The sequence below is a fragment of the Allobosea sp. RAF48 genome (assembly GCF_052114025.1).
Lineage (GTDB): Bacteria > Pseudomonadota > Alphaproteobacteria > Rhizobiales > Beijerinckiaceae > Allobosea.
Map to the genome: position 1 here is coordinate 1 of NZ_JBFRDZ010000014.1, position 112,119 is coordinate 112,119.

The following is a 112,119-nucleotide window of genomic DNA, read 5'->3' on the forward strand; positions in this document are numbered from 1 at the left end:
GCGATCGTCGGCCCGGCCTTGCTCCCAGAAGGCTTCGGCGGAAACGGCAGCGATTCCTGGGCGACCACGGGCGATCCCAACATCAGCAGCGTCGTGCTGACGCCCAACCAGCGCGCTCTGAATGGGTGACTAGGCGGCCGTTTCATTCGCTTCTCCGTTCCGGACAACACATCTGAACCCGACATGGCTGGTCGACGTATCGATCGCCTCGGCATGTCCTGCTGCGGGTCGATAGCGGCGGCAGTCGTTCGGAGCGCACAGATGCGATCCGCCCTTCAAAACCTTCCGCGGGATTTTTATGTTGGGGAGACAGGGATCGTAGCTGGCAGACTCCAGCCCTCCGCGAGGGTTCCTGGGTATGCAGCAGGCTTTCGTCGCCCCCGCCTCGTGCTTCGGGACGAACCAGTCGTCCGTCCACTCCCAAGCATCGCCGATCATGCCGTAGAGACCGTATCCGTTGGGCGGAAAGGCTCTGACGGGCGACGTGCGGGCGTATGCGCATAGTCCCGCTGGTCGGGCACGAACTCGGCAAATGTGCGATGCCCGATCGCCGCCACGAACTCGGCAAACTGTGCGTTGGTGACAGGGGTCTCGTCGATGAAGAAGCCCTCGACGCTGACACGATGGGCCGGCTTTTCTTCGGGGCAGCGATGATCCGAGCCCATCCAGAAGATTCCGGCTCGCACGAAGATCATGCCATCTCGCGCACGCTCCGATGACACATCCGTCTGAGCCGTCTCTGCCTGCATAGCCAGCCTTCCCGTCAACCTACATCAAGAACGCCAGCACACTCGTGAGCAGACCGGACGACGCCGTCACTGCCCGGATAGAGCTGCGGCCTCGGCTGGGCGCGCATCGGTCGCTGCAGACACGATCGCGGCCCGATCGGCAGGCGAATTCCGTTGCGCGCATTTCATGCATGGGCAGCCCGCCCGTCTTGCCATTTCACGCCAGTCGCAACCGGCTACGCTCCGCCTCCGCCGGTCGCGAATCCCCCCGACGTTCGGCCCTGTGAAAAGCGTCGATCCGGTGATCGCGGCGAGGTCCGATGGCTGATATCCCTTTGACGCGCGGCCAGTTCCTGCTGCCCTTCGTCAGCATCCTCGACGATATCGGCGCTCCGACGGAGACGCTTCTGGAGAGGTCGCGGCTGCCATCGTCCCTGGCCGAAAAGAGCGATCTCTGCCTGCCGCTCCTGCCGGCGCTGCGCTTCGTCGAGGCCGCCGAGAGAAGCCGGGGGATCGAGGATAAACGCACATGTCCCGGCACGCCGCGCAGGATGAAGAGGTCCGAGAGGACGTCGATGACATCGCTCGACCTGAGCCTGCGATCGATGCGGAACGCCAGGCATTCCCGGGTGAACTCGTCGATCACGCCTGCGAAAACGCGAAGCGCTTGTCGCGAGCATGCGAAACTTCCGGCCATTGTGCGTGCGATCCTCGACAAAGTCGGACGACCAGACATGCATTGGCCGCGGCCGCACACAGGATCCGTCGTTCAGCCAGAGGCGCCCCTTCTTCGGCTGCTTCTGAGGCGCTTTGAGCCCTTCTCGCCGCCAGATCCGCTCGACGCGCTTGACGTTCACCGCCCAGCCCGCCGCGTGCAGCAGGGCTGCGACCCGCTGATAGCCGTAGCGCCCCTATGAGGTGGCGAGCGCGACGAGCAGCCTCCGCGAGGATAGGTTTCTCAAGCGTCAGGTCCGAGACGGGCTTGCGCAGCCGCTCGTTCTCCTTCTCGAGGTCCTTCAATCGCTTCAACTGGTCGCTCTTCAGGCTGCCGTACTCCTTGCGCTAGCGGTCGTCAGTATGGCCCGGGTCGCTTGTGCTATCGGGCACCCCCGGGACAACAGCCTATCGACCTGCCCAAGCTTCGCGACGATCGCTTCCGGCTTGTGCTTCCTCTGCGCCGTCGCGGCATCTGGTCCTGTCCTGGAAAACCATCGAGGCCACATGCCATTCTTGGGGCATCCGGAGCCGCGAGAAGGGCGGATGTCGTGCCGAAAAAAACGGCGGTGCATTGAGCGAGCCTGGGCCACTCAACGGGGCAAGCCAATCCTTGCCCGCTCTGCGACGACGTCTCGCAACGCTGCCATGACAGACTGGGCCGGAAAGGAAGGCTCCGTATCCGTGCGGATCGTCAATCCTACGGGTCCGTTCGTGTCGTCGGTATCGACTGGCAGGACCGCGAGGGTTCCGCTTGCGGCATCCTCCGCAACAACGCCCTCGGAAATGACCCAGATCGCATCTGTCCCGAGAAGGTAATTGCGGGCGAAGGCGTCGGAGACGGTCTCGATGACGCCGCCCGAAGGGTTGATCGTGCGGGCAATGAAATAGCGTTCGACGATCGGGTGAATGACGGAGCCCGGGGGAGGGACTAGCAGCTGGTAATGTCCGACATTCGCGATGTCGAACTGCTCATCTGCCAGCAACGGATGTCCGGGGCGAACCGCCAAGGCAATGCGCTCTGAATAGAGATACTCGAATGCCAGGCCACGCATCGCTTCGGGGGAGGCCATTCGCCCGACCACGAGGTCGATGTCGCCGAGACGCAGTTGCGAGATCAGGACATCGTTCGATCCCGTGACGATGCGAAGCCTCAGGTTTGGGAGATGTCGCGACAGCTTCGCCAATGCTGCAGGCAGAATCCGTGCAGACACGGTCGGCAGCGCGCCGAGCGTGAACGCGGCTTGCTCTCCGCCGGCACCCTGGGCGACGGTCCGGATGCCTTGCTTCAATGCAACCAGGCTCGACGTTGCGTAGCGCAGGAAGATGTCGCCGATTGGCGTGAGCACCATCGAACGGCGTTTCGGCTCGAACAAGGCGGCGCCAAGAGCATCTTCCAGTTCATGGATCGTTTTCGAGACGGCCGGCTGGCTCAAGCCCAGAACGGAGGCCGCCTTCACGGCGCTTTTCAGGCGGGCGACCTCGATAAAGCAGGAAAGGTGGCGAAGCTTGACGCGCCCATCGAGCTGAAGCGATCGACTCTGGCTCATTACAATAACCTATGGGTTATCCAAGGATTTAAAAATGCCATTTAACATAATCAATCAAATGACGCATGATACTGAGACTGTCCAAACGCAATCAGCTTCGGGCTCGTCGATGATCGTGGCCGCGTCCCGCCGATTGCGTTGCCGGCACGTTCGCTGAAGCTTGTTTCCGAGCATTTGAAGGAGCACGTCCATGCCTGACGGGCCAAACAGGTTTGCCAAGGGCATGGCGACCCGTCGATCTGTTCTCGGCGATCGATATGTCGATGCTGCGGTGGCAGGCACGGATGCGTTTACAGCCGATTTTCAGGCTCTGATCACCGAAGCTGCGTGGGGCACCGTTTGGTCGCGCGACACGATCAGCAAGCGCGAACGTTCGATGCTGACGATCGCCTTGCTGGCCGCCCTCGGCCATCACGACGAGGTCGCGATGCATGTCAGGGCGACACGCAATACCGGCGCCAGCGTTGAGGACATCAAGGAAGCGCTGCTGCATGTCGCGATCTATGCCGGCGTGCCGGCAGCCAACCATGCTTTCAAGATCGCAAGGGCGACGCTCGCCGAGATGGCCGAAGAAGCTGCGAGATGAACCGCGCCGGGTCTTGCCTTCGGGCTCGAAACGGCGGTCCCTGAATTGAGCAGGATCAAGATAAGCGAGCGGGAATTGTCGCAGGATGACGACGTGCTGCGGCAGCAGCTCATAGGGAGGGGGCGCTCGGATGCGCAATGAGAATTCGACCTATCAGGGAGGTTCCTTCTACCAAAGGGACCGCAGTTGGCATCCGCCGGCTTTCACCCCGGAATACAAGACCTCGGTGTTGCGGTCGCCCAAGCATGCTCTGCTCTCGCTCGGCAATACCCTCTCCGAGATGACCGGGCCGGTCTTCGGTCACAATATGCTTGGGCCGCTCGATAACGACCTGATCCTCAACTACGTCCAGACTGGTGAGCCGATCGGGCCTCGCATCATCGTGCACGGCCAGGTTCTGGATGAAGATGCGCGTCCCGTGCGCGGCGCGCTGGTCGAGTTCTGGCAGGCCAATGCCGGCGGCCGCTACCGCCATAAGAAGGAAAGCTACCTAGCCGCGATCGATCAGAATTTCGGGGGATGCGGGCGCACGATTACGGATGACGAAGGGCGCTATTGGCTCCGAACCATCAAGCCCGGCCCTTATCCCTGGCCGAACGGCGTCAACGACTGGCGCCCCGCACATATCCACTTCTCGATCTTCGGCCACGCCTTTGCCCAGCGCCTTATCACCCAAATGTACTTCGAAGGCGACCCGATGATCTGGCAGTGCCCAATCGTGATGGGGATTCCGAGCCGGGAAGCCGTCGAACAGCTGGTTGCGGCGCTTGACCGGCAGGCGACGCTGCCGATGGATACCATGGCTTACAAGTTCGACATCGTTCTGCGCGGACGGCGCTCGACGCTGTTCGAGAACCGGATGGAGGGCAACTGATGGTTCAGCCGTTTCGCCGCCTGAAGGAAAGCCCCTCGCAGACCGCCGGCCCTTACGTTCAGATCGGAGCGACTCCGAATTTTTGCGGTATTGAAGGGGTCTTCCCGCACGATCTCGGCTCGCAGCAACTTTCGCCCAAAGCGAGGGGGCAGCGTATCGTCGTCACCGGGCGCGTGCTCGATGGATCGGGGACTCCGGTCAAGGATGCCCTCATCGAGATTTGGCAGGCCGATGCGCAGGGTATTTATGCTGGGCCTGGGGAGCGCAGAGGTGAAGCCGATCCCGAATTTCCCGGCTGGTTTCGCCAGCCCGTCGATGGCGCGACGGGCGTTTATCGCTTCGAGACGATCAAGCCCGGCATCGTGCCCTATTTCGATGGCCGCCCGATGGCGCCGCACATCACCTTCTGGATCGTAGCGCGCGGCATCAATATCGGTCTGCATACCCGGCTCTATTTCGGCGACGAGGACGAGGCTAACGCCGCCGACCCGATCCTCGCACGCATCGAGCATCGTTTCCGGGTGCCGACATTGATTGCGACTCTCGATGATGCAGATGCCGTCCCGACTTACAGGTTCGATATTTGCCTTCAGGGAGAGAACGAGACCGTTTTCTTCGACATCTGAGCCGGCCGCCATTGCCCGGTGCCTCAGCGAGCAGAGATGGAATGAGCGAGGCGGAGGGCAGGCCACCTTGCTCCACACGCTCTGGCAAGCACGGCAGCGCTCCCTAGGAGGGATTTGCCATGGCCCTGCGCACCATGGGGCGCGCTGATGCTCGTGCTATCGTGCCTGCGTCGGCGGCTCTGGCCGCCGCATGACGGAGCTGTAGAGCTCGTCGTCGAGTGGCGCTCGGCTATAGACGTTGTTCACGCGCACGACCTGGCTGAGCATCTCCAGGAACTTCTCCCGCTCCTCATGGGGGAGGGGCGCCAGGATGCGCTTCTCGCAGCGGTCTATGAGGGGAATGACCTTCTTGAGGGTCGCCTTGCCTTCCGGGGTGGCATTGAGCAGCTGTTTGCGCCGGTCGGTTTCGGAGCGTTGACGGGTAATGAGGCCCTTCTCTTCCAGCCGGTCCAATACCTTGACGAGCGTGGTCCGGTCGAATGCGATCATGCTCGATAGCGTCGCCTGATCGATGCCGGGCACTTCGGCGATGATGTCGAGGGCAGCGTACTGCACCGTGGTCAAGCCCAGCTCCTTCGTCTCCTCCAGAAAGATGGCGACCGCGATCTGGTTGAGGCGCCGGATCAGGTGCCCCGCCCGGGAGTAGAAGACTTCAAGCGACATGTTTGCCTCAGCCCCATCGGCTCGGTGGGCAATCCTTGCCCCGTTTGCATCTCAACCGATAGCAGACGCAGTTCGGGCCGGGCAATGATATTTAGGTCGTGTACATATAATTCGTATGCATATACAATTTCATTGCGCCAAGGACCCTCCGTGCCTATGGCGGTGGAGGAAACGAACATGAAAATCTGCCGTTTCAATGAGGGGCGCATCGGCCTGGTGAGGGACGATGCCATCCATGACATCACCGCCGAGGCAGCGGCCCTGATGGCTCAGGTCGAGGGTGTAGGCGACCCGCTCATCCGCTGCCTGGATGCGCTTGCAAGGGAGATCGCGCCCAAGGCCGACCAGTTTCCCGTGCTGCGGCTCCAGGATGTCGCGCTTCGCGCGCCGGTTGCCGTGCCCGGCAAGATTGTGGCCGCTCCCGTGAACTACCAGGCCCATATCTTCGAGATGCAGGCATCGAACATCTCGCCTGGTCACAACATCCCCGATATCGCGCGCGCCGGGCTCTTCCTGAAGGCGACGTCTTCGCTGGTGGGGGCGGGCGATGGCATTGCCATACGCTTCCCCCAGCGCCGGACCGATCATGAGATCGAGCTTGTCGTGATCATCGGCGCAACGGCCTCAAATGTCACAGAAGAGCGGGCGCTGGATCATGTTGCCGGCTATTGCATGGGGCTCGACATCACGCTGCGCGGAACGGAGGACCGCAGTTTCCGCAAATCCATCGACAGCTACTCGGTTCTGGGCCCCTGGCTGACGACGCGTGACGAGATTGCCGATCCAGATGCCTTGACCATCACCCTTCAGAACAACGGCGACCATCGCCAGACGGCGGAAACGTCGGATCTCCTGTTCGGCGTCCGTCGGTTGATCGCCTTCGCATCGAGCTTCTACACGCTGTACCCGGGCGATGTCCTCTATACCGGTACCCCCCAGGGCGTCGGTCCGATCGTCCCCGGAGACCGCTTGCTCGCCAGCTGCCCGGAGCTCGGGACCATGAGCGTGGCTGTTCGCGCCTTTGCTGCTTGAGCGCGGCGCGCCGCGTGTCAGATGCGGTAGGCCTCTGCCGTTGCAGGATGAAACAATTCCTCGACTGTCACGCGGCGCGCCGAAAGTCCCTGGCGGTGATGGTGGTCCAGGAAATTCTCGAGCACGTGCCGGTTCGCCGCGACGCCATAGGACCAGAAATCGCTGCCGAGAAGATCGCGCGCCGCTTGCAACTGCTCTTCGACGAAGGGCAGGGTGATTTTGGTGGCCGAAGTGTCTGAAAGCTGGCCAAGGGCCACTGCCTTCGACTGTTCAAACGCCTTGAGGCAGGCGGCCGGCAGCCAATCGTGATGCTCCACGATATCGCGGCGGATTCCGAGCAGGTGCATGATCGGAAAGATTCGGGTGCGGCGATAGAAATCCGACGCAGCGGCGACGGGATCGGCGAACAGCCGGGCGACATTCGGGTGGCCGCGGTCGAAGCAGGATGGTGCGCGCGGGCCGATGAAGGCATCGATCTCGCCGGCTTCGAGCATCGCATTGAGCGATTTGCCCTCTGGCGCGGCATCGATTCTGATCTCGGGCGGCAGCTCGATCTTGATCTTCTCCGGACGGCCCGACGTTTCGATGCCACCGCGTATCCAGTGGATGTCGGCCGGCTTCACGCCGTAGTCGTCCTCCAGCAAGGCACGCGCCCAAACGCAGGCCGAGAGCTGGTATTCCGGCAGCCCGATCCTGCGCCCTTTCAGATCCTCGGGCGCGGCGATGCCGCGGTCGGTGCGGATGTAGATCGAGGTATGACGAAAGGCGCGCGACAGGAACGCCGGCACGGCGACATAGGGACTCTCGCCCCGTGAAACTTTCACGACATAGCTCGAAAACGACATCTCGCTGATGTCGAACTCGGCATGTCGGAAGGCCCGAAAGAAGATCTCTTCTGGCGACAGCGTCATGAAGACGGGGTCTACCCCATCGATCTGCACGCGGCCGTCGATCAGGGGCCGATTTCGGTCGTAATCTCCGATCGCGACGGAGAGTCTGAGTTTTGCCATAACGTTCCTCCGGGATTTTGTGCGCTGGTCAGGCGAGCGGGCGGGCAAGCCGGTAGGCGTCGTCGATGAGCTTGACCGAGCGCCAGCAGTCTCGCACCGAGACCAGCGGTGGTTTGCCCGCTTGCCAACGCGCAAGTGCGTCCTCGAGGGCCGTGTAGGAGGGGTTGCGCGGGGGCATGCCGTCCAAGCTCTCCTCGGAATCGCCCAGCACGAGCCGCATCGCTCCGTCCTTCGACATCAGCAGCGCGTTGCGGCCGCAGATTTTCCACTCGCCATCAGCGCCATCGAGAAAGCGGTCGCGGCTGGGAAGCGCCGACGCGCCTTCCGCCGTGCGGCGCGGATAGGCGTTTCCGGTTTCAAGCGTACCGAGGATGCCGCTCGTCGAGCGGAACGTCACCGAGGCATAATCCTCGACCTTCTCGCCAAGGGCGCGGTTGCTGAGCTGGGCGGATTCGATCTCAAACTCTTCGCCGAGCAGGTCGAGAAAGACATCGAACCCGTGAGTCGCGAGGTTTCGCAGGCAGCCGCCGCCCGATTGAGCCGGGTCGAGCATCCATGACGAGTTCCACCGTCGGTAGCGCTCGGACGAAAAGCGGTTCATGCGCACATAGACGTGGGAGAGCGGGCCGAACGCGCCGGCATCCAGCAATGCGCGTGCTTTCGAGTGAAACGGCGCGAAACGCTGGACCATGGGAACGGTGGCGAAAACGCCATTGGCCTCGGTCTTGTCCGCGATGCGCTCGACTTCGATGGCATTGAGGCCCATTGGCTTTTCCATGAGGAACGGAATCCGCTCCTCGGCGAGAAACAGGGCCACCGCGGCCATGTCGCAATGGCGTCCCAGCGCGAGCACGAAGTCCGGCCGCGTCTCCGCGATCATCGCCTTGTAGTCGGCGAATACGGGGGCGCCTCCGATCTCGCCGGCGCGATGTGCGGCGATTGACTGATCGGCATCCTGGACGCCGACAATGCTCACGCCTGGCATCGCCGCGAACTGGCGCAGATAGGCCGGGTCGTAGATGGCGTGCCAATGGCTCACCCCAATGGCAGCAATGCGAGTTGTCATCCGTTCCTCCATATGCGCCGATTTGCGCTTATTAATGGGATGTGTACCAATCACTTTTCATCAGCGCAAGCCCATGGATTTTCCGCTATGGGTTATTTTGCCTTTTGATTTCAGCGTATTGGGACGAAATTGGCACGCGGACACAGGACTCTTGACATATAGGATGTATGCTGATGATCTGTGAGCAACATCAAGAGTCGACGAGCGGCCTGGTTCAGATTTTGGAGGATCTTCGGATGGCACATGAAGCTGAAGCGAAGCGCGACGCACGAGAGACGGCGATCGGTGACGCGGCCGATCTCGTCGCGACGCTCGAAGCGTCGAATGTTCAGCCGCTTTGGGACCGCTACAAGCGGCTGAACACGCGCGAGCCGCAATATTACGAGCCGATGATCTGGCACTGGGAGATGATGGAGAAGTTTGCCGACCGCGCGGCGAACGAGATCAGCATGGAGGAGGCCGAGCGCCGCGCCCTGCTGCTGACGCATCCCGCATTTCCCGGCACGGTTTTCACCACTCCCACGCTCGCCGGCGGCGTGCAGATTCTCGAACCCGGCGAGGCCGCTCCGGCCCATCGCCACACGCTTGCTGCGCTCAGGCTCGCGATGATCGGCGACGAGGCGGTGACCGTCGTCGACGGCAAGCCGTGCCCGATGAAGCCCGGCGACCTGATCCTGACGCCGGCCTGGAGCTGGCACGAGCATCATCACAACGGCAAGAACCGCGCGGTCTGGTTCGACGGTCTCGATTACCCGCTCGCGCGCCAGCTCGGCACTGTATTCTTCGAGGTCGGCCCCGGCCCGGTGCCGGAGCGCGGTCTTGCCCATATGGATGACGGCTCGCTCGCCGAAGGCGGCATCCTGCCCGAAGGTGACGGCAAATGCGTGCCGTATTCGCCGCTCTACCGCTATGCGTGGGAGCGGGTCTCCAAGGCGCTTGACGCAATGACGCCCTTTGCCGACGGCTCGCGCAAGATCCGCTATCTCAATCCAGTCGATGGCGGCCCGGTGATGCCAACGATCGACTGCTTCGCCCAGCGTCTTGAGCCCGGCCGCAAGACGACGGCCATGCGCACCACGGCCACGGCGATCGTCGTGGTCATCGAGGGCGAGGGCGAGAGCAAAATCGGCGACAAGACGTTCCACTGGAAGCAGCACGACTGCTTCACCCTGCCGCGCTGGCTCTGGATCGAGCATCTCGCGACGCAGGGCCCGGCCACCTTGTTCCTGATGACGGATCGTGAACTCACCTCGCGCATCGGCCATCTGCGCGAGGAAACGCGTGACTGAGCMCTTGGGCCGGCGCTGCCAAGGAGATGGATGCATGACCGACACCACGCCTGAAGTCCTGATCATCGGCGCCGGCATCGGCGGGCTGACCTTTGCGCTCGCGCTGCACAGAGCCGGCATCTCATGCCGGCTCTATGAGGCGGCGCCGGAGTTCAAGCCGCTGGGCGTCGGGCTCAATCTGCTCCCGCATGCGATCCGCGATCTGGCGGAGCTCGGCCTGCTCGATCAGCTCCTGGCCAAAGGCATCGCGACGCGCGAATACTGCTTTTACACCAAGCATGGCCAGCTCGTTTACGAAGAACCGCGCGGCCGGCAGGCCGGCTACGACGTCCCGCAGGTGTCGATCCATCGAGCCGATCTGCATGACGTTCTCGTGGGCGCCGTCCGCGAACGGCTTGGGGACGATGCGATCGTGATGGGCCGCAAATGCGTCGCGGTCGACCAGGATGACGACAGCGCCATCATCAGCTTTCTGGACGGATCCACGGGCCAGCCGCTGCCGCCGGTGCGGGCTCCGATCGCGGTGGCCTGCGATGGCGTTCACTCGGCCGCTCGCAAGCAGTTTCACCCGGAGGAAGCAAAACCACGCTACCAGGGCACGACGCAATATCGCGGCGCAACCCGGTGGACGCCGTTCAAGACTGGCGCCAGCATGGCCTATGTCGGCACTTACGAAACCGGAAAGCTGATCACCTATCCGGTGCGCGACAATATCGACGGCAAGGGCGGCCAGCTGATCAACTGGGTCATCGAGGTCGCCCGTGACGACGAGCCGACCCGTGACTGGAACCGCCAGAGCCGGGCCGAGGAGTTCATCGACGGCTTCGAGCATGCGACGTTCGACTGGCTCGACATTCCCGCGATGCTGCGTGGTGCCGACGTCATCCTCGAGTATCCGATGCTCGATCAGGACCCGCTGTCATTCTGGACTGTGGGCCGGATCACGCTGCTCGGGGATGCAGCGCATCCGATGATGCCGCGTGGTTCCAATGGCGCCGCTCAAGCGATCATCGATGCCAACACGCTCGCAGAACTCCTGGAGAAGCGTTCCGACCGGCTGGAAGCCCTGAAGGAATACGAAGCGATCCGCCTCGGAGCCACGTCGAAGGTCGTGCTCGCCAATCGCGAGGTCGCGCCCGACGCAATCCTGCGCGTCATCGAGGAGCGCACGGGCGGCAAGCGGTTCGATAGAATCGAGGACGTGATTTCACATGACGAACTGGTCGCGTGGCAGGAGCGCTATCGCAAGGTCGCAGGATTCAGCACCGAGGATATGAAGAAGCCGCGGCAGCTGGTTTAGACGCGCAAGGCGCGACAAGACGCCGGCGAGTTGGAGGAACGATCCCATGTCCTGGTTGGGCAATGCCGCCGTGGCGATCTGGTGCGACCTGGAGCCGGGCACGGAGGCCGCACATGACGTCTGGCATTCGCAGGAACATGTCCCGGAACGTCTCGGAGTACCGGGCTTCCTGCGTGCGCGGCGTGGAATTTCCGCTGCCGCGGGCTCTGGCCAGCGCTTCGTGCTCTACGAGATCGACACGCTGCAGACCCTGACGTCCCCCGCCTATCTCCAGTGCCTCAACAATCCGTCCGCCTGGACGACGCGCACCATGCCGACCGTGCGCAAGCTCAGCCGCACCGCCTGTCGCGTGTCGGCGAGCCTCGGTACAGGCGCGGGGAGCTTCCTGCTCACAGGCAGATTTGCGGGGCGGGAAGGGATAGAGGCGGACATTGCTCGGCTCGCCGAACGGCTGCCTGCCATCGCCAGCCTGCCCGGCATTTCAGGAGCACATCTGCTCGCATGCGAGGCTGCCGGCACGCGCATGGATACCGCCGAGCAAAGGCTGCGGCGGGGGGCGGATGATCAAGCCGATTGGATCCTGGTCGTTGAGGCCTATGATCGCGCGGCCCTGGACATGGTGCAGGCGGGGGAGACCCGCGCAGCAGCACCGCACGCTGGAGAAGCCGGCAGCAAAGCTGCCTTCAGCCGCTTCGAGATCAGCTTCGTCATGGTGCCCGGCGATCTGCCGGTCAGCGAGGTAATCAAGGAGGCGGCCGTAAGTCACGCCTGAACGGTTCGCCTGCAGTTCAAGAATCGGCAAAAGCCGCCAATCCTCGGGAGGGTATAATGAAGATCAATCGACGCGCTGCGCTTATCGCGGCCGGATGCGCACTCATGCCAGGCTGGGCTGCCAGCCAGTCGTTTCCGTCTCGTCCCATAATCGTCATCGTGCCGTTTCCGCCGGGCGGCATTGCAGATCAGACGATCCGGCTCGCGGCCGAGAGGGTATCGCTCAGCATTGGCCAGCCCGTGATCGTCGACAACAAGCCGGGCGGGGGCGGGCAGGTGGGGGCGGCGGCCGTCAAGTCAGCGGCGCACGACGGCCATACGCTGTTCCTCGCCAATGTCGGCACCCACGCGATCAACGCTTCGCTGTACAAGAAGCTGTCATATGATCCGGTCGCGGACTTCACGCCGGTGGTCCAGATGTTCTCCTTCCCGCACCTTCTCGCGGTGCCGGTCAACAGCCCCTACAAATCCGTCGCGGACCTTGTGGCGAAGGCCAAGGCGGATCCCGGCAAGGTGACCTTCGCGTCTCAGGGCGTCGGCTCGGGAGGACATCTGCTCGGCGAGATGTTCAAGTCCGGGAACAAGATCGACATCGTGCACGTGCCTTACAGGGGAACGGCGCAAGCCATGCCGGATCTGGTAGCCGGCCGTGTCACCTTTATGTTCGACGGGATTCCGGGAGCCGGGCCGCAGGTTCTGGACGGCAAGCTGCGCGCGCTCGCCATCACCGATTTCAAGCGCTCTCCCTTGATGCCCGACGTGCCCACCGTGGCGGAAGCGGGCTATCCGGGCTTGGAACTCAATGCCTGGTTCGGTCTGGTCGCGCCGACGGGAACACCCGAGCCGGTTGTGGCCAGGCTCAGGGAAGAGTTCTCCAAGGCGATGAACGATCCGTCCGTCTCCGAGAAGATCGGCAAGTTCGGCGTGAACATCGAAACCGGTACGCCGAGCGAGTTTGCGGCCTTCATGGCGGCGGAAACCAAACGCCTCGGCGTGATCGTCAGGGAATCCGGCGCGCAGGCCGAGTAGCCGCGACGCGGGTCCGGGGAGATTCGGGCACGTCTCGCAGCAAGCTCTTGGAGTGTGAAACATGCGGATAGCAATCACGCAAAGCTGCGTCGCCGGCCTGCTTTTCGCGTTGTTCGGCGTGGCAGGGCTTTGGTTCATTCGTGATCTCGGCGTCGGCTCGGCGCTGCGCATGGGGCCAGGGTATCTGCCCAAGCTCATGTGTTGGCTCCTGATCGCATCCGGGGCGATTATCGCGGCAAACGGCCTTGTCAGGGGCAGCCCCACAATCGGGCGCCTTCAGCTTCGGCCGGCTGCCTGCATCGTCGGCAGCATCGTCGCCTTCGCCCTGCTGATCGATCGCGCGGGCCTCGTTTCTGCGACTTTCGCGGGTGTCACCATCGGCGCGCTGGGCGGGCACGAGTTCCGTCTGCGCGAGGCACTGCTTCTGTCCACCGGTCTGGCGGCGTTGTTTTCGCTCGTGTTCGTCTACGTGCTCGGTCTGCCAATCAAGATCTTCCCGTTCTGAAGGGCGTGGCGATGGAAATCTTCGATAATCTGGTGCTTGGGCTCGGCGTCGCGATGACGCTGGAGAACCTCCTGTTCTGCTTCATCGGAGCGCTGCTCGGCACGTTGATCGGCGTACTGCCTGGCATCGGTCCGGTCGCGACCATGGCGATGCTCCTGCCCATTACCTTCTACCTGTCGCCGACCGCCGCCCTGATCATGCTGGCGGGAATCTATTACGGCGCGCAGTACGGCGGATCGACCACGGCCATCCTGGTGAATATTCCGGGAGAGGCGACCTCCGTCGTCACTGCGCTCGATGGCCATGCGATGGCGCGCAACGGGAGGGCCGGCGCGGCGTTGGCGGTCGCGGCGCTCGGTTCCTTCTTTGCCGGCACGGTGTCGACGCTGCTGATCGCTATCGCCAGTCCGCCGCTGGCGCGGGTCGCCCTGGAGTTCGGGCCGGCCGAGTACTTTTCGCTGATGATCCTGGGCCTTGTCGGCGCTGTCGTCCTTGCCCAGGGCTCTATCCTCAACGCCATCGCGATGACGATCCTCGGATTGCTGCTCGGACTGGTCGGCACTGACCTCAATACCGGCGACCCCCGCATGACTTTCGGCGTGCCGGAGCTCATGGACGGCATCGGCTTCATGCCGATTGCGATGGGCATGTTCGCTGTCGCCGAGATCATCATCAATCTCGAAAAGAAGCAGAGTGCGACGCCGAGCAGCGTCATTGGCAGCCTGATGCCGACGAAGGAGGAGTTCCGGGCCTCTGTCGGGCCGGTTCTCCGGGGCACGGCGCTCGGTTCGGCGCTCGGCGTGCTTCCCGGTGGCGGAGCGCTGCTCGCTTCCTTTGCTGCCTACTCGCTTGAAAAGAAACTGGCCAAGGACCCTTCACGTTTTGGCAAGGGGGCGATCGAGGGGGTGGCGTCGCCCGAATCGGCGAATAACGCCGGAGCGCAGACGTCCTTCATCCCGATGTTGACGCTGGGGATTCCGTCCAATCCGGTCATGGCGATGATGCTCGGCGCGCTGATGATCCACGGCATCGCGCCGGGGCCTGGAGTGATGACGAGCCAGCCCGCGCTGTTTTGGGGCCTCATCGCCTCGATGTGGGTCGGCAATCTGATGTTGCTCGTCATCAATCTGCCGCTGGTCGGCATTTGGGTCAGGCTGGTGAGGGTGCCCTACCGGCTGCTCTTTCCATCGATCCTGCTGCTCTGCGCGGTCGGCGTCTACGGCGTGAACAATTCGGCCTTCGAGGCGGGCTTGACCGCGCTGTTCGGCATCCTCGGTTACGTCTTCCACAAGCTCGGCTGCGAGCCGGCACCGCTGTTGCTTGGCTTCATCCTCGGACCGATGATGGAGGAGAACCTGCGGCGCGCGCTCATCCTCTCGGCAGGCGATCCCGTCGTGTTCCTCACCCAGCCGATCAGCCTGGTGCTCCTGCTGATTGCGGCGGTCCTGCTCGCCCTTGTGATCCTGCCAAACTTCCGGACAGGCCGGGAGAAGGTGTTCCAGGACGCCTGACAGTCCTGGCTGCGGCCTGTGCAGGCCAGTCGAGCGCTCGATGTTCCCCGTCTGCCGCGATGTGCAACGATCTCTCTGGGCGTGTGGCGGCTCCGCGACATGCCCCTGCCATCGTGACGGTTACCGATCGTCCGCGCCGGCTCCCCTGCATAGGCGAGCACTGCGGTTCGGCGGGCATGACATGCTGATCGGAGGGCCGCTCGTAGCCGGCTGCTGGCGGCTTGGTCGCCGGTGTCCATCGCTGCGTTCGCAGCGCGGGCCTCTCCGGCGGAACTGTCGTGATTGAGGCTGCGGGCAGCGACATCGATGTCGCTACCCCAGTCGATTCCGACACGACATGCAGGATCCCCGTGCTACGAACCGCTCGGCTCATGCGGGCGTCCGGTGTTCGCATCATGTCGGTGATACCGGATGCCAGCCGTTCCACCGGCGAAGGCATGTTGCCGACTTCGGGCATTCCGGGATGCCCGACGCCGTCGAGCATGACGAGGATGCTCGTCACCTATCGGCATCGAGGCGGGGCCGTCGATGCGCCGGCGAAAATCCCGGAGGTGTTCGAAGATGACGGGCAGCCCTTTCCATTTGAGGAAGGCGGCCAGGGGCCGGCGCTTCGATGACCGCGCCGGCCGGGTGCGAGATTACCCCGCAGACGATGACAAGGAGCCGTTGACTGCGCACTTTGTCGATGTCGTCCGCTGCTCTGGCCGTAATGGATCGCGCGAGATCGGGGCGGAGGTGCGGGGCCCCGTCGAATGGTTATTTCAGGGCGGCCAAGCCGGCAGCGGCAATCTTGCCGTCTTCGTCAGACTGCGCGCCCGATACGCCGATTGCTCCAATCGTAACGCCGTCCTTGACGATGACGAGGCCGCCTTCGAGCGGAACGATGCCGCGCAAGGCGAGTAGCCGGACACCCAGCCCGCCCTTGGCCAATGCGTCTTCCGAACCCTTGGTGTTGCCGCGATAGAGGCAAGCGGAGCGCGCCTTATCCTCTGCGACAGCGATGCCTCCGAGGTTGGCATTGTCGATCCGATGCAAGGCAACAAGATTGCAGCCGGAATCGACGATCGCCACCGACACCAGCCAGCTATTCTTTTTGGCTTCTGCCTCGGCTCCGGAGATCATTACCTTGGCCTGTTCGAGGGAGATTGGCGCTCCATAGGGTGCGCGCTGCGCTTGGGCCGCACAGGGAACAGCCAGCGCGAGGGCTAGGGACGCAGCGAGGGTGAACTTCATTGTAGGCTCCTGGACGGAAGGTCGGATAACGAAGAGCGCGCGCTCACTGCCGCTCCGCTCGGTCGACCAGGATTTGTCCGCTCCTGACCGCAACTCGACGGTACTGAGGGGCGGAATCGCCGACAATCGTCGGAACTGGAACGCATTGTTCCAAATATGGGTGGATGAGGGTGTGAATGCTTGATCTCAACGACCTGTATTTCTTCGCGCAAGTCGTCGACCATAAGGGCTTCACGACTGCCTCGCGGGCGCTGGGTGTACCGAAATCGAATCTCAGCAGGCGTATTCTCAGGCTCGAAGAGGCTCTCGGGGTTAGGCTGATCAATCGCGGCTCGCGCCATTTCGTGGTGACGCAGATCGGCGCCGAATTCTATCAGCGCTGTCGCGCAGTTGTGATCGAGGCCGAGGAAGCGCAACAGGTCGTCACGAGGAGGCTGGCTGAACCCGCTGGCCGGGTGAGGTTCAGTTGCCCCACACTGCTCGCGCAACATGTGATCGCGGGGCTCCTGCCGCGCTTCATGCGCGATCATCCCAAGGTTGAAATCGTGGAGCGCCTTGTCGGCGTCGATTCAGATCTGATTGACGAGGGTTTCGATCTGGCACTCCGGGCGCATGGCGAAGCGTTGCCGAGCTCCGAACTGATCCAGCGGGTCGTCTGCGAAATTCAACTCATTCTTGTTGCAAGCCCGGCTTTCCTGACGCGGACCGGCCGACCGCGGGAACCGGAAGACCTGGAGGGCCGGGATGGGTTGGCCCGCAACGTGCTCTTCGAGGGACAGTCGTGGCGCCTCGAGCATCGCGATGGGCGCATTGCGACGGTCGGCTATCGCCCGGTCTTCTTCAGCAATGATTGGCTGACGCTTCGCGAAATCGCCGGCCAAGACTTTGGCGTCGCAGCAATCCCGGCTTATGCCTGCCGCGAAGCGATCGCGAGCGGATTGCTCGAACGCGTACTTCCCGACTGGCGCGCAGATCGCGCCACGCTCTCCATCCTGACACCGTCGCGTCGCGGCACTCTGCCGGCGGTGCGCGCGTTCTTGGATTTTCTGCTGAAGAACATACCCGCGGAGATCACGGTGTGATCGCGCTACGGCGTCGTCCTGCCCCCGGAAATCGATCCGGGCCGCGTGCCATTTCTCGGGCATCCTGAGCCGCAAGAAGGACGGATGTCGTGCCGCGGCCCCGATTTACGGACAGGCGGACCGCCTTTGACCATCGCCAGGCCATTATTCTCAAATCAATTTCATAACGTCCTTATAGAGACTGTCGACCGCGCAGCGTTCAGACGTAATTCCCTGTCGAAGGCAGTATGCCATCATCTTTTCAAGGGATGATTGCATTGTTGCGGCTCCATTGATGTTCGGCGTGTCCGGGTCTCCCGGAGCGGCATCTGCGCTTCGTGCCAGTAGCCTCAGGATCTCCCGAACCGCGTCAGGCTCCTCCGCGACGAGCTGGTCGGATACGACCGCGACATGGTTGATCTGGTAATAGCCGAAGCGCTGATGCCAGGCCTCGGGATCGCGAGGCAGGCCATCGTCGATGACGGGGTTGAGCCCGGCACGTTCGTTGGGCACGAGGAGCGCGGCATCGAGCTCTCCCGTCAGCAGCATCTCTCGAAGTCCGGGTGTGGCCGGAGCGCGCCGGACCGTCGCCGGAGGATTGGCCGAGGGCAGATGCGGCTCCTCGACCGTGACCCATTCGATGGCGTCCGCCGGGACGTCCCAAAGTTCATCAAGCAGGCCGCGGACCCAGGCCGGGCTGGTTTGCGCATAGGCTCTGACGCCGATGCGCTTGCCGGCGAGCTGCGTGGGAGAAAGGTTCCCCCGGCGCTGGTCGTGGACGAGGGCGGGGTGCTGAACGCGGTGGTTGAGCGTGACCGGCAGCAGGCTGAGAGGCAAACCGGCCTCATACGCCTGCAGGAAGGTCACCAGGGCGAGTTCGCCGAATGCGAAACCGGGGTCGTTGAGGAATTGCTTGAAGCCGTCCTGGATCGGCCGGGCCTCGACATAGGAAATGTCGAACAGGTCGGAGCGCAGCGCGCCGCTCTTGAGCGCCTTGGTGCGCGGCGTGTCATCCAACAGCGCTTTCAGCACGGGCCGCGACCGCGATGATGTGGAGATCATGATTGTCTGGACTCCCGTTTGAACGCTGGGTTGCTAGGTCGAGCTGCGCGCGTGCACGAGGCTGGTTTCGCGATCGATCCTATGCCGCGAACAACACGGCTCCGTCCGAGGGGACCCAGAGATAAACTTTCGAGGACGTGACGTCGGCGTGCGATTCCACCTTCGCGATCGATCCGGCGACCTCGAGCTCGTATTGGAAGCGGGCGCCCAGATAGCTGCAGGACAGCACGCGCGCCGACAGAACTGCACCATCCTCGTCCGGTCGCTGTTCCTTCGATTGCAGCAACCGCATCCTGTCCGGGCGAACCGAAATGCGAACCGAACTTTCGAGCGGCAGATTCCTGTGGCTCTTCAGGCGCAGGAACTGGTCCTCGCCGATGCTTACGACGTTGCCGTTGGCGGTGTCGTTCCCGACGATCCGGCCCGGGAAGAAGCTGCTGGTGCCGATGAAGTCTGCCACGAACGGGTCGGCGGGGCTGGCGTAGATCTCCTGCGGGGTGCCGATCTGGACGATGCGGCCCTTGTTCATGACCACGATCCGGTCGCTGAGCGCCAGCGCCTCGCTCTGGTCATGGGTGACATAGATCGTGGTCAGCCGAACCTGATCCTTGAGTTGGCCGAGCCAGACGCGAGCGCGTTCGCGCAGCTTGGCGTCAAGATTGGAGAGCGGTTCGTCGAGGAGCAGGACGTCCGGCTTGTAGACCAGCGTGCGGGCGAGGGCGACGCGCTGCTGCTGTCCGCCGGAAAGCTCATGCGGATAGCGATCGGCATAGCTTTCCATTTCCACGAGGGAGAGCGCCTGGGAAACCCGCTGATCCCGCTCGGCGCCCCTGACTCTCCTGAGCTTGAGCGGAAAGGCGACATTGTCGCGCACGCTCATATGGGGCCACAACGCATAGGACTGGAAGACGAGCCCAAAATTGCGCTGCTCCGCCGGCAGGGAAAAGCCGTTCTGCCCATCGAACAGCACAGTCTCGCTGGTGCTGATCGAGCCGTCCGTTGGCTGGTCGAGTCCCGCAACCGCTGCAAGGGTCGTCGACTTGCCGCAGCCCGATGGGCCGAGAAGGGTCACGAACTCGCCATCGGCGATGTGAAGATTGAAGTCGCTGAGGGCCGTGACGTCGCCGAAGCGCTTGGTCAGTCCTTGGATGATGAGCTCAGTCATAAAGCTTGACCTTGAAGAGCGTCCGCGCAGCGAAGATGAACAGCACTGTCAGCAGGATCTGGACCGTCGCCAGAGCCGACAATGTGCCCATCTCGCCGAGGACCCAGTATTGCAGGAGCGTCGTTCCGATGACCTCGCTGCCGGGCGCGATCAGGAAGATGGCGATCGAGTATTCTTTCAGGAAATGGATGAAGAGGATCGCGAAGCCCGAGAATATCGCCGGCTTGATGAGGCGCAGGATGATCGCCCGGACCGCCGTCAGCCAGTCCGCGCCGACGACGCGGGCAGCGCGGTCCAGGTCCGGGCCGATCTGCAGGAGGGCAGGCGAGAGGCTCGCGAAGGCAGTGGGGATATAGCGCATCGTATAGGCCACCATCAGGACGACGATGCTGTTGCGGAGCCAGCCGAGCGGCGGGATGAAGACCATCGCATAGAAGAAGCCGATGCCGGCGATCAGGCCCGGGATCGCGCGCGGGAACAGTGCGACATATTCAAGCGCGCGCCGGAATTGGAAGTCGGAGCGGTGAACGACGAGGGTCAAGGCGGCGATGAAGGCAATCGCGACAGCGCTGCCGACGATCGCGATGACGAGGGTATTGCCGATTGCCCGGAGATTGGCCTCCGATGAGAAGACCGCGCCGAAATTGTCGAGCGTCAGGACGTCCGCGAGCGGTACGAGCGGGCTGAGGAAGCGCGTAAAGGCGCGCAGCACGAGCACCCCGAGGGGAAGCACGATGAACAGAGTCGTGTAGGTGAAGAGGAAGCCGAAGGCGATCCAGCGCATCGCGCCGAGATCGAAGAGCCGCTTGCGCGATGCCTTGCCGCCGACGGTGACGTAACGGCGCGCATTGCGCAGCATCCGTCCTTGCAGGAAGACGAGGATGGACACGATGATCAGGAGAAGCGTCGCGGCTGTCGCAACCAGGCCGTAGTTCGGGCGCGGGGCCGCCACTCCCTGCGAATAGAGATAGGTCGTCAGAAGCGTGATGCCGCCCGGCTCGCCGAAGATGAGGGGGATCGACAGCATCTCCAGGGAGCTGGTGAAGCTGAGCACGCTGCCATAGAGGATCGCCGGCGTGAGCAGCGGCAAGGTGATCGAGACAAGCGTGCGCACCGCACCCGCGCCGCAGCTGCGTGCTGCGTCTTCGAGGGCGGGATCGGCGAGCTTGGTAGAGCCCAGGCAATAGAGCGCCGCCAGCGGTGATTGCGAGATGCCGGCGACGAGCGCCATGCCGCCCAGCGAATACAGGTTCCAAGGCTGCTCGCCGACAATCCCCTGCACCCACAGGGTGATGTAACCGGCCGGTCCGTACATCAGGAACCATCCGAACGACAGGATGAGATGGGAGATGAACAAGGGCCAAAGCAGCATGCTGCCGAAGAGGCGCCTCCCCGGCACGTTCGTGCGGCCGATCAGGACGGCGCTGACGACGCCCAAGAACTGCGACACGACCGTCGAAATGAAGGCGAAGACCAGCGTGTTGTAGATGATCGTGCCGAAGCCTTCCGAGCCGAACAGGTCAAAGTAGTTCTTGATGCTGAGCTGCGCCTGATCGTCGTAGAGCGGCCGGTCCAGCACGGACTGGTACAACAGCGGCAGGATCGGCCCTGCGACCAGGACCAGCGCCATGACGGCGATGACATATTGCAGGATGACGCTGCGCGCGGGGTGGTTCGCCAGTCCCGATGCGAGTCCGGTCCGGCGCTGCATCGCGCGTGCGTCGAACACGGGGATGTCTAGGTGGCTCATGACGGTTCCATTCGTTTCGTACCGTCGGTCAAGCGCGGTTGGCTTCGCGCCATTTCCGCACGAAGGATTCGTGATCGCTCACCAGACCGCGGTCGTAGTTGACCAGGATCGTATTTCCCGAGCCGATTTCCCTTTCGATCTGCGAGAAGGTCTCGGCGCCGCCGACGCTCTCTGACGTGACAGACGGTCTGACGGGCGTGCGCGAGCCTGCCGCCAGCGCCCTCTGCCCGGTCTCCGACAGCATGAAGTCGAGGAGCAGCTTCGCCGAATTTGGACGGGCCGACTTGATGGGAATGCCGAGGCCGCGGAAGACCATCGGCGTGCCATCGCTGATGTAGCTCATGCCGACAATGCGCGCGCGTGCCGGATCGCGGACCGCGGTGCGGGCGGCCGACGATCCGCAGAAATAGGCCAGGACGTATTCGCCGGTGGTCACTTTCTCGACCATCGGACCAGCCGAGCGTTCGAACCGCGTCTCCGGCCCGAGCGTGCGGTACCAGTCCCAGACCTTGTCGCCATGATGCTTGGCGAAAAAGTAGTGGGCATTGTAGCCGTAGGACGTCAGGTTGGCGCTGTAGCTCGTCAGCTTGCGGCGAAAGATGCCCGGGTTGGCCTTCACCTTCTCGACAAGGTCGGCGAAACTGGTCGGCCAGAGCTTCTCGGGCAGAAGCGCCTTGTTCCAGAGGAAGACGAGCGGGTCGAGCGCGGCGGTATAGAGCCCCGGGCTCGGCAGACTCCAGACCGGATAGGCACTGGCCTCCGGCGACGCGTAAGCCAGGATCTGCTTGCGATCGATCATGTCGATCCAGGCGTCGGGCGCCACGGTGACGATGAGATCCGCCGTGCGGCTCCCGGTCGCGGATTCCGCGAAGTAGCGCTCCATCGCCTCGTTGGCGTTGATGTCCAATGTCTGGACGGAGATCCAGGGATACGCCGCCTTGAAGGCCTCAAGCGTCGGGCGCCATTGGCCCGGCGACATATTCGAATAGGCGATCAGATCCGGCTCGCCACGCGATGCCTCGATGATCTTCGCATAATCAGGCGGATAGTTCGCAGCTGCGTTCTGCGCCGAAGCCCTGGTCGCGGACATGGCCAGTCCGGCTGCACCCATCTGCAAGAAACAACGTCTGTCCATCATTGGTCATCCTCCCGTTTTTTTATCGTTGGAGATGTCTAGTCGGATCGGTGAGCTTATCGCTCCTTCGCGGAAACGTATTTCAGGCCTGCCCGCTCGAGTGCAGGTCTCATCGCGTAGATATCGAGGCCCAGTTCACCGGCCGCGAGCCGGGCACGTCTTTCGCTCTCGCCGGCGATACGTTTGCGGGCCGCAATGAGCACTGCTTCGGCGCGCGGACGCGGCAACACCAGGACCCCGTCCTCATCGGCCACGACAACATCGCCGGGCTGTACCTGGGTACCGGCGCAGACCACCGGAACGTTCACCGATCCCAGCGTCGCCTTCACCGTGCCGCGTGCGGAGATCGCGCGGGACCAGACCGGGAATCCCATGTCCGTCAGCGAGCTCACGTCGCGGACGCCGGCGTCGATGACCAGCCCTCTCACGCCGCGAGCCCGAAGGGAGGTCGCAAGCAGATCGCCGAACATCCCGTCGGTATTTGCGACAGTGCAGGCGACCACGAGGATGTCGCCGGGCTCGCATTGCTCGACGGCGACATGCAGCATCCAGTTGTCGCCGGGCTGTGCGAGGACCGTCACCGCGGAGCCGGCGATCGAGGCCCCGGCAAAGATCGGCCTCATCGACGGGTCCATCAAGCCCGGCACACGGCCGGCTGCCTCATGCGACGTGGCGACGCCACACGTGCCGAGTTCGTCGATGACTGCTCCGTCGGCGCGTTCGATATCGGTGACGACGACGCCGAGTTCACTCATGCGAAGGCCTCCACAGCCTCGGGATATGCGGAACTGTAGGCCTCGCCATAGGTCATCGGCCGCCCGGAGTTGCGCCCACCCTGCATGCCGCGATTGAGGGCCACGCGCTCATAGTAGTCCCAAAGATGCCGCTGGGCGGGCAGCGCCTCGAAGGCCTTGCGTTTCACCTCCCAGACGTCGGTGATGTTGAGAATGCGGTCGGGCCGGAAGCCACATTGCTCGGGCTGATGCGGTTCAAAGGCGTAGAGCTGAGGTGCATTGTAGCTGACCGATGGGCCCGGCTTGTGACCGGCCGCCTGCGCCACGATGCGGGCCTCGCGGGCAAAGCGGGCGGCCTCCGGATGGTCGACATTGTAAGGGTCGGCATCTGCGTGCGTGAGCACGAAGGAGGGCTTGAGTTCACGATAGATGTCGATCATCCGATCGAGCATGGCCGAGGTCAGATGCAGCGGGTAATCGCCGGCGTCGAAAAACTCGATCTCGGCGCCGAGAACCGCCGCAGCAGCCTCGGCCTCGACCTGACGCGCGCGTTTGCAAGCTTCGAGCGTCATGCCCGGTTGTTTCCATGCGCCCTGACTTTCGCCGCGCTCGCCGAAGGAAAGGCAGACGATCTTCATGCGCACACCTCGGCGGGCATGCAGGGCAATCGCGCCGCCGGCGCGCCATACGAAATCGCCGGGGTGGGCGCTGACCACCAAACCGCTTGCAGGCGCCGTCATATCTCGTTCCCCAATGCTGTGCCGCTTGGATCGGCTGAAGACAAAAGCGAGCTGAGTTCGGCGCCTGCGATCACACCCGCCTGGTTCATGCGGGCGATCTCGTGGGGCGTGTAGCCGATCTCTGCCAGGATCTCGGCGGTATGCTCGCCGAGCTTTGGCGGCTGGCGCTCGATGCCGGGGCGCTCGCCATTGAAACCGACGGGCAGGGCAGGCAGGCCGAAGGTCTCGATATCCCCGGTGAGCTTGGTCACGGCGACGTCGAGCAAGCCTCCGCTGGCGGTCAGATGCGCGTCGGCGAAGAGATCGGTGGGCTTGCCGACGGGCGCGAAGGGGATCGATGCCGCTACGCAGCGTTCCTCGACCGTTGCCCGGTCATGTGGGAGGAGGGCTTCCTGAATGCGTGGCAGCAGCCAGCTCCGCTCGGCATTGCGCAGCGCATTGGTCGCCAGGCGCGGATCGCCGGCGAGTTCCTGCAAGCCGAACATCTCGATGAAGCGGCTCCATTGCATATTGCTGGTCACGCCGATGAAGACCTGCTCATCGCCGGCGACGTCGAACACGTTGTAGATGGCCCACGCCCCGTGCCTGATCGGCATCGGGCGGGGATCGTTGCCCGTCGCGGCAAAACCCGCCATGTGCGTCAGCATCAGGAAGGCCCCGGTTTCGAACAGGGCACTGCCGATCTTCTGCCCCTTGCCGGTGCGATCGCGCTCCGGCAGTGCTGCCAGGACGGCGGTGACCCCGAAGATTCCGCCCAATATGTCAGTGATCGACGAACCGGCCCGAAGCGGTCGCCCAGGCGGGCCGGTCATATAGGCGAGGCCGGTCTGGAACTGGATGACCTCGTCGAGCGCTGGCCGCTTCTCGTAGGGACCCGCAAGAAAGCCTTTCAAGGCAAGATAGAGCAGACGTGGATTGATGGTTCTCAGGTCTTCGTAGCCGCAGCCCAGCCGCTCCATCGTTCCCGGACCGTAGTTTTCGATGACGACATCCGCGTCGGCGGCGAGGCGATGAACGGTCTTGCGCCCCTCCGCGCTCTTCAGGTCGACCGCGAAGCTGCGCTTGTTGCGGTTGAAGCCCGGAAAGAATCCAGCGCCAAAGCCCGGCAGGCTGCGGGTGTGGTCACCTTCAGGCGCTGGCTCGATTTTGACGACATCGGCACCGAGATCGGCGAGCAGGAGGCCCGCCGTCGGCCCCATGATCATATGGCTGAATTCGAGGACCTTGAGCCCTCGCAACGGCTTGGCGGACATCAGGCGGAACCTCGCAGCGCATCGAGCGAACCGGCATGGATCAGTTCGCTGGGGAGGGTGTGGCCGACGATGGCCTCGGCCATGCGCCCCACCTCGATCAGGGCATCCAGGTCGACGCCCGTCTCGACGCCGATTTCGTGGCAGAGAAGGACGAGTTCCTCTGTGCTGATGTTGCCGGCCGCGCCCTTCTGGCCCGCAAAGGGGCAGCCGCCGAGGCCTCCGACCGTGGAGTCGAAGAAATCGACACCCATTTTCAGGCCTGCATAGGCGTTTGCTACCGCCAGGCCGCGGGTATCATGGAGATGCAGCGTGATGCGCTTGTCCGGCCATTTCGATCGAATCTCGCCGACAAGCGCCTCGACGCGCGGCGGCGTCGCCCAGCCCATCGTATCCGACAGGGAAATACGCTCGATCTCGACACCGGCTTCGGCGGCCACGGCAAAGCCGTCCTTCAGGGTCGCGATTACCCGCTCGCGCGGCACGTCTCCCTGATAATTGCAGCCGAAGGCAGCCATCACGCCGACCCGCCTGACCGGGACACCGCGGGCGATGTGGAGAGCTGTCTGCTTGCGGCTGGCCTCGACCTGTTCAGCGTGGCTGCGATTGAGATTCTTGCGCGTGAAAGCTTCCGAAGCCGTCAGCGAGATCGAGCCGTAGAGCGTGAGCTTGTCACCGGCTGCGAGCGCTCGGTCGAGACCTTTCTCGTTGAACCACAGCGCCGTGTAGCTGACGCCGTCCTTCGGCTTCATCTGGGCGACGACTTGGTCGGCGTCGGCCCAGCCGGGGACGACCCGCGGATTGACGAAAGAGCAGACCTGGATGCGCTTGAGGCCGGTCTCGGCAAGCGCCTCGATCAGCCGAACCTTGTCGGCTGTTGCGATCGGACCCGGCTCGATCTGAAAGCCCTCGCGCGGGCCTTCCTCGTGTATCTCGATGGAGGCTGGAAGATCAGCCATAAGCCCGAAAACCTCCCGAATTTCTCAGCGGCCAGAGGCGCCGCCTGTTGATTGCCGCCAATTTGCGTATCGGGAGCGATATCGTCCAATATATTTTGAGGTGTCGTGTGAAAGCCTGTACGTATCACTCGGCCGACGTCATCGAGGCAGGTGTCCATGGAAATTCGGCATGTCCGCTACTTTCTGGCGGTGGCGGAGGAAGCAAGCTTTCGTCGCGCGGCAGAGCGGCTGAACATCAGCCAGCCCCCGCTGAGCAGCCAGATTCGCGACCTTGAGCAAGAGCTCGGAACGACGCTGTTTCATCGTTCCGCGCAGGGCGTCGAGTTGACAATGGCCGGTAAATTCCTGCTGGAGCCCCTCCGGGATCTCCTCGATCGATTCAACAACACTCTCGCCTTGGCAAAATCCGCCGGGCGCGGTGAAGCTGGTCGGCTCCGCATCGGCTTCCTGGCGTCGGTTTCAATGCACGAAATGTTCCCGCGCATCCTGAGAGCGTTCCGCCAGCGCTATCCCGATGTCGTCCTCGACATGTCTCATCTGCCGACCGGGACGCAGCTTGAGATGCTGGCGAATGATCAGCTCGATCTCGGTTTTTTGCGCCCGCTAATGCCAAGTTCGCCGTTGCGGAACATCCAGATGATCGAGTTATGGCGCGACAGGCTCGAGATTTTCTTCTCGGCCGACCATCCGCTTTCTCGCAGCGATGGCGCGGTCGACCTGGAGACTCTTGCGGATGAGGCCTTCGTCGCGTTCAAGCGGCAGGTCGGCAGCGGCTTGTTCGAGCATACGCTGGCGCTCTGCAAAGGCGCCGGTTTCGTCCCACGGGTGGTGCAGCAGAGCAGTGACGGCGGCGCGTTGCTCGGCTTCGTCGGCGCGGGGCTCGGTGTCGCCATCCTGCCGCGGGTCTACGCCACCAGAGGCTTGCCCGGAGTTGGCCATCGCGAGCTGCGCGCGCGCGATGCGAATACCGGAATCGCCTTGGCGAGGACCTTGAACAAGCCGGCGCCTCTCGCGGAGCGCTTCCTTCGACTCGTCGAAGAGGTTCGTGACGCAGGTTCCGATGATCTGATGAAGCCAATCCCAGGTTGAGCAGCGTCGGAATGGCAGGCGCTGCCTTTCGTCCTGTTGCGCCCCGAATTGAGGCGGCGGCGGAGAATGCCGGGCCGCCTGCCCTGCCATGAACGGCGGCTGTTCTGTCAGGCCAGCCGCGCGACCAGATTTTCCAGCGCTTCCTGCCGGCCGCTCCTCGGCGATGGGCCCGCGCCGCTTGCTTCGGCGCGCGCTGCCAGAGCACTCAAGGCAGTCTCGCCTGCGAGGATCTTCTGTCCTTCGGCGCCGGACCAGCCGGCATAGCGTGCCTCCCGCTGCGCATCGAGCGTCCCGTCCTGCACGATTCGCTCCGCGATCAGCAGCGCGCGCGCCATCGTGTCGATGCCGCCGACATGGGCGTGCAGCAAATCCGCGATGTCGATGCTCTGACGGCGGATCTTGGCGTCGAAGTTGAAGCCGCCATTGCCCAGGCCGCCATGCCTGACGATCTCCAGCATCGCCAGCGAAAGATCCTGGGCGTTGTTGGGGAACTGGTCGGTGTCCCAGCCGTTCTGTGGGTCGCCGCGATTCATGTCGATCGAGCCGAGCAGGCCGAACGCCGCAGCCGTCGCGATCTCATGCTCGAAGGAGTGACCCGCCAGCGTCGCGTGGTTGGCCTCGATGTTGAGCTTCACTTCGCCCAGCAGCTTGTGCCGGGCAAGGAAGCCGTAGACCGTCGCGACGTCGCGATCGTACTGATGCTTGGTCGGCTCCATCGGCTTCGGCTCGATCAGGATCGTGCCCTTGAAGCCGATGCGATGCTTATGCTCGACGACGAGGTTGAGGAAGCGGCCGAGTTGGGCGTCCTCGCGGGCGAGATCGGTGTTCAGCAGGGTGTCATAGCCCTCCCGCCCGCCCCATAGCACGTAGTTTCGGCCGCCGAGCCGCTGTGTCGCCTCCAGCGCATGCTTCACCTGGCCGGCGGCGAAGACGAACACGTCGGGGTCGGGATTCGTGGCCGCGCCGGCCATGTAGCGGGGATGGCTGAACAGGTTGGCGGTGCCCCAGAGCAGCCTGATGCCGGTCCGCTGCATATGCGCCTCGACACGCTCCAGCACGCGGTCGAGCATGGCGTTGCTCTGGCGCAGGCTTTCCCCTTCCGGCGCGACGTCGCGGTCGTGGAAGCAGAAGAACGGCAGGCCGAGGCGTTCGAGGAAGGCGAAGGCCGCGTCGGCCTTGTCGAGAGCGGCCTCGAGCGGGGCACCGGAGAACCAGGGCCGTTCCAGGGTCGGTCCGCCGAAGGGGTCGAGGCCGTTGGCGACAAAGGAATGCCAGTAGGCGACGGCCGGGGACAGCCAGTCTTCCATGCTGCGCCCCAGCACCTGCCGGTTCTTGTCGTAGTAACGCAGGGCGAAGGGATCGCTCGCTTCGGGACCGACGAAGCGGATGTGTGGAAGTTGGTCGAAGACGGTCATGATATGCGTCCCGTATCCGCGAAGAGCTGATGAAGGGTGGGGTAGAGAGAACGATAGATCGCGCGGCGCCGTGCCAGCGCTTCCGCAAGCCCGGGCTCCGGCGCGTACCGCGCGGTCACCGGCGGACGCGCCGCGGCATCCGCTAGGCTGGCATCGCCGGCCGCGACCCGCGCCAGGCGCGCGGCTCCGAGCGCCGGACCGACCTCGCTGCCAGCGACGGTGTGCAGGGGGCGGCCGAGCACGCTCGCCAGGAGCCCCAGCCAGAATGGGCTGCGTGCGCCGCCGCCGATCGCGGTGAGCTCCGCGATCGGCCCGCCGCGCGCCTCGAGCGCGTCGAGTCCGTCGGCGAGGGCGAAGGCAACCCCCTCCAGAACGGCGCGCGTCAGCGCGGCACGGCCGGTTTCGCCGGAAAGACCGAAGAAGACGCCGGCTGCGGCCGGATCGTTATGCGGGGTCCGTTCGCCCGAAAGATAGGGCAGGAAGACCAGCCGCTCCTGCGCCGGCGCGCTTTCCGCCTCGCGCAGCAGGCTGGCTTCGTCGGCGCCGAGCAGCCGGGACAGCCAGGCGAGCGAGGCCGCGGCCGAGAGAATGACGGACATGCGATGCCAAGTCTGCGGCACGCAATGGCAGAAGGCGTGCACCGTCCGCTCCGGATCGGCCACATGGCCGGAATCGCTGACGAAAATGACGCCGGAGGTGCCGAGCGAGAGCAAGGCGTTGCCGGGATGGACGCAGCCGATGCCGAGCGCCCCCGCCGCATTGTCGCCGCCGCCGCCGGCAACGGGGATACCGGCCGGCAGGCCGAGAGCGCGGGCCGCGCCCGGCTGAAGCCTGCCCGAGACCTGCGTGCCTTCGACGAGGCGCGGCATCCGGGTTTCGTCGAGGCCGCAGGCTGCCAGCATCGCCGGTGACCAGCGCCGGGCGGCGGTGTCGAGCCAGAGCGTGCCGGAGGCGTCCGACATGTCCGAGGCGAGCTCCCCCGTCAGCTCGCGCCGCAGCCAGTCCTTGGGCAGGAGCACGGTGGCGATCTGTGCGAATAGCTCGGGCTCGTGCTTTCGTACCCAGAGCAGCTTCGGAGCCGTGAAGCCAGGCATGGCGAGATTGCCCGTGATGGCACGGCTTCTAGGCTCCGACGCTTCCAGCTCGTGGCATTCGGCCGCGCTGCGCCCGTCATTCCAGAGGATGGCCGGGCGCAGCACGCGCCCGGCACGGTCCAACAGCACGGCGCCGTGCATCTGGCCGGCGAGCCCGATCCCGCGCACCCCGGAAAGGTCATGGCTGTGTGCGAGCTCGGCCGTGGCTCGGCAGGTGGCGTCCCACCAGTCAGCCGGTCGCTGCTCGCTCCAGAGCGGCTGCGGCGCGGCGACGGTCAGAGGGGCCGTGGCATGCCCGACGAGACCGCCGTCCTCGCCGGTCAGCACAGCCTTGACGCCGGAAGTCCCCAGGTCGATCCCGATATGCATCAGGCCTCGACGGGCTTCCAGGCCGAGTTCGCAGCGCTGGAGGCGACCGCCGCGGCGATGAAGGCCATGCCACGCAGACCTGCGGCTATGCCCGGCACCAGCATGCTGGCCGGATCGGGAGATCGCTTCTCCAATCGCGCGAAGATCTGCTCCGCTGCGTCGCGATAGAGCTGCGCGAAGCCCTCGAGATAGCCCTCCGGGTGCCCGGCGGGGATGCGGCTGGCATGGGCCGCTGCGGTGCCGGCGCCGGCCCCGGCGCGCCGGATGGTGCGGGGAGGCTCGCCATGGGGGGCGAACAACAGGCGATTGGGCTCTTCCTGCGCCCATTCAAGCCCGGCCTTGTTGCCATAGATCCGCAAGCGCAGTGCGTTCTCGTTGCCCGGCGCGACCTGGGATGACCAGAGCATTCCGCGCGCGCCGCCCGCGAAACGCAGCAGCAACTGCGCGTCGTCGTCCAGCCTCCGGCCGGGGACGAAGCATGTCAGTTGCGCCGCGACAGCCTCGCAGCTGAGGCCGCTGACGAACTCGGCGAGATTGAAGGCGTGGGTCCCCAGATCGCCCAGGCCGCCGGCGGCGCCAGCGCGCGCCGGATCGGTGCGCCAAGCCGCTTGCTTCTGGCCGGTTTCCTCCAGCCGGGTCGTCAGCCAATCCTGCGGATACTCCGCCTGCACGACGCGGATCGTGCCGAGCTCGCCCGACTCCACCATCTCGCGGGCCTGCCGGACCATCGGATAGCCGGTGTAGTTGTGGGTCAGGAAGAACAGGCCGCCGCCTCGGGCCGTCGCCGCAGCGATGGCTGCGGCATCCTCGTTGCGATGGGCCAGAGGCTTGTCGCAGATGACATGGATGCCTCGCTCAGCGAACGCGCAGGCTGGCCCGGCATGCATGTGGTTTGGCGTGACGATAGCGACGACGTCGATGCCATCCAGCCGCGAAGCTTCCCGCTCGGCCATCTCGGCGTAGTCTGCGTAGCTGCGCTCGGGAGCTATGTGGAGTTCGGCTGCGCTCGCTGCAGCCCGGGCCGGGTCCGACGAAAGCGCCCCCGCCACGAGTTCGTAGCGGTCGTCCAGCCGGGCGGCGATGCGATGCACTGCTCCGATGAAAGCGCCCTGGCCGCCACCCACCATCCCGAGGCGCAGCCGGCGGCGCACCGTACCGTTGCTCTTGCCCTCGATTGCCATCAGCCGATCCCCAGCAGCAAGCGGTTGGCGGCCTCGTCGACGCCGCTGGCCGCGAAGTCGTCGAACGCTCGTTCCACGGCCTTGATCAGGTGGCTGGCGATGAACGGGGCCCCTTCGGCTGCGCCTTGCTCGGAATCCTTGATGCAGCACTCCCATTCGAGCACGGCCCAGCCGTCGAAGCCGTATTGGGTCAGCTTCGAAAAGATCCCGCCGAAATCGACCTGACCATCGCCCAGGGAGCGGAAGCGCCCGGCACGCTGTGCCCAGGGCTGGAAGCCGGAATAGACGCCTTGCCGGCCACTCGGATTGAACTCGGCGTCCTTCACGTGGAACATCCGGATCCGCTCGCGATAGATGTCGATGAAGGCGAGATAGTCGAGCTGCTGCAGCAGGAAGTGGCTGGGATCGTAGAGGATGTTGCAGCGCGGGTGGTTGCCGACCTGCTCGAGGAACATCTCGAAGGTGATACCGTCGTGCAGATCCTCGCCGGGATGGATCTCGTAACAGAGATCGACCCCGGCCTTGTCGAAGGCGTCGAGGATTGGGCGCCAACGCTTCGCCAGTTCGGCGAACGCCGTCTCGACCAGCCCCGCCGGGCGCTGAGGCCAGGGATAGACGAAGGGCCAGGCCAGCCCTCCTGAGAAGGTGGCATGGGCGGTCAGCCCGAGATTGTGCGAAGCCTGCGCTGCGAGCAGCAGTTGTTCGACCGCCCATGCTTGTCGGGCCTTCGGATTGCCGCGCACTGCCGGCGCGGCGAAGCCGTCGAAGGCGAGGTCATAGGCGGGATGGACAGCCACGAGCTGGCCCTGGAGATGGGTCGACAGCTCGGTCAGCTCGACGCCCGCCTCGGTTAGGACGCCCTTGACCTCGTCGCAGTAGGTCTTGCTTTCGGCCGCCTTGCGCAAGTCGAAAAGCCTGGCGTCCCAGCTTGGGATCTGGACGCCCTTGTAGCCGTGCCCCGCCGCCCAGCGGGCGATGCCGGGTAGGCTGTTGAATGGCGCCCCGTCGCCCGCGAACTGGGCAAGGAAGATGGCTGGCCCCTTGATCGTCTTCATCCTTGATCCTCCCGTGATGTCAGCGGGCGCCCGGAAAGCGCTTCAGATGGGATTGGCGACGAAAGCGCTGCCGCGGCACTGCTTGAGGTAGGCCGCGCACCACCTCGGCGCGGATGTCGTCGGCGCCGTCCCAGAGCAGGGTGCCGAGCGACCCGGTGATGCGCCAGGCGCTTTCCCAACTCGTGCGCAGCCCTTCGGCACACCAGCTGCCGCGGTAGTTGAAGATCACGCCGCCGGCCATCTCGAACACGGCGATGGCGGCGACGTCATGGGCATACCAGTACGGTCATATGCGGGTAGAGCGCGTAGGACTGGAAGACCATTGCGACGTCGCGATGCATAGGTGCGACGTCGTTGACCTTCTCTTCGCCGATGAAAATCTCGCCGCCGGAAACATCCTCGAGCCCGGCGACCATGCGCAGCAAGGTCGACTTGCCGCAGCCGGACGGCCCGACGAGTGTGATGAATTCCTTGTCAGCGACATCGAGATCGACGTCCTGGAGGATACGGAGCGATCCGAAGTCCTTGCGGACTGCGCGCATCGTGACGGAGGCCATGTCAGCCCCTCGCTGAAGCGGGGGCGTGTTCTGCTACGTCGAAAGCCATCCCTCTGTCCTCACTTGGTGTTTTCCGTCCCTGGAAACCGCGTGCCTGTTCACGGCATGTTGTCGCGGATGAAGATGTCGATGCGGATCCGCTCCTGATCCGGCATCAACGGTTCCTTCAGGCAATGCGCGAGAAGCACCCGCGCTGCCGATCGGATTTCGTGGCCGGCATCCTGGTTGATGCAGGCATCCATGGTGCCGCGCACGAGGAAGCGGCGCGTATGCGGGGTGAGCTCGTGCCCGATAAAGATCACCTCGGCGGCGCGGCCGCTTGCCTCCAATGCTGCGGCTACGCCCCGATTGCCGGCCCCCATGTTGTAGAGACCGACAAGGTCCGGCATCTGCAGAAATTCTTCGGCGATTGCCCGGTTGCGCTCGTTGTCGTCGCGTCCTTCTTGCGGAGGTTGCGCACATAGTTCCGGATATTCGCTTTCCAGCACCTGCGTGAAACCGAAGCGGCGCTCCGCGTGATCGCGCAGCGCCAGCGAGCCGGCGATCAGGCCGATGCGGCCCGTGCGGCGGGCGGCAAAGCGTCCCATCAGGGTTGCGGCGGTGCGGCCGGCGGCGGCATTGTCGATGCCGATATAGCGAAGACGATTGGCCGTCGGTGCGTCCGAGACCAGCGTGACCACCGCTTTGCCGGCCGCTGCGAGATCGTCCAGCGCGGCACGGACGCGGGGATGGTCCAGCGCGATGGTCGCGATGCCGTCATAGCGTTCGCCCAGGCTCTCCAGCAGCGTGGCAAGGATGTCTGGATCAAAGACGTCGGCTTCCCGCACATCCACGAAGGCACGCTGGCTTTCCAGCCATTTCGCGGTCTCGGCCAGCTGGCTCGACAACAGCTCCACGAAGCTCGTCCGGCTCGCGGGCAGCACGAAGCAGAAGCGCAGCGATTTGCTGCCGCGAGCGAGCCGCACGGCAGCCGGGTCAGGGCGATAGTTCAGCTTGCTGATAGCGGCCTCGACGCGCCCGATCGTGCGGTCGTGCACGCCAGGGCGGCCGTTGATGACGCGATCCACCGTGGCGAGCGAAACGCCCGCCTCTTGGGCAACGTCTTCCAGGGTCACGCGATCGAAAGAGGAATTCATGCCGGCAGCATGACCTCAGATATTGAGGTGCGCAAATCATTTTTTGAAGTGTCGCGGGTCTCGCAGATATATGTGTCGTTGCCGGCGAGGCCCCGGTGCACGGATCATGTCGAGGAGGGAGGGGAAATCGGCTGTTTCGATCGCGTTGCGCAAACGCAAGTCGATGGGTTGGAAATGCGCTGGCGATCTTACGATCGATGTCATTCTGTTTATGTTATAAAAAATTGAATTAATTATCATTTTTAATGATGATGCGCGCCCCGTTGGGCGCCGTCCGCGTACAGGACTGCGAATGCCGCGGTCTTGAGAACTCCCATGCTGACAGCGGCGATGACCCGCTCCGGATCCGAGCCGGAGCCTACCGACAAAACGTCGGGATGCCGTCGACCAGCGCGCCGCTGATCTGCCCCCGGGAGGCCATGACGGTGAGGGAGACAGCCGCGAGGAGATCGATGTCGTCGCGGCCGACAATCCGCGCCAGCGCAGCGTTGTCGCCGATGGCGAGCTCGTCGGAGGTCCGGTTCCTGGGAAGAGGCTGCTCCATTCGCGGACTCACCGTTGCAGGACGTAGCTGCCGGGGGCGTCGGCGAGAGGCGCATATCCCGTCGCCGGGGCGCCCATGGCGGGGGCGGGTACGCGCTCGGAGGTGGAGCGAGCCGCAAGCCATTCCAGCCAGGCGGTCCACCACGACCCTTCCCTGAGCTCGGCCGCGGGCAACCACTCGTCCGGGCCGCTCAGGACGTCGCCGTGATGGCGCGTCGCGATGCGGAAGCGACGGTTCGGCCGCCCCGGTTCGCTGACGATGCCGGCATTGTGGCCCCCGCTCGTCAGCACGAAGGTGACTTCGACATCCGTCAGCAGGTGGATCTTGTAGACCGAGCGCCATGGCGCGACGTGGTCGCGCTCCGTCCCCACGCAGAAGATAGGCGCGCGGATATTCTGGAGCACAGCCGGCCGGCCCGCGACCAGGAAGCGGCCGCTCGCCAGCTCGTTGTCGAGATAGAGGCGCCGCAGGTATTCCGCATGCATGCGATAGGGCATGCGGGTCGAATCCGCGTTCCAGGCCGTGATGTCGAACATCGGGCTGCGCTCGCCCATCAGGTAGTCGTGGACGACTCGCGACCAGACGAGATCGTTGGAACGCAGCAGCTGGAAGGCCCCGGCCATCTGGTCGGCGGAGAGATAGCCGCGGTTCCACATCATGCTCTCGAGGAAGTGCAACTGGCTCGGATCGATGAAGAGCGCGAGCTCGCCGGGCTCGGTGAAGTCGGTCTGGGCGGCGAGCAGCGTCAGCGAGGCCAGCCTGTCGTCGCCGGAGCGCGCCATCGCGGCGGCGGCGATCGACAGCAGGGTTCCGCCGAGGCAATAGCCGGCCGCGTGGATCTTGCGTTCCGGGACGATGGCGCCGACCGCGTCGAGCGCGGCCATCAGGCTCTCGCGGTAATCCTCCATGGCGAGGTCGCGATCCTCCGCCGTGGGATTGCGCCAGGAGACGCAGAAGACGGTGTGACCGTTCTCGACCAAAAAGCGGACCAGCGAATTCCCCGGCGACAGATCGAGGATGTAGTACTTCATGATCCAGGCGGGCACGATCAGGATCGGCTCGGCTACGACGCTCTCCGTCGCCGGCGCGTACTGGATCAGCTCGATCAGCTCGTCGCGGAAGACGACCTTGCCCGGCGTCACCGCAACATCGCGCCCGACGACGAAGTTCTCGGTGCCCACGGGCGGCTGGCCGCTCGCCTGCCGCCCGACATCCTCGATCCAGTGGCGGAAGCCCTGGACGAAATTGGCGCCGCCCGTCTCCATCGCCTTCGCCATCACCTGGGGATTGGTGAAAGGCAGGTTGGAGGGCGAGAACATGTCGAGCATCTGGCGGGCGGCGAAGGACACCACGTCTTGATGATGCGGCGTGACCCCCGGAACCTCGTGGGTGGCGTTGTGCCACCATTGCTGGCCGAGCAGGAATGCCTGAGCCCAGTAGGAATAGGGCGGCCGATGCCAGCTCTCGTCGCTGAACCGGTTATCGCCCGGCAAAGGCTCGATGCAGGCGGGCGCGTCCGGCTGCATGAGGGCCGTCGCCACATGGGCGGCGAGTCGGCTCGCCTTTCTGCCGGCCTTGTAGGTCAGCTCCATGCGCTTGCCTGGTGCCGCCGCGAGATGCAGCATCCAGTCGAAATACGCGAGCGCCAAGGCGGCGGGCGAAAGCCCCCCGGTCAGTTGCGCGCCGAGCGCCTCCCGCATCCGGTCGATCGAGTGGAAGGCTTCGAGGCCTAGGGAATCGGCGGCTGGCGTGACGTCAGGCTTCATGCCGAGCTTCCCCAGAAGACGCCAGAGCGCCGCATTTTTCACCGCCCTCGAGACACAGCCGGAGAATTTGCTCCAGCAGGCTTCGCAGCCTGTCCCGGCCGCTGCGATCAAGGCGGCCGATGGAGAGAATATCATCGAAGACTGCCAAACCGCCGAAGCATGCGAGAATCATCGCCACACGCTCCGGCTGTGCTGGTCCTAGTTTTTCGGTGAGGTGGGTCGAAAAGCGAAGGCGCACGAAATCGCGCAGAACGGGCCCCGCGCGCTCATGGCCGAGCGAGCGCACGACAATATCCATGGGATCGATGAGCCCGAGCTTCGGGTCGAGACGTGGCGCAAAGAACAACGCCGCGAGGCTGACTGCTGGATCCGGTGCATCGAGCGCCTCGTCGAAGCGGCTGTCGAAGGCAGCTTCGAGCGTGCTTGCAAATAATTCCTCTTTCGATCCGAATGAACGATGGACCAGCGCGACGTCGACTCCGGCGCTGCCGGCAATGTCGCGAAGCTTCGTACCTTCGTAGGAATGCTGCGAGAAATGCAGCATTGCGGCCTGCAAGATCCGCTCGCGCGTCCGCTGCGCAGATCGCTTCTTCGTTTCGGCCATCATCGCAGAAGCCCTAACCATTGCGCGAAGAATTCTACCAAAAGAATACCAACCGTCGTTGACTCAAATCAAGGTATCGCGAATGAAGGTGCGATCGCACGACGCGCTGGCCCCAATCTTGCGCTTCTATCGCCCGCTACGACTGTGCCGGCCCGAATTGAAACAGTGTGTATCGCGTGGGGCCATTATGAGTTCAAAGCCCGATCGTCTGCCTCTCATGAAGTGCCGCCATTCGAGCTGGCCATGAACATGACGCAGCATATCAACCCAAATCACGACCAGTGCGTCATCTTTCTCAAATGCGCCTTGCTTTGCGTTACCGAGAAAAATCCTGAAGACGAGCGTCTACGAAAGGCGATTGAGCTCGTCTTGGACGCTGCAAGCCATGTTGAGAGCGTGCCGTCTCCTTCAAATGTCGTCCAGTTCTGCCGAAGGGATGCGCGCCTCAACGACTGAACACTTCGCGCGCTTGCGTCGCGTGGGGTACGACACGCGGATGCGGCCGGTGCCGGGGTTGGACCAGTGCGCTCCGGGCCATGCAACCCTGAGCGCATTCCAGCTCAAAACGCCGGCCGCCGAAAATTGCGGCCGGCATGCTGCGTGTCAGTCGAGCAATACCGCGCCGAAATTCGAGCGCGGGTCCATATCGGCGACAAGGCGTCCGGTCGGCTCCGTCGCCCAGCCGCCCTCGCGGCGCAGCCAGCGACCGGTGCCGGGCTTCCCGTGCAGCGCGCCGTCAGCCACGACCTCCGCGCCCCTGACGAGGACACGCTCCGGCCAGCCGGTGACGCTGCGGCCGGCGAAGGGCGTGAAGCCGGTGCGGTCGTGCATCGCCTCGTCGGTGATGGTCACCGCTTTCTGCGGGTCCCAGATCGCGATGTCGGCGTCGTAGCCGGGGAGCAGGGCGCCCTTGCCGGGGAGGTTGTAGATCTTGGCCGGCGCCGTCGCCGTCAGGTCGACGAAGGCCTCGAGCCCGCGCCCGGCGAATTCCGGCCGCCCCTTCGATACCAGCGCGTCGAAAAGCAGGGGCAATCGCGTCTCCAGGCCCGGCAGGCCGTTGGCGATCTGCTTGAAGTTCGGGTTCGGGCCGGCCGAGAGCTTGCCGGTCTCGTCGAAGCGATAGGGCGCGTGGTCGGAGGAAACCGTCTGGATGTCGCCGAGCGCCAGCGCCTGCCAGAGCGCATCCTGATCCGCCTGCTCGCGCGGCGGCGGCGAGCACATCCATTTCGCGCCTTCCAGGCCGGGCTTGTCGAGATCGTGCCGGGTCAGGAAGAGATATTGCGGGCAGGTCTCTGAGAAGACCTTGAGGCCGCGACCGCGCGCATCGCGGATCGTTTGCGCTCCCTCGGCGGTCGAGACGTGGAAGATCATGACGGCCACGTCGAGCAATTCGGCGGCCGTGATCAGCCGGTTGAAGGCCTCGGCCTCCGAGCCGCGGGGATGGCTGATCGCGTGGTATTTCGGTGCGACATAGCCCTTCTCGACGAGCTTCCTGCCCATCCAGGAGATCATGCCGTGGTTCTCGGCGTGTACGCAGACCAGCGCGCGGTTCTGCCTGGCGGTCAGCAGCAAATCGAGCAGCGGCTCGTCGTCGACCTTGATCAGGTCATAGGTCATGAAGACCTTGATCGAGCCATGGCCCTCACGGATCAGCGCCGGCAGATCCTGCTGGACCGTCTTGGCGTCGGGATTGGCGACGATGAGATGGAAGGCGTAGTCGATCAGCGCGCCGCGCCGGGCGAGGGCCGAATAATCATCGACGACCTTGCGGAGATCGAGGCCGCGATGCTGGGCGGCGAAGGAGATCAGCGTCGTGTTGCCGCCGAAGGCCGCCGAAGCCGTGGCGCTCTCGAAGGTGTCGGCATTGAGCAGCCCGCCGGCCGAGACCTGCTCGACATGGGCATGGGTGTCGATGCCGCCCGGCAGGACGAGCTTGCCGCTGGCGTCGATTTCGCGGGTGCCCGGCGCGAGGCCCTGGCCGAGCGCGGCGATCTTGCCGTCCTTGATCGCGACATCGGAACGGAAGCTGCCGGTCGCGGAGCCGACCGTGCCGCCGCGAATGACCAGATCGTAGTTAGCCGTCATATGTCCTCGTCCTTCTCAGCGCACCATAATGGTGCCGATCGCCATGGCGACCGCAGCTTGCGTCGGGTCGATCACCGGTATGCCCAGCGCATCCTCCAGCGGCCGGCGATGACGCGCCATGCCGGCACAGCCCATCACGATGGCGCCGGCGCCGTCCTCGTCCCGGAGTTCGAGTCCGACCGTGATCATCCGCTGCAGCGTGCCCTCGCCGGATGCGCTTTCAGCTACAGACATTTCGAGCGGTCGCTCGCCGGCAAGCCTGTCCATCAGCTCCATCTGGCGGAGATAGCGGATATGGCGCGGGATGGAGCGCGACTTGATCGCGATGACGCCGAAGCGGTCCGCCCGCGTCAAGGCGGTGAGCACGCCGCATTCGGCGATGCCGAAGACCGGGCTCGCTGTACCCTCGCGGGCGACATGGAGGCCGGGGTCCGAATAGCAGGCGATGACGAAGGCGTCGACGCCGTTGGCAGTCTCGATCCGGCGGCGCAGGGGGAGGGCGACGCTCTCGACATGCTCCTGCGTCTCGATGCCGATCGGGCCCTCGGTCAGCGTCTCGCAGACCAGCTCCGGTCCCTCGGCGAAGGCGAGGGGCGCAAGCGCCTGCCGCAGCCCTTCGGTGACAGCTTCGTTCGAATTGGGGTTGATGACGAGGATGCGGGGGCGGCGGCTCATCGGCGGAATCCGGAGATGATGGGCAGATCGTTTAGCATGGCATTGCTCACCGGCTCAGGCGACCTCTCTCGCCACCCAGTCGGCCAGGATGGCGCAGGCGGCAAGGAAGTCGTCGATCTCCATTGCCTCCAGCGGATTGTGGCTGCCATGCTCGTTGCGCACGAACAGCATGGCGATCGGCACGCCGGCCGCGGCGAAGGCGGCGGAGTCATGGGAGGCCGGGCTGCCGAGCGGCATGGTCGCGATGCTCTGCCGGGCGGCGGCGGCTTCCAGCCCTGCGGCGATGCCGGGGTCGACCGGTCCGACGGCGGCACTGGCGCGCGTGCCGAGCTCGAAGGTCACGCGCCGGTGCGTCTCGATCTCGCGGATGGCGGCCAGCATCTTCGCCTCGACCCGTTCCAGCACGGCGGCATCGTAGGCGCGCACGTCGAGGCTGAAGGCGAAGCTGCCCGGAACCGTGGTCAGGCCGTGGACGGCCGGATCGGTATGGAAGCGGCCGAGCGTGACCGCCATCGGGAAGCCGGCGGCTTCCTCTTCCTGCCAGAGCCGGTCGAGCCGCATGGCGAATTCGGCGCCGGCCATGGCGGCGTCGCGGCGGAAGCGTCGGGGTGTCCCGACATGGTCGTGCCGCCCCAAGATGCGCGCGTTGGGGTAACGGAAATTGCCCGGTACGCCGGTGCAGATCGCGACCGGCAGGCCTGATTCCACCAGACTGGGCGCCTGCTCGATATGGACTTCGAGGAAGGCGCGGATCGCGGCGGGATCGAGATGGCGCTCACGCCGGCGGATCGCCGCGGAGTTGCCGCCGCAGGCGTCGATGCTTGCGGCGAGCGCGCGGCCATCATCGATGCGTCTGACCTCCAGCGCTCCATCAGGCAGAGTGCCGAGCGCCGAGCGGCTGCCGATATAGGAGACCTGGAACCAGACGCTCTCCTCGGCCCGCACGCCCATTGCCGTGACGTCGCAGCGCGGCTGGATGCCCAGTACGCGCAAGGTCTCGATGACGACGAGCCCGGCGATGACGCCCGCTGCGCCGTCGAAATTGCCGCCATGCGGCACGCTGTCGAGATGAGAGCCCATCAGGATGCGCGGAGCCACGGCGTCGCGGCCGGTCAGGGTGACATAGGTGTTTGCGGCGAAGTCGTGGGTGACAGTGAGCCCCCGCGCCTTGCCGTGCTCCATAAGCAGGCGGTGGCCGAAATCCTCTCCCGCGCCATAGGTGTCGCGGGTGATGCCGGGCTCGTCGCGGCTGCCGGCCGCCAGCCGTTCGAACAGAGCCTCCACCCAGCCGCGCTGCGCGGCAACGGCCGCGGCGATGGCCGTTTCGGCGTGGGGCGTCCTGGCGGTGGCAGTCATGTCGGTCCGGTCGGGTGTGGGCGCAGCCCTGTCACACGCCCGGCCTTGAAGCGGCGATGATCGAGCATGCGCGTCGTCTTATGATATTTGCCGCTGGGAGGCAGCCGGGAAACCTTGGGCCAGCCCGCGCGGCCAGACAATGGCGCTGTCTATGCGGATTTCCGGGGTGACATTCGCGCGTTGAATAGTACGGGCGTGTTCAGCCCTGCCCGAGCTTGGCGGCCGTTTCGGCGGCGATCAGCCTGACCTCGCGCAGGAAGGCGTCGGCTGCGCGCGAGATCGGCCGCTTGCGTGAGCGCACGACCGAAGCCATCACCTCGGAGGCGGGGGAGAAGGGGCGGATGGCCAGGTCGTAATGGCCGCTGAAGACGGGAGAAAGGGGGTCGACCACGGCGACGCCGACACCGTTTTCCGCGAGCACGCAGGCCGTGTTGCAGTAGCGGACCTCGACCGAAAAGCGGAACGGCACATCGGCCTGGGCGAAGGCCCGGCGGACGATGGTGCCCATGCGGGTTCCCTGTTCGAGGGCGATATAGGGCACCTCCCGCAGGTCGTCCGGCGTGATCGTCGGTTTCGAGGCCAGGGGATGGTCGGGGCGCATGACGCAGACCATGCTGCCGGTGAAGAACGTCTCGGCATCGAGCCCGCGATCGTCATCCAGCCCCATGACGAAGCCGAGCTCAGCGGTTCCGTTCTCGACGCTCTCCAGGACATGCTCGAAGCGCCGGACGTCGAAGGACACCCGCACCTTCGGACGCTTGGCGAGGTAGTTGCGCAGCGCCGCGGGCAGGACGCCGTAGCCCAGCGGGGGCGTCGCGATGATGCGGATATGGCCGGCCCGGTTCTCCTTGATGTCCTGCACCCGGGCCTCGAAGGCTGCGTGCAGGGCGAAGATCGGCTCGGAATCCTTGTAGAGCGAACGTGCCTCGGCCGTCGGGAACAGGCGGTTGTTGACGCGCTCGAACAGCGGGAAGCCGACCTGGCTTTCGAGATGCTTGATCGCGTTGCTGACCGCGGGCTGCGACAGCCCCAGCTCCTGCGCGGCGCGAACCGTCGTCTCGCAGCGGACGACGGCCCGCAGAAGCTCGATCTGGCGGAGGTTCATATGATCGCCCCGAATAGAGTGTGCTCACACTATTCGTTCAGCAAATCATAAGCCAGCCTCCGGTCCGTCATTGCGAGCGCGGCGAAGCGATCCAGGGGGACTGGATTCAAGCGTTCGACCCAGTCCCCCTGGATTGTTTGGTTGCTTAGCTCCTCGACCGTGTAGCCGTTGCGGGTGAACCAGCGGCCGTTGCGGTACATCGGCGCCATCACCATGCGCAGCCCGCTCGCCGCCGCGCGGTCTGAGCCAGCCATCGCTCGGGAAGGAGAGGTCGACCAGCGTGGTGACGCCCGACATCAGCAGCTCCGACCAGGCGACGTGGTTGAGATGCGGGATGCCCTCGGCATCGGCGCGGAACAGCCAGAGGAATTCGTAGAGCGAGGAATTGTAGAGCTTCGGCGTGCCGACCTCGTCGGTCATGCCCTTGTTGCCGGGCTCGCTCGACGGGTGGGAGTGGATGTCGACGAGGCCGGGCATGACCATGAAGCCCCTGCCGTCGATCTCGCGCGTAACCTCGCCCGTGTAGCCTTCGCCGAGATGCAGGATGCCGCTCGCGTCGAAGACCACATCGAGATTGCGGCGATAGACATGGTCGTCGGCGGCCGGATCATAGGCGATGACGATGTCGGCGTTGCGGATGCGGGTGGTCATGGCTGGGTTGCCTGCTCGCTGAATTCTCGACCTCGGGTCATCCCGGACAAGCGGCGAAGCCGCGCTGATCCGGGATCCATGCCTGAACCGTTCCGGCATGGATCCCGGGTCTCCGCTTCCCTTCGCCCGGGATGATGGCGGAGCGTCGATGGCTGGATTCAGCCCGCCGCCTTTTCCTGCGCGAGGAAATGCTCGGCGATTTCCTTGCCGGTGGCGATCCAGACGTCGCCATAGCCGCGGGCGCGGGCGAGGAAGTCACGCATGATGCCGATCCGCATCGGGCGCCCCGAAACCTGCGGGTGCATCACCATGGAGACGAGGCCGCCCCATTCGCGCGTCTGGCCGAGTTCGTCGTTCCAGATCGACAGGACATGCTCCTTCGGGAACATCGGGCGTGGGCTGAAGCGCTGCGACAGGCCGTAGAGCCAGTCGTCGAAGGACATGTTGACCGGCAGCTCGACAGGGCCCTTCGAGCCGTCGCGCAGCGTGTGCCGATAGGGGCGGATGTCGTCGCGGAAGGAGGAGGAATAGACGATGCCCTTCTCGCGGAGATAGCCGAGCAGCTCGTCGTAGTTCTCGCCCGAAGGCGCCCGGTACCCGACCGGTGTCACGCCGAGGATGCGCTTGAAGATGTCGAGCGTCTTGTCGATCTCCTCCTTGTCGGCGGCGAAGTCGCCGGGCTCGGGGCGCTTGTGCGAATAGCCGTGATGGCCGACCTCGTGCCCGTCCTTGACGATGGCCTCGCACATTCGGGGATGGACCTCGACCACCCAGCCCGGAATGAAGAAGGTCGCCTTGATCTCGACCGAGCGCAGGTATTCGAGGATCTTGGGGACGCCGACGCGCTCCTCGTAGCCGCCGAAAGAAAGCGTCACCAGCCGGTCGGTGTTCTTGGCATCGTATTGCAGCCAGGCCGTCTCGGCATCGACGTCGAAGGCCGGGAACACCGCGCATCGATATCCGGCCGGCCAGGGGTAGTCCGGGGCCGGGGCGGAGGGGTTGGCGATACGGTGGGGGAAATCTGTGAGCATCACAGGCGTCTTTCGCGAAAGAGCGCCCCCGCCGGATGGCCGAGGCGCGACGGAAGCGATGGGTGCGTGATTAGTTCCTGGTTTCGCCGTTACCCGGCTGCCGGAAGATGTCCTTCGGCTGAAATCTTGGAGGTCATGGCTGTTCCCCGTTTTGTCGGCTGGGAGATCGCGGGGCCTGGAAGGCAGGCGCGTTCGGCAGCCGGGCGTCCCCTCGATCGGCGCAACGGCGATCTTAGCGGGCGCGTTCCGGAACGGGTTGGCGGCGCGCTATGATTTATTTCCGGCCGCTATTCGGCACGCTTATAGGCGCGTCGGCGAAAGCGAGCAGGATCGCAGGATGCGAGGGGCTGCCCGGACCCTCTTCAATTCATCGGAGTTATGGCAGCGCCGAAAAACTGATAGCCGGCCGAATTGCCTGCAAGCCCGCTGTGGTGTCTCTGAATCCGTCGGGCATCGACGAAGGGGACCACAATGAAACTTGCCTTGAAGATGGCTCTCGCCGCAGCCGCTGTTGCATTGGCCTCCGGAGCGCAGGCTCAGACGCTGAAGACGGTGAAGGCCCGTGGCGTGCTGAACTGCGGCATCGGCACCGGGCTCGCCGGCTTCGGTCTCGCCGATGCGACCGGAACCTGGCGCGGCGTCAATATCGAGTTCTGCCATTCGCTGGCTGCTGCGATCTTCAGCGATCCGGCGAAGGTGAAGTTCGTCTCCCTGTCTTCGAAGGATCGCTTCACGGCCCTACAGGCGGGCGAAAGCGATGTCGTCGCCGCGACGACGACATGGACCATGTCGCGCGACGTTCAGGTCGGCCTGAATTTCCGTGCGGTATTTTACTATGACGGCCAGGGCTTCATGGTGAAGAAGTCGACCGGCATCAAATCCGCGAAGGAGCTCAGCGGCGCTTCGATCTGCATTCAGCAGGGCACGACCACGGAGCTGAACACCGCGGACTACTTCCGGAAGAACAACATGAAGTTCGAGCCGGTGACCTTCGCCACCAACAACGAGGCGACGGAGGCTTACGAGGCCGGGCGTTGCGACGCCTTCACCACCGACCAGTCCGGCCTCTACTCCGAGCGCCTGCGCTTCAAGGACGCCTCGGAGCACGTCGTGCTGCCGGAGACGATTTCCAAGGAACCGCTGGGCTATGCCGTGCGCCATGGCGACGACCAGTGGTTCGATATCGTCAGCTGGGCTCAATACGCGCTCGTGACGGCTGAGGAGCTGGGTGTCACCCAGGCCAATGTCGACGAGATGCGCGAGAAGTCCGACAATCCCGATATCAAGCGCCTGCTCGGCAAGGAGGGCTCTTTCGGCCAGTCGCTCGGGCTGGATAACGACTGGGCCTATCGCATCATCAAGACGGCGGGAAATTACGGCGAGGTTTTCGAGCGCAATCTCGGGCAGCAGTCGCCGCTCAAGATCGCGCGCGGACAGAACGCGCTGTGGATGAATGGCGGTCTGCAATACGCGCCGCCGATCCGCTAAGCTGGCTGCCTGCGACGGAGACCTCCGTCGGAGAAGAGATCACCTCGGAAAAGCGGCGTGCCCCTGACGGGTGCACGCCGCTTTTTGCGTAGGGCAGGCCGCCCCGCTCAGCGGTTCGCCAGCATCATCTTGCCGAGGGCGCCCGCCACCAGCGCCTGCTCGCTCGGCGGCAGCATGGCGACGAGGCGCCGCTCCGTCTCGGCATGGTCCCACATGGCCGGTTCGACCAGAAGGCGGCCTTGTTCGGTGAGTTCGACGATGACGCCGCGGCCGTCGCTCTCATCGGCCATGCGGCGGATATGGCCCGTTTTCTCCAGACGGCGGAGCAGGTTCGAAAGCCCGCCCGAGGTCAGAATCAGCGTATCGAGCAAGGCCTTGGGCGACATGCGGTAGGGCGCGCCCTGCACGCGCAGCGTCGCAAGCACGGCGAAGGCCGGGTATTTCAGCCTATGGCGCGCGAGGCTGCGGTTGATCGCAGTCTGAAACACCTCGTTGAGATGGAGGAGCCGGCCGACGATCCCCTTTCCGGAGCAGTCGATTTCCGGGAATTCGCGCCGCCAGCGCTGCATGCCCGCGCCGACGCGGTCGTTCTGCCAGAGCGCATCGGGCGTCTCGAAAGTCAGGTTTCGCGCTGCCTCGTTGCGCATTCAGATCCTCCAGAACAGCCCTTTCCGACCACGGCGGAGCGCGCGATGCAAGCATGCGACGTCGCGACTGCCAGCTCAAGATATCTTTCATTTATCTTTCTTGAAAGACAAATCGAGCCATGTCATGCTCCCGTCCGGCCGATGGGAGGGGAATTCCGTCGACTGAGGGAAAGCGCGCCGACAGCGGTGCACAGCGCCACGGGCAACAGACGGGAACAAGCAATCATGCGTCAGATGTTTCGTCATGCGACTGCCATCGCCGCCCTCGGCGTCGCACTCGCCTCGAATGCCAAGGCCGAGGAACTCGTCGTCGGCGCCTTCGGCGGTTCCTTTGCCGACAACGTAAAGGCCTGTCACGTCGCAGCCTTCGAGAAGGCGACGGGTGCGACAGTCTCGCTGAAGCTCGGCAATTCCTCGCAATTCGCCGCGGCGCTGCGCGCCACTGCCGGCAAGCCGGACATGGACATCGTCTATATCGACAACTCGTTGGCGGCGCAGACCGCCAACGAGAAGCTCAACGAGACGATCGACCGCAAGAAGCTGAAGAACGCGGCCGATGTGATCCCGACCGCCTGGGGCAAGGACGACACTTACGTCGTCGCCATGGTAAGCGCGACCACGCTCGTCTACAACCCGAAGCTGGTGAAGACGCCGCCGACCTCCTGGCTCGACCTTGCCGACCCGGCCTATGCCGGCAAATACGCTATCGGCGATATCAGCGGCACGGCGGGCCTGCAGTTCCTGCTCGCGCTGAACAAGCTCAAGGGCGGCACCCTCGACAACATCGACCCCGGCATTGCCGCGATCAAGCCGATCGCGAAGGGCTCGGCCGTGCTCTACACCCAGGCCGACCAGCTCCTGTCGCTGTTCGAGCGCGAGGAGATCGCCATCGCGCCCTGGTACCCGGATCGCGCCGGCGTCGCGATCGACAAGGGGCTCTCGCTCGCCGTTGCCTACCCGAAGGAGGGCGCGGTCGGCATCCTGCCGGCGGTGATCATCCCGAAAGGCTCGGCCAAGACCGAGCTCGCCTACAAGTTCCTCGATCAGATCCTTTCGGCCGAGGGCCAGGGCTGCTTCTCGGAGCGTGCCTATATCGGCGCGGTGAACAGCAAGGTTCAGCTCTCGGACAAGCTCAAGAAGATCGTTCCGAATGGCGAGAGCCTGGAGAAGGCCTGGTTCGTCGATCCGGAAGTGATCGCCAAGAACAGCGCGACCTGGACGCGCCGCTGGCAGCGCGAAGTCGCGCGCTGAGCCACGCTTCACCGGGAGAGGATGGGCGATGGGTTCGCTGACCTTCGAGGGGCTGGGAAAGTCCTATGGCGAGGTCGAAGTCGTCAGGGACGCGTCCCTGACGATCGCCGAGGGCGAATTCGTCTCGCTGCTCGGCCCTTCCGGCTGCGGCAAGACCACAATCCTGCGCATGGTTGCGGGGCTCGTCGAGCCGAGCCGCGGGCGCATCCTGATCGGCCGCGACGACGTTACGGCCCTGCCGCCCAACAAGCGCGGGCTCGGCCTCGTCTTCCAGTCCTATGCCCTGTTTCCGCATATGACCGTGTTCGAGAACGTCGCCTTTGGCCTGCGCCGTCGCAAGATCGCCGGCGCCGAGCTCGACAAGCGCGTCAGGGAAGCGCTCGGCATGGTCCGGCTCGCCGCCCTCAGTGAGCGCTATCCGCGTCAGCTCTCCGGTGGCCAGCAGCAGCGCGTTGCCATCGCCCGCGCGCTGGCGCCGCATCCGCGCGTGCTGCTCTTCGACGAGCCGCTGTCCAATCTCGATGCGCAATTGCGCGACGAGATGCAGATCGAACTGAAGCGACTGCAGCGCAGTCTCGGCATCACCACGCTCTTCGTCACCCATGATCAGGGCGAGGCGCTATCGATGTCGGACCGCGTCGGCGTGATGGCCAAGGGCGTGATGCAGCAATTCGCGACGCCGGAAGATATCTATCACCGCCCGGCGACCGGCTTCGTCGCGAGCTTCATCGGCAAGCCGAACCGCTTCGCCGGCTCCGTCGCGATGCGAGAGGGGGCTGGCGGGCGTCTCGCCGTCGGCGGTGTCGCGATTCCCGCGGCGCGCATCGACCAGCCGGCCGGCGCGAAGGTCGATGTCGTCATCCGGCAGGAGGCGGTGGCGATCCGCGGCAGATTGGCCCGGCCCGGCGAGGTCGCCGGCGAGGTGGTGCTGCGCTCCTTCAGCGGGGCGCGGGTGCAATATGTCGTTCGCTTGGCCGAGGGCGTCGAGATCGTCGCCGAGACGGCATCGCATGGACCGGAAGCGGCTTTGGCTGCAGGCGCCCCCGTTGCGCTCGCCATCGACCCGGCTGCCGTCTTCGCGATGCCGCCCGAAGGCTCCACGCCATGATGTCGCGGCGGCAAGGGCTCCTGCTGATCGCGCCGCTGCTGCTTGTGCTGGCCGGGTTCTTCCTCGTGCCGGTGCTGATGCTGCTGCCGATGAGCTTCGGCGTCTACGAGCCCGGAGCCGGCCTGGTCAAAGGTGCATGGACGCTCGAGAACTACACGCGGATCGTCACCGACGAGTATTATCGCGAGGTCGTCTGGCGCACGCTGGGCTTGGGCCTGTCCGTCACGCTGATCTGCCTGCTGCTCGGCTATCCGCTGGCCTATCTGATCGCACGCGGGCCCGAGCGCTGGCGCGTGCCGCTGATCCTGCTCGTCATCTTCCCGATGCTGCTCAATCTCGTGGTGCGCTCCTTCGGCTGGATCGCACTGCTTGCCAATCGCGGCCTCATCAACAACCTCTTGATGCAGCTCGGCCTGATCGGCGCACCGGTGAAGCTGCTCTTCAACTTCATCGGCCTCTTCGTCGGGCTCACGCATATCTACCTGCCCTTCATGGTCCTGATGCTGGTCGCGGCGATCCGCAACGTCCCGCGCGACGTCGAAGCCGCCGCCGCGACGCTCGGCTCCAGCCGAACCCATGTCTTCATGGCGGTGACGCTGCCGCTCTCGGCGCCCGGCATCCTCGCCGGCTCGATCCTCGTCTTCGTGCTGACGATCAGCGCGCTGGTGACGCCGCGCATGCTGGGCGGCCCGACCTATCAGGTCATGGCGACACTGATCTACGACGAATACATGCAGCTTCTCGACTGGCCGAGCGGCTCGGCGCTCTCCTTCGCGCTGACCTTCATGGCGGTCGCGATCATCTGGCTGTCGAGCCGATTGACCAAGCGCTGGGCGGGCATGGCATGAGCGACATGAGCGAAAACCGCCCCGGCTGGGGCCTGACGGCCACGGCCTTCACGGTCGTCGCCTTCCTGCAATTGCCGGTGATCGTCGTCGTGCTGGCGGCGTTCTCGACGACCTCCTACCTCACCATCCCGCCGCAGGGGCTGACGCTCGCCTGGTTCGGCAAGGTGCTGAGCGACCCGGCCTATCTCTCCGCCATCCGCATGAGCCTGATCCTGGCCTGCGGCTCGACGCTGATCTCGCTCGTGCTCGGCGTGGCCGCGGCCTACGCGCTGTTCCGCAAGGTGCTGCCGGGTTCGGAGGCGATCACCTCGTTCCTGATGGCACCGCTCGTGATGCCGGCGGTGGTCGTCGGCGTCGCGCTGCTGCAGTTCTACAGCATGAGCGGCCTGCGCGGTTCGCTCGTCGGCCTGCTGATGGCCCATGTCGTCATCACCGTGCCCTATGTCGTGCGCTCGGCGCTGGCGAGCCTGTCGGGCCTCGACCTCGCCGTCGAGGAGGCCGCGCGCGTGCTCGGCGCGAGCGGTTTCGAGGCCTTCCGCCTCGTCACGCTGCCGCTGATCGCGCCGGGGCTGGTGGCAGGCGCGCTGTTCTCCTTCATCACCTCGCTCGACAACGTGCCGGTCACGATCTTCCTGATCAGCGCCAGCCAGACGACGCTGCCGGTGCTGATCTTCTCCTCGGTGGAAATGGGCATCGATCCCAGTGTCGCCGCCGTCTCGACGCTGCTCATCCTCGCCACCGGCATCGTGCTTCTCCTTGCCGAGCGCCGCTTCGGCTTCCACCGCTTCGTCTGAACGGAACCGTCATGCCGCTGACCTCCAAGGGTTTCCCGCTCTTCCTGACCTTCGATCTCGACGCCGAGACGATGTGGACCGGCCGCGACCCGGCCTATGCCGACCGGCCGATCCTGATGTCGCAGGGCGCCTATGGCTGGAAGGTCGGCACCGGCCGCGTGCTCGACCTGCTCGACCGCTACGGCATCAAGGCGACCTTCTTCGTGCCGGGCCTGATCATCGACCAGCGCGAAGGACTGATGGAGGAGATCCTGAAGCGCGGCCATGAGCTTGCCCACCACAGCTACAGCCACACCTGGATCCTGAACCTCTCGCCGGATGAGGAGCGCGAGGAGATGGAGAAGGCGTACCAGTCGATCAAGCGCGTCAGCGGCCGGGCGCCCCGCGGCTGGCGCTCGCCGGCGGCCGAGATCAGCCCGATCACCATGCCGATGCTGGTCGAATACGGCTTCGACTATTCCTCCAATTTCTTCGACGACGACTCGCCCTATCTCCATACGGTCGAGGGCAAGGAGACGAAGATCGTCGAACTGCCCTTCCGCTGGGTGCTCGATGACGCGCCCTTCTTCCAGTACTCGATCGTGCTGCCCGGCCGCACCATGCAGCCGCCCTCGGCCCTGCTCGAAGCCTGGAAGGGCGAGTTCGACGTGCTCTATGCCGAGGACCGGATGATGATGGTCGGCATGCATCCCGAGATGATCGGCCAGCCCTCGCGCATCAAGGCGCTGGAAGGGCTGATCGAGCACGCGCTGAAGCATCCGAATGTCTGGATCGGCCGCTGCGACGAGATGGTCGACGACATGCGCCCCGGCCTCGAGAAGGCGCGTGCGGAGGCCAAGGCATGAGTGGCCCGCTCGCCGGCCGGCGCATCCTGATCACCGGCGCGGCCAAGGGCATCGGCCTTGCCACTGTCGAACGCTTCGTCAAGGAGGGCGCGCAAGTTGCAGCACTCGACCGTGACGCCAGGGCGCTGGCGCAGCTGGCGGAAAGGTTTGAGGCAGACAAGCTTGCGATCTTCGAGGTCGATGTGTCCGATCCCGCTTCAGTCGGCGCGGCCGTCGCCAAAGCTGCCGCAGCGCTCGGCGGCCTCGACGGCGTCGTCAACTCTGCGGGTATCGACCTCATCGCCGATATCGAGGCCATGGCGCTCGCCGACTGGAATCGCATCATTGCGGTCAACCTGACCGGTCCGATGCTGGTGGCGCAGGCCGCCTATCCGCATCTCAAGGCGGCGGGCGGCGGCACCATCGTCAACGTCTCGTCGGGCGCCGGCCTCTCGCCGCTGAAGCATCGCACCGCCTATTGCGCTTCCAAAGCCGGCTTGCAGATGGCGGCCAAGGCGCTCGCCATGGAGGCGGCGGAATTCGGCATCCGCGTCAACACGATCTGCCCCGGCGCGGTCGAGACCGAGCTGTTCCGCACCAGCATCGAAACCGCGCCCGATCCCGTCGCGGCCTATGAGGCCGTGCGCGCCCGCTACGCCCTCCAGCGCGTGGCCTCTCCCGAGGAGATCGCCGCCGCGATCCTGTGGCTGACGAGCGCGGAATCCTCCTATGTCACCGGCACGGCCATCGCAGTCGATGGCGGCCGGACCTTCCACTGATCCCAATGGCCTTCGAAACCGACCTGTCATCATTGCGAGCGCAGCGAAGCAATCCAGGGGGACGTAGAGCTCTGCCGCTCCTGGATTGCTTCGCTGCGCTCGCAATGACGGCAAATCGGCATCGGTTCATCTCGAGAGCCGTCGGTATGACAGGAGCAGGGAGCCGGCCATGACGAGCGGACGCTTCACCGGCAGCGTCGTCGCCATCACCGGCGCGGCGCACGGCATCGGCGCGGCGACGGCGCGGCGCTTCCTCGACGAGGGCGCGCGGGTCGCGGTGATCGACCGTGAGGCCGACGGCTTCGCGGAAAGCTTCGCTGGACAGCCGGACGACAGCCTTCTGACCATGGCCGGTGACTGCACCGATGCGGCCGTGCTCGCCGATTTCCATGCCCGCACGGTTGCGGCCTTCGGCCCTGTCGACATCCTCTTCAACAACGTCGGCCAGAGCGGGCGCGAGCGCGCCGCGCCGTTCCACGAGTCGCAGGAAGAAGTCTGGCGTTTCGTGCTGGAGGTCTCGCTCTTCACCGCGATGCGGATGAGCCGCCTCGTCGTGCCCTCCATGCGCGAGCGCGGCGGGCGCATCGTCAACATGTCGAGCGACGCGGCGCTCGTCGGCGATGCCGGCCTCACAGACTACGCCGCCGCCAAGATGGGCATCATCGGCTTCACCCGCTCGCTCGCCCGCGAGCTCGCGCCGCATCGCGTCACCGTCAACGCGGTCGCGCCCGGAGCCATCCGCACCCGCGCCCATGACAGGCTGACGCCGGCGGTGATCGAGAAGATCAAGGCGACGACGCCGGCCGGCTTCATCGCCGAGCCGGAGGATGTCGCCGGCTGCGTCGCCTTCTTGGCCAGTGACGATGCCCGCTACGTCACCGGCCAGACGCTGCTGATCGATGGCGGCCGCTGGATGATCTGAGGACAGCCATGACCGATATCGCCGATCTCTCCGCTGTCGATCTCGCTGCCGCGATCCGGGCCAGGACCGTCTCGCCGGTCGAAGCGGTCGAGGCCGCGCTTGCCCGTATCGAGGAGAACGCCGGGCTCAACGCCTTCATGGCCGTCTGCGCCGAGCGGGCCCGCGCCGAGGCGAAGGAGGCGGAAGCGAAGGTGATGCGGGGCGAGCCGCTCGGCGCGCTCCACGGCATCCCGTTCTCGGTCAAGGACCTGACCAACACAGAGGGCGTCGCGACCACGCAGGGTTCGGCCCTCTTTGCCGGCAATGTTCCGAAGGCCGATGCGGTCGCGGTCGCCCGCGCACGGTCCGCTGGCGCCATTCTGATCGGCAAAACGACGACGCCGGAGTTCGGTCACAAGCCCTTCACTGAGGGTCCCTTCTTCGGCCGCACCCTCAATCCGCATAGCCACGCCCATACCTGCGGCGGCTCTTCGGGCGGAGCCGCGGTTGCGGTCGCCGCCGGCATGGGCCAGCTCGCCCTCGGCAGCGATGGCGGCGGCTCTATCCGCATTCCCGCCGCCTGCTGCGGGGTCGTCGGCCTGAAGGCGACTCTGGGTGCCATCCCCAACCTGCAGGCTCCAGATCTCTTCGGCGCGAACTCCTTCGTCGGGCCGATGGCGCGTGATGTCGCCGATACCCGGCTGATGTTCGACGTCCTGCGCGGCCCCGACCGGCGCGACCCCTACGGTCAGGCGCCGACCTTCCCGGAGCGCCGGCTCGGCGAGGGCGAGAAGCCGCGCATCGGCTTCCTCCTGCGCTGTGGCAATATCCTCGATCCGGATATCGAGGCGGCGGTCGTCGCGGCCATGAAACGGGCGGAAGCGCTCGGCTGGGTCGTCGAGCCGATCGAGCTCGATCTGGTTTCGCTCGAGCCGCATTTTCTCGTCTTCCTGCGCTCGCTGCTGCTGGCACGGCTTGGCGGCCATGCCGAGAAAACGCCGGAGAAGCTCGATCCGACGCTGCTCGCCACGATCGAGGTCGGTCGCGCCTATAGCGCCGCCGAACTCTGCCAGGCCCAGTTCGCGCGGACCGATTGCTTCGCCAAGGTGCAGAACATCCTCTCGCGCTTCGACCTGATCGCCTCTCCGACCTTGTCGGCACCGGCACTGCCGGTCGGCCTCGATCCGCTCGGCCCGATCGAGATCGCAGGCAAGCCGGCGGGGACGATCCGCGGCGCATGGTACCCCTACACCTTCCCGTTCAACCTTACGGGCCATCCGGCCTTGTCGCTCCCCTGCGGCTTCAGCCGCGACAAGCTGCCGATCGGCCTCCAGCTCGTCGGCCGCTGGCATGAGGATGGCTACCTGCAGGATGTCGCGGCGCGGTTGGAGTGCGTGCTCGACCCCTTCGTCGGTTCGCGGGATCGCGCGGTCGCCGGACCGGCGGTTCGGGGCTCGGCCTGACGATCGCCCAGGCCGGCGCTCGATCGCATGACGGGGCGATCACAGTGGAGAACCGTCCGGAAGGCGGCCTCCGCGTCACGTTTTCCATACCGAAGCTCGCGTGCGCGGCTGAGGGCAGTGCCTACCGCCCCCGTGTGACCTGCCTCGGCTGAGCGCGCGAAGCGGGGCGTTTGGAACGCCCGTCGGAAACCACACCCAACGAGAGCGGCCGCCCCTTTCGGCCTGCTTTCGTTGCTGGATGGGGACTGGGCTTGCTTGAGTATTGTGCCTTGGGGCCCCTCGCCGATTTGACCTTCCTCATCGTCACGAGCCGGCTGACGCGATAAGCTCCTTCTCCCATTCTTGTCTTGGCTGAGATCGTCGGGGCCAAAGCATGAGCGATCCGAAGGAAGTCGAGCTGAAGCTGGTTTGCGAGCCGTCGGACCTGGCTGCGTTGCGAGAGTGGCCACGTCTTGCCGCTGAGGCGCGGAGCACGGATCAATTGGAGTCGGTCTACTTCGACACCTCCGAGCGCCTGCTGCAGGCTTGCGGTTACGTTCTGCGGGTGAGGCAAACCGGTGATGGCCACGTCCAGACGGTGAAGGCAGGCGGTGACGGGCTGATCGAGCGGCGCGAATGGGAGGAGCCGGTCGACGGTCCCGAGCCCGATCGCGATGCCCTGCGCAGGACACCGCTGGCTAAGCTGCTCGGCAGGAAGGCGAAGCTCGCCCCGTTGTTCACTGTGTCGGTCGAACGTGCCACTTGCCTGATCAGCCAGGGGAGCTCGCAGATTGAGATCGCGCTGGACCAGGGATTTGTGACAAATCCTTGCGCGGAGAATGGTTCGGACGCCGAGGCGATCAGCGAGATCGAGCTCGAGCTGAAGAAGGGAGCAGCCGGAGACCTCTTCACTCTGGCGCGTGAAATCTGCGAGCGCGTGCCCGTGCGTCTCGGCGTCGTGAGCAAGGCGGAGCGCGGGTTCGGCTTGATCGATGGGGAAGGCGACCGGGCTCACAGGGCCGAGCCGATCGCCTTGTCGGACGACATGTCGGCCGCTGACGCATTCCGCGCCATCGCCCATGGCTGCCTGCGCCAGCTGCGGCCGAACGAGGACGTTCTGCTTGGCCGCCACGATGTCGACGCCTTGCATCAGGCGCGCGTCGCTATCCGCAGACTCCGCTCGGCCATGTCACTGTTCAAGGATCTGCTGGCCGACGATCGGTTCGAGGGCATCAAGGCGCAATTGAAGCGCCTTTCGCAGCCTTTTGGGCGCACCCGCAACCTCGATGTCTTTCTCACGGAAACGCTGCCTGCGGAGATGTCCCGGCATCCTGATCATGCCGAGCTCCTGAGCTTGGAAAAGCATCTCCAGAGCCAGTGCGCCGAGGCCTATCTCGCGGTGGTCTGGACGCTGCGTTCGGAGGAGTGGCGGCGCTTCCTGATCGATCTGGTCGCTTGGATCAACGCCGGGCCGTGGCTGTCCGGGCAGGGCGGCGCCGAGCGCGACCAGCCCGCGCGTCCCTTTGCGTCGGGGGTGCTCGACAAGCGCAGGCGGCAGGTCGAGAAGCGTGGCCGGAACCTCGCGACATTGAGCATCGAGGAGCGGCACCAGCTCCGCATCGCGGCCAAGAAGCTGCGCTATGGCGCCGAGTTCTTCGCCAGCCTCTATGAAGGCAAGAAGGAGCGCAAATTCCAGAAGGCCTTTGCATCGGCCTTTGCGAAACTGCAGAGCAGCCTCGGTGGGCTCAATGACATCGCTGCCGGCCAGCAGATTCTGGAGCGCGTGGTGGGCTCGGATGCCGTTGGTTCCGTCCAGTTCGCCGCAGGTCTGGCGTTGGCCGATGTCGAGGCGAAGGAGCAGAAGCTACTCGCCTCCGCCGTCGAGGCGCAGGGCGAGCTGATCGCGCTTCAACCGTTCTGGCGCTAAGGAGATATGGACGGCAGATGACCTCCAGCGCATGAGCATTGGGCATCTCCGCAGCGAATGTTGCTGCGCGGGCGCATTCGTCTCCCGGTTGGGAGTCGCCAGCGCAGGCGCCGGAGATCAATCGGGATCGGTCACACATCGGGCGGGTTGACCCATGGAACCCGATAACGCCCGGCAGGCGATGGGCCGTCTGCTTCAAACCCGCTGCCTCTGGTCTCTCGCGATCTGTCGATCGAGGAGATCGACATTCACCGCCGCATTGAGAGGTCTCGCGAACCACTCGCGCCGCCGCGGAGCGGCAACTGGCTCGAAGGCCTTCTGGCATCTCTGACGAGCCAGGCGGCGAAGGGTTCGCGATGGCCGTTTTGGGAGGCTCCTGCCGGACGCCTATCGCTCTCAGTTACCCCCCGATCTATATGGCCGCCTCCGGCGGTTTCTCCTCGGGGCGGGTCGAGGGGCGCAGGCGCTCGCGCAGGGATTGGAAGACCACATAGAGCGCCGGGATCACGAAGATGCCGATGCAGGCGGCCGCCAGCATGCCGCCGAAGACGGGCGTGCTGACATTGCGCCTGGCGAGCATCGCCGGCCCTTCGGCGACGACGAGGGGCAGCAAGCCGAGGATGAAGGCGAAGGAGGTCATCATCACCGGGCGGAAGCGCAGGCGCGCGCCTTCCGTGGCCGCATGCAGCAACGGATGCCCCTTCTCGCGCATCTCCTTGGAGAACTCGACGATCAGGATGCCGTTCTTCGCCGCAAGGCCGATCAGCACGACGATGCCGATCTGGGCATAGAGATCGAGCGTCAAACCGGCGACCACGATCGCGACGAAGGCGCCGAGCAGGCCGACCGCGACCGAGAGCAGGACCGGGATCGGGATCGTCCAGCTCTCGTAGAGCGCGACGAGGAAGAGATAGGCGAACAGCAGGGCGAAGGCGAGGATGATCCCGGTCTGTCCCTCCGCCCGCTTCTCCTGGAACGATACGTCCGTCCAGGCGCCGCGATAGTTCGCCGGCAAGGTCTTGGCCGAAACGGCCTCCATGGCGGCAAGGGCTGCGCCGGACGAGACGCCGGGCGCGGGCGAGCCCTGCAGGGTCACGGCGAGGCGGTTGTTGTAGCGGATCAGCGCCTGCGGGCCGACCACGACTTTGGCTTCGACGAAGCTGCGTAGCGGGATCATGTTGCCGCTGCGGCTGCGGACATTGATGCGGTAGATGTCGTCGACCGAGGCGCGGTCGCTCCCTTCCGCCTGGACCTGCACCTGCCAGGTTCGGCCGAACAGGTTCATGTCGTTGACGTAGTAGCCGCCGAGCGAGGCCTGCAGGGCCTGGAAGACGTTGTTCAGCTCGACGCCGAGGATCTGGACCTTGTCACGGTCGATGTCGAGATAGATCGACGGGGCGGAATCCGAGAAGGTCGAGAAGACCCGTCGCAGCTGCGGATCCTGGTTGGCCGCGATCGTGAGGCCCCGCAGCGCCCGGGCGAGGGCCTTCGGATCGGACGTGCCCATGTCCATCACGACGTAGCTGAAGCCGCCGCCGCTGCCGAGGCCGATGATCGGCGGCGGGGCGAGCGCCACCACGTTGCCTTCGCGCACCGCCCGCAGCTTCTGCGACAGCCGGGCGATGATCGCCTCTGCGGAATCCTCGCGGCTCGGACGCTGATCGAAAGGCTTCAGCGAGATCATGACGAAGGCGGCATTGGGCTGAGAATAATTGTCGAGGAAGTTGAGGCCGATGACTGTGGAGTAATCCGCGATCGCGCTTTCGGTCTTCAGGATGCTCTCGACCTGGGCCATGGCCGTGGAGGTGCGGCCGATCGAGGCGCCGTCGGGCAGCTGGGCGACGATGAAGAAGGCGCCCTGGTCGTCGTCCGGCAGGAAGCCGGTCGGCGTTATGCGGCTCATCGCATAGATGCCGGCGCCGAAGGCCGCCGTCAGCACGAGGCTGATGGCGGAGACCCGCACGAGCCGCGCGACGGCGGAGCCGTAGCGGTCGCGTACCCAGTCGATCCCGCGCATGAGGCGGGCGATCGGCCCGTGCCGCGGCCCTTCGTGGCGCTTGAGCAGCACGGCGCAGAGCGCCGGCGACAGCGTCAGCGCATTGATGGCCGAGAGCACCATCGCCACCGCCACCGTGACCGCGAACTGGCGGAACAGCTCGCCGGAGATGCCGGGGATGAAGGCGACCGGCACGAAGACCGAGAGTAGCACCAGCGTGATCGCGATGATCGGGGCTACGATCTCGCTCATCGCCTTCTTGGTCGCCTGCGCCGGGGTCAGATCCGGATGCTCCTCCATCACGCGCTCGACGTTCTCGATCACCACGATCGCGTCGTCGACGACGATGCCGATCGCGAGAACCACGGCCAGCAGCGACACCGTATTGGCGGAGTAGCCGATGGCGTTGAGGACGACGAACGCGCCGATGAGGCTGACCGGAACGGCGACCGTCGGGATCAGCGTTGCCCGGAAGTTCCCGAGGAACAGGAAGACGACGAGGACGACGAGGACGAAGGCCTCGAGCAGCGTTTTCTGCACCTCGTGGATCGTCGCGGTGACGAAGGCCGTCGGGTCGTAGGTAACCTTCCAGTCGAGCCCTTCCGGGAAGGATTTCGACAGGTCGCCTACCGTCTTCTTGACGGCGTCGAGCGCGGCGATCGCATTGGCGCCGGGTGACTGGTAGACGCCGATCAGGACCGCGGGGCCGCCGTTCAGCCGCGTGTCGCGGTCGAGATTGGCGGCGCCGAGCTCGAGCCGCGCGACATCGGAGAGCCGCAGGATCGAGCCGTCCGGATTGGTGCGCAGCACGATCTTGCCGAACTCCTCCGGCGAGGTCAGCCGGCCCTTGGTCTGGATATTCAGCTGCAGCTGCTGATCGTCCGCGATCGGGCGGGCGCCGATGCGCCCGACGGCGGCCTGGGTGTTCTGGGACTGGATCGCGCTGATGATATCGCCGGTCGTCAGATTGAGGCCGGTCAGGTTGTCGGTGCGGATCCAGGCCCGCATCGAATAATCCTGCGCGCCGAACAGTGCGGCGTCGCCGACGCCGGGCGTGGAGCGGATCGAGTCGAGCAGGTTGATCGTGACATAGTTCGAGACGAACAGCGTGTCGTAGGTGTTCTTCGGCGCATAGACCGCGATCACGCCGAGCAGGGCCGAGGACTTCTTCTTCACCGTCACGCCGTTGCGCTGCACGTCCTGGGGCAGCTTCGACAGCGCGACCTGCACGCGGTTGTTGACGTTGACGCTGTTGATGTCCGGGTTGGTTCCCAGTTCGAAGGAGACGAGCAGCGAATAGCTGCCGTCATTGCCGCTGACGCTCTTCATGTAGAGCATCTTGTCGGTGCCGACGATCTGGGCTTCGAGCGGCTGGGCCACGGTCTGCTCGATCACCGCCGCCGAGGCGCCGGGATAGGAGGCGGTCACCGAGACCTGCGGCGGCACGATGTCGGGATACTGGGCCACCGGGATGGCGAAGAGCGACAAGAGGCCGGCGATCGTGGTGACGAGCGCGATGACGATGGCCAGGCGCGGCCGGTCGACGAAGACGGAGGTGAACATGGCTCAGCTCCGGCCGACCGGCGGAGGCACGGGCGAAGCCAGGACCGGCGTCCCCGGCCGCAGGTTCTGCAGCCCTTCGACGACGATCTGCTCGTTGCCGACGAGGCCCTGCTCGACGACGACATCGGCGCCGACCTCGGCGCCGATCTTGATGCGCTTGACCACGGCCTTGCCGTCCTCGACCGCGAAGACATAGGGGCCCTGCTGATCGGCGATCAGCGCCGATTGCGGGATCAGAACCTTCTCTTCGGGCTTGTCGGCCTGGACGGTGACGCGCACGAGCGTGCCGTCGATGAGCTTTCCGTCCGGGTTCGGAACCTCCGCGCGCACCAGGACCGTGTCGGTGGAGCGATCGACCGAGACGTCGACGAAGTCGACGCGGCCCTTGTAGTTATAGGTGCTGCCGTCCGCAAATCTGAGACTGACGGAGGGAGGGTTCTTCAGTTCCGCGACCGAGTTCGTCTTCAGCCCCAGAAACTCGCGCTGGCTGACCGGGAAGTTGACGTACATCGGGTCGCTGCTGACGATCTGCGCCAGCAYGCCGCTGTCGGGGCCGACGACATTGCCCTTGGTGAACTTGGTCCGGCCTATCCGGCCCGAGATCGGCGCCGTGATCTCGGTGTAGCCGAGATTGATCTGCGCAGTCTTGAGGTTGGCCTCGGCCGTCGTCTGATCGCCCAGCGCTCCCTTCTCATCGGCGACACGCTGGTCGCGGACGGCGACGGAGCCTGCGCTGGTGCGCAGGAGGTCTTCGGCGCGTTGCCGCTGCACTGTCGCGTTCTGCAAAGCGCCTTGCGCGCGTTCCAGAGCGCCCTGGGCCTGCTCGACGGCTGCTTCGAATGGGGGGCGCTCGATGCGGAAGAGGGGTGTGCCTTCCTTGACGTTTGCACCGTCCTTGAAGAGCACTTCTTCGAGGTATCCGGTGACGCGTGCGCGGATGTCGACGCGATTGACGGCTTCGATGCGGCCGACGAAATCGGCGGTTTTCTCGATCGGCCGCTTTTCAGCGGAGACGGTGCCCACCGGAATCTTCGCCGGGGCGGCCTGTTGGGCGAGGGCGGTGGTCGCGGGACTCAAGACGAGGCTGCCGGCCAGGGCCATCGCCGCAAGGCAGAGAATTCCAGGGCGCAGTCTTCCATCCGCGCGCTGCGAAAATCCAGGCATCCGCTTTCCCCTGCCATCTTGACCGCCGCATCGGCTCCATCACGGGGATGGGCCGGGTCGCGGCAATACTGGGCGTTTTTTTCCAAGGGCGCTACAGCCTTGTTCGGGCTGTCGCAAACGGTGCTTGTTGATGTCGGCCATTGTTCATGCCGAAGAACGGTCTTGGTCGGAGCTGGCCGAGGCTTTGGCGGCATTGATCCCGGTGACGGTGGAGCTCGCTCAGAACCTCGGAATATAGCTGCCATGGCACAGCTTTGATGGGGGGTGGAAATTGGCGCGAGACATCACCCTTTTATAAAATTGTCGTCAAAGTGACAGTTTTGAATTCTGCCAGGTTGAATATTGTTTCTGGCATCGATCTTCTCGCTGTGCGTGCCTACAGAGGCAGTGCTGCGAATATCGGTCCTTGAGTCATACGTGAATTCGCGTCTAGAGTTCCGTCTGCTGTTATCGCTTGTTTGATTTCAATCAGTTCAGTTTCCAGAATTTGGGAGGCGATCTGTGGCGGCGCTATCGTCGATTTTTCATCAATCTCCGGAAATAGCTCTCTTCCTGTCATTGGCGGTGGGTTACTGGGTCGGCAAATTCCAGTTCGGGAAGTTCCAGCTCGGGGGCGTCGCCGGCTCCCTGCTTGCGGCGGTTGTGATCAGCCAGGTCGGCGTCACGATCGACAACGGCATCAAATCGGTCCTGTTCGCACTGTTCATCTATGCAGTCGGCTTCGAGAGCGGGCCGCAGTTCTTCCGCTCGCTGGGGCGGCAATCGATCCGCGAGATCGTCATGGCCGCGGTGCTGGCTCTCAGCGGCCTCGCCACCGTCGTCATCCTCGCCAGGATGTTCGGGCTCGACAAAGGTCTCGCGGCCGGCATCGCAGCGGGCGGGTTGACGCAATCGGCGATCATCGGCACCGCGAGCGCGGCCATCGGCAAGCTCGGGCTGGCGGCGGATGAAGTCCAGCGCCTGCAGGGCAATGTCGCCATCGGCTATGCCGTCACCTACATCTTCGGCTCCTTCGGCGCGATCATCGTCTGCGTCAACATCCTGCCCTGGCTCATGGGCCGCAGCATCCGGGACGATGCCATCAAGGCCGAGGCCGAGATGCTCGCGGGCATCCGGGTCTATGGCGCCGGCGAGCATCCGGCTGCGCCTGATCTGGTCGGTCGCTTGTTCAAGGTGGAGGGTGTCGCAGGGCGCTCGATCGCGGAAGTCGAGGCGCTGGCCGGTCCTGCCGCCTTCGCCATCGAGCGGCTCAAGCGCGACGGCTCCGTGATCGGCGTCGAACCGGACCTCAAGCTCAAGGCCGGGGACACCATCCTCGTCGTCGGCAGGCGTGCGGGCGTCGTTGGCGCAGCCGGCAAGATCGGCCCCGAGCTGCAGTCCTCCGAGGGTATGGATCTGGTCGTGCTCAGCCGCGACGTCGCCATCGCCAACCGGGACTTCATCGGCAAGACCGTGAAGCAGATCAGAGATGCGACGGCCGGCAATCTCCGCCACGGCATCTACGTCACCGGCCTGCAGCGCGCCGGCAAGCCGCTTCCGTTGGCTGAAGATACCGTCGTCGAAGCCGGCGACGTCGCGACGCTCTACGGCACGGCGGAAGATGTCCAGCGCGTGGCGAAGGTCGTCGGCACCCTGCTGGTCTCCAGCGACAAGACCGATTTCGTCTTCCACGGCGCCGGTCTGGTCCTGGGTCTGTTGATCGGCCTGCTGGTTGTTCGTATCGGCGATGTCCCGCTGACGCTCGGCAGTGGCGGCGGCGCGCTGCTGTCCGGCCTGCTCTTCGGCTGGTATCGCAGCCGCAATCTCGCCATCGGCAACATGCCGACGGCGGCCTCGACACTGCTGCGCGATCTTGGCCTTGCCGGCTTCGTCGCGGTGGTCGGGCTCCAGTCGGGGCACCAGGCCGTCACCACCATCGCCCAGAGTGGCCTGTCGATCTTCCTGATCGGCGTGGTCGTCACGCTCCTGCCGTTGATCATCACCATGCTCGTCGGGCGCTACATCCTGCGCTACGACAATACGGCCGTTTTTGCTGGCGCATTGTCCGGCTCGCGCAGCGCCAACCCCGCCTTCGGCGAGGTTCTGGACAAGGCCGGGAACTCCATCCCGACCACCCCTTTCGCCATCACCTACGCGCTGGCGAACGTTTTCCTGACATTGCTCGGCCCGCTCGTCGTGGCCTTCACCTGATTTGATCGAGGAGACGTATTATGGCGACTGATTACAGCAAATGCGCCAAGCTCAGCCCCTTCGAGCTCAAGGACGAACTGATCAAGCTGGCTTCAAGCCGCGAAAACCGCCTGATGCTCAATGCCGGGCGCGGCAATCCGAACTTCCTGGCGACGCTGCCGCGCCGGGCCTTCTTCCGGCTCGGCCTCTTCGCCACGGCGGAGGCGGAGCTCTCCTACTCCTATATGCCCAACGGCATCGGCGGCCTGCCGCAGATCGAGGGCATCGAGGGCCGGTTCGAGCGCTTCATCGCCGAGAACCGGGAGATGCCGGGCGTGGTCTTTCTCGGCCGCGCGCTGAGCTATGTCAGGGACCAGCTCGGCCTCTCGGCTTCCGAGTTCCTGCACGAGATGGTCGAGGGCATCCTCGGCTGCAACTATCCGGTTCCGCCGCGCATGCTCAAGGTGAGCGAGGAGATCGTTCGCCACTACATCGTCAAGGAGATGATCGGCGGCTTCATCCCGCCGGGCAGCATCGATCTCTTCGCGGTCGAGGGCGGCACCGCCGCGATGACCTACATCTTCAACACGCTGAAGCAGAACGGCCTGGTCAAGCGCGGCGACAAGGTCGCGATCGGCATGCCGGTCTTCACGCCCTATATCGAAATCCCCGAGCTCGACGAATACGGGCTGGTCGAGGTCGCGATCGATGCCGATCCCGAGAAGGGCTGGCAGTATCCGGATTCCGAGCTGGAGAAGCTCAAGGACCCGGCGATCAAGGTCTTCTTCTGCATCAACCCGAGCAATCCGCCCTCGGTGAAGATGGACGATCGCAGCCTCGAGAAGGTCGCCGCGATCGTGCGCGAGCACCGGCCGGACCTGTTTATCCTGACGGACGACGTCTACGGCACCTTTGCGGATGATTTCCGGTCGCTCTTCGCGACCTGCCCGCACAACACGATGCTGGTCTACTCCTTTTCGAAGTATTTCGGCGCGACCGGCTGGCGCCTCGGCGTCGTCGCGACGCACAAGGATTCCATCTTCGACAAGGCGCTGGCCGATCTTCCGAAGAGCGCCAAGCAGGCGCTGGACCGGCGCTACGGCTCGCTTCTGCCGGATGTCAGCCAGCTGCGCTTCATCGACCGGCTCGTCGCCGACAGCCGCACCGTGGCGCTCAATCACACGGCCGGTCTCTCGACGCCGCAGCAGGTCCAGATGGTGCTGTTCTCGCTCTTCGCGCTCATGGACGAGGCCGACGGCTACAAGGCTGAGCTGAAGAAGCTGATCCGTCGCCGCGAGGCGGCTCTCTATCGCGAGCTCGGCGTCCCCCAGGGCAACGACGAGAATGCGGTCGATTACTACACGCTGCTCGATCTCGAGGCGGTGGCCCGGGACCTCCACGGGCCGGAGTTCGCCGCCTGGGTGAAGAAGAACGTCAACCCGGACGAGCTGCTGTTCAGGATCGCCGACGAGACCGGCATCGTGCTCCTCCCCGGCCGCGGCTTCGGCACGCGCCAGCCGGCGGGGCGCGCCTCGCTCGCCAATCTGAACGAGTACCAATACGCCAACATCGGCCGGTCCCTGCGCGGCATGGCCGAGGAGTTCCACGTGGTCTTCGAGAAGGGCGGCGGCTCCTCCGGCAAGAAGGGCGGCGGCAAGGCTGGAAAGAAGTCCAAGGGCTGAGTCGACCCGGTGCCGGGGCTCGTGGCTTTAGTCCCGGGCTCCGATCGATAATGAGCCGGCCGCTCAGCCCGGGCGGCCGGCTCGCTTCGCTTTCGGCGCATTCAGCGCGACGGCGGCGCGGATCAGCTCGGCCAGGGCCTTTTCGTCGATCGCCTCGCCCACGTGGAAATCGATGGCCCGGCGGACATTGCCCTCCAGGCTGGAATTGAACAGGCCGGACGGGTCTTCCAGCGCCGCGCCCTTGGCGAAGGTCAGCTTGACCACGCTCTTGTAGGTCTCGCCGGTGCAGATCATGCCGTCGCGATACCAGACCGGCACGCCGCGCCATTTCCATTCCTCGACGACGTCGGGAACGGTCTGCTGGATCAGGGCGCGAAGTCGGGCAAGCATCTCGCCCCGCCAGTCGCCGAGCTCCCTGATCCGCCCGTCGATCAGTTCGGATGGTGATTGCTCGCTCTGGGTAACGGTGCTTGTCATGATCGCTCTCCGTTGCCGCGTGCTCCTGGGCTGCGGCGGTTCCTGCGCAACTAGATGATCCAGCCTGGCAGCTTCGCGGCCTGCTCGACCCAGCGCGCCATTGAGGCTGCGTCGGTCAGGCCATGCTCATCGATGTGAACGTAGCGGGTGTTCTTGTCCTTCGACGCGATGGGCGGCAGCGGGTCGAGCGCCACACCGTTGAAGAAGGCGATTTTGACGTAGCGTGCGAAGCAATGGACGCCGAGGAACCAGCCGTGCTCGCTGGTGCCGTAGAGGGGCGAGTTCCATTTGACCGCCTTGCGCAGGTCGGGGACGGTCCGCTCGATCAGCGCGTCGAGCTGCTTCCCCGCTGCGCTCTTCCATTCCGGCATCGCGGCGATATAGGCCTGCACGGCCGCATCGCCCTCGGCCTTCGCGATCTGCGGGTTGCCGCCCGAGAGCAGGACAGGCTTGGCGGGGCCGCCCGCATCGACCTCGATCGATGGTCTCGTTTTCCTCGCCAAACCGCTCTCCTCCGGCAAACCGATCTCCAAACGGCGCGGCTGAACGGCGGGCGTTTCTCAGCCCATCCGCGCGAGCACGTCTTCCAGCGCTGCGAAGAAACGCGGCCATCCGCCCTGGGCGCCCTGGAAGTAGCGCGGCTGGTCCGCCCGGAAGCCTGCCTGTTCCATGCGCAGCCACGTGCCGGAGCCGGCCGGCGTCAGCGTCCAGGTCACCACCGTCTTCAGTCTGTGATCGCCCCATGTGTAGGACAGCGTCCGGGCCGGCTCGACCTCCAGCACCTCGCACTGGACGGCGCCCCATTCGGCGCTGAAATCGAAGCGGTGTCCCACGATCGGCTGGAAATCGTTCTTCATCAGCCACTCTGCGATCAGATGCGGCTGCGTCAGGGCGCGCCAGAGCTTCTCCGGCGGATGCGGGAACTCCCGCTCGACGACGACGGAACGGATCTCGTCCGATGTTTCGTTCATTGATCCATTCTCCTCAGCAGATCCTCGAGATCGTCGAAGCGGTTTTCCCAGAAGCCGCCCATCTGGCCGGTCCAGTCGATCAGCGGCGCCAGAGCCCGGGGCTGCGCGCTGTAATGCATCTGGCGGCCTGCCTGCCGGTCTCGCACCAGCCCGGCCTGCTTCAGCACGGCGAGGTGTTTCGACACGGCCGGCTGCGAGACGCCGGCGCGGACCGTCAGCGCGCCCACAGTCTGCTCGCCGTCCCGGCATAGCCATTCGAACAGAGCCCGCCGCGTCGGGTCGGCGAGGGTCCTGAAGAGCTGGTCGTGATCGGTCGCTATCAAAATGCATAACCCGTCAGTTATTGATTGAACCAATAACTGACGGGTTATGTAAGAGTCAACTCGAGAGGAACTGTGTTGCCCGGACGCGCGTCGCCGTCAGGAAACGAAGTCCTGCCGCATCGGCGTGAAGACGTCGACGAGCGTTCCCGCTTCGATGGCGGTCGCGCCGTGCACGGCATCCGGCGGCACGGTGAAGCTGTCGCCGGCCCTGAGCCGTTCGGTGCGCCCGGAGATGGTGATGTCGAACACGCCGCTCTCGACCAGCGAGCACTGGATATGAGGATGGCTGTGCGCCGGACCGACGGCGGCGGCCTGGAAGCGCACCCGCACCATCATGACTTCGTCGCGGTAGGTCAGGACCTTGCGCGTCACGCCTTCGCCGGCCGGCTCCCAGCCGAGATCGGCGTCGCGGGCGAAGGGCTCGTTCTTGCGATCCATGTCGGTTCTCCCTCAGCGCGCGAGCCAGCCGCCATCGACGGGCAGGACGACGCCATGGACATAGGCCGCGGCGTCGGAGGCGAGAAACACGGCGGCCCCGCCCAGTTCCCCGGGATTGCCCCAGTGTCCGGCCGGGATGCGGGCCAGGATTGCAGCATTGCGCTCGGGATCGGCGCGCAGGGCCTCGGTGTTGTTGGTGACGAAATAGCCGGGCGCGATGGCGTTGACGTTGATGCCCTTGGCTGCCCATTCGCAGGCGAGCAGCCGCGTCAGCCCGGCAAGCCCGCTCTTCGACGCCGTATAGGAGGGGATGCGGATGCCGCCCTGGAACGAGAGCAGCGAGGCGATGTTGATCACCTTGCCGCCCTTGCCGTCGGCGAGCATGCGCTTCGCCACCCCTTGCGTCAGGAAGAAGGTCGACTTCAGGTTGACGTCCATCACCGCGTCCCAATCGGCCTCGGTGAAGTCGATCGCGTCGGCGCGGCGGATGATGCCGGCATTGTTGACGAGGATATCGAGCCGCGAGCCGTCGGCCTTCGCCGCCGCGTCGGCTTCCTCGACGATCCCGGCGATCGGCTCCAGCGTGGCGAGGTCGGCCGTGATCTCATGGAAGGGGCGCCCCGTCCCGGCGACCAGCGCCTTCGTCTCGGCCATGCTGGAACGGCCGACCGCGACGATGCCGGCGCCCGCCTGCGCGAGCGCGACCGCGATCGCCTGGCCGAGACCCGTGTTGGCCCCGGTGACGATCGCGGTCCGGCCGCCCAAATCGAAGGGTGAGCGCATCAGCGCAGGTCCCCGGTCGCGACCATGTCCATGTCGGTGTAGTCGACATTGTCGCCGCCCATGCCCCAGATGAAGGAATAGGCCTTCGTCCCGACGCCGGAATGGATCGACCAGCCGGGCGAGAGGATCGCCTGCTCGTTGGCGACGACGAGATGGCGGGTCTCCTGCGGCTCGCCCATCAGGTGGAAGACGCGGGCGTCGGCGGGGACGTCGAAATAGAGATAGATCTCGCAGCGCCGGTCATGGACATGCGAGGGCATGGTGTTCCAGATGCTGCCCTCTTCGAGCGTCGTCACACCCATCACGAGCTGGCAGGTCTCGCAGATTCCGGGGATGATGTACTGGCGGATGACGCGCTTGTTGGCGGTTGCCTGCTCGCCGAGCGCGATCGTCTTGGCGTCGGCCTCCCGGATGACCTTGGTCGGGTGCACGGCATGGGCCGGCGTCGAGAGCAGGTAAAACTTGGCGGGATTGCCGGCATCGTCGCTGACGAAGGAGACTTCGCCCGCTTCCTTGCCGACATAGAGCGCATCGCGTTTGGCGAGTGCGTAGTCCTTGCCGCCGACCGAGACCTTGCCGGGACCGCCGACATTGACAATGCCGAGCTCGCGCCGCCTGAGGAAGGCGTCGGTGCCGACCGCCTTCGGCGTCGGTAGCACGACGGCTTTGCTGGTCGGCATGGCGCCGCCGACGATGACGCGGTCGAGATGGCTATAGGTCAGCTTGATCTCGCCCGCGGCGAACAGCGTCTCGATCAGGAAGTGGCGCCGCAGCTCCGCCGTGTCGAAGCCCTTGACGGCCTCGGGGTGCGAAACCTGGCGAATTTCGATGGTCATGATCAGTCCTTCAGTGGAACAGGCGCGGCAGCCAGAGCGACAGGCCGGGCACATAGGTGACGAGCAGGAGCACGGCGATGCTGGCGCCGTAGAAGGGCCAGATCGTCCGCATGGACTCGCCGATGGAAATGCGGCCGATGGCGCAGGCGACGAACTGCACCGACCCGACCGGCGGCGTGTTGAGGCCGATGCCGGCGTTGAGGATCAGGATCACGCCGAAATGCACGGGATCGACGCCGAAGGCCTTCACCACCGGCAGGAAGATCGGCGTGCAGATGATGATCATCGGCGCCATGTCCATGAAGGTGCCGAGCACCAGCAGGATCAGGTTGATCATCAGCAAGATGGTGATCGGGTTGTCCGATACCGCCTTCATCGCGGCGATGGTCGCCTGCGGCACCTCCAGGAAAGCCATCAGCCAGCCGAAGGCGCCGGCCGTGCCGATCACCAGCAGCACCATCGCCGTCGTGCGCACCGCGCCCAGCGTCGCCTCGACGAAAGCGGTCCAGGTGAGCTGGCGATAGACGAAGATGGTGATGAGGATGGCGTAGACGACGGCGACGCAAGAGGATTCCGTCGCGGTGAAGATCCCGGAACGGACGCCGCCGAAGATGATGCCGATCAAGAGGATGCCGGGCAGCGCCAGCACGACATAGCGGCCGACGGTCGCGAAGCCCGGGAAGGGCTCGCGCGGATAGCCGCGCTTCACCGCGACCGCCCAGGCTGCCACCATCAGCGCGGCGCAAAGCAGCAGGCCCGGCACGACGCCGGCCGTGAACAGGTCCGCGATCGAGAGATTGCCGCCCGCCGAGAGCGAATAGATGATCATGTTGTGCGATGGCGGGATCAGCAGTGCGATGATCGCCGCATTCGCGGTGACGTTGACGGCGTAGTCGGCATCGTAGCCGCGCTTCTTCATCTGGGGGATCATCAGCCCGCCGACAGCCGAGGCGTCGGCCACGGCCGAGCCGGAGATGCCGCCGAAGAGCGTGCAGGTGACGACGTTGACCTGGCCGAGGCCGCCGCGCAGATGGCCGACGAGGCTCGCCGCCATCTGGATCAGCCGCTCGGCGATGCCGCCGCGGATCATCAGGTCGCCAGCATAGATGAAGAACGGGATCGCCATCATGGCGAAGGCGTTCATGCCGGAATTCATCTGCTGGAAGACGACCACCGGCGGCAGGCCCATATAGGCGACGGTCGCGACCGAGGCGATGCCCAGGCAGAAGGCGACGGGGATGCCGACCAGCAGCAAGAGCGAGAAGACGCCGAAGAGAATCCAGAGTTCCATGGCTCAGGCCTCCTGGCTTTCGCCGAAATGGACGAAGCCCAGCGGAGCCTGCTGCTCGCCGGTGACGAAGAGGAGGAGCTTTTCCAGCGCGAACAGGGCGATCAGCGCGCCGCCCGCCGCGATCGGCACATAGTCCCAGCCGCGCGAGATGCCGATGATCGGCATCCGGTCGCTCCAGGTGCCGGCCGCGAGCTGCCAGCCATAGCCGAGCATGGCGATGCCGAAGGCGCAGACAAGGCCTTCACCCAGCACGATCAGCACGGCGCGCAGCGGCGGCGGCGACATCACCAGCCCGACCTCGAAGCCGAGATGGTCGCTTTCCCGCACGCCGACGGCGGCGCCGAGCAGGATGAACCAGGACATCAGGAACAGCGATCCGGCCTCGACCCAGATCGGCGTATCGTTGAGGACGTAGCGGCCGAACACCCCCCAGGCGACCATCACGGTCATCAGGACGAGGCCTGCCCCGGCGGCGATCAGCGCGAAGAGGCTGAGCTTGGCGTCGAGGCGTGTCAAAAACGCAGTGAAAGCGCGCATGGAATCTGCCCGGGCTGGCAAGGGGCCAAAGCGGGGCGGCCATTTTGGCCCGCCCCGCCTGATTGAGGCTCAGTTCACCGCCTGAATGGCGGCAACCATGTCCTTGAGCTTCGGATCGGTGACGAACTTGTCGTAGACCGGCTTCATCGCGTCGATGAAGGGCTGCTTGTTGACGGTGTTGATCTGGGCGCCGCCGGCCTTGACCTTCGCCTCGGACGCCTTCTCGCGGGCGTCCCAGAGCTCGCGCATCTTGAGGACCGATTCCTTGGCCGCAGCCTTGATGCTCGCCTGGTCCGCCGCGTTGAACTTGTCGAAGCTCTTCTTCGACATCACCAGCGCCTCCGGCGACAGCGAGTGCTCGGTCACCGAATAGAACTTCGAGACCTCGAAGTGGCGGGTCGATTCATAGGACGGCCAATTGTTCTCGGCGCCGTCGATGACGCCGGTCTGCAGCGCGGAATAAACCTCGCCGAAGGGCATCGGCGTGGCGTTGGCGCCGAGCGCCGAGACCAGCGCGACGAACATGTCGGACTGCTGGACGCGGATCTTCATGCCCTTCATGTCGGCAGGGCTGTTGATGGGGCGCTTCGAATTATAGAACGAGCGCGAACCGGAATCGTAGAGCGCGAGGCCGATCAGGTCGTGCTTGTCGAACTCCTTCAGCAAATTGTCGCCGATCGGCCCGTCCATGGCCTTCCGCATGTGGTCGACCGAACGGAAGATGAAGGGCRGGGACGGAATGTTGGTCGCCGGGATCAGGTTGTTGAACGGCGCCATGTTGATGCGGTTGATGTCGATGACGCCGAAGCGGGTCTGGTCGATCGTATCCTTCTCCTGGCCGAGCTGGGCGGAGTGGAAGACGTTGATCTTGATGCGGCCCTGGCTGCGCTCCTCGAGGAGCTTGCCCATGAAGCGGACAGCCTCGACGGTCGGGTAATCGGTCGGATGGATGTCGGCCGAGCGCAGCGTTACGCTCTGGGCGAGGGCGGAGGTCGCCGCGGCGGCCGAGAAGGCCAGTGCGGCGGTATAGGCAAGGAAACTGCGGCGTGCGGTCATGGTGCGTTCTCCCGTGGTTTCGAAGGCCTCGCCGTTTCCCGGCTTGTTCGCTGGCCCGCCGAACGTAAGCTTGCTGCCCGCGCCCCGTGCTCGGTTGCGGCAGTGATTGTATGGTAGTATGTTGTTGTATGGTACGCAACAGGCCCTGGAGGTTTTGACTTGAGCCTTTCGTTGGCGTCTCCCGCCTCTTTCCCGGGCGCTTCGGCGGCCGCGCGTGTCGAGGCCGAGCTGCGCCGCGCGATCATCGCGCTCGAATTGCCGCCCGGCACGCGCCTGTCGGAGCAGGAGATTGCGCTGAAATACGGCGTATCGCGTCAGCCGGTGCGCGAGGCGCTGATCGCGCTCGCCAAGACCCGGCTCGTCGACATCCAGCCGCAGCGCGGCACGGTCGTGGTCAAGTTCTCGGTCCGCAAGATGATGGAGGCGCGCTTCGTGCGCGAGGCGGTCGAGGTCGCGATCGTGCGCGAGGCCTGCGTGGCCTTTTCGGCCCAGAGCCGGCAAAGGATTTCCGATCTCCTCGACGTCCAGGAGAAGGCGGCTCAGCGTGACGACCACAGCTCCTTCCAGCGTTATGACGAGCTCTTCCATGTCGAGTTGACGGAAGGCGTCGGCATGCCGCTGGCCTGGGAGGCGATCCGGGACATCAAGGCGCATATGGACCGGGTCTGCCAGCTGACCTTGCCGGGGCCCGACGCGATGCTGCCGCTGGTCGAGCAGCATCGGAGGATCATGGCGGCGATCGATGCCGGCGACGCTGCGGCGGCCGAAGCGGCCATGCGCCACCATCTGACCGAAATCCTCCGCGCCTTGCCGAAGACCGAGGTTGCGCACCCCGACCTCTTCGAATAGCGCGCAGCGCGTCCGATCACGGGGCGGCTCAGCGGCATCGTGCCGCGTTTTCGCGCACGGCTGAAAGCTGCGTCATGCGCATGGCTCTCGCGGGCGGCTTCTTGCATGCTATGAAAGCCGCTGAGCTCAATGTTCCATGCTTGTTCCGTTGGAGACGCTCCATGCGCTTCTGTCGCGTAGCCTTCGCCGCTGCCCTCGCTGCATCCCTGCTATCCCCGCCTCAGGCGCAGGCGCAGGCGCGGTTGAAGGCGCTGATCGAAAGACTGCGCGGCGACACGATGCCGGAGGGGATCGTCAAGACCAACGGGCGCATCGAGGCGACGCAGGTCGACGTATCTTCGAAATATGCCGGCCGCCTGGCGGAGGTCACGGTCAAGGAAGGCGATGAGGTCACCGCCGGCCAGGTGGTCGCCCGCATCTCGTCGCCGGAATACGAGGCCCAGCTGCGGTCCGCGCAGGCGCAGGTGCTGCGGGCCCGCCAGGCCCTTGCCGAGGCAGAGGCGCTCATCGCCCAGCGCAAGAGCGACCAGATCCTCGCCAGGACCGATGCCGAGCGTGGCAAGGAACTGGTTGCGAAGGGCTATCTCAGCAAGCAGGTCGACGACCAGCGTTCTGCCAAGGCCGATGCCGCCGATGCCGCGCTGCGGGCTGCCCAGGCGCAGCGCGACCAGGCCCAGTTCGCGATCCATGCCTCCGAAGCGGATGCCGAGCAGATCAAGGCGATCCTCGTCGATCTCGTGCTCGTCGCGCCGCGCAGCGGGCGCGTCCAATACCAGCTCGCCCGAACCGGCGAAGTGGTCTCGGCCGGCACGCGCGTCATCACCATCCTCGACCTGTCGGACGTCTACATGACGATCTACCTGCCGGCGGCGCAGGCCGGGCAGCTCGCGCTGGGGGATGAGGCGCGCATTATTCTCGATCCCGTGCCGCAATATGTGATTCCGGCGACGGTCAGCTTCGTCGCGGCCGACGCGCAGTTCACGCCGAAGGCCGTCGAGACAGCCGAGGAGCGCGAGAAGCTGGTCTTCCGCGCCAAGCTCCAGGTCGATCGGGATCTGCTCGCCAAATACCACCGGCAGGTGAAGACCGGCGTGCGCGGCCTCGGCTTCGTTCGCACCTCTCCCACCGCGAAATGGCCTGACTCGCTGGTCGTGAAGCTGCCATGACGGAGGCCGGGCCTGCCGCCAGCCTCGTGGGCGTCACGCACCGCTACGGCAAGGTGACCGCCCTCGATGCGCTGACGCTCGAAATCCCGTCCGGCCGCATGATCGGCGTGATCGGGCCGGACGGTGTCGGCAAGTCGACGCTGCTCGCGCTCATCGCCGGCGTGCGGGCGATCCAGCAGGGCAGCGTGCACGCGCTCGGCGGCGATCTCGGCGTCAAGGCGGAGCGCGAGGCCCGGCGCGGGCGCATCGCCTATATGCCGCAGGGGCTGGGCCGCAATCTCTATCCGACACTCTCGGTCTTCGAGAACATCGACTTCCATGCGAGGCTTTTTGGACAGGACGCTGCCGAGCGCCGCCAGCGCATCGACGAATTGCTCACTGCCACAGGGCTCGACCCCTTCGAGAGCCGCCCTGCCGCCAAGCTCTCCGGCGGCATGAAGCAGAAGCTCAGTCTCTGCTGCGCGCTGATCCACGATCCCGACCTGCTCGTCCTCGACGAGCCGACGACGGGCGTCGATCCGCTCTCGCGCGGCCAGTTCTGGGATCTGATCGACACGATCCGCGCCCGCCGGCCGGGCATGAGCGTGATCGTCGCCACCGCCTATATGGAGGAGGCGGAGCGCTTCGACTGGCTGGTGGCGATGGATGACGGCAAGGCGATCGCGACGGGCACGCCCACGGAGCTACGCCAGAAGGCCGGGCAGTCCACCCTGGAAGCCGCCTTCGTCGCCCTGCTGCCTGAAGCCAAGCGCGCGCAGCACCGCGAAGTCGTGCTCAGGCCGCGGGTCGTGAGCGACGACGCGACGCCGGCGATCGAGGCAGAGGGGCTGACGCGCCGTTTCGGCGATTTCGTCGCGGTCGATCATGTCAGTTTCCGGATCGGCCGCGGCGAGATCTTCGGCTTTCTCGGCTCCAACGGCTGCGGCAAGTCGACGACGATGAAGATGCTGACCGGCCTGCTGCCGGCGACCGAGGGCACCGCGAAGCTGTTCGGCCAGCCGCTGGCGGCCGACGACATGGAGACGCGGCGCCATGTCGGCTACATGTCCCAGGCTTTCTCGCTCTACAGCGAGCTCACGGTGCGGCAGAACCTCGTGCTGCACGCCGAGCTCTATCATCTGCCACCGGCAGAGATCCCGGTCCGGATCGCCGAGCTTCTGACCCGCTTCGACCTTGAGAACGTCGCCGACGAGCGGCCCGACAGCCTGCCGCTCGGCATCCGCCAGCGTCTGCAGCTTGCCGTCGCCGTCCTGCATCGACCGGCCATGCTGATCCTCGACGAGCCGACCTCGGGCGTCGATCCGATCGCGCGCGACGCGTTCTGGCGCACGCTGATCGATCTCTCGCGCGACGACGGCGTCACCATCTTCCTCTCCACGCATTTCATGAACGAAGCGGAGCGCTGCGATCGCATCTCCTTCATGCATGCCGGCAAGGTGCTCGCTGTCGGCACGCCGCAGGAGCTGGTGCAGAAGCGCGGTGCCGACACGCTGGAAGAGGCCTTCATCGCCTACCTCAAGGAAGCTGCCGGCATCGAGGAGGCGCCAGCGGAGGCCGCGGTCATCCCGGCGGCCGCGGCCCTGCCGGCGCCACCGGCCCGCCGCTTCGATCCGCGCCGGCTCTGGGCCTGCACCCGTCGCGAGACGATGGAGTTGTTGCGGGACCCGATCCGGTTGAGCTTCGCCTTCCTCGGGCCGTTGCTCCTGATGCTGGCCTTCGGCTTCGGCATCTCCTTCGACGTCGAGAACCTGAAGTTCGCGGCTTTCGACCAGGACGGCTCGATGGAAAGCCGGCAACTGGTCGAGGCTTTCTCCAGCTCGCGCTATTTCGACGAGCAGCCGCCGATCCGTTCCGAGGCGGAGCTGGACCGGCGCCTGAAAAGCGGCGAGCTTCAACTCGCGATCGAGATCCCCCCCTCCTTCGGTCGCGATCTGATGGCCGGGCGGACGCCTGAACTCTCGGTCTGGCTCGACGGCGCCATGCCCTTCCGGGCCGAGACTACCCGCGGCTATGTGACGGGCTTGGCGGCGCAATATGCGCAGGGGTTTGCGGCTGCCCAGTCGGCGTCGAGCCATGCGCCGTCGCCCGTCACGATCGAGACCCGCTTCCGCTACAACCAGGACTTCAAGAGCGCCAATGCGATGGTGCCGAGCGTTATCATGCTGATGCTGATCCTCATTCCGGCGATCATGTCGGCGATCGGCGTCGTCCGCGAAAAGGAAACCGGCTCGATCGCCAATTTCCGCTCGACCCCGATCAGCCGCTTCGAGTTCCTGTTCGGCAAGCAGCTGCCCTATATCGCCGTCGCAATGGCCAGCTTCGTCATGCTGGTCGTGATCGCGTTGACCGTCTTCGAGGTGCCGATCAAGGGCTCCGTCTGGGTGCTGGTGCTGGCAACCCTGCTCTATGTTTCCGCCACGACGGGCTTCGGCCAGCTCATCTCCAGCTTCACACGCACGCAGGTATCGGCCGTGTTCGCCACGGCGATCCTGTCGATCATCCCTGCGGTCAATTTTTCCGGCCTGATGGTGCCGGTCGCCTCGCTCTCGGGCGGCGGCCGTCTCATCGGCATGACCCTTCCGCCGGCCTGGTACCAGCCGGTCAGCGTCGGCGTGTTCACCAAAGGGTTGGGAGCCGCAGAGCTCTGGCCCAACCTCGTGATGCTGGCCTTCTTCTTCCTGCTGTTCCTCGTCGTTGCGCAGCTGGCGCTACGCAAGCAGGAAGCCTGAGATGTCCGCGCTCGTCATCCATCTCCAGAACATCCTGCGCCTCATCGTGAAGGAGCTGCGTAGCCTCCGGGCCGACCCGATCATGCTGGTGCTGGTGGTCTACACCTTCAGCATCGCGGTCTACACGGTCGCCACCGGCGTGAAGCTCGAGGCGCGCGACCTGACCATCGGCATCGTCGACGAGGACCAGTCCGAGTTCTCGCGCACGCTGCTGGGGGCCTTCGGCCCGCCACTGTTCAAGGTCTCCAAGCGCATCGCGGCCAACGAGATCGACGCCGAGATGAATTCCGGCCGCCTGGTCTTCGTGCTGGAGATCCCGCCCAAGTTCCAGGCGGACCTGCAGGCGGGGCGGCAGGCGACGCTGCAGCTCAATATCGACGCCACCGCGATGACCCAGGCGGGCAACGGCGCGGTCTATATCCAGCAGATCATCGCCCAGGAGATCGCGAACCGGCAGGCCGGGCGCGAGACCACCACATCGATGCCGATCAATCTGGTGGTGCGGGCGCGCTTCAATCCCAACCTGGATTCCGGCTGGTTCAGCTCGGTCATGCAGATCCTCAACAATGTCACGCTGCTGACGATCGTGCTGACCGGCGCGGCGCTGATCCGCGAGCGCGAGCAGGGCACGGTCGAGCATCTTCTGGTGATGCCGGTCACGCCGGTCGAGATCATGCTCGCCAAGATGGTGGCGAATGCCCTCGTCATCCTGGTCGCGGCGGTCGCATCGCTCGTCTTCATCGTCGAATGGGCGCTCGGCGTCCCGATCGCCGGCTCGCTTCTGCTCTTCGTGATGGGGACGGCGGTCTACGCCTTTTCCGTCGCGGCGCTCGGCATCCTGCTCGGCACGCTGGCGACGACGATGGGGCAGTTCGGCCTGCTGGCCATCCCGGTCTTCGTGGTCACGCAGTTGCTCTCGGGTGCGACTACGCCGATGGAGAGCATGCCGGTCTGGCTGCAATGGATCATGCAGACCTTCAGCCCGACGCCGCATTTCGTTTCCTTCTCCCAGGGCGTGCTCTATCGCGGAGCGGGGTTCGACGTCGTCTGGCCGGAGATTGCCAAGATCATCGCGATCGGCGCGGCCTATTTCGCCTTCGCGCTCGCCCGGTTCCGCAAGGTGATCTTCGCTTGAGACATACCGGGCAGAGGCGGAACGGGAGCGGCGCCGATGCGTGAGATGGTCGTCCATCTGAGCCTGTTCGCCATAGCATTGGCAGGGGCCGTCGCTGGATTGATCGCTGGCCGCGTCGGCGGCGCATGGTCGCCGGACCTGATCTGGACGGCGGCGACGATCCCCGTCGCCGTGGCGCTGGCGGTCTCGATGCTCCGCGACATGCTGGCCGGACGGCTCGGCGTGGATGCGATCGCGCTTGTCGCGATGGTCGCCTCCATCGCGATGGGCGAGCCGCTGGCCGGCGCGGTCGTCGCCATGATGTATTCCGGCGGCAACCTGCTGGAGGACTATGCCCGCGGCAAGGCCGAGCGCGAGCTCCGCTCGCTGCGGGACCGGACGCCGCGCATCGCCCACCGTCAGGACGCCGGCGGACTCGTCGATATCGCTGCGGAGGACGTGGCGGTTGGCGACGAACTGCTGGTGCGGGCCGGCGAGATGCTGCCGGTGGATGGTGAGCTTCTCGATGCCGCGGCGCGGCTGGACGAATCCGCCGTCACCGGCGAGCCGCTGCCCGAGGCGAAGGCGAAGGGCGAGGCGCTGCGCAGCGGCACCGTCAATGCCGGCGAGGCGTTCCGCTACCGCGCTTCGGCGGCGGCGCATGAGAGCACCTATGCCGGCATCGTCCGGATGGTCGAGGCGGCGCAGACCGCGAAGGCCCCCTTCATCCGCATGGCCGATCGCTTCGCGCTGCTGCTGCTGCCCGCGACCCTGATCGTTGCCGGCCTGGCCTGGTGGCTGTCCGACGATCCGATCCGCGCCCTCGCCGTTCTCGTCGTCGCCACGCCTTGCCCGCTGATCCTGGCGGCGCCGGTCGCCTTCATCGGCGGCGTCTCCCGCGCTGCCCGTGCCGGAATCCTGATGAAGGGCAGCTCAGCGATCGAGGCGCTCGGGCAGGTTCGCACGGCGATCTTCGACAAGACGGGAACCCTGACCGAGGGCGGCGCCCGGCTGGTCGCGTTGGAGTCGGCTCCGGAGATCAAGGCGGACGAAATCCTCCGTCTCGTCGCCTCGCTCGAGCAGGCATCGCATCATGTGCTCGCCGAGACCCTGGTCGCGCTGGCGCGCCAGAAGGCGCTGCCCCTGTCCCAGCCCACCGAGGTGCGCGAATATCGGGGCTCGGGCCTTGAAGGCGTCGTGGATGGCAGGCATGTCCGCGCCGGCTCGCGCAATCTCGTCCTGGGAGATGAGCCCCTCCCGAGTTGGGCGCGGACGGCACAAGCGGGCCTCGACGGCGCCGCTGCTCTTGCCGTCTTTGTCACCCTCGATGGGCAATTCGCCGGTTTCCTCGCCATGGCGGATGCGGTGCGGCCCGACGCGCGCGAGACGCTGGACCGCCTGCATGGTGCCGGGGTCAATCGCATCCTGATGGTGACGGGCGACGATGCCGGTACGGCGGCGGAGGTTGCCGCTCACCTCGCTATCGACGACGTCAAGGCCGAGTGCAGCCCCGCCGAGAAGGTCGCTGCCATCGCGGCGGAGAAGGCTCGTCAGCCGACGATGATGGTCGGCGACGGCTTGAACGACGCGCCGGCGCTGGCCGCTGCGGATGTCGGCGTGGCGATGGGCGCCCGGGGTGCGACGGCCTCCTCCGAAGCGGCCGACGTGGTGATCCTCGTCGACAGGATCGACCGGGTCGCGGAAGCGGTCGTGATCGCGCAGCGGACTCGGGCGATCGCGCAGCAGAGCATCGTCGTCGGCCTCGGCCTGTCCGGGGTCGCCATGGTCTTCGCCGCCTTCGGCTACATTCCGCCCGTCGTCGGCGCGTTCCTGCAGCAGGGCATCGACATCGCGGTCATCGTCAACGCCTTGCGCACGCTCGTCGGCCCGATGGCGCGGGGCCGGACTTTGGAGGTTGCGCGGGCGCCGCGCATCGCAGACGGGGTTTGACCTGTCGCAAGGCTGTCGCGGTTGCCTCGGCAAGATCGGCTGTCTACCTTCCGGGCGCAATCGACAATGCGGGTGTTTCGACCATGGCCACGAGCCGAAACGCAGTAGAGACATCTCGCCAGCCGACGAGTGGCCCCGACGAACTCAGCCTGCCCTGGTTCTGGCCTGTCGACGCCGCCCTGCGCCTGACCGAGCACAATCTCGATTTTCTCTCCGAGGCGGTGAAGATCACCCGCCCGCCGCCGCCGGACTGGGCGACGCCGAACACGGTGCGCCTCGACCTGCCGACGATGCGGCTACGCGAATTCGGCAAGCCGGAATCCGGGGGTATACCCGTCGTGATCGACGCGCCCTACGCCGGACATAGCGCGACCATCGCCGACTACGACAAGGGCCAGAGCCTCGTCGAGACGATGCTCGCGAATGGTCACGACCATGTCCTTGTCACCGACTGGAAGCCGGCGACGCAGGAGATGCGCTACTTCAGCATCGACACCTATCTGGCCGAGCTCAACGCCGCGATCGACGATCTCGGCGGCGTCGTGCATCTGGTTGGCCTCTGCCAGGGCGGCTGGCTCAGCGCGATGCTGGCCTCCCGCTTCCCGCACAAGGTCAAGTCGCTGGTCCTGGCTGGCTCTCCGATCGACGCGGATGCCGGCGATGGGCCGATCAAGCGCATGGCGAAGGCCATGCCGCTGAAGAGCTACCGCGCCATGGTCCGGACGGGCCGGGGCCTGATGCCGGGGCGCTTTATGCTCGCCGGCTGGAAGAACATGCACCCCGACGAGCATTACGTCGACAAGTACGTGCGGCTCTACCAGAACATCGCCGACAAGAACTATCTCGACCGTACCGAGACCTTCGCGGCCTGGTACGAGAACCCGCTCGACCTGCCCGGCGCCTACTACCTCCAGGCCATCGAGCAGATCTTCAAGGAGAATCGCTTCGCCAAGGGCGAGTTCGTCGGCCTCGGCCGGCGCCTGAGCCTGACGGACGTCGCTTGCCCGGTCTATCTCCTCGCCGGTGCCGAGGACGACATCACCACCAGCGAGCAGGTCTTCGCGGCGGAAGACCTCGTCGGCACGCCGAAGAAGAAGATCGAGAAGAAATTGGTGCCCGGCGGCCATATCGGCCTGTTCATGGGCCGCAAGACGCTCGCCGAAACCTGGCCCGGTATCGCCCGCTGGATCGCCTTGCAGGGCTGAGCCGCCCGCACGGTCCGCTTCCCGAAACCCCGCCCTGGAGCCCCTCGCGCCATGACGACGCTGTCCGCTTCCGAATATTTCCAGCTCGCGCTCGGCCGCTGCGAGGATCTTCCAGCTGTGCGGACCGGGGTGGTTCATCCCGTCAAGGCCAATGTGATCGAGGCCGTCGCGGACGCCGTCGCCGAGCAGTTGATCGATCCGGTTCTGATAGGCCCCGCGGAGCGTATCCGCGCCGCCGCGCTGGAAGCCCGCGTCGACATCTCGCCTTGGGAGCTGGTCGACACCGAGCACAGCCATGAGGCGGCGGTGAAGGCCGTCTCGCTGGCTGCCGCCGGCGAGCTCGAAGCCCTGATGAAGGGCTCGCTGCACACCGACGAACTGCTGGGCGCAGTCGTGCACGCCGACTCCGGCCTGCGGACCGAGCGGCGCATCTCCCATGCCTTCGTGATGCATATCGAGAGCTATCCCAAGCCCTTCATCATCACCGACGCGGCGGTGAACATCTCGCCCGACCTCGCGACCAAGGCCGACATCGTCCAGAACGCCGTCAATCTCTGGCATGTCGCGCTGAACGGCGTCGACGAATTGCCCAAGGTGGCGGTGCTCGCGGCCGTCGAGACCGTCAACCCGCGCATGTGCGCCACGCTCGATGCCGCCGCCCTCTCGAAGATGGCCGATCGCGGCCAGATCACCGATGCCATCGTCGATGGGCCGCTCGCCTTCGACAACGCGATCAGCGCTGCGGCCGCGAAGGAGAAGGGCATCGTCTCGCTGGTGGCGGGGCATGCCGACATCCTGATCGTGCCCGAGATCGAAGCCGGCAACATGCTCGCCAAGCAACTCACCTTCCTCGGCGGCGCCGATGCCGCCGGGATCGTGCTCGGCGCGCGGGTGCCGATCATTCTGACGAGCCGGGCCGACAATCTGCGGGCGCGCCTGCTCTCCTGCGTCCTGGCGGTTCTTCTGGCTGATGCGCGGCGTACGGGGCGGATCAAGTGATCGACACCATTCTTGTCCTCAACGCCGGCTCCTCCAGCCTCAAGTTCCAGGTCTTCCGCAGCGACGACCTCAGCGTGCTTGCCCGCGGCAAGGCGGTGCGCCTCGGCGAGCCGGAACCGGTCCTGGATGCGAGCCTCGCGGATGGTCCGCGCGAGCGCATCGCGCTGCCGCAGGCCTGCGATCACAACACGGCGCTCTCCGCTGTCCTCGCCTTTGTCGACCGCCATGACGATGGCTGGCGGATGAAGGCCGTCGCACACCGCATCGTCCATGGCGGCGAAAACTATGCCGACCCCGTCGTGGTGACGCCCGAGGTCTTTGCCGCGCTCGAAGCACTCGCTCCGCTGGCGCCGCTGCATCAGCCGCACAATCTCGCTGCGGTGGCCGCAGCCCGGCGCCTGATGGGCGAAGTGCCCAATATCGCTTGCTTCGATACGGCCTTTCACGCCCGGCACGATGCGCTGACCCACAATTTCGCGCTTGAACAGGGGCTGCGCGACAAGGGCATCCGCCGCTACGGCTTCCACGGCCTGTCCTATCAATGGCTGGAGATGGTGCTGGCCGAGCGGCATCTCGATCTCCATGCCGGCCGCGTCGTCGCTGCCCATCTCGGCAACGGTGCGAGCCTCTGCGCCATTCGGGGTGGCCGCAGCATCGACACGACCATGGGGATGACGACGCTCGACGGGCTGCCGATGGGCACGCGTTGCGGCGCGCTCGACGCTGGCGCGGTGCTCTACATGTTCCAGGGTCTGGGCATGAGCGCTGAAGAGGTTTCGACCGCGCTCTATGAGCGCTCGGGCCTGCTCGGCCTGTCCGGCCTCTCGAACGATGTCGAGACGCTGCTCAACAGCGACGATCCCCGCGCGCGTTTCGCCCTGGATTATTTTGCGCTGAAGGTCGCGCAGTTCAGCGCGGCAATGGCGGCGGCGATGGGCGGCATCGACGGGCTGGTCTTCACCGGCGGCATCGGGGAGCATGCCGCACCCATTCGCAACGCGATCCTCGATAGACTCACCTTCCTCGGCGATTTCAAGGTTCTGGTGATCCCGGCTAATGAGGAGAGGGTCATGGCCGTTCAGGCGAAGGCGCTGCTCGCCTGAACGATAGAACGAGGGAGGCTGGGATGATCAGCACCCGAACAGGCTTCATCCGACGCGTCGATCTGCCGGCCGGGATCGCCGGCGCGCTCTGGCTCGGGCCGATGCCGGGCCGGCTGAGGCCGCTGGCGGATGACCTCGCTGACCTGACGCAGCAAGGGATCACCCGCATCATCTGCCTGACGCCCGCGGAAGAGATCAGGCTGAAGTCGCCGGACTACGCCGCGCGGCAATCCGATCTCGGCATTCCCGTCACGCGCTTTCCGATCGGTGATTTCGGCGTTCCCGACGATGGCGGCGGCCTGAAGGCTCTTGCCGAGGAGGCCGCTCGGGACCTGAATGCGGGGAGGGAGCTGTTCGTTCACTGTGCAGCCGGCATCGGCCGGACCGGGATGGTCGCGACCTGCATCCTGGTCGCGCTCGGCCTGAGCGGTACGGAGGCCGTTGCGGCCGTAGCCGCCGCCGGCTCGGGGCCGGAGACGGAGGTTCAGCAGCAGATGGTCGCGCGCTATGCCGAGGAGGCGGTGCATTCCGGCCCCTGAACCGGGCGCTTGCTGCGTTTTGATCGAAACGCATGTCATCCCGGGTCAAGCCCGGGCCGGCGGCGTGGTTCCGTGCCAGATCGGCATCTAGAGCGCCCGCGATCCTGCTCCCGGCTCCTCCCGATCGAGGTCGACGAGATATTCGATGTGCCGGCGCCCCGCATGTCCGGGCTTGATCGCCACGGCTACGCCGAAGACGGTGCGGATGGTCGCTTCCGTCAGCACGGTTTCCGGCGCGCCCGCCGCCAGCAGGCGGCCGTGATGCAGGAGTGCGATCTCGTCGCAGAACAGCGCGGCGAGGTTGAGGTCGTGCAGCGCGACGATGCAGGTGATGCCGAGCCGCCGGATCAGCGTCAGGATCGAGAGCTGATGCTGGATGTCCAGATGGTTCGTCGGTTCGTCGAGGATCAACTCGCTCGGCTCCTGCGCCAGCGCCCGTGCGATATGCACGCGCTGGCGCTCCCCGCCCGACAGCGTGTGCCAGAGCTGGTCGTGCCTGTCGGCAAGCCCGACGCGCGCGAGCGCCGAATTGACGGCGGCCTCGTCCGCGGCGGCCCAGGAGGCGAGTGCGGCGCGATGCGGCGTCCGGCCGAGCCGCACCACGTCGCACACGGAAAGCTGCACCTCGGTCGTAGCCTGCTGCTCGACGAAGGCGAGCCGGCGCGCCAGCTCGCGGCGCGGCACGCTCGCGATGTCGCGCGCGTCGAGCGTGACCACGCCGCCGGCCACATTGCGCAGCCGGCAGAGCAGCCTGAGCAGGCTCGATTTTCCCGAGCCATTGGGGCCGATCAGGCCGAGGATGCGGCCGGGAGCGGCATGAAGCGTCACGCCGTCGACGATCATCCGTCCGGCGGCACCCCAGCGCACGTCATGGGTCGCGAGTGTCATGCCGGCTTCCTCACGCAGGCCTCCTGGCTCGATAGAGGATCAGTGCGAAGGCGGGCGCCCCGAACAGGGCTGTGACCACGCCGATCGGCAGGATCTGCTGCGGCACCAGCACGCGCGACAGGATGTCGGCGAGGATCATGAAGATCGCGCCGATGACGAGGCAGGCCGGCAGCAGCCGGGCATGCCCCGAACCCACGAGGAAGCGTGCGGCATGCGGGATGACGAGGCCGACGAAGCCGATCGTCCCGACAATGCTGACCATCGCCGCGGTCATCACGGCGGTCGTCGCGAACAGGACGATCCGCACGCGCATTACCGCCACGCCCAGCGAGGCGGCGGCATCGGCGCCGAAGGCAAAGGCGTCGAGCGCCTTGGCGTGCAGCATGCAGACACCGAAGCCGATGAAGGCGACGGGGGTCGCGATCCAGAGGTCCGGCCAGCGCACGCCGCCGAAATTGCCGAGCAGCCAGAACATCACCCCGCGCGCCTGCTCGGCGCTGGCGAGCGTCGTCACGATGGTCGCGGTGGCAGCGTTGAAAAGCTGTGAGGCGGCGACGCCGGCGAGGATGACGCGGTCGCTTGCGCCGCCGGTCCCCGCCGCGAGCAGCGCGACGACGGCAAGCGCGGCGCAGGCGCCGATGAAGGCGCCCGTCGAGAGGCTCACCGCCATGCCGCCGATGCCGACGCCGAGGATCAGCACTGCGACAGCCCCGGTGGAGGCGCCGGCCGAGATACCGAGGATATAGGGCTCGGCCAGCGGATTGCGCAGCAGCGCCTGCAGGATCACGCCCGACAGCGCCAGCGCCCCGCCGCACAGCCCCGCCATCAGCGCCCGGCTCAAGCGGTAGTCGAAGATGACGCCCTGCTGGATCGCGCCCACCGGCAGGCCGAGATCGAACAGCCCGTTGCCGAGTGCCTTGAGCGCGACGTCGAACGGGATCGCCATCTCGCCGATCGTCACCGCCAGCGCCACCGAGACGGTGAGCGCCAGCAGCGACAGGAGCGCGAGGCCGATCCGCGCCGGCCAGTTCGGGCCGTGGGCGGCGTGGCTCAAGGCGCGAGGCCGAAGCTGGCGATCGCCTTGGCGAGCGTCTCGATGCCGTCGACGGTGTCGAGCCCCGCACGGGTAGCACCCACGTCGATGATCACGACGCGGTTGTTCTTCGCCGCGTCGAGCTTGCTGGCGACGGGGTCGGTCTTCAGGAATGCGAGCTTCTTCTCGATGTCATCAGCCGGGAAGCGGCGCCGGTCCATCTTCACGGTGACGATCACGGCCGGGTTGGCGGCGGCGATGCTCTCCCACCCGACCAGCGGCCATTCCTCATTGGTGGCGATGATGTTGCGCGCCCCGAGCTTGGACAGGATGTAGGCAGGCACGCCGTTCCTGCCGGCCATGAATCCGTCACCCTTGATGTCCTTGCTGGAGAACCAGACGACGACGGGGACGTCCTGCGCCTTCAGCTTTGCGATCTGCTCGACCGCCTTGTCCTCACGAGCCTTCAGTTCCGCGACGAGCGTCTCGGCGCGGTCGCTGACGTCGAAGATCTGCCCGAATTCGCGGATGTTGCGATAGACCAGTTCCATCGAGAACATCTGCGTGCGCACACCGTCGCCGGGGCCGGAATTGTCCTTGCCGACGCAATCGGTCGGCGAGACATAAGTCGGCACCTTCACCTTATGGAACTGGTCGCGCTTGCCGACGATGCCGTTCGGCCCGACATGCCATTCGAACATTGCGGTGACGAGATCGGGCTCCTGCCCGACCACGGCCTCGAAGCTCGGGTCGTTGTCGGCCAGGCGCTTCACCTTGGCGTTGGCGGCCTCGTAGGGCTTGGCGACGGGCGAGAACCAGACGGCGGTGCCGACCACCCGGTCGCCGAGGCCGAGCGCATAGAGGATTTCCGTCTGGGTTTGGCCGATCGCGACGACCCGCTTGGGTGCGGCGTTGAAGGTGATGGTCTCCCCGCAATTCTCCAGCGTCAGCGGATATTGCGTCGGCCCGGCCGCGGCTGGCGCGGTGAACAGGGCAGCGCCGGCTGCGGCAGCGAAGAGGGCGGGCAGCAACGAAAAGACGGGACGCATGGAGGCAACCGGGCTGAGCTGGACACCGCGTCGGCGAAACCGGGAGGCTTCGGCGCGAGGTCCAAGAAATGTAACAATGTTGCATTTCTCATAGATCGCACGACGCGACCGCGTCAAGCGTGCCGCGGCCTTCGCTGCGGACCGGCCAAAGATCATCGACATGGAATTCATCGCTCCCCGAGATGAGGGCGGGGGAGCTTCGCAGGACACGGCCGGTGGCGCGGATCTGGAGCCGGCCGCCGACGCGCACCCCTCCGGAACACCCCGCCCGAAAGACGCCTTGCGATCGCGGCAGGTCTCCTGGCTCGCGGGTCGACGCCTGATCCGCCCGGCCTTCCCGGCGCAGGGCGCCAGTGGACGATGGACGGAGGGCTCGCCGCTTACAGTTGCGGGGGCAGCCTCGGCATTGGCGCGGGACGCGCCTCACCGAATTCCCTCTTAGCTCCGGGCGAAACCCGGAGAACCTCGATCGACCGGCACCATAGAGCGGTGCCGGGGCTCGTCAAGCGGGCATGCGCCAGAGCCGGATCCGGTCGGGTTTGAACCCGATCGCGCGTGCTCTAGCTCAGCGTTCGAAACAGGCCGAATTGCGAGAAGAGCGCGGCGGTGCCGCCCGTATGGAGAACACAGGCGGGCTCGCTGCTCGGGATCCCTCCGTTGGCGAGCTGTTCGAGGAAGCCGGCGCAGGTCTTCGCCGTATAGACGTGCTCGATCAGGATGCCCTCGGTGCGGGCAAAGCTCAGGATGGCGGCTTCCGAGGCGGGCGTCGGGACACCCCAACCGCCACCGAGATGGTCCATGTGATAATGCGGCGGTGCCTGCTCCCATGCGGCGACATCGAGCCCCGTCCGCTCCCGCAGGCCCTCATAGATCCGCCCGACATGGCCGGCCAATTCGTCCCGCTCGTATTCGACGCTGACGAGATGGATCTGGAAGGGATGGCCGAGCAGGGCATTGCCGAAGATGAAGCCGGCTTCGGTCGGCCCCATCGAGCCGGCGAGGAAGACATGCCGGATCGGCGCCTCCTGCTGCTGCGACTGCTCATGCAGTTCCAAGGCGGCGCGGACGTAGCCCATCGCACCCAGCACGGAATCGCCGACGATGTACGGCGTGCGGCCCTGCCGCGCGAGGTCCACGGCCGCCTCCGCAAGCGCCGCATTGCGCTGGCTTTCATCGACCGAGCCAAGGAAGCGCAGCTCGGCGCCGAACAACCGGTTCAGGAAGGAGGCCTGGCGGTTCTCCGGCGTGTCGGGCGCGTTGTGCAGGACGACGCAATCGAGCCCGACCAGCGAGGCTGCCGCGGCTGTCAGGCGGCAGAGATTGGAGCTGGCGCCGCCGCCGACCAGAAGGATGTCGGCCCCCTTCTCCAACGCCGCGCCCAGCCAGTATTCGAGGCTGCGCAGCTTGTTGCCGCCGAGCGCGATCAGCATCAGATCGTCGCGCTTGGCATAGATGCCGGGTCGACCGAGTTTCGCCTCGAAACGGCGCAATCTCTGGAGCGGCGTGGCGGTTTCGAGCAGAACGTGACGCGGCTCCCGCAGGAGGCTGGAAAGCTCAGGCATCGTCGGTCGCTCTCGTCAGGCGGTTATCAGCCGCCATACTGGCCGTCGGAGACCTGCTCCAGCCAATCCACGACCTTGCCGTCCTTGGCCTCCTGGACGGCGATATGGGTCATCCCGGTAGACGGGCCGGCACCGTGCCAGTGCTTCTCGCCGGGCGGGAACCAGACCACGTCGCCGGGCCGGATCTCCTCGATCGGCCCGCCCCAGCGCTGCACCCGGCCGACCCCGCTGACGACGATCAGCGTCTGGCCGAGCGGATGCGTATGCCAGGCCGTCCGGGCTCCCGGCTCGAAGGTCACACTCGCGCCCTGCACACGTTCCGGTGCGTGCGGGTTGAAGAGCGGATCGATCCGGACCGACCCGGTGAACCAGTCGGCCGGCCCTTTCCCCGACGGCCGCGAGCCCGCGCGCATGATCTCCATGACGATCTCCTTATGGTCTGAGCTTCGGCAGACGGGTGGGTTTGTCGGTGACAGCTCGTCCGCGCCGCTTCACCGTGAGGGATCACCCGAAAACCGTGACCGTCAAGGCCTTCCGTGCCCGTCGCGAGGCGCTCGCGATCAGGCGTTCCTCAGAGCGAAAGCTGCGAACCGGCCTCGCGGCAGGAGGCCTTGAGTGCGAGCAGGATCGCCTCCTCGTCGGTGGCGCTGCCATGGCGCTGCAGGCAGGGCACGAGGATCGCGGCTTCCGCATGGCCGCTCGGGCCGATCACCGGGCAGGCGATGTCGGTCACGGCCATGATGTCGCGGCTCGGCGCGACGCGATGCCCGCTCGTGCGGATGTCCGCCAGGATGCGGCGCGTCTCGTCGCTCTCCAGTTTGTCCCGGTCGGCCTGGGAGGCCTCCTTCATCAATTGCCGGCGACGTGCCTCGCTCTGGAAGGCGAGGATGAGCAGGCCGGAATTGGCGTCGAGCGCCGGCCTTCCATAGCCGGGGCGCACGATGACGCTGGCATCGAGATGGCCGGATGTGGTCGCGAGCACGACGGTCTGGGCCCGGCTCAGCACGACCAGGTGGGCGACCATGCCGCTTTCCTCGCTGAACCGCTCCATCAGCGGCAGCACGATCGAGGTGAGCTGGCGCCCGCCCGGCGTGCGGATGCCCAGGTCGAACAGCCGCCGCGACAGGCCGAGGCGGTCGGTGCCGGGCTCGCGGGCGAGATAGCCGCGCTGCTGCAGCACGAAGACCATGCGGAAGATCTCGCTCTTGGAGCGGGCGAGGCGCTCGGCGATCTCGCGCGTCGACAGCGGCTCGCCGACCTCGGCGAGGAGCTCGAGGATGTCGAGCCCCTTCTCCAGGGCGGGAGCCGCGTAGGTGCTTTTGTCTCCGCTCTCGGAGTCGGGCAGGTCGCTCATGTCTTCCTGTTTCATATATGAAACTTGACATCAAATAAGAAACGAACCTAGCCTCCTCGTAAAGGGGAGGCGGATGGTGCGATGGCCTGATCATATCGCGCATTCGAGCAGCGCAGCGACAGAGCCGCAAGGCGGCCGGGCATGAAATACGGCCTGCAGTTCCGCGACGTCTTCGCGGCCTGGGAATCGATCCTCGACGGTGTCTGGGTCACGCTGATGCTGTCGGCGGCGGCCATGGTGGGCGGTCTGGTCATCGGCATCGCCTGCGCGGCGGCCCGCGTCTATGGCCCGGCCTGGCTGCGCCGCGCGGTCGGCACCTATGTCGAAATCATCCGCAACACGCCGCTGCTGGTCCAGCTCTTCCTGATCTTCTTCGGCCTGCCCAGCTTTGGCCTGAGGCTCGACGGCTTCACCGCCGCGATCATCGCGCTCGTCGTCAATCTCGGCGCCTACACCACCGAGATCGTTCGCGCCGGGCTCGAGGCCGTGCCGAAGGCGCAGGTCGAGGCCGGCCGTTCGCTCGGCCTCTCCGGGCTGCAGGTCTTCCGCTACGTCGTGATGTTCCCGGCGCTGAAGTCGATGTTCCCGGCGCTCGCCAGCCAGTTCGTGCTGCTGATGCTGGCGACCAGCGTCGTCTCGCAGATTTCGGTCGAGGACCTCTTCCACGCGGCCTCGATCGTGCAGTCGCGCACCTTCCGCGACTTCGAGGTCTACACCGTCATCGGCGTGCTCTATCTCGGGCTCGCCTTCGCCTTCCGCGGCCTGTTCGCGGGCATCTACTACTGGGCATTCGGCAGGCGATGATCCGCGAATTCGGCCTCATCGATGTGATGTATCTGGTGGCGGCAGCGCGCTGGACGCTGGCGCTCACCGTCGCCGCCTTCATCGGCGCCTCGCTGATCGGCATCGTCATCGCCATCGCCCGCATCCTGCCCTTCGCGCCAGTGCGCTGGCTCTCGGCGGCCTATATCCACGTCGTCCAGGGTACGCCGCTGCTGGTCTGGCTGTTCGTGATCTTCTTCGGCCTGCCGCTCATCGGCATCTCGGTCAATCCGTGGATTGCGGCCGCGACCGCCTTCTCGGTCTATGGCAGCGCCTTCCTCGGCGAGATCTGGCGCGGCGCCCTGGTCTCGATCGCTAAGACGCAGTGGGAGGCCGGCGCCTCGCTCGGGCTCTCGCTCTGGGAGCAGTTGCGCTACATTATCGTGCCGCAATCGATCCGGGTCGCGATCCCGCCGACGGTCGGCTTCCTCGTCCAGCTGATCAAGAATACCTCGCTCGCCGCGGTGATCGGCTTCGTCGAGATCACGCGCGAGGGCCAGCTCACCGCTGCCGGCACCTACAAACCCTTCGCCGTCTACATCACCGTCGCCGCGATCTATTTCGCGATGTGCTTCCCCCTCACGCAATGGAGCCGCTCGATCGAGCGGAAGCTCGATGTCGCTCGTTGAAATCCACGGGATCAACAAGAGTTACGGCGCCGTCCAGGTGCTGAAGGACGTCACGCTCGACGTCGCCAAGGGCGAGATCATCGCCGTGATCGGCCGCTCGGGCTCCGGCAAGAGCACCATGCTCCGCTGCATCAACGGGCTGGAGCCGGTCCAGGCCGGCGTCATCCGCGTCGACGGAACGCAGGTCAACGACCCCAAGACCGATCTGCGCAAGCTGCGCCAGGAGGTCGGCATCGTCTTCCAGAGCTTCAACCTGTTCCCGCATCTCTCGGTTTGCGACAACATCACGCTCGCCCCGCGCGTCGTGAAGAAGCAGGCGCCGGAGGCCGCCCGCGAGGTGGCGCGCGAGGTGCTCGCCCGCGTCGGGCTGGAGGACAAGCTCGACGCCTATCCCTCGCAACTCTCCGGCGGCCAGCAGCAGCGCGTCGCCATCGCCCGCTCGCTCGCCATGCGGCCGAAGCTGATGCTGTTCGACGAGGTCACCTCCGCGCTCGATCCCGAGCTGACCGGCGAGGTGCTCAAGGTTCTCGAATCCGTCGCGCAGGAAGGCATGACCATGATCCTGGTGACGCATGAGATGGGCTTTGCCCGCCGCTTCGGCTCGCGCGTCGTCTTCATGCATGAGGGGCGCGTCCACGAGCAGGGGCCGGCCGCCGCCGTGCTGGCCGAGCCGAAGACGCCGGAACTCCAGACCTTCCTCAGTGCTGTCCTGCACTGAGGCGGAAGAACAGACATCAACGAGGGGAGAGAGACGATGCGTTCACTGTTCGCAGGCAAATCTGTGCTGGCGGGGCTGGCCGCCCTGGCCGTCGCCGCCTTCGGCGCCGCCGAGGCCAAGGCCGACAAGCTCCAGGACATCCTGTCCAAGGGCGTGGTGCGCATCGGCGTGCCGCTCGACGCCCCGCCCTTCGGCGCGCAGGATGCGGACCGCAAGGCTGTTGGCTTCGACATCGAGATGGCCGAAATGGTCGCCAAGGGTCTCGGCGTGAAGCTGGAGATGCAGCAGATCACAGGCGCCAACCGCATCCCCTTCCTGATGACCGACAAGGTCGACATCGTCATCTCGGTGATGGGCCTCACGCCCGAGCGCGCCCGGCAGATCCAGTTCACCGCGCCCTATGCCAACACCTTCCTCGCGGTCTACGGCCCGAAGAGCTCGGTGGTGAGCAGCCCGGAGACGATCGGCTCGGCCCGCGTCGCCGCCGCCAAGGGCACGACGCAGGAGCTCGCCATCTCGGCCACGGCCCCCAAGGCCAGCCTGATGCGCACCGAGGACGACGCGACGGCGGCGGCGGCCTACATCACCGGTCAGGCCGATCTGCTCGCTACCAACTCGATCGTGGCGCAGGCGCTCGCCAAGCAGAACCCGAACAAGGAGTTCGAGCGCAAGTTCGTCATCCGCCGCAGCCCGGCGCATATGGGCGTCCAGATGGACCAGCATAACCTCGTGCGCTGGCTCGATGGCTTCATCTTCTTCAACACGATGAACGGCGAGCTCGATCGGCTCCACCGGAAGTATCTGGACATGCCGATGGACCCGCTGCCGCCGCTGTAGTCCACCCGACATCCGTCATTCTCGGGCGAAGCGAAGCGCAGACCCGGGAATCTCCTGACCAGAAGGCGCTGGTCGGAGCCTCATTCGGCCGGAGATGCTCGGGTCAGGCCCGAGCATGACGGCTTGTCTCGCCCCGTTCTTGAGTCTCGCCTTCGTGAGCCCGCCATGACCAGCCTCCGCCCCAAGCCGACCCCGCGCCCGTCCAGCGCCTTCCTCACCGTCGATCTCGACCGGGAGGGCAAGCAGTCCGGCTTCCTCATGATCCCGCATTCGCCGCATGACGACGCCTGGGGCGTGACGCGCGTTCCGATCGCCGTGATCAAGAACGGCAGCGGCCCGACCGTGATCATGGAAGGCGGCAACCATGGCGACGAGTACGAGGGGCCGATCACGATCTGCGACCTGATCCGCGATCTCGACCCCGGCCGCGTCCAGGGCCGGCTGATCCTGATGCCGGCGAACAATGTCCACGCCGTCATCGCCGGCCAGCGCACCTCGCCGGTCGACGGGCTGAATTTCAACCGCACCTTCCCCGGCGACCCGCGCGGCACGATCACCCAGCAGATCTCGGCCTTCGTCAGCGACCATATCCTGCCGATCGGCGACGCTTTCCTCGACCTGCACTCCGGCGGATCCTCGCTCGACATCATCCCGAGCGCCATCGTCGAGCCGACCGACGATCCCGCCCTGCACAAGCGCAATGTCGCCGCTGTGCAGGCCTTCGACGCGCCGATGACCGTCGTCATTAGCAATCTCGGCGAGCCGCGCACCGCGACCGCCGCCGCCTGCCGGGCCGGGCTCGTCACGGTCGGCACCGAAATGGCCGGCGGCGGCACGGTCTCGCTCGAAGCGCTCTCGGTCTGCCGGCGCGGCGTCGCCAATGTCCTCGACCATCTCGGCGTCGTCGTCCGCGAAAAGCCCGAGCCGAAGCGCGGCGACAGCCAGATCCTCGAACTCCCCGGCGTCTCGGCTTACGTCTATGCGACGGCCGACGGCATCTTCGAGCCCTTCCACGCCAACGGCGCCAAGGTCAGAGCCGGTGAGCCCGCGGGTCGCATCCACTGCACCTGGGACCCTTCGCGCCCACCGGAAACGCTGCATTACGCCGCCGACGGCATCCTCTACGGCAGGCGCCAGCCGGGGCGGGTGAAGCCGGGCAATTGCTGCCTGATCGTCGCGGCGCCCTATCGCGGAACCCTGTCATGATCGCGCTCGACGACATCCGCGCCGCCCGCCAGCGGATAGCTCCCCACATCCGCCGTACGCCGACGCTGCCTTATGCCAGGACGCGCGGCACGGATTTCGGCGGCGATGTCACGCTGAAGCTCGAATTGCTGCAGGCCGCTGGCTCCTTCAAGGCGCGGGGCGCGATGAACCGGCTGCTGACCCTGTCGAAGGACGAGCTGGCGCGCGGCGTCGTCACGGCCTCGGGCGGCAATCACGGCCTCGCCATCGCCCGATCGGCGCATGTGCTCGGTGTGCCCGCGACGATCTTCCTGCCGTCCAACGCTGCACCCGACAAGATCGCCAAGCTGCGCGACTGGGGCGCGGACGTCCATATCGTCGGTGCGATCTGGGACGACGCCAATGCCGCTGCACTCGCCCATGCCCGCGAGACCGGCGCGACCTATGCCCATCCCTTCAGCGATCCGGTCGTGGTCGCCGGGCAGGGCACGCTCGGCCTCGATATCCTCGACGACATGCCGGACGTTGACGTCATCCTCGTCGCCATCGGCGGCGGCGGGCTGATCACCGGCCTGTCGACGGCGGTGAAGGCGCTGCGACCGCAGACCCGGATCATCGGTATCGAGCCTGTGGGGTCGCCGACCCTGCATGCCTGCCTCGCCGCCGGCCGCCTCGTCGCGCTCGACAAACTGGAGACCCGCGTCGCCACCATGTCCTGCCGCCAGACCGATCAGGCGATCTACGAAGCCACTGCGCGCAATGTCGACGAGATCGTGCTGGTCACCGATGCCGAGATGGAGCAGGCGGCCAAATCGCTCTGGTTCGAGTTCGGCATCGCGGCTGACCTGTCGGGCGCAGCCGCACTGGCGGCGCTGCAGTCCGGACGGGTCGCGCTTACGGGCGGGGAGAAGGTCTGCGCGCTGGTCTGCGGCGCCGGCACCGACGGCTGCCTGCCGGGTTAGAGCCTGCTGGATTCTCCGGAACCGCGGGTCATCCCGGCCGGAGCGAAGCGTAGAGCCGGGATCCATGCCTGAACCTTGATCGGAAGCGTTCCGGCATGGATCCCGGGTCAAGCCCGGGATGACGGCGTGTTTCCGCGTGAGCTCCAGGTGTCGTCGAGCCCTGCACGCGCCTCGTCGTTGAAGAAGCCGGGCGGCCCCATCTGCCCGCCCTTCAGCACGATATCGAGCCCGTCGAGCCGGGAAACGTCGGAATGGGCGCGGCAGAGCGGCGCGCCGGGCACGCAAGGGCCGCGATAGGACAAGCCCCAGAGCGGCAGCGACCGGATCGCCATGGTCGAGGTGTCGCCGCCTGCGACGACGAGGCGGCCGATCGGGGCCCGCTCCATGATCGAAGCCAGCAGCCTGCCGGTCGCATTCGCGACGCTGCCGGCCGCAGCCGGCGCGCCTTCGGGCTGTTCCGTCACCAGCATAGCGTCACCATTCGCGAGTGCGGACAGTGCCGTTTCTCGCAGGCCCGTGGCATAGCTTTCGTCGGAAAGCAGGCGGTGCGGCTCGACGGGCAGCATTGCATAGCCCGTCGCGGCCTCGACCTGCTCACGTGTCACAGGCGAAAGGCTGCCAACGAGCGCGAGCACCGGCCCGACATGGCGATTGTCGATATGGGTGGGAGCTGTCTTCGCCGCAGACCCCGCAGACTCCGCAGGCGCTGCGGCGAAGGCACGCGCGACCGAACTTGCGCCGACGGCCAACATCGGGCCATCCGCCAGAGCCGTGGCAAGAAGCGCGCCGATCGCCGTAAGGTCAGCCTCGGTCGCGACATCGAACAGGATGGCCTGCGTGCCGTCGGAGCGGGCACGGGCCACCGCCGCCCAAGCGTCTGCATAGGCGCGGTAATCGACCAGGCCGAGGCCCTCTAGGCCCTGCGCGGCGAGGTGCCAGCGCAGATCGGCTTCGGCCATGGGCGTTACAGGATGACGGCTCATCGTCGGGTGCCGGTCGATGCGGTGGATCGTGCCGTCGCCACCCGCCGCGAACAGGTTTCCGAACAGGCAGTAGCGCCCGAGATTGGGTTGGCCGCCGAGGATCGGTACGAGAGGATTGGCGAAGAAGGGCTTCAGTGCCGCGACGGCCGCGCCGATGCTGCCGACATGCGGCGCGCTGTCGAAGGTCGAGCAGCATTTGTAGTGCATCAGCCCGACACCTTGCCCGGCGAAGAAGCGCCCGATCTCCGTCAGTTCCGCCGTGATCGCCTCCGGCGCCATCGCGCGGCTCGCCCCGGCGATGCCGATCGCGTCGAGCGGGCCGGCTGCGGCAAGTTGGGCTTCGTCCGGTTGGCGCAGGAAGAGCAACGCGCGGAAGCCGCGCTCGGCCAGCGTCGCCAGCGTATCGGTCGAGCCGGTGAAATCGTCGCCGTACCAGCCGTAGAGAGGCGTGCGTTTCGCGGTCACGGCGCGCTAGCCCGCCTTGCCGCCGAACATGTCGAGCGCCTGCTGCAATTCCGGATGCGCGCGCGCTGCCTCGGCGATAGGCGTACCTTCTGCGACGGCCGCCCATGCCTGCCGGATGCTGGCGACGCCCGCCTTCGGCCCGCCGGGATGGGCGAGGATGCCGCCGCCGGCCATGAACAGCAGGTCGTCATGCCCGATCGCGTCCCAGGTCGCCTGCGCCGTGCCGGCCCATTGCCCGGAGGAGAAGGCCGGCATCACCCGGTCATCGGCGCCATCGGTCAGCGGAGTGACGCAGTCCTTCGCGGAGGTCACGACCTCCTCGTCTTCCTGCGCGAACTTCCCCTGCAGCCCGTGGACATGCATGTGATCGACGCCGGCCAGCCGCCACAGCGCCTGATAGGCCTGGAAGCCGATGCCAAGCAGCGGATGGCGCGAGAAGGCGCCATAGCCGTTGCGGTGGCCGTGCAGGGCGAGATCGGTCGAGCGGCGCAGGGTCTCGATCGCCGAGAAACCGCACCAGTTGAGGCTCGCCATCACGCAGGAACCGCCCTCGCGCTGGACGAGATCGGCATGGCGGCGCATCGCATCGGTCTCGTCGGTGATGTTGAAGGCAACCATGACGGGCTTGCCGGTCTTGTCCTGATGCCGGCGCACCGCCGCCATCACCGCCGGAATGCGTTCGGCCAGAGGCGCATGCACGGGATCGGCCGAGATCTCGTCGTCCTTGATGAAGTCGAGCCCGGCTTCGCACAGGCTGGCGACGAGCTCGGCCGTCTGTGCAGAGCTGAGCCCGACATTCGGCTTGATGATCGAGCCGACCAGCGGGCCCGTCGCAACTCCGGTCAGCCGGCGCGTGCCGGCGATGCCTTGCGTAGGTAGCGGAAAGCGCTGGCGATAGGATGAGGGTAGGGCGATGCTTTCCAGCCTCAAGCCGGTGACCTCGCCGAGATCATAGAGGTTGCCGGCGACGACCGCCGCCAGCGTCGCGAGATTGGCGCCGACATTGTCGACTGGGAAGGAGATCGTGATGCGCGCGCGCCGCCACGGTCCGCCGACGCCTTTGCGGGCGAGCCAGGCATTCGGCAGGCTGGGCTTAGCTGCGGGCTCCAACTCCTCGATCCGCGTCACGACGGCGCGCGCCCGCTCGCGCAATTCGTCGGTTTCGCCGGCGACGCGGGCGAAGGTGCCGCAGGATTGCTCGCCGGCCATCACCTCCGCGACCCTGGCAGGATCGAGCGGGGTTTCGATGAGGTAGCTGGCTTCGAAGCGGTTCTCGGTCATCGGACGCATCCCGGCCGTTCATGGGGCGTCATTCTCGGGCTCGACCCGAGAATCTCATGACCAGAGGGCGCTGGTTTCCGAGATGGTCAGGTCAAGCCCGACCATGACGCGATGTCGTTGCGGACTCACGCCGCAGCGGCAGCGAGCTTGCTCAGGTCAGGGAAGGGCCGCACCGGGTCCTTGCCGTCCCAGGTCTCCGACGCCTCGCGGATCAGCCGGAACATCTCGCCCTTGGGGCCGGCGACCTCGGAGAGTTCGATCACAGTGCCCGGATGGTAATGCGTGTCGAAATAGACGAAGCGCCCGCGCTCGCCGACCTCGCCCGACATCACCGGCTTGAATCCCTCGGCAACCAGCCGCTCCAGATCGGCGTCGTAGTCCGAAGTCCAGTAGGCGACATGCTGCAGGCCGGTCAGCCCCGCATCGGTGAAGTCCTTGTACATGGACGGCACGTCGTTGCGGCACTGGATCAGTTCGATCTGGAGCGGGCCGGAATTGGCCAGCGCCACCGAGTTGTGCGGCTCGTAGGTTTCGCCCTTGTAGCGGTAGTTCTTGATCGGAACCTTCGGGTTGTAGAAGAACGGCCCGACGCCCAGCACGCGGCTCCAGTAATCCATCGCCGCCTCGATATCCGGGACGACATAGCCGGCTTGACGGATCTGGCCAAAGAAACGGCTCATGGGCGTTGCTTTCTGAATATCAGGTTCTGAGGAAGCCGATGGAGATCCACGGCACGGCAGCGACGACGACGAGGCCGATGAGCAGGGCGAGGATGTAGCCCCAGATGTATTTCAGGCCTTCGTCGGGATTGATCTTGCTGATCGCGCAGGCGCCGTAATAGCCGACGCCGAAGGGCGGGGCGAAGAGCCCGATGCCCATCGCGAAGATCACGACCATCGCGTAGTGCACCTCGTGCACGCCGACCTGCTTGGCGATCGGGAACACCAGCGGCCCGAACAGCACGATCGCCGGGATGCCCTCGAGCACGCTGCCGAGGATGGTGAAGGCGACGATCGAGATCGCGAGGAAGCCCCAGGCGCCGCCGGGCACCGCTGCCATCGCCTGTGCGAGATCGCGCGAGAAGCCCGATTGCGTCAGGCCCCAGGCCATGGCGGTGGCGCAGCCGATGATGAAGATGATCGCGCCGGTCAGCGAGGCCGTCTCGACCAGCATGCGCGGCAGGCGGCGCCAGTCGAATTGGCGATAGAGCAGGATGCCGGCCAGCACCGCATAGGCGATGCCGATGGTCGAAACCTCGGTGGCGGTCGCGACGCCCTCGACCACCGCGGCGCGGATGACGAAGGGCAGCGCGATCGCGGGCAATGCGACCAAGGCGAGCTTTGCAATCTCGCGCCGGGAGAAGCGCTTGACGTTGCTGAGGTCCTCGCCGCGACAGCGCCACCAGACGACGAAGCAGAGCGCGACGCCCAGCACCACGGCGGGCAGCATGCCGCCGGTGAAGAGGGCCGCGATCGAGACGCCCGTGACCGAGCCGATGGTGATCAGCACGATCGAGGGCGGGATCGTCTCGGTCTGCGCGCCGGTCGCCGAGAGCAGCGCGACGAGATCGCCGGGCTTGGCGCCGCGCTTCTGCATCTCCGGGAAGAGAACGGGTGCGATCGCGGCCATGTCGGCGATCTTCGAACCCGAGATGCCGGAGACGAGATACATCGCGCCGACCAGCACATAGGACAGGCCGCCGCGGACATGGCCGAGCAGGCTCGCCAGGAACTGGATCATGGCGCGCGCCATGCCGGTCATTTCGATCAGCGCGCCGAGGAAGATGAAGAGTGGGACGGCGAGTAGGATGAGATGGCTCATGCCCTCGTCGAGCCGGCCGACCATGACCAGCATCGGCGTCGAGGTGGTGCAGGCGAGATAGCCGAAGGTCGCGAGCGCGAAGGAGAAGGCGATCGGCACGCCGGAGAAGACGTTGAGCGCGACGACGCCGACGAAGAAGACGATCAGGTTGAGCTTGCCGAGCGGCTTCAGCGCCGGACCGACGAGCCAGAACAGCAGCACGAACAGTGCGGTGATCCCGATCGCGAGCAGGGCGGGCTTCAGCGTGGAAAAGCGGAGCAGGCGGCAGCAGGCGGCGATCAGCATCAGGCCGACGCCGACGGGGATCGCCGCCGCGCGCCAGGCATTGCTGATCTCCAGCGCCGGCGTGACGATGAAGTTCTCTTCCTCGGCATATTCGAGCGCATGCGGGATGATCAGGAGGAGGAAGGCGATCGAGGCGGTGATCGCGATCGCCTCCAGGAGCGCCCGCGTCTGCGGCGAGACGCGGGAGACGAGGCCCGTCATCCGCATATGCTCGCCGCGCCGCAGCGCGACGACGGCGCCGAGCATGGAGAGCCAGAGGAACAGGATCGAGGCGAGCTCGTCGGACCAGACCAGCGGGGCGTGGAAGACATAGCGCGCCATGACGCCGGCGCCCAAGATGATGATCTCGACCAGCACCAGCACGGCTGCCACCGTCTCGACCAGCCCGCCGAGGGCACGGTCGAGATGGCCTGCGAAGCGGCCGAGCCCGTTTGCGGGCATGGCGGCAGCGGGAAGTGTCGCGCTATGGGCATCCATCGGGGGCGTTTCCTGTCTTGTGCTTTTGGGCCTTATAGGCCCGCCCGCACCCCTCAGGCCAGCTTGCCGACGGCGTCTTCGAGCAGGCTCCAGGCCTCCTTGCCGAAGCGCTCCTGCCATTCCTTGTAGAAGCCTGCGTCGCGCAGCTTGGCGCGGAAGGAATCCGGGTCCGTCTTGTTGAAGGCAAGCCCCTTCGACTGCAGGTCTGCCTGCACGGTCTCGTTGAGCTTCTTGATGTCGCCGCGCTGGGCGACGCCGGCATCGTTGATCGCATTGGCGACGATTGTCTGGACATCCGGCGGCAGGCCGCGCCACGCGCGCCCGTTGGCGATGAACCAGAACCCGTCCCAGATATGGTTGGAGACGGCGCAGCTCTTCTGGACTTCGTAGAGCTTGGCGACCTGGATGATCGGCAGCGGGTTCTCCTGCGCGTCGACAACCTTGGTCTGCAGCGCGGTATAGACCTCGGAGAATTGCAGGCTCGCCGGGGCGGCGTCGAGCGCCTTGAACATCGAGATCGAGAGCGGGCTCACCGGCACGCGGATCTTGAGGCCGGCCATTTCCTTCGCTGACTCGATCGCCTTGCCCGAGGTGGTCATCTGGCGGAAGCCGTTGTCCCACATCTTCTCGAAGGCATAGAGGTTCACCTTGGAGATGGCCTCGCGGACATGGGCGCCGAGCTTGCCGTCCATCGCCTTCCAGACCTGGTCGTAATCGGCGAAGGCGAAGCCGACGGCGTTGATCGCCGCGACCGGCACCAGCGTCGCGATCACCAGCGCCGACGGCGTGAAGAAGGTGATGCCGCCGTTGCGCACCTGGCTCAGCATGTCGGTATCGCCGCCGAGCTGATTGTTCGGGAAGATCTTGATCTCGACCCGGCCGTTCGTCTCCTTCGCGACGCGCTCCGCCGCCTCCTGGGCGCGGATGTTGAGCGGGTGGCTGAGGGGCAGGTTGTTGCCGTATTTCAGCTCGATCTCGGCGGCGCGCGCGATATGCGGCATGGCGATGAACGAGGCGGCAGGCGCAGCGGCGAGCGTACGCAGCACCGTGCGGCGCGTGAAGTTCGTCATGGTGATCCTCCCGGTATCGCTGATGCGATTTGATTGATTGCGGTCTTCTTGCCCTCAGATTAGGAAGCTGGAATGATGGTGGTCAAACTCAAATAATGATGGTTTTTGATGTGATTTCATGACGGATTCGGCGGAGAGGAACGGCGGCGGCGAAAGCCTGCAGCGCCGCCGGATGGCCCGCATCGCCGATGTCGCGGCGCTCTCCGGCGCTTCGACCGCAACCGTCGACCGGGTGCTGAACCAGCGCCCCGGCGTGCGCGCGGCCACCGTCCAGCGCGTGCTCAAGGCTGCGAGCGAGCTGGGCTATGTCCTCGATTCCGCCTTGCCGGCGCAGGCCTTCACGCCGATGCGTCTCGCCTTCCTGCTGCCGGCCGGGAGCAACCGCTTCCTTGCGATGCTCGGGCGCCATATCGCGGAGGCGCAGGAGCATCTCGCCTCCTTTAACATGCGCGCTCGCGTCGAATTCATCGAGAGCTTCAAGCCGGAACTGCTGGCCCAGCAGCTCCGGCAGGTCGGGCGCGACGTCGACGGCATCGCCTTCATGGCGCTGGAGCATCCGGCCGTGCGCGAGGCGGTGAACGGCCTCGCCGAGCGCGGCGTGCCGGCCGTGACCCTGATCTCCGACATCGCCAATGCGCGCCGCGCCGCCTATGTCGGGCTCGACAACCGCTCGACCGGGCGCACGGCCGGCTATCTCGTCGCCCGCTTCATCGGCAAGCGCCCGGCCAAGGTCGCGATGATCGCCGGCAGCCTGAGCTACCGCGCGCATGAGGAGCGCGAGATGGGTTTCCTCCATCTCTTCGAGGAGATGTTCCCGCAGATCGAGGTGGTCGGCCTGCGCGAGGGGCTCGACGACGAGGGGCGCAACTATCGCCAGGCCAAGGCGCTGCTCGCCCAGCACCCCGACCTCGCCGGCATCTACAATATCGGCGGCGGGCCGGAGGGTATCGCGAAGGCTTTGAAGGAGGCCGGCCGGCAGCAGGAGGTCGTCTTCGTCGGCCACGGCCTGACCCCGGCGACCCGCGCTCTCCTGCTCGACGGCACGATGGACGCGGTCATCACCCAGCATCCCCATGCGGCGCTGATGAGCTGCATCGCGATCTTCGCCAATCTGCGCGCAGGCCGCCCGGCTCTGGAGGGCACGGCGCCGCCGAGCATCGAGATCATCCTGCGCGAGAACCTGCCTTAGGCCGGTAGTCGAAGCTTGCATTCTGAGAAACAAAGAGGGAACATACACCCATGTCCCTTCCGGATTCCGTTCTCAATCCGCCGCCGGCGCGGCCCGATATCACGCGCATCGTCTGCCGCGGCGCAGCCCGGCATCTGCGCGAGCGCGGCTATGCCATCGTCAAGGAGATGACCTTCGCTAACGGCCGGCGCGGCGACATCGTCGCGCTGTCGCCGTCGGGCGAGCTCTGGGTCGTCGAGGTCAAGTCCGGCATCGCGGATTACCGCGTCGACGGCAAATGGCCGGATTACCTCGACTATTGCGACGGCTTCCTCTTTGCCGTGGCACCGGAGTTCCCGCGCGAGATCCTGCCGGATGATGTCGGCCTGATCGTCGCGGATGCCTATGGCGGCGAATTGCTGCGCGAGCCGCCGCGCCACCCCTTGAGCCCGGCACGCCGCAAGATGCTGACCATCGCGCTGGCGCGGCTGGCTTCGAGCCGGCTCGCCTTGATCGAAGACCCGGTCGGCTCAGACTGAAGCGGCCTCTCGCCAAGGCTCGGCCCCGGCGAACGCCAGCGGCTTCGCGAAAGAGCGCAGGTCGATCTCTTCAACCAGGAAGTCGATGAAGGCGCGCACGCGGGCCGGCAGCCGGCCGCCATGGCCGACATAGACGACATGGATCTCCTCGACGTCGCCGGGATTGAACGCTTCCAGAACCGGGACGAGGCGGCCGGCGGCGATATCGTGGGCGATATGGAAGACGGAAAGCCGCGTCAGGCCTTGACCTGCGAGCGCAAGTTCGCGCGCGCTCTCCCCATCGCCGACCGTGGTGCGTCCGCGGGCGGCGAACTCGCTGCGCTTGCCGTCTATCAGGAACGGCCAGGAATCGCTGTGCCGCGCGAAGTTGAAGGTGACGAGGTCGTGTTGCACGAGGTCGTCGGGATGCGCGGGAGCGGGATGGGCGGCAAGATAGGCGGGCGATGCGACCACGGCCATCCGGCTTTCGCCGAGCTTGCGTGCCACCAGCTGTGAGGAGCGCAGTGGACCGACGCGGATCGCGACGTCGGCGCGTTCATCCACCAGATCGACCACCGCGTCGCTCAAGGTGATGTCGAGCTGTACCCCGGGATGTAGCTCGGAGAAACGCGGCACCAGCCGCAGCAGGAAATGCCGGCCGAACGGCACGTTGGTGTTGACCCGGAGCCGCCCGCGCGGGACCTGGCAGGCGGAGACCGCCCGCTCCGCCTCGTCGAGATCGGCGAGCACGCGCAGTGCCCGTTCATGGAAGGTCGTGCCTTCCTCGGTCAGCATGAATTTGCGCGTCGAGCGCACGATCAGCCGAACGCCGAGCCGGGCCTCCAGCCGCGCGACGAGCTTGCTGACGGCCGAGGGCGTCATCCTCAGCGCCCGCGCCGCCGGCGAGAAGCCGCCGAGTTCGACAACGCGGGTGAAGACTTCCATCTCGCCGGAGCGGTTGATCTCGGTGCGCGGCATCGTGAATTCAACTCACAATTGCTGATCTTTCGCGCAGTCTAATTCACAAGCCTGCGCGGCGCTATCTCCAGGCCCGAACCCGTTCCCGGAGGCATTCCATGCCCATTGCCCTTTATGCCCTTACCGTCGGTGCCTTCGGCATCGGCGTCACCGAATTCGTGATCATGGGCCTGCTGCTGCAGGTCTCCAGCGATCTCGGCATCAGTGTGCCGCTCGCCGGGTTGCTGATGACCGGCTATGCGCTCGGCGTCTTCGTCGGCGCGCCCATCCTGACGATCGCGACGCGCTCCCTGCCGCGCAAGACGACGCTGCTGGTACTGATGGCGATCTTCACCCTCGGCAACCTGGCGGCCGCGCTGGCGCCGAACTTCGCCTGGCTGATGTCGGCCCGCATCGTCACCGCGCTCGCGCATGGCACCTTCTTCGGCGTCGGCTCGCTCGTCGCCACCAGCCTCGTCGCGCCGGAGCGCAAGGCCTCGGCCATCGCCTTGATGTTCACCGGCCTGACGATCGCGACGCTGCTGGGCGTGCCCTTCGGCTCCTGGCTCGGCCTTGCCTTCGGCTGGCGCTCGACCTTCTGGGCGGTAACGGGCATCGGCCTCCTCGCCTTCGTCGTCCTGGCGGTGCTCGTCCCGGCGGATCGCGAGCGCGTCGTCCCCGGCTCGCTCGCCGAGGAATTCAAGGTGCTGACGCGCCCGCAGGTCCAGCTCGGCCTGCTCATGACCGTGCTCGGTTTCGGCGGCATCTTCGCTGTCTTCACCTTCATCCAGCCGATCCTCGTCGAGCTTGCGGGCTTCAGCGAGGCGGCGGTCTCGCCGATCCTGCTCGTCTTCGGCGCCGGGCTCGTCGTCGGCAATCTGCTCGGCGGCCGCTGGGCGGACCGCAACCTCGCCCCAGCCCTCATCGGCACCATCGCGCTGCTGACCGTGGCGATGTTCGCCTCCGGCCTCGCCTTCTACAGCCAGATCGGCGCCGTCGTCGCGGCCTTCGCGCTGGGCGCCGCCGCCTTCGCCACCGTCGCGCCGTTGCAGATGTGGGTGCTGCAGCAGGCCGGTGGAGCCGGGCAGGGGCTGGCATCGAGCCTGAACATCGCCGCCTTCAACCTCGGCAACGCCTTTGGCGCCTGGCTCGGAGGCGCTGTGATCACGCAGGGGCTGGGCTATGGCGCCATCGCGCCGGTCGCAGCCGTCGTTCCGCTCGTGGCGCTCGGCCTCGCTGCTGTCGCGGTTGCGCTCGACCGGCGCACGGCCCGCCTCGCTCCCGCCTGCGCGGCCTGACGCGAAAGCGATTGGACAAGCAAAAGCCCGCCGGACATGTCGCCCGGCGGGCTTTCTTCTGTTGGTCGTCGGATCAGCGCGGGGCGCGCTTGGCGAGAATGCGCTGGAGCGTGCGCCTGTGCATGCCGAGGCGGCGCGCCGTCTCGGAGACGTTGCGGCTGCACAGCTCGTAGACGCGCTGGATATGCTCCCAGCGGACGCGGTCGGCCGACATCGGATTTTCGGGCGGTTGCGGCCGGGCATCGCGCGCGGCGGCGAGCGCGGCATGGATCTCGTCGGCATCGGCCGGCTTGGCGAGGAAGTCGAAGGCGCCGAGTTTCACCGCGCTGACGGCGGTGGCGATGTTGCCGTAGCCGGTGAGGACCACGCCGCGGGCTTCCGGCCGGCGCTCCTTGAGCCGGGCGATCACGTCGAGCCCGTTGCCGTCACCCAGACGGAGATCGATCACAGCGAAGGCCGGGGCGGATTCCTCCACCGCAGCAAGCCCTGCGGCGACGCTGTCTGCAGTGCGGACCACATAGCCGCGGCCTTCCATGGCGCGGGCGAGGCGGGTGAGGAAAGGCTTGTCGTCATCGACCAGCAACAGCGACATGTCCGTGTTGTCGGGCATGCCGGTCTGGCTCGGCGCATCCTGCATTTTGATCTCCTGACCGCTTGTCCATGCGCGCTGCGGTGGCGCGAAGTGAGGTTTCGAAACGCCGGCCGCATGCCCGTTCGGGCTTGCGGTCAGCTAAGCTCATGTAATGCCGATGCTTCCGGCTTGGTACCCCCCATCGCGGGCAGGTCCGCTTCAAAAACGTCACGGGGCCAGACGATGCGGATCGAGGCGCCGCTCGCCGGCGCCGGGCGGTTCGAGAATTCCAGCGTCGCGCCGCCGCGCTCGAGCAGGGTCTTCGCAATGAACAGGCCGAGCCCGAGCCCGCCACCGGCGCGTCCCTCTCCGCTGCCGCGCGAGAGATAGGGCTCGCCCGCCCGCATCAGCACATCGGGCGGAAAGCCCGGGCCGTCGTCGGCGATCGTCAGAACGACGCGGCTCTGCGTCCATTCGGCCGCGATCGTCACGGTCGAGCGTGCGAAATCGACCGCGTTGTCGACGATGTTGCCGAGGCCGTAGATCATGCCGGGGTTGCGCCGGCAGACCGGCTCCGGCTTGTCGCCGGTCATGGTGATCTCGAAGGGCACGCCGAAGGGCCGCTGCGGCCCGGCCGCTTCCTCGATCAGCAGACGCAGCGTCAGCTGATCCAGCGGGCCGGCATCGTCGTCCTGCAGGCTGGAGAGCTTGCCGAGGATGCCGCGGCAGCGTTCGACCTGTTCTCGCAGCAGCGCGATGTCCTCGGCCATCTCGCCGTCCGGCGGGGCAAGGCGCGTGAGCTCGCGGGCGACCAGCGCTATGGTGCCGAGCGGGGTGCCGAGTTCATGGGCGGCGGCGGCGGCGAGCCCATCGAGCTGGGACAAATGCTGTTCGCGCGCCAGCACGAGCTCGGTCGCGGCAAGTGCATCCGAAAGGTCGCGCGCCTCCTTGGCGACGCGCCAGGCATAGATGCCGGTGAAGGCAAGTCCGAGCACGAGCGCGACCCAGTTGCCGAGCTGATAGAATGGCGGCAGCACCGGCCGGTCCTCGCCCGCCCAGGGCAGCGGCAGGTGGAAGCGGCTGAGCAGGGTCGCCAGAATCATTGCCAGCAGGCCGAGCAGCAGGGTGCGTTGCGGCGGCAGCGCCGTCGCCGAGATCATCACCGGCGCCAGGAACAGGATCGCGAACGGGTTCTGAAGCCCGCCGGTCATGAAGAGCAGGGCGGCGAGCTGGGCGATGTCGAAGCCGAGCAGCGCCGTCGCCGGGCCGTCCTGCAGCCGATGGCTGAGCGGAAACCTGATTCGCAGGACGATATTGAGCCAAGCGGAAACGGCGATGACGGTGAAGCACCAGCCGAAGGGCAGGGGAAAACCAAGGCCGAAATGCACGCCGGCGACGGCCGCGCTTTGGCCGGCGATGGCCAGCCAGCGCAGCCGGACCAGCGTGTCGAGCCGCAGATGGCGGCCCGTTCGGGCGAGAAGAGGGGTCGAGAGGTCCGAGGCGCTCACCGTTGATCGGCCTTCTGCGCGGCTCCCGCCGGGAGCGGGAATGACGGCTTCATCCACATGGCAGTAAAATCTTAGCCTTTAGCCGGGTTGAATGAGAACAAAATCAACGTAAGCTGCGTTATTGCGACGCAGCATGCTTGTTGCGCCGCCAGAAGGACACTCGATCGCATGTACGGGGCCACCATGTCGTTTGCCTATCATGCCTACGAAGCAGTTCACATGATGGTGAGCCCGGTGCGCGGCGTCTCCGACGCGATGCACCTCGCCTTCAAGAACCCGGCCAATCCGCTGACCTATACGCCCTTCGGGCGCACCGTCGCGGCTTCCTGCGAATTGTTCGAGCGCGTCACGCGCCGCTACGGCAAGCCCGCCTTCGGTCTCGACGAAACGACGATCAACGGCGTCAAGGTGGCGGTCGAGGAGCGGGTCGTCTGGGAGCGCCCCTTCTGCAAGCTCGTCTATTTCGATCGCAAGATCGCTGGGCGGCGCAAGCCGCAGCCCAAGGTGCTGCTGGTGGCGCCGATGTCGGGCCACTATGCCACGCTGCTGCGCGGCACGGTCGAGGCGTTCCTGCCCGGTCATGAGGTCTACATCACCGACTGGACCGATGCGCGGCTGGTGCCGCTGACCGAGGGCCGCTTCGACCTCGACGACTACATCGACTACGTCATTGCCATGCTGCAGACGCTGGGGCCGGACACGCATGTCATGGCGATCTGTCAGCCTTCCGTCCCGGTTCTCGCGGCGGTCGCGCGCATGGAAGCCGAGGCCGACCCCTGCGCGCCCCGTTCGATGACGCTGATGGGGGGGCCGATCGATACCCGCCGCTCGCCGACCGCCGTGAACCAGCTTGCGATGGAGCGCGGCACCGACTGGTTCCGCCGCAACTGCATCACCGTCGTGCCCTTCCCGCATATGGGTGCGTTCCGGCAGGTTTATCCCGGCTTCATGCAGCTCTCGGGCTTCATGGCGATGAACATGGATCGCCACGTCACCGCCCATTACGACATGTTCAAGCACCTCGTCGGCGGCGACGGCGATTCGGCCGAGAAGCATCGCGACTTCTATGACGAATATCTCGCCGTCATGGACCTGACGGCGGAGTTCTACCTGCAGACGGTCGATACCGTCTTCGTAAAGCACGCCATGCCCAAGGGCGAGATGATGCATCGCGACAAGCCGGTCGACCTGACTGCGGTTCGCCGCGTCGCGCTGATGACCGTCGAGGGCGAGAACGACGATATCTCCGGCGTCGGGCAGACACATGCTGCGCATGATCTCTGCGTCAACATCCCCGCCGGGAAACGGGTTCACTATCTCCAGCCGAAGGTCGGCCATTACGGTGTCTTCAACGGCTCGCGCTTCCGCGCCGAGATCCAGCCGCGCATCTCCGATTTCATGGTGAGTCTCGACATGGAGGCGGCCAAGAGCCGTCGCAGCGAGAGCGCCGGCGAGCAGCGCAAGGCTCTGAAGATCGCCGGCTGACGGGGCATAACAGTCTCTCCCTTCCCCATCGCCCGCGAATCCCGCACAATCGCAGTCGATGCGCATCTCCCTGTTCAGGCGCCAGCCGGACCCCGACCGGATTGAGGTCGTGCATGCCGGCACGCGTTATCCCGTATCGATCAAGCGGCGCGCCAATGCGCGGCGAATGACGCTGCGCGTCTCGCAGGCGACTGGCGAGACCACCCTGACCTTGCCCGAGCGGGTCGACTTCTCTGCCGGGCGTGCCTTTGCCGAGAATCATGGTGGCTGGATCGCCGCGCGCATCGCGAAGCGCCCGCTGGCCGTGCCGTTCGAGCCGGGGCAGAGCATTCCGTTGCGCGGCGTCCCGCACCGTATCGTCCATTGGTCGAAGGCGCGTGGACTGACGCAGGCGACGCAGGACAAGGATGGTGCGCCGATCATCGCGGTTGCGGGCGATGGCGCGCATGTTCCGCGCCGGGTCAAGGATTTCCTCAGGCGGCTCGCGCTAGAGGATCTGGAGAAGGCGGTGCGGCATCACACTGCGACGCTCGGCATCCCCGCCCGCAAGATCACCATCCGCGACACCACGAGCCGGTGGGGCTCGTGCTCCTCGCAGGGGCATTTGAACTTCTCCTGGCGGCTGATTCTCGCACCGGCCTCGGTGCTCGACTATCTCGCGGCCCATGAGGTGGCGCATCTCAAGGAGATGAATCACTCGCATCGTTTCTGGGCGCTGACCCACAAGCTCTGCCCGCATACCGAGGAGGCGGAGGCCTGGCTGAAGCGCCACGGCGCCAGCCTGCACGGTTATGGTTGACGCAGTATCACTGCCGCAATTTTGCCGTTAACCACTTTCTGAAACTTGCGCCCGCACACTGAACGCCGATTCGCCTTCAGTGTGAGTATGCCTATGGGTCAGGTCATCGCGTTCCGTCGCCCGCAACAGCCCCTCGCCGCGCCCGAGCCTGTGCTCGGTCTGCTTTCGGCCGTGGATTTTGCGCTCCGCGATCTCGCGGAAATCATGCCTCACATCACGCTCGACACCGCCCGCGCGCAGGCCGAGGCGTGTCGCGCCATGCTGGCGCAGGCTTTCGATGCTGAAGTCGAGGCCGAGCTCGGCAACTGATTCCGGCCAGCATCGCGCCCGCGCATGCCGCCCCCGGCGGCGGTGCGGGTTGCCGAAGCGGATGAATTGTCGAACCTCTGCGGGAAAGAGCCGGCGCTTGGGCCGGCCACAGCCCCGGGAGGCTCATCCGTGTTCCTGACCAACAGCGATATGGTCGATCTCGTCGATCTCAGGCATCGGCTGCATCGGAGGCCCGAGATTTCGGGCGAGGAACGCGAGACCGCCGCCACCATCGTCGAATTTCTCAAACCGACCCAGCCCGACCGCATCGTCACCGGACTTGGCGGCCACGGCGTTGCGGCGATCTATGAGGGCGCCGAGCCGGGCCCGACGGTGATGATTCGCGCCGAGCTCGATGCGCTGCCGATCGAGGAGCTCTCGACCAGCGATCATCGCTCCGAGATCCCCGGAAAAGGCCATCTCTGCGGCCATGACGGCCACATGACCATCCTCGCTGGACTCGCGCGCGGGCTCCGCCGCAATCCGCCCAAGCGCGGCCGCGCCATCCTGCTGTTCCAGCCGGCGGAAGAGACCGGCGCCGGCGCCGCCGCCGTCATCGCCGATCCGAAATTCGCCGAGATCGCGCCGGACTACGCCTTTTCGCTGCATAACCGCCCGGGCGTTCCGATCGGCCACGCCCGCATCTCGGAAGGCGCCGCGAATTGCGCCTCACGTGGCCTCAGGATCGTGCTCAATGGCGAGACCTCGCATGCCTCGACACCAGAGCATGGCCGCTCGCCAGCCCCAGCCATCGCGCGCCTCATCCCCGAATTGACGGCGCTCGGGCCGGGCGGCGAGCTCGATGCCAATTTCACGCTGGTCACCGTCACCCATGCCGGGATCGGCGAGCCCGCCTTCGGCATCGCACCGGGGCGCGGCGAGCTCTGGGTGACGCTGCGCACCGTCAACGACGCGCAGATGGGAGCGCTCTGCGAGAAGGCCGAGGCGCTGGTGCGTGAAGTCGCGGCGGCCGGCAGCCTCGACGCCGAGATGAGCTATCACGACATCTTCCACCATTGCGAGAACGAGCCTGAGGCCGTCGCCATGCTGCGCCGGGCGATGGATGAGGAGAAGGTGCCGCACGGCCCGACCAAGCCCTCGCGCGGTTCCGAGGATTTCGGCCTGTTCGGCCGCAAGGCCAAATCGGCGATGTTCCTGCTCGGCTCGGGCGATACGGCCCATCTCCACAACCCGGACTTCGACTTCCCCGACGATGCGATCGACACCGGCGCGCGCGTCTTCATGCGGGCGCTGCGCAATCTGGTCGGCGAAGCCCCGCGGGCCTGAGGAAGTGGCGATGGCTCTGGACTGGACGCGCGCTGCTGCGCGGGCGAACGAAATTGCCGCCGGCTGGCAGCGCGAGGCCGGCCCCGGCGGCGCCGTCGTGCTGTTCGATCGCGACGGGGTGCGCGAGGCTTTTGCCGGCGGCCTCGCCAGCATCGACTACCGGGTGCCCTTCACGCCGCAGACGCCGAACCGCTTCGCCTCGATCAGCAAGCATGTGCTGGCGATCGCGCTGCTGCGTGCCGGCGTGTCCCTCGATGCGCCGCTCGGCCGCTGGCTGACCGAGCTGCCTGCGCCGCTGGCCGCGGTCGAACTTGGCCACGCGCTGGACATGACCGGCGGCCTGCCGGACATGATGGAAGCCTTCTGGCAGCAGGGCGTGCCCTTCACGGCGACCCTGAGCGCCGACGAGGTCTTCGCGCTCGCCTGCCGTTTTCCGTCGCTGAGCGCCGAGCCCGGCAGGGAGATGGCCTATTCCAACACCGGCTGGCGTCTCGGGCAGCGCATCCTCGAGCGTGTCACCGGCCGGTCCTACAGCGACATCGTCGCGGAGCTGTCCGGCGAGCTCGGCCTCTCCTTCCGCCTGCCCTATGACGCTGCCGAGATCGTGCCCGGCCTCGCCACGGGCTATTGGGCCGACGGCGCGGCCTGGCGGCGCGGCCATTACGGCTTCCACTTCTCGGCTTCCGGTGGCATCGCCGGCTCGGCTGCCGATCTCGCCGGCTGGGCCTCCGCCCTGCTCGCCGGGCGCGGGCCGCTCGCCGGCATGCTCGAGCGCCTGACGGCACCGCGCCGTTTCGCGGATGGCAGCGAGAGCGTCTACCGGCTCGGACTCGTCTGCAGCCGTCTCGGCGAGACCGGGATCGTCGGACATGGCGGCTCGCTCACCGGCTATCGCAATCACTTCCTGATGGCGCCTGCCCATGGTGTCGGCGTGGTCGTACTGAGCAATCGCGAGGAAGAGGCGCTCTGGCCGGCCATGACCGTGCTGGCCGCGCTGCTCGGGCAGGATCTGCCTGCGGCCGCCCAGGCGCCGGCCGGGCTCTTCGTCACGGAAGAGGGGCCGTTCTGGGCGGAACTCACGCCGGATTCGATCAGCTTCATGGGCGGATACGAGCGCCTTGTCGCGGACGGCGCGGGCGGTTTGCGCAGCCTGCCCGCCTATCTCGACATCCGCCTCCGGCAGGATGGGGTGGACAGCTTGTCCGGCCTGATCGGCGGCGTGCAGCGCTCGCTGCGGCGCGTGCCGGCCGATACGGCGCTCGATGTGCGGCTGGTGGGCCGCTGGCGCGATCCGCATTTCGGCACCGAGATCGAGATCCGGGCCGACGGCGCGGCGCTGATGCCCTGGCCCTCTGGCGGGATGCTCTCGCGACTGACGCCGCTGCCGAACGGCCGGGCGCTGGCCGATCTACTCCATGGCCCCTGGCGCTCGCGGCCCTGCCTCTGGCTCGACGGCGATGGCGGCTTGCGGGTCGCCGGCCACCGGGCAAGGGTCTTGCAAATGAAACGCGTCGGCTGACATCGCCCCGCGTGGGCGATGCAACCGGGTCGATGATGATTGAGGAGGATGTCCCGATGCAACTGCCCCGTTTCGCCGCCGCGCTGGTCCTGACGGCGTCCGCCATGCTGCCTTTGCCGGTGGCCGCCCAGGCTCAGCCCGCCGCGAACCGCGTGCTGCGCGTTGCGCCGCATGCCGATCTCAAGACGCTCGATCCGGTCGCCGCCTCGATCGTCATCACCCGCATGCACGGGCTGATGATCTATGAGACGCTCTTCGCCTGGGATTCGAACCT

The 112,119-nt window shown here is 66.0% G+C and carries 105 protein-coding genes, 4 pseudogenes and 1 riboswitch (1 of these 110 only partly in view); of the genes and pseudogenes, 51 read left to right on the forward strand and 58 right to left on the reverse strand.

What is annotated here, in order from left to right:
- Positions 1-129: 129 nt before the first annotated feature.
- The 3 genes and pseudogenes from AB4Z10_RS22770 to pcaQ form a co-directional block, all read right to left on the reverse strand.
- Positions 130-695: pseudogene (locus tag AB4Z10_RS22770) on the reverse strand (formylglycine-generating enzyme family protein).
- Between the two features lie 523 nt (positions 696-1,218).
- A pseudogene (locus tag AB4Z10_RS22775) lies at positions 1,219-1,951 on the reverse strand (IS3 family transposase); the annotation flags it as partial.
- Positions 1,952-2,035: 84 nt separating this feature from the next.
- A complete protein-coding gene (gene pcaQ, locus AB4Z10_RS22780; protein WP_441472680.1) occupies positions 2,036-2,992 on the reverse strand; it encodes a pca operon transcription factor PcaQ in 957 nt (318 codons plus the stop codon).
- Between the two features lie 190 nt (positions 2,993-3,182).
- On the opposite strand from pcaQ, the gene pcaC reads away from it, so the two are divergent.
- The 3 genes from pcaC to pcaG all read left to right on the forward strand — a co-directional run bounded on the left by pcaC (position 3,183) and on the right by pcaG (position 5,078).
- Entirely contained in the window at positions 3,183-3,578 is a 396-nt protein-coding gene (pcaC, locus tag AB4Z10_RS22785; protein WP_441472681.1) for a 4-carboxymuconolactone decarboxylase, read from the forward strand.
- Between the two features lie 130 nt (positions 3,579-3,708).
- Complete coding sequence (gene pcaH / locus AB4Z10_RS22790; RefSeq protein WP_441472682.1) at positions 3,709-4,452, forward strand: protocatechuate 3,4-dioxygenase subunit beta; 744 nt, start codon at positions 3,709-3,711, stop codon at positions 4,450-4,452.
- Positions 4,452-5,078: a protocatechuate 3,4-dioxygenase subunit alpha gene (gene pcaG / locus AB4Z10_RS22795; protein ID WP_441472683.1), complete on the forward strand. Its 627-nt coding sequence runs from the start codon at positions 4,452-4,454 to the stop codon at positions 5,076-5,078. The genes pcaH and pcaG overlap by 1 nt, the downstream gene beginning before the upstream one ends.
- Before the next feature lie 156 nt (positions 5,079-5,234).
- Here pcaG and AB4Z10_RS22800 read toward each other — a convergent pair whose 3' ends face one another.
- The gene (locus AB4Z10_RS22800; protein WP_441472684.1) at positions 5,235-5,741 is read right to left on the reverse strand and encodes a MarR family winged helix-turn-helix transcriptional regulator; all 507 of its coding nucleotides are present in this window, start codon (positions 5,739-5,741) and stop codon (positions 5,235-5,237) included.
- 156 nt (positions 5,742-5,897) lie between these two features.
- Between AB4Z10_RS22800 and AB4Z10_RS22805 the strand changes: the two genes are divergently transcribed.
- On the forward strand, positions 5,898-6,773 hold the full coding sequence (locus AB4Z10_RS22805; protein ID WP_441472685.1) for a fumarylacetoacetate hydrolase family protein: 876 nt from the start codon (positions 5,898-5,900) through the stop codon (positions 6,771-6,773).
- 17 nt (positions 6,774-6,790) lie between these two features.
- Here AB4Z10_RS22805 and AB4Z10_RS22810 read toward each other — a convergent pair whose 3' ends face one another.
- Positions 6,791-7,783, reverse strand: a complete 993-nt coding sequence (locus AB4Z10_RS22810; protein ID WP_441472686.1) for an ABC transporter substrate-binding protein — start codon at positions 7,781-7,783, stop codon at positions 6,791-6,793.
- 28 nt (positions 7,784-7,811) lie between these two features.
- On the reverse strand, positions 7,812-8,861 hold the full coding sequence (locus AB4Z10_RS22815; RefSeq protein ID WP_441472687.1) for a Gfo/Idh/MocA family protein: 1,050 nt from the start codon (positions 8,859-8,861) through the stop codon (positions 7,812-7,814).
- Positions 8,862-9,085: 224 nt separating this feature from the next.
- Here AB4Z10_RS22815 and AB4Z10_RS22820 point away from each other — a divergent pair, with 224 nt between their 5' ends.
- The 7 genes from AB4Z10_RS22820 to AB4Z10_RS22850 all read left to right on the forward strand — a co-directional run bounded on the left by AB4Z10_RS22820 (position 9,086) and on the right by AB4Z10_RS22850 (position 15,871).
- A complete protein-coding gene (locus AB4Z10_RS22820) occupies positions 9,086-10,138 on the forward strand; it encodes a cupin domain-containing protein (RefSeq protein ID WP_441472688.1) in 1,053 nt (350 codons plus the stop codon).
- Positions 10,139-10,172: 34 nt separating this feature from the next.
- On the forward strand, positions 10,173-11,438 hold the full coding sequence (locus AB4Z10_RS22825; protein WP_441472689.1) for a flavin-dependent oxidoreductase: 1,266 nt from the start codon (positions 10,173-10,175) through the stop codon (positions 11,436-11,438).
- Between the two features lie 46 nt (positions 11,439-11,484).
- Entirely contained in the window at positions 11,485-12,210 is a 726-nt protein-coding gene (locus tag AB4Z10_RS22830; protein ID WP_441472690.1) for a hypothetical protein, read from the forward strand.
- A 104-nt stretch (positions 12,211-12,314) separates the two neighbouring features.
- Positions 12,315-13,238 (forward strand): Bug family tripartite tricarboxylate transporter substrate binding protein, encoded by a 924-nt coding sequence (locus tag AB4Z10_RS22835; RefSeq protein WP_441472691.1) that lies wholly within the window; start codon positions 12,315-12,317, stop codon positions 13,236-13,238.
- A gap of 61 nt (positions 13,239-13,299) precedes the next feature.
- Positions 13,300-13,743: a tripartite tricarboxylate transporter TctB family protein gene (locus tag AB4Z10_RS22840; protein ID WP_441472692.1), complete on the forward strand. Its 444-nt coding sequence runs from the start codon at positions 13,300-13,302 to the stop codon at positions 13,741-13,743.
- A gap of 11 nt (positions 13,744-13,754) precedes the next feature.
- The gene (locus AB4Z10_RS22845; RefSeq protein WP_441472693.1) at positions 13,755-15,254 is read left to right on the forward strand and encodes a tripartite tricarboxylate transporter permease; all 1,500 of its coding nucleotides are present in this window, start codon (positions 13,755-13,757) and stop codon (positions 15,252-15,254) included.
- A gap of 395 nt (positions 15,255-15,649) precedes the next feature.
- Positions 15,650-15,871, forward strand: coding sequence for a hypothetical protein (locus tag AB4Z10_RS22850; protein ID WP_441472694.1), 222 nt, complete (start codon positions 15,650-15,652; stop codon positions 15,869-15,871).
- A gap of 139 nt (positions 15,872-16,010) precedes the next feature.
- On the opposite strand, the gene AB4Z10_RS22855 is transcribed toward AB4Z10_RS22850, so the two are convergent.
- Complete coding sequence (locus tag AB4Z10_RS22855; RefSeq protein ID WP_441472695.1) at positions 16,011-16,487, reverse strand: GlcG/HbpS family heme-binding protein; 477 nt, start codon at positions 16,485-16,487, stop codon at positions 16,011-16,013.
- A gap of 176 nt (positions 16,488-16,663) precedes the next feature.
- Between AB4Z10_RS22855 and AB4Z10_RS22860 the strand changes: the two genes are divergently transcribed.
- Entirely contained in the window at positions 16,664-17,569 is a 906-nt protein-coding gene (locus AB4Z10_RS22860) for a LysR substrate-binding domain-containing protein (RefSeq protein WP_441472696.1), read from the forward strand.
- Between the two features lie 150 nt (positions 17,570-17,719).
- Here AB4Z10_RS22860 and AB4Z10_RS22865 read toward each other — a convergent pair whose 3' ends face one another.
- The 8 genes from AB4Z10_RS22865 to AB4Z10_RS22900 form a co-directional block, all read right to left on the reverse strand.
- Positions 17,720-18,610 carry a type 2 periplasmic-binding domain-containing protein gene (locus tag AB4Z10_RS22865; RefSeq protein ID WP_441472697.1) on the reverse strand — a complete coding sequence of 297 codons (891 nt, stop codon included), beginning with the start codon at positions 18,608-18,610 and terminating at the stop codon, positions 17,720-17,722.
- 79 nt (positions 18,611-18,689) lie between these two features.
- A complete protein-coding gene (locus tag AB4Z10_RS22870) occupies positions 18,690-19,775 on the reverse strand; it encodes an ABC transporter ATP-binding protein (protein ID WP_441472698.1) in 1,086 nt (361 codons plus the stop codon).
- Positions 19,768-21,525 (reverse strand): ABC transporter permease, encoded by a 1,758-nt coding sequence (locus AB4Z10_RS22875; RefSeq protein WP_441472699.1) that lies wholly within the window; start codon positions 21,523-21,525, stop codon positions 19,768-19,770. Before AB4Z10_RS22875 ends, AB4Z10_RS22870 begins: the two co-directional genes overlap by 8 nt.
- 28 nt (positions 21,526-21,553) lie before the next feature.
- Positions 21,554-22,615, reverse strand: a complete 1,062-nt coding sequence (locus tag AB4Z10_RS22880; protein WP_441472700.1) for an ABC transporter substrate-binding protein — start codon at positions 22,613-22,615, stop codon at positions 21,554-21,556.
- A gap of 101 nt (positions 22,616-22,716) precedes the next feature.
- Positions 22,717-23,415, reverse strand: a complete 699-nt coding sequence (locus AB4Z10_RS22885) for a 4-carboxy-4-hydroxy-2-oxoadipate aldolase/oxaloacetate decarboxylase (RefSeq protein ID WP_441472701.1) — start codon at positions 23,413-23,415, stop codon at positions 22,717-22,719.
- Entirely contained in the window at positions 23,412-24,134 is a 723-nt protein-coding gene (locus tag AB4Z10_RS22890) for a PIG-L deacetylase family protein (RefSeq protein ID WP_441472702.1), read from the reverse strand. Before AB4Z10_RS22890 ends, AB4Z10_RS22885 begins: the two co-directional genes overlap by 4 nt.
- The gene (locus tag AB4Z10_RS22895) at positions 24,131-25,387 is read right to left on the reverse strand and encodes a CaiB/BaiF CoA transferase family protein (RefSeq protein WP_441472703.1); all 1,257 of its coding nucleotides are present in this window, start codon (positions 25,385-25,387) and stop codon (positions 24,131-24,133) included. Before AB4Z10_RS22895 ends, AB4Z10_RS22890 begins: the two co-directional genes overlap by 4 nt.
- The gene (locus AB4Z10_RS22900) at positions 25,387-26,343 is read right to left on the reverse strand and encodes a hydroxymethylglutaryl-CoA lyase (protein WP_441472704.1); all 957 of its coding nucleotides are present in this window, start codon (positions 26,341-26,343) and stop codon (positions 25,387-25,389) included. Before AB4Z10_RS22900 ends, AB4Z10_RS22895 begins: the two co-directional genes overlap by 1 nt.
- A 156-nt stretch (positions 26,344-26,499) precedes the next feature.
- On the opposite strand from AB4Z10_RS22900, the gene AB4Z10_RS22905 reads away from it, so the two are divergent.
- Positions 26,500-27,432, forward strand: a complete 933-nt coding sequence (locus AB4Z10_RS22905) for a LysR substrate-binding domain-containing protein (protein WP_441472705.1) — start codon at positions 26,500-26,502, stop codon at positions 27,430-27,432.
- 107 nt (positions 27,433-27,539) lie between these two features.
- Here AB4Z10_RS22905 and xylA read toward each other — a convergent pair whose 3' ends face one another.
- The 10 genes and pseudogenes from xylA to AB4Z10_RS22955 all read right to left on the reverse strand — a co-directional run bounded on the left by xylA (position 27,540) and on the right by AB4Z10_RS22955 (position 37,153).
- On the reverse strand, positions 27,540-28,847 hold the full coding sequence (gene xylA / locus AB4Z10_RS22910; protein ID WP_441472706.1) for a xylose isomerase: 1,308 nt from the start codon (positions 28,845-28,847) through the stop codon (positions 27,540-27,542).
- Entirely contained in the window at positions 28,844-30,310 is a 1,467-nt protein-coding gene (gene xylB, locus AB4Z10_RS22915; protein ID WP_441472707.1) for a xylulokinase, read from the reverse strand. Before xylB ends, xylA begins: the two co-directional genes overlap by 4 nt.
- The gene (locus AB4Z10_RS22920; RefSeq protein WP_441472708.1) at positions 30,310-31,491 is read right to left on the reverse strand and encodes a Gfo/Idh/MocA family protein; all 1,182 of its coding nucleotides are present in this window, start codon (positions 31,489-31,491) and stop codon (positions 30,310-30,312) included. Before AB4Z10_RS22920 ends, xylB begins: the two co-directional genes overlap by 1 nt.
- Positions 31,491-32,546 (reverse strand): sugar phosphate isomerase/epimerase family protein, encoded by a 1,056-nt coding sequence (locus AB4Z10_RS22925; protein ID WP_441472709.1) that lies wholly within the window; start codon positions 32,544-32,546, stop codon positions 31,491-31,493. The genes AB4Z10_RS22920 and AB4Z10_RS22925 overlap by 1 nt, the downstream gene beginning before the upstream one ends.
- Before the next feature lie 91 nt (positions 32,547-32,637).
- A pseudogene (locus AB4Z10_RS22930) lies at positions 32,638-32,826 on the reverse strand (gfo/Idh/MocA family oxidoreductase); the annotation flags it as partial.
- A gap of 1 nt (position 32,827) precedes the next feature.
- Positions 32,828-33,103: pseudogene (locus AB4Z10_RS22935) on the reverse strand (ATP-binding cassette domain-containing protein); the annotation flags it as partial.
- Between the two features lie 98 nt (positions 33,104-33,201).
- Entirely contained in the window at positions 33,202-34,239 is a 1,038-nt protein-coding gene (locus AB4Z10_RS22940) for a LacI family DNA-binding transcriptional regulator (protein ID WP_441472710.1), read from the reverse strand.
- Between the two features lie 358 nt (positions 34,240-34,597).
- Positions 34,598-34,783 (reverse strand): hypothetical protein, encoded by a 186-nt coding sequence (locus AB4Z10_RS22945; RefSeq protein ID WP_441472711.1) that lies wholly within the window; start codon positions 34,781-34,783, stop codon positions 34,598-34,600.
- Positions 34,784-34,791: 8 nt separating this feature from the next.
- Complete coding sequence (locus tag AB4Z10_RS22950; RefSeq protein WP_441472712.1) at positions 34,792-36,549, reverse strand: PHA/PHB synthase family protein; 1,758 nt, start codon at positions 36,547-36,549, stop codon at positions 34,792-34,794.
- The gene (locus AB4Z10_RS22955; RefSeq protein ID WP_441472713.1) at positions 36,539-37,153 is read right to left on the reverse strand and encodes a TetR family transcriptional regulator; all 615 of its coding nucleotides are present in this window, start codon (positions 37,151-37,153) and stop codon (positions 36,539-36,541) included. The genes AB4Z10_RS22950 and AB4Z10_RS22955 overlap by 11 nt, the downstream gene beginning before the upstream one ends.
- A gap of 243 nt (positions 37,154-37,396) precedes the next feature.
- Between AB4Z10_RS22955 and AB4Z10_RS22960 the strand changes: the two genes are divergently transcribed.
- Complete coding sequence (locus AB4Z10_RS22960; protein ID WP_441472714.1) at positions 37,397-37,609, forward strand: hypothetical protein; 213 nt, start codon at positions 37,397-37,399, stop codon at positions 37,607-37,609.
- Between the two features lie 147 nt (positions 37,610-37,756).
- Here AB4Z10_RS22960 and hydA read toward each other — a convergent pair whose 3' ends face one another.
- The 6 genes from hydA to AB4Z10_RS22990 all read right to left on the reverse strand — a co-directional run bounded on the left by hydA (position 37,757) and on the right by AB4Z10_RS22990 (position 44,056).
- The gene (gene hydA / locus AB4Z10_RS22965; protein ID WP_441472715.1) at positions 37,757-39,238 is read right to left on the reverse strand and encodes a dihydropyrimidinase; all 1,482 of its coding nucleotides are present in this window, start codon (positions 39,236-39,238) and stop codon (positions 37,757-37,759) included.
- A 15-nt stretch (positions 39,239-39,253) separates the two neighbouring features.
- Positions 39,254-39,913, reverse strand: a complete 660-nt coding sequence (locus tag AB4Z10_RS22970) for an aspartate/glutamate racemase family protein (RefSeq protein ID WP_441472716.1) — start codon at positions 39,911-39,913, stop codon at positions 39,254-39,256.
- Between the two features lie 54 nt (positions 39,914-39,967).
- Entirely contained in the window at positions 39,968-41,269 is a 1,302-nt protein-coding gene (locus AB4Z10_RS22975; protein ID WP_441472717.1) for a Zn-dependent hydrolase, read from the reverse strand.
- Between the two features lie 199 nt (positions 41,270-41,468).
- Positions 41,469-42,374: a LysR family transcriptional regulator gene (locus AB4Z10_RS22980; RefSeq protein ID WP_441472718.1), complete on the reverse strand. Its 906-nt coding sequence runs from the start codon at positions 42,372-42,374 to the stop codon at positions 41,469-41,471.
- Between the two features lie 45 nt (positions 42,375-42,419).
- Positions 42,420-43,025, reverse strand: coding sequence for an amidohydrolase family protein (locus AB4Z10_RS22985; RefSeq protein ID WP_441472719.1), 606 nt, complete (start codon positions 43,023-43,025; stop codon positions 42,420-42,422).
- Positions 43,026-43,183: 158 nt separating this feature from the next.
- Positions 43,184-44,056 carry a polysaccharide deacetylase family protein gene (locus AB4Z10_RS22990; protein WP_441472720.1) on the reverse strand — a complete coding sequence of 291 codons (873 nt, stop codon included), beginning with the start codon at positions 44,054-44,056 and terminating at the stop codon, positions 43,184-43,186.
- Between the two features lie 471 nt (positions 44,057-44,527).
- On the opposite strand from AB4Z10_RS22990, the gene AB4Z10_RS22995 reads away from it, so the two are divergent.
- A complete protein-coding gene (locus AB4Z10_RS22995) occupies positions 44,528-45,544 on the forward strand; it encodes an amino acid ABC transporter substrate-binding protein (protein WP_441472721.1) in 1,017 nt (338 codons plus the stop codon).
- A gap of 107 nt (positions 45,545-45,651) precedes the next feature.
- On the opposite strand, the gene AB4Z10_RS23000 is transcribed toward AB4Z10_RS22995, so the two are convergent.
- Complete coding sequence (locus AB4Z10_RS23000) at positions 45,652-46,191, reverse strand: MarR family winged helix-turn-helix transcriptional regulator (protein ID WP_441472722.1); 540 nt, start codon at positions 46,189-46,191, stop codon at positions 45,652-45,654.
- Positions 46,192-46,416: 225 nt separating this feature from the next.
- On the opposite strand from AB4Z10_RS23000, the gene AB4Z10_RS23005 reads away from it, so the two are divergent.
- From AB4Z10_RS23005 to AB4Z10_RS23050, 10 genes are all read left to right on the forward strand, one after another.
- Entirely contained in the window at positions 46,417-47,442 is a 1,026-nt protein-coding gene (locus AB4Z10_RS23005; RefSeq protein ID WP_441472723.1) for an ABC transporter substrate-binding protein, read from the forward strand.
- A gap of 28 nt (positions 47,443-47,470) precedes the next feature.
- Positions 47,471-48,550: an ABC transporter ATP-binding protein gene (locus AB4Z10_RS23010; RefSeq protein WP_441472724.1), complete on the forward strand. Its 1,080-nt coding sequence runs from the start codon at positions 47,471-47,473 to the stop codon at positions 48,548-48,550.
- Positions 48,547-49,398, forward strand: coding sequence for an ABC transporter permease (locus tag AB4Z10_RS23015; protein WP_441472725.1), 852 nt, complete (start codon positions 48,547-48,549; stop codon positions 49,396-49,398). Before AB4Z10_RS23010 ends, AB4Z10_RS23015 begins: the two co-directional genes overlap by 4 nt.
- A complete protein-coding gene (locus AB4Z10_RS23020) occupies positions 49,395-50,192 on the forward strand; it encodes an ABC transporter permease (RefSeq protein ID WP_441472726.1) in 798 nt (265 codons plus the stop codon). The genes AB4Z10_RS23015 and AB4Z10_RS23020 overlap by 4 nt, the downstream gene beginning before the upstream one ends.
- 11 nt (positions 50,193-50,203) lie before the next feature.
- Entirely contained in the window at positions 50,204-51,037 is an 834-nt protein-coding gene (locus AB4Z10_RS23025) for a polysaccharide deacetylase family protein (protein ID WP_441472727.1), read from the forward strand.
- A complete protein-coding gene (locus AB4Z10_RS23030) occupies positions 51,034-51,795 on the forward strand; it encodes an SDR family NAD(P)-dependent oxidoreductase (protein ID WP_441472728.1) in 762 nt (253 codons plus the stop codon). Before AB4Z10_RS23025 ends, AB4Z10_RS23030 begins: the two co-directional genes overlap by 4 nt.
- A gap of 169 nt (positions 51,796-51,964) precedes the next feature.
- On the forward strand, positions 51,965-52,717 hold the full coding sequence (locus tag AB4Z10_RS23035) for an SDR family NAD(P)-dependent oxidoreductase (protein WP_441472729.1): 753 nt from the start codon (positions 51,965-51,967) through the stop codon (positions 52,715-52,717).
- A gap of 8 nt (positions 52,718-52,725) precedes the next feature.
- A complete protein-coding gene (locus AB4Z10_RS23040; protein WP_441472730.1) occupies positions 52,726-54,159 on the forward strand; it encodes an amidase in 1,434 nt (477 codons plus the stop codon).
- On the forward strand, positions 54,087-54,311 hold the full coding sequence (locus tag AB4Z10_RS23045) for an ATP-binding protein (RefSeq protein ID WP_441472731.1): 225 nt from the start codon (positions 54,087-54,089) through the stop codon (positions 54,309-54,311). The genes AB4Z10_RS23040 and AB4Z10_RS23045 overlap by 73 nt, the downstream gene beginning before the upstream one ends.
- Before the next feature lie 221 nt (positions 54,312-54,532).
- On the forward strand, positions 54,533-56,065 hold the full coding sequence (locus AB4Z10_RS23050) for a CYTH and CHAD domain-containing protein (RefSeq protein WP_441472732.1): 1,533 nt from the start codon (positions 54,533-54,535) through the stop codon (positions 56,063-56,065).
- 412 nt (positions 56,066-56,477) lie between these two features.
- On the opposite strand, the gene AB4Z10_RS23055 is transcribed toward AB4Z10_RS23050, so the two are convergent.
- Both AB4Z10_RS23055 and AB4Z10_RS23060 read right to left on the reverse strand, forming a co-directional pair.
- Positions 56,478-59,624, reverse strand: a complete 3,147-nt coding sequence (locus AB4Z10_RS23055) for an efflux RND transporter permease subunit (protein ID WP_441472733.1) — start codon at positions 59,622-59,624, stop codon at positions 56,478-56,480.
- A 3-nt stretch (positions 59,625-59,627) separates the two neighbouring features.
- Positions 59,628-60,788, reverse strand: coding sequence for an efflux RND transporter periplasmic adaptor subunit (locus AB4Z10_RS23060; protein ID WP_441472734.1), 1,161 nt, complete (start codon positions 60,786-60,788; stop codon positions 59,628-59,630).
- Between the two features lie 501 nt (positions 60,789-61,289).
- Here AB4Z10_RS23060 and aspT point away from each other — a divergent pair.
- Both aspT and AB4Z10_RS23070 read left to right on the forward strand, forming a co-directional pair.
- Entirely contained in the window at positions 61,290-62,978 is a 1,689-nt protein-coding gene (aspT, locus tag AB4Z10_RS23065) for an aspartate-alanine antiporter (RefSeq protein WP_441472735.1), read from the forward strand.
- 20 nt (positions 62,979-62,998) lie between these two features.
- Entirely contained in the window at positions 62,999-64,639 is a 1,641-nt protein-coding gene (locus tag AB4Z10_RS23070) for a bifunctional aspartate transaminase/aspartate 4-decarboxylase (protein WP_441472736.1), read from the forward strand.
- Positions 64,640-64,702: 63 nt separating this feature from the next.
- Here AB4Z10_RS23070 and AB4Z10_RS23075 read toward each other — a convergent pair whose 3' ends face one another.
- From AB4Z10_RS23075 to AB4Z10_RS23120, 10 genes are all read right to left on the reverse strand, one after another.
- Complete coding sequence (locus AB4Z10_RS23075) at positions 64,703-65,116, reverse strand: DUF1801 domain-containing protein (RefSeq protein WP_441472737.1); 414 nt, start codon at positions 65,114-65,116, stop codon at positions 64,703-64,705.
- Between the two features lie 50 nt (positions 65,117-65,166).
- Positions 65,167-65,619 (reverse strand): DUF1801 domain-containing protein, encoded by a 453-nt coding sequence (locus AB4Z10_RS23080; protein WP_441472738.1) that lies wholly within the window; start codon positions 65,617-65,619, stop codon positions 65,167-65,169.
- 57 nt (positions 65,620-65,676) lie between these two features.
- A complete protein-coding gene (locus AB4Z10_RS23085) occupies positions 65,677-66,087 on the reverse strand; it encodes an SRPBCC family protein (protein ID WP_441472739.1) in 411 nt (136 codons plus the stop codon).
- The gene (locus tag AB4Z10_RS23090; RefSeq protein WP_441472740.1) at positions 66,084-66,410 is read right to left on the reverse strand and encodes an ArsR/SmtB family transcription factor; all 327 of its coding nucleotides are present in this window, start codon (positions 66,408-66,410) and stop codon (positions 66,084-66,086) included. The genes AB4Z10_RS23085 and AB4Z10_RS23090 overlap by 4 nt, the downstream gene beginning before the upstream one ends.
- A gap of 96 nt (positions 66,411-66,506) precedes the next feature.
- Positions 66,507-66,848, reverse strand: coding sequence for a cupin domain-containing protein (locus AB4Z10_RS23095; RefSeq protein ID WP_441472741.1), 342 nt, complete (start codon positions 66,846-66,848; stop codon positions 66,507-66,509).
- A 12-nt stretch (positions 66,849-66,860) separates the two neighbouring features.
- Entirely contained in the window at positions 66,861-67,631 is a 771-nt protein-coding gene (kduD, locus tag AB4Z10_RS23100) for a 2-dehydro-3-deoxy-D-gluconate 5-dehydrogenase KduD (RefSeq protein WP_441472742.1), read from the reverse strand.
- Positions 67,631-68,467, reverse strand: coding sequence for a 5-dehydro-4-deoxy-D-glucuronate isomerase (gene kduI, locus AB4Z10_RS23105; RefSeq protein WP_441472743.1), 837 nt, complete (start codon positions 68,465-68,467; stop codon positions 67,631-67,633). Before kduI ends, kduD begins: the two co-directional genes overlap by 1 nt.
- Positions 68,468-68,477: 10 nt before the next feature.
- Positions 68,478-69,758 carry a TRAP transporter large permease gene (locus AB4Z10_RS23110; protein ID WP_441472744.1) on the reverse strand — a complete coding sequence of 427 codons (1,281 nt, stop codon included), beginning with the start codon at positions 69,756-69,758 and terminating at the stop codon, positions 68,478-68,480.
- 3 nt (positions 69,759-69,761) lie between these two features.
- The gene (locus AB4Z10_RS23115; RefSeq protein ID WP_441472745.1) at positions 69,762-70,295 is read right to left on the reverse strand and encodes a TRAP transporter small permease; all 534 of its coding nucleotides are present in this window, start codon (positions 70,293-70,295) and stop codon (positions 69,762-69,764) included.
- A 69-nt stretch (positions 70,296-70,364) separates the two neighbouring features.
- Positions 70,365-71,351, reverse strand: coding sequence for a TRAP transporter substrate-binding protein (locus AB4Z10_RS23120; protein WP_441472746.1), 987 nt, complete (start codon positions 71,349-71,351; stop codon positions 70,365-70,367).
- A gap of 159 nt (positions 71,352-71,510) precedes the next feature.
- On the opposite strand from AB4Z10_RS23120, the gene AB4Z10_RS23125 reads away from it, so the two are divergent.
- From AB4Z10_RS23125 to AB4Z10_RS23165, 9 genes are all read left to right on the forward strand, one after another.
- Positions 71,511-72,200, forward strand: coding sequence for a GntR family transcriptional regulator (locus AB4Z10_RS23125; RefSeq protein WP_441472747.1), 690 nt, complete (start codon positions 71,511-71,513; stop codon positions 72,198-72,200).
- A 161-nt stretch (positions 72,201-72,361) separates the two neighbouring features.
- Entirely contained in the window at positions 72,362-73,366 is a 1,005-nt protein-coding gene (locus AB4Z10_RS23130) for an HlyD family secretion protein (protein ID WP_441472748.1), read from the forward strand.
- Complete coding sequence (rbbA, locus tag AB4Z10_RS23135) at positions 73,363-76,095, forward strand: ribosome-associated ATPase/putative transporter RbbA (RefSeq protein ID WP_441472749.1); 2,733 nt, start codon at positions 73,363-73,365, stop codon at positions 76,093-76,095. Before AB4Z10_RS23130 ends, rbbA begins: the two co-directional genes overlap by 4 nt.
- A 1-nt stretch (position 76,096) precedes the next feature.
- Positions 76,097-77,230: an ABC transporter permease gene (locus AB4Z10_RS23140; protein WP_441472750.1), complete on the forward strand. Its 1,134-nt coding sequence runs from the start codon at positions 76,097-76,099 to the stop codon at positions 77,228-77,230.
- A 36-nt stretch (positions 77,231-77,266) separates the two neighbouring features.
- Entirely contained in the window at positions 77,267-79,159 is a 1,893-nt protein-coding gene (locus tag AB4Z10_RS23145) for a heavy metal translocating P-type ATPase (RefSeq protein WP_441472751.1), read from the forward strand.
- Positions 79,160-79,242: 83 nt separating this feature from the next.
- Positions 79,243-80,364, forward strand: coding sequence for an alpha/beta fold hydrolase (locus AB4Z10_RS23150; protein WP_441472752.1), 1,122 nt, complete (start codon positions 79,243-79,245; stop codon positions 80,362-80,364).
- A gap of 51 nt (positions 80,365-80,415) precedes the next feature.
- On the forward strand, positions 80,416-81,363 hold the full coding sequence (locus AB4Z10_RS23155) for a bifunctional enoyl-CoA hydratase/phosphate acetyltransferase (RefSeq protein WP_441472753.1): 948 nt from the start codon (positions 80,416-80,418) through the stop codon (positions 81,361-81,363).
- Positions 81,360-82,466, forward strand: coding sequence for an acetate/propionate family kinase (locus tag AB4Z10_RS23160; protein ID WP_441472754.1), 1,107 nt, complete (start codon positions 81,360-81,362; stop codon positions 82,464-82,466). Before AB4Z10_RS23155 ends, AB4Z10_RS23160 begins: the two co-directional genes overlap by 4 nt.
- Before the next feature lie 23 nt (positions 82,467-82,489).
- A complete protein-coding gene (locus tag AB4Z10_RS23165; protein ID WP_441472755.1) occupies positions 82,490-83,005 on the forward strand; it encodes a protein-tyrosine phosphatase family protein in 516 nt (171 codons plus the stop codon).
- 87 nt (positions 83,006-83,092) lie between these two features.
- Here AB4Z10_RS23165 and AB4Z10_RS23170 read toward each other — a convergent pair whose 3' ends face one another.
- From AB4Z10_RS23170 to AB4Z10_RS23195, 6 genes are all read right to left on the reverse strand, one after another.
- On the reverse strand, positions 83,093-83,893 hold the full coding sequence (locus AB4Z10_RS23170) for an ABC transporter ATP-binding protein (RefSeq protein ID WP_441472756.1): 801 nt from the start codon (positions 83,891-83,893) through the stop codon (positions 83,093-83,095).
- 10 nt (positions 83,894-83,903) lie between these two features.
- Positions 83,904-84,947, reverse strand: a complete 1,044-nt coding sequence (locus tag AB4Z10_RS23175; RefSeq protein ID WP_441472757.1) for a FecCD family ABC transporter permease — start codon at positions 84,945-84,947, stop codon at positions 83,904-83,906.
- Entirely contained in the window at positions 84,944-85,975 is a 1,032-nt protein-coding gene (locus AB4Z10_RS23180) for an ABC transporter substrate-binding protein (RefSeq protein WP_441472758.1), read from the reverse strand. Before AB4Z10_RS23180 ends, AB4Z10_RS23175 begins: the two co-directional genes overlap by 4 nt.
- Before the next feature lie 273 nt (positions 85,976-86,248).
- Positions 86,249-86,458: riboswitch (cobalamin riboswitch) on the reverse strand.
- Positions 86,459-86,535: 77 nt separating this feature from the next.
- Positions 86,536-87,537: a 1-aminocyclopropane-1-carboxylate deaminase/D-cysteine desulfhydrase gene (locus AB4Z10_RS23185; protein ID WP_441472759.1), complete on the reverse strand. Its 1,002-nt coding sequence runs from the start codon at positions 87,535-87,537 to the stop codon at positions 86,536-86,538.
- Between the two features lie 26 nt (positions 87,538-87,563).
- Positions 87,564-87,959: a (R)-mandelonitrile lyase gene (locus tag AB4Z10_RS23190; RefSeq protein ID WP_441472760.1), complete on the reverse strand. Its 396-nt coding sequence runs from the start codon at positions 87,957-87,959 to the stop codon at positions 87,564-87,566.
- A gap of 149 nt (positions 87,960-88,108) precedes the next feature.
- The gene (locus tag AB4Z10_RS23195) at positions 88,109-88,891 is read right to left on the reverse strand and encodes an IclR family transcriptional regulator (protein WP_441472761.1); all 783 of its coding nucleotides are present in this window, start codon (positions 88,889-88,891) and stop codon (positions 88,109-88,111) included.
- Between the two features lie 141 nt (positions 88,892-89,032).
- Between AB4Z10_RS23195 and AB4Z10_RS23200 the strand changes: the two genes are divergently transcribed.
- The 6 genes from AB4Z10_RS23200 (at position 89,033) to AB4Z10_RS23225 (ending at position 94,044) form a co-directional block, all read left to right on the forward strand.
- A complete protein-coding gene (locus AB4Z10_RS23200; protein WP_441472762.1) occupies positions 89,033-89,695 on the forward strand; it encodes an amino acid ABC transporter permease in 663 nt (220 codons plus the stop codon).
- Complete coding sequence (locus AB4Z10_RS23205; protein ID WP_441472763.1) at positions 89,692-90,342, forward strand: amino acid ABC transporter permease; 651 nt, start codon at positions 89,692-89,694, stop codon at positions 90,340-90,342. Before AB4Z10_RS23200 ends, AB4Z10_RS23205 begins: the two co-directional genes overlap by 4 nt.
- Positions 90,329-91,060: an amino acid ABC transporter ATP-binding protein gene (locus AB4Z10_RS23210; RefSeq protein ID WP_441472764.1), complete on the forward strand. Its 732-nt coding sequence runs from the start codon at positions 90,329-90,331 to the stop codon at positions 91,058-91,060. The genes AB4Z10_RS23205 and AB4Z10_RS23210 overlap by 14 nt, the downstream gene beginning before the upstream one ends.
- Before the next feature lie 36 nt (positions 91,061-91,096).
- Positions 91,097-91,897, forward strand: coding sequence for a transporter substrate-binding domain-containing protein (locus tag AB4Z10_RS23215; protein ID WP_441472765.1), 801 nt, complete (start codon positions 91,097-91,099; stop codon positions 91,895-91,897).
- 165 nt (positions 91,898-92,062) lie between these two features.
- The gene (locus tag AB4Z10_RS23220) at positions 92,063-93,103 is read left to right on the forward strand and encodes a succinylglutamate desuccinylase/aspartoacylase family protein (RefSeq protein WP_441472766.1); all 1,041 of its coding nucleotides are present in this window, start codon (positions 92,063-92,065) and stop codon (positions 93,101-93,103) included.
- Positions 93,100-94,044, forward strand: a complete 945-nt coding sequence (locus AB4Z10_RS23225) for a threonine ammonia-lyase (RefSeq protein ID WP_441472767.1) — start codon at positions 93,100-93,102, stop codon at positions 94,042-94,044. Before AB4Z10_RS23220 ends, AB4Z10_RS23225 begins: the two co-directional genes overlap by 4 nt.
- Before the next feature lie 107 nt (positions 94,045-94,151).
- On the opposite strand, the gene AB4Z10_RS23230 is transcribed toward AB4Z10_RS23225, so the two are convergent.
- The 5 genes from AB4Z10_RS23230 to AB4Z10_RS23250 all read right to left on the reverse strand — a co-directional run bounded on the left by AB4Z10_RS23230 (position 94,152) and on the right by AB4Z10_RS23250 (position 100,426).
- Positions 94,152-95,492, reverse strand: coding sequence for a four-carbon acid sugar kinase family protein (locus tag AB4Z10_RS23230; protein ID WP_441472768.1), 1,341 nt, complete (start codon positions 95,490-95,492; stop codon positions 94,152-94,154).
- Positions 95,493-95,498: 6 nt separating this feature from the next.
- The gene (locus AB4Z10_RS23235; RefSeq protein WP_441472769.1) at positions 95,499-96,773 is read right to left on the reverse strand and encodes a ribulose-bisphosphate carboxylase large subunit family protein; all 1,275 of its coding nucleotides are present in this window, start codon (positions 96,771-96,773) and stop codon (positions 95,499-95,501) included.
- Positions 96,774-96,898: 125 nt separating this feature from the next.
- Positions 96,899-97,453 carry a VOC family protein gene (locus AB4Z10_RS23240; RefSeq protein ID WP_441472770.1) on the reverse strand — a complete coding sequence of 185 codons (555 nt, stop codon included), beginning with the start codon at positions 97,451-97,453 and terminating at the stop codon, positions 96,899-96,901.
- A 19-nt stretch (positions 97,454-97,472) separates the two neighbouring features.
- A complete protein-coding gene (locus AB4Z10_RS23245) occupies positions 97,473-99,320 on the reverse strand; it encodes a TRAP transporter large permease (RefSeq protein ID WP_441472837.1) in 1,848 nt (615 codons plus the stop codon).
- An 89-nt stretch (positions 99,321-99,409) separates the two neighbouring features.
- The gene (locus tag AB4Z10_RS23250; protein WP_441472771.1) at positions 99,410-100,426 is read right to left on the reverse strand and encodes a TRAP transporter substrate-binding protein; all 1,017 of its coding nucleotides are present in this window, start codon (positions 100,424-100,426) and stop codon (positions 99,410-99,412) included.
- A 118-nt stretch (positions 100,427-100,544) separates the two neighbouring features.
- Here AB4Z10_RS23250 and AB4Z10_RS23255 point away from each other — a divergent pair, with 118 nt between their 5' ends.
- Together AB4Z10_RS23255 and AB4Z10_RS23260 are read left to right on the forward strand one after the other, a co-directional pair.
- Positions 100,545-101,615 carry a LacI family DNA-binding transcriptional regulator gene (locus tag AB4Z10_RS23255; RefSeq protein WP_441472772.1) on the forward strand — a complete coding sequence of 357 codons (1,071 nt, stop codon included), beginning with the start codon at positions 100,545-100,547 and terminating at the stop codon, positions 101,613-101,615.
- Between the two features lie 50 nt (positions 101,616-101,665).
- Positions 101,666-102,133 (forward strand): MmcB family DNA repair protein, encoded by a 468-nt coding sequence (locus AB4Z10_RS23260; protein ID WP_441472773.1) that lies wholly within the window; start codon positions 101,666-101,668, stop codon positions 102,131-102,133.
- Here AB4Z10_RS23260 and AB4Z10_RS23265 read toward each other — a convergent pair.
- Positions 102,125-103,090 carry a LysR family transcriptional regulator gene (locus tag AB4Z10_RS23265; protein WP_441472774.1) on the reverse strand — a complete coding sequence of 322 codons (966 nt, stop codon included), beginning with the start codon at positions 103,088-103,090 and terminating at the stop codon, positions 102,125-102,127. The two genes, AB4Z10_RS23260 and AB4Z10_RS23265, sit on opposite strands and share 9 nt — an antisense overlap.
- A gap of 98 nt (positions 103,091-103,188) precedes the next feature.
- Between AB4Z10_RS23265 and AB4Z10_RS23270 the strand changes: the two genes are divergently transcribed.
- A complete protein-coding gene (locus AB4Z10_RS23270) occupies positions 103,189-104,367 on the forward strand; it encodes an MFS transporter (RefSeq protein ID WP_441472775.1) in 1,179 nt (392 codons plus the stop codon).
- A gap of 73 nt (positions 104,368-104,440) precedes the next feature.
- Here AB4Z10_RS23270 and AB4Z10_RS23275 read toward each other — a convergent pair whose 3' ends face one another.
- Complete coding sequence (locus AB4Z10_RS23275) at positions 104,441-105,004, reverse strand: ActR/PrrA/RegA family redox response regulator transcription factor (RefSeq protein ID WP_441472776.1); 564 nt, start codon at positions 105,002-105,004, stop codon at positions 104,441-104,443.
- A gap of 89 nt (positions 105,005-105,093) precedes the next feature.
- Positions 105,094-106,446 carry an ActS/PrrB/RegB family redox-sensitive histidine kinase gene (locus tag AB4Z10_RS23280; protein ID WP_441472777.1) on the reverse strand — a complete coding sequence of 451 codons (1,353 nt, stop codon included), beginning with the start codon at positions 106,444-106,446 and terminating at the stop codon, positions 105,094-105,096.
- Between the two features lie 183 nt (positions 106,447-106,629).
- Between AB4Z10_RS23280 and AB4Z10_RS23285 the strand changes: the two genes are divergently transcribed.
- The 6 genes from AB4Z10_RS23285 to AB4Z10_RS23310 form a co-directional block, all read left to right on the forward strand.
- Entirely contained in the window at positions 106,630-107,931 is a 1,302-nt protein-coding gene (locus AB4Z10_RS23285; protein WP_441472778.1) for a polyhydroxyalkanoate depolymerase, read from the forward strand.
- A 58-nt stretch (positions 107,932-107,989) separates the two neighbouring features.
- A complete protein-coding gene (locus AB4Z10_RS23290) occupies positions 107,990-108,730 on the forward strand; it encodes a M48 family metallopeptidase (RefSeq protein ID WP_441472779.1) in 741 nt (246 codons plus the stop codon).
- Positions 108,731-108,823: 93 nt separating this feature from the next.
- Positions 108,824-109,039, forward strand: coding sequence for a hypothetical protein (locus tag AB4Z10_RS23295; RefSeq protein ID WP_441472780.1), 216 nt, complete (start codon positions 108,824-108,826; stop codon positions 109,037-109,039).
- 129 nt (positions 109,040-109,168) lie between these two features.
- Positions 109,169-110,326, forward strand: coding sequence for an amidohydrolase (locus AB4Z10_RS23300; RefSeq protein WP_441472781.1), 1,158 nt, complete (start codon positions 109,169-109,171; stop codon positions 110,324-110,326).
- Positions 110,327-110,336: 10 nt separating this feature from the next.
- Positions 110,337-111,845: a serine hydrolase domain-containing protein gene (locus AB4Z10_RS23305; protein ID WP_441472782.1), complete on the forward strand. Its 1,509-nt coding sequence runs from the start codon at positions 110,337-110,339 to the stop codon at positions 111,843-111,845.
- Between the two features lie 56 nt (positions 111,846-111,901).
- Positions 111,902-112,119 carry the 5' end (the start) of an ABC transporter substrate-binding protein gene (locus AB4Z10_RS23310; RefSeq protein ID WP_441472783.1) on the forward strand. The gene runs 1,372 nt beyond the window's last position, so the window shows 218 of its 1,590 coding nt (coding positions 1-218); it begins with the start codon at positions 111,902-111,904; its stop codon lies off the right edge, out of view.

Coding starts and splice junctions, on each gene's coding strand:
- pcaQ (WP_441472680.1), bottom strand. CDS start 2,992: ATGAGCCAGAGTCGATCGCTTCAGCTCGATGGGCGCGTCAAGCTTCGC.
- pcaC (WP_441472681.1), top strand. CDS start 3,183: ATGCCTGACGGGCCAAACAGGTTTGCCAAGGGCATGGCGACCCGTCGA.
- pcaH (WP_441472682.1), top strand. CDS start 3,709: ATGCGCAATGAGAATTCGACCTATCAGGGAGGTTCCTTCTACCAAAGG.
- pcaG (WP_441472683.1), top strand. CDS start 4,452: ATGGTTCAGCCGTTTCGCCGCCTGAAGGAAAGCCCCTCGCAGACCGCC.
- AB4Z10_RS22800 (WP_441472684.1), bottom strand. CDS start 5,741: ATGTCGCTTGAAGTCTTCTACTCCCGGGCGGGGCACCTGATCCGGCGC.
- AB4Z10_RS22805 (WP_441472685.1), top strand. CDS start 5,898: ATGGCGGTGGAGGAAACGAACATGAAAATCTGCCGTTTCAATGAGGGG.
- AB4Z10_RS22810 (WP_441472686.1), bottom strand. CDS start 7,783: ATGGCAAAACTCAGACTCTCCGTCGCGATCGGAGATTACGACCGAAAT.
- AB4Z10_RS22815 (WP_441472687.1), bottom strand. CDS start 8,861: ATGGAGGAACGGATGACAACTCGCATTGCTGCCATTGGGGTGAGCCAT.
- AB4Z10_RS22820 (WP_441472688.1), top strand. CDS start 9,086: ATGGCACATGAAGCTGAAGCGAAGCGCGACGCACGAGAGACGGCGATC.
- AB4Z10_RS22825 (WP_441472689.1), top strand. CDS start 10,173: ATGACCGACACCACGCCTGAAGTCCTGATCATCGGCGCCGGCATCGGC.
- AB4Z10_RS22830 (WP_441472690.1), top strand. CDS start 11,485: ATGTCCTGGTTGGGCAATGCCGCCGTGGCGATCTGGTGCGACCTGGAG.
- AB4Z10_RS22835 (WP_441472691.1), top strand. CDS start 12,315: ATGCCAGGCTGGGCTGCCAGCCAGTCGTTTCCGTCTCGTCCCATAATC.
- AB4Z10_RS22840 (WP_441472692.1), top strand. CDS start 13,300: ATGCGGATAGCAATCACGCAAAGCTGCGTCGCCGGCCTGCTTTTCGCG.
- AB4Z10_RS22845 (WP_441472693.1), top strand. CDS start 13,755: ATGGAAATCTTCGATAATCTGGTGCTTGGGCTCGGCGTCGCGATGACG.
- AB4Z10_RS22850 (WP_441472694.1), top strand. CDS start 15,650: ATGTCGGTGATACCGGATGCCAGCCGTTCCACCGGCGAAGGCATGTTG.
- AB4Z10_RS22855 (WP_441472695.1), bottom strand. CDS start 16,487: ATGAAGTTCACCCTCGCTGCGTCCCTAGCCCTCGCGCTGGCTGTTCCC.
- AB4Z10_RS22860 (WP_441472696.1), top strand. CDS start 16,664: ATGCTTGATCTCAACGACCTGTATTTCTTCGCGCAAGTCGTCGACCAT.
- AB4Z10_RS22865 (WP_441472697.1), bottom strand. CDS start 18,610: ATGATCTCCACATCATCGCGGTCGCGGCCCGTGCTGAAAGCGCTGTTG.
- AB4Z10_RS22870 (WP_441472698.1), bottom strand. CDS start 19,775: ATGACTGAGCTCATCATCCAAGGACTGACCAAGCGCTTCGGCGACGTC.
- AB4Z10_RS22875 (WP_441472699.1), bottom strand. CDS start 21,525: ATGAGCCACCTAGACATCCCCGTGTTCGACGCACGCGCGATGCAGCGC.
- AB4Z10_RS22880 (WP_441472700.1), bottom strand. CDS start 22,615: ATGTCCGCGACCAGGGCTTCGGCGCAGAACGCAGCTGCGAACTATCCG.
- AB4Z10_RS22885 (WP_441472701.1), bottom strand. CDS start 23,415: ATGAGTGAACTCGGCGTCGTCGTCACCGATATCGAACGCGCCGACGGA.
- AB4Z10_RS22890 (WP_441472702.1), bottom strand. CDS start 24,134: ATGACGGCGCCTGCAAGCGGTTTGGTGGTCAGCGCCCACCCCGGCGAT.
- AB4Z10_RS22895 (WP_441472703.1), bottom strand. CDS start 25,387: ATGTCCGCCAAGCCGTTGCGAGGGCTCAAGGTCCTCGAATTCAGCCAT.
- AB4Z10_RS22900 (WP_441472704.1), bottom strand. CDS start 26,343: ATGGCTGATCTTCCAGCCTCCATCGAGATACACGAGGAAGGCCCGCGC.
- AB4Z10_RS22905 (WP_441472705.1), top strand. CDS start 26,500: ATGGAAATTCGGCATGTCCGCTACTTTCTGGCGGTGGCGGAGGAAGCA.
- xylA (WP_441472706.1), bottom strand. CDS start 28,847: ATGACCGTCTTCGACCAACTTCCACACATCCGCTTCGTCGGTCCCGAA.
- xylB (WP_441472707.1), bottom strand. CDS start 30,310: ATGCATATCGGGATCGACCTGGGGACTTCCGGCGTCAAGGCTGTGCTG.
- AB4Z10_RS22920 (WP_441472708.1), bottom strand. CDS start 31,491: ATGGCAATCGAGGGCAAGAGCAACGGTACGGTGCGCCGCCGGCTGCGC.
- AB4Z10_RS22925 (WP_441472709.1), bottom strand. CDS start 32,546: ATGAAGACGATCAAGGGGCCAGCCATCTTCCTTGCCCAGTTCGCGGGC.
- AB4Z10_RS22940 (WP_441472710.1), bottom strand. CDS start 34,239: ATGAATTCCTCTTTCGATCGCGTGACCCTGGAAGACGTTGCCCAAGAG.
- AB4Z10_RS22945 (WP_441472711.1), bottom strand. CDS start 34,783: ATGGAGCAGCCTCTTCCCAGGAACCGGACCTCCGACGAGCTCGCCATC.
- AB4Z10_RS22950 (WP_441472712.1), bottom strand. CDS start 36,549: ATGAAGCCTGACGTCACGCCAGCCGCCGATTCCCTAGGCCTCGAAGCC.
- AB4Z10_RS22955 (WP_441472713.1), bottom strand. CDS start 37,153: ATGGCCGAAACGAAGAAGCGATCTGCGCAGCGGACGCGCGAGCGGATC.
- AB4Z10_RS22960 (WP_441472714.1), top strand. CDS start 37,397: ATGAACATGACGCAGCATATCAACCCAAATCACGACCAGTGCGTCATC.
- hydA (WP_441472715.1), bottom strand. CDS start 39,238: ATGACGGCTAACTACGATCTGGTCATTCGCGGCGGCACGGTCGGCTCC.
- AB4Z10_RS22970 (WP_441472716.1), bottom strand. CDS start 39,913: ATGAGCCGCCGCCCCCGCATCCTCGTCATCAACCCCAATTCGAACGAA.
- AB4Z10_RS22975 (WP_441472717.1), bottom strand. CDS start 41,269: ATGACTGCCACCGCCAGGACGCCCCACGCCGAAACGGCCATCGCCGCG.
- AB4Z10_RS22980 (WP_441472718.1), bottom strand. CDS start 42,374: ATGAACCTCCGCCAGATCGAGCTTCTGCGGGCCGTCGTCCGCTGCGAG.
- AB4Z10_RS22985 (WP_441472719.1), bottom strand. CDS start 43,025: ATGACCACCCGCATCCGCAACGCCGACATCGTCATCGCCTATGATCCG.
- AB4Z10_RS22990 (WP_441472720.1), bottom strand. CDS start 44,056: ATGCTCACAGATTTCCCCCACCGTATCGCCAACCCCTCCGCCCCGGCC.
- AB4Z10_RS22995 (WP_441472721.1), top strand. CDS start 44,528: ATGAAACTTGCCTTGAAGATGGCTCTCGCCGCAGCCGCTGTTGCATTG.
- AB4Z10_RS23000 (WP_441472722.1), bottom strand. CDS start 46,191: ATGCGCAACGAGGCAGCGCGAAACCTGACTTTCGAGACGCCCGATGCG.
- AB4Z10_RS23005 (WP_441472723.1), top strand. CDS start 46,417: ATGCGTCAGATGTTTCGTCATGCGACTGCCATCGCCGCCCTCGGCGTC.
- AB4Z10_RS23010 (WP_441472724.1), top strand. CDS start 47,471: ATGGGTTCGCTGACCTTCGAGGGGCTGGGAAAGTCCTATGGCGAGGTC.
- AB4Z10_RS23015 (WP_441472725.1), top strand. CDS start 48,547: ATGATGTCGCGGCGGCAAGGGCTCCTGCTGATCGCGCCGCTGCTGCTT.
- AB4Z10_RS23020 (WP_441472726.1), top strand. CDS start 49,395: ATGAGCGACATGAGCGAAAACCGCCCCGGCTGGGGCCTGACGGCCACG.
- AB4Z10_RS23025 (WP_441472727.1), top strand. CDS start 50,204: ATGCCGCTGACCTCCAAGGGTTTCCCGCTCTTCCTGACCTTCGATCTC.
- AB4Z10_RS23030 (WP_441472728.1), top strand. CDS start 51,034: ATGAGTGGCCCGCTCGCCGGCCGGCGCATCCTGATCACCGGCGCGGCC.
- AB4Z10_RS23035 (WP_441472729.1), top strand. CDS start 51,965: ATGACGAGCGGACGCTTCACCGGCAGCGTCGTCGCCATCACCGGCGCG.
- AB4Z10_RS23040 (WP_441472730.1), top strand. CDS start 52,726: ATGACCGATATCGCCGATCTCTCCGCTGTCGATCTCGCTGCCGCGATC.
- AB4Z10_RS23050 (WP_441472732.1), top strand. CDS start 54,533: ATGAGCGATCCGAAGGAAGTCGAGCTGAAGCTGGTTTGCGAGCCGTCG.
- AB4Z10_RS23055 (WP_441472733.1), bottom strand. CDS start 59,624: ATGTTCACCTCCGTCTTCGTCGACCGGCCGCGCCTGGCCATCGTCATC.
- AB4Z10_RS23070 (WP_441472736.1), top strand. CDS start 62,999: ATGGCGACTGATTACAGCAAATGCGCCAAGCTCAGCCCCTTCGAGCTC.
- AB4Z10_RS23075 (WP_441472737.1), bottom strand. CDS start 65,116: ATGACAAGCACCGTTACCCAGAGCGAGCAATCACCATCCGAACTGATC.
- AB4Z10_RS23085 (WP_441472739.1), bottom strand. CDS start 66,087: ATGAACGAAACATCGGACGAGATCCGTTCCGTCGTCGTCGAGCGGGAG.
- AB4Z10_RS23095 (WP_441472741.1), bottom strand. CDS start 66,848: ATGGATCGCAAGAACGAGCCCTTCGCCCGCGACGCCGATCTCGGCTGG.
- kduD (WP_441472742.1), bottom strand. CDS start 67,631: ATGCGCTCACCCTTCGATTTGGGCGGCCGGACCGCGATCGTCACCGGG.
- kduI (WP_441472743.1), bottom strand. CDS start 68,467: ATGACCATCGAAATTCGCCAGGTTTCGCACCCCGAGGCCGTCAAGGGC.
- AB4Z10_RS23110 (WP_441472744.1), bottom strand. CDS start 69,758: ATGGAACTCTGGATTCTCTTCGGCGTCTTCTCGCTCTTGCTGCTGGTC.
- AB4Z10_RS23115 (WP_441472745.1), bottom strand. CDS start 70,295: ATGCGCGCTTTCACTGCGTTTTTGACACGCCTCGACGCCAAGCTCAGC.
- AB4Z10_RS23130 (WP_441472748.1), top strand. CDS start 72,362: ATGCGCTTCTGTCGCGTAGCCTTCGCCGCTGCCCTCGCTGCATCCCTG.
- rbbA (WP_441472749.1), top strand. CDS start 73,363: ATGACGGAGGCCGGGCCTGCCGCCAGCCTCGTGGGCGTCACGCACCGC.
- AB4Z10_RS23140 (WP_441472750.1), top strand. CDS start 76,097: ATGTCCGCGCTCGTCATCCATCTCCAGAACATCCTGCGCCTCATCGTG.
- AB4Z10_RS23145 (WP_441472751.1), top strand. CDS start 77,267: ATGCGTGAGATGGTCGTCCATCTGAGCCTGTTCGCCATAGCATTGGCA.
- AB4Z10_RS23150 (WP_441472752.1), top strand. CDS start 79,243: ATGGCCACGAGCCGAAACGCAGTAGAGACATCTCGCCAGCCGACGAGT.
- AB4Z10_RS23155 (WP_441472753.1), top strand. CDS start 80,416: ATGACGACGCTGTCCGCTTCCGAATATTTCCAGCTCGCGCTCGGCCGC.
- AB4Z10_RS23165 (WP_441472755.1), top strand. CDS start 82,490: ATGATCAGCACCCGAACAGGCTTCATCCGACGCGTCGATCTGCCGGCC.
- AB4Z10_RS23170 (WP_441472756.1), bottom strand. CDS start 83,893: ATGACACTCGCGACCCATGACGTGCGCTGGGGTGCCGCCGGACGGATG.
- AB4Z10_RS23180 (WP_441472758.1), bottom strand. CDS start 85,975: ATGCGTCCCGTCTTTTCGTTGCTGCCCGCCCTCTTCGCTGCCGCAGCC.
- AB4Z10_RS23185 (WP_441472759.1), bottom strand. CDS start 87,537: ATGCCTGAGCTTTCCAGCCTCCTGCGGGAGCCGCGTCACGTTCTGCTC.
- AB4Z10_RS23190 (WP_441472760.1), bottom strand. CDS start 87,959: ATGGAGATCATGCGCGCGGGCTCGCGGCCGTCGGGGAAAGGGCCGGCC.
- AB4Z10_RS23195 (WP_441472761.1), bottom strand. CDS start 88,891: ATGAGCGACCTGCCCGACTCCGAGAGCGGAGACAAAAGCACCTACGCG.
- AB4Z10_RS23200 (WP_441472762.1), top strand. CDS start 89,033: ATGAAATACGGCCTGCAGTTCCGCGACGTCTTCGCGGCCTGGGAATCG.
- AB4Z10_RS23205 (WP_441472763.1), top strand. CDS start 89,692: ATGATCCGCGAATTCGGCCTCATCGATGTGATGTATCTGGTGGCGGCA.
- AB4Z10_RS23210 (WP_441472764.1), top strand. CDS start 90,329: ATGTCGCTCGTTGAAATCCACGGGATCAACAAGAGTTACGGCGCCGTC.
- AB4Z10_RS23215 (WP_441472765.1), top strand. CDS start 91,097: ATGCGTTCACTGTTCGCAGGCAAATCTGTGCTGGCGGGGCTGGCCGCC.
- AB4Z10_RS23220 (WP_441472766.1), top strand. CDS start 92,063: ATGACCAGCCTCCGCCCCAAGCCGACCCCGCGCCCGTCCAGCGCCTTC.
- AB4Z10_RS23225 (WP_441472767.1), top strand. CDS start 93,100: ATGATCGCGCTCGACGACATCCGCGCCGCCCGCCAGCGGATAGCTCCC.
- AB4Z10_RS23235 (WP_441472769.1), bottom strand. CDS start 96,773: ATGACCGAGAACCGCTTCGAAGCCAGCTACCTCATCGAAACCCCGCTC.
- AB4Z10_RS23240 (WP_441472770.1), bottom strand. CDS start 97,453: ATGAGCCGTTTCTTTGGCCAGATCCGTCAAGCCGGCTATGTCGTCCCG.
- AB4Z10_RS23245 (WP_441472837.1), bottom strand. CDS start 99,320: ATGCCCGCAAACGGGCTCGGCCGCTTCGCAGGCCATCTCGACCGTGCC.
- AB4Z10_RS23250 (WP_441472771.1), bottom strand. CDS start 100,426: ATGACGAACTTCACGCGCCGCACGGTGCTGCGTACGCTCGCCGCTGCG.
- AB4Z10_RS23255 (WP_441472772.1), top strand. CDS start 100,545: ATGACGGATTCGGCGGAGAGGAACGGCGGCGGCGAAAGCCTGCAGCGC.
- AB4Z10_RS23260 (WP_441472773.1), top strand. CDS start 101,666: ATGTCCCTTCCGGATTCCGTTCTCAATCCGCCGCCGGCGCGGCCCGAT.
- AB4Z10_RS23265 (WP_441472774.1), bottom strand. CDS start 103,090: ATGCCGCGCACCGAGATCAACCGCTCCGGCGAGATGGAAGTCTTCACC.
- AB4Z10_RS23270 (WP_441472775.1), top strand. CDS start 103,189: ATGCCCATTGCCCTTTATGCCCTTACCGTCGGTGCCTTCGGCATCGGC.
- AB4Z10_RS23275 (WP_441472776.1), bottom strand. CDS start 105,004: ATGCAGGATGCGCCGAGCCAGACCGGCATGCCCGACAACACGGACATG.
- AB4Z10_RS23285 (WP_441472778.1), top strand. CDS start 106,630: ATGTCGTTTGCCTATCATGCCTACGAAGCAGTTCACATGATGGTGAGC.
- AB4Z10_RS23290 (WP_441472779.1), top strand. CDS start 107,990: ATGCGCATCTCCCTGTTCAGGCGCCAGCCGGACCCCGACCGGATTGAG.
- AB4Z10_RS23295 (WP_441472780.1), top strand. CDS start 108,824: ATGGGTCAGGTCATCGCGTTCCGTCGCCCGCAACAGCCCCTCGCCGCG.
- AB4Z10_RS23305 (WP_441472782.1), top strand. CDS start 110,337: ATGGCTCTGGACTGGACGCGCGCTGCTGCGCGGGCGAACGAAATTGCC.